Raw genomic sequence first — 91,235 nt, 5'->3', positions numbered from 1 at the left:
AAGAAGTCCGGCGGTGTCCTACTCTCCCACAGGGTCCCCCCTGCAGTACCATCGGCGCTGTGAGGCTTAGCTTCCGGGTTCGGAATGTGACCGGGCGTTTCCCTCACGCTATGGCCGCCGAAACACTATTGACGTGTAACGACAAGACAAAACGATTGTGTTGTCGTGGTTGTCGACCGTACGTCGAGAACCACAAAGTGGACGCAAGCACCAGGAATGGTGTGTTATCAAGTCATCGGCTTATTAGTACCAGTCAGCTGCACACGTTGCCGTGCTTCCACATCTGGCCTATCAACCCAGTAGTCTGGCTGGGAGCCTCTCACCCGAAGGTATGGAAGTCTCATCTTGAGGCCGGCTTCCCGCTTAGATGCTTTCAGCGGTTATCCATCCCGAACGTAGCTAACCAGCGGTGCCCTTGGCAGGACAACTGGCACACCAGAGGTTCGTCCAACCCGGTCCTCTCGTACTAGGGTCAGATCCTCTCAAACTTCCTACGCGCGCAGCGGATAGGGACCGAACTGTCTCACGACGTTCTAAACCCAGCTCGCGTACCGCTTTAATGGGCGAACAGCCCAACCCTTGGGACCTACTCCAGCCCCAGGATGCGACGAGCCGACATCGAGGTGCCAAACCATGCCGTCGATATGGACTCTTGGGCAAGATCAGCCTGTTATCCCCGAGGTACCTTTTATCCGTTGAGCGACAGCGCTTCCACAAGCCACTGCCGGATCACTAGTCCCGACTTTCGTCCCTGCTCGACCTGTCAGTCTCACAGTCAAGCTCCCTTGTGCACTTACACTCGACACCTGATTGCCAACCAGGTTGAGGGAACCTTTGGGCGCCTCCGTTACATTTTGGGAGGCAACCGCCCCAGTTAAACTACCCACCAGGCACTGTCCCTGAACCGGATCACGGTTCGAAGTTAGATATCCAGAGTGACCAGAGTGGTATTTCAACAATGACTCCACGGTAACTGGCGTCACCGCTTCACAGTCTCCCACCTATCCTACACAAGCCACACCGAACACCAATACCAAGCTGTAGTAAAGGTCACGGGGTCTTTCCGTCCTGCTGCGCGTAACGAGCATCTTTACTCGTAATGCAATTTCGCCGAGTTCGCGGTTGAGACAGTTGGGAAGTCGTTACGCCATTCGTGCAGGTCGGAACTTACCCGACAAGGAATTTCGCTACCTTAGGATGGTTATAGTTACCACCGCCGTTTACTGGGGCTTAAATTCTCAGCTTCGCCTTGCGGCTAACCGGTCCTCTTAACCTTCCAGCACCGGGCAGGCGTCAGTCCGTATACATCGTCTTGCGACTTGGCACGGACCTGTGTTTTTAGTAAACAGTCGCTACCCACTAGTCTCTGCGGCCACCACGCCCTTTTCGGAGCAAGTCCGTATAAGCGGGTGGCCCCCCTTCTCCCGAAGTTACGGGGGCATTTTGCCGAGTTCCTTAACCACGATTCTCTCGATCTCCTTGGTATTCTCTACCTGACCACCTGAGTCGGTTTGGGGTACGGGCGGCTTGAACCTCGCGTCGATGCTTTTCTCGGCAGCATAGGATCACCCACTTTTTATCCGCATCGTGTCTCAGCCTGTGTGAACCGCGGATTTGCCTACGGTTCGGCCTACGCACTTGCACCAGGACAACCATCGCCTGGCTTGGGCTACCTTCCTGCGTCACACCTGTTAATACGCTAGCCGCACCAGCATAGGGTCACGTGCTCCCCAGCCCGGTGAACCCCGAAGGGTCCGATGGACTGGTTCGGACGTTTAGCATCACTGGATTGACTGGGGCGGTTCTTCGCCGGTACGGGAATATCAACCCGTTGTCCATCGACTACGCCTGTCGGCCTCGCCTTAGGTCCCGACTTACCCAGGGAAGATTAGCTTGACCCTGGAACCCTTGGTCTTCCGGAGGACGTGTTTCTCACACGTCTTTCGCTACTCATGCCTGCATTCTCACTCGTGTAGCGTCCACGGCTGGATCACTCCGCCGCTTCACTCGCCACACGACGCTCTCCTACCCATCAACACGGCTGGACCACGAAGGCCTACCATAAATGTCAATGCCACAACTTCGGTGGCGTGCTTGAGCCCCGTTACATTGTCGGCGCGGAATCACTTGACCAGTGAGCTATTACGCACTCTTTCAAGGGTGGCTGCTTCTAAGCCAACCTCCTGGTTGTCACAGCAACTCCACATCCTTTCCCACTTAGCACGCGCTTAGGGACCTTAGTTGGTGGTCTGGGTTGTTTCCCTCTCGACTATGAAGCTTATCCCCCACAGTCTCACTGCTGCGCTCTCACTTACCGGCATTCGGAGTTTGGCTGACGTCAGTAACCTTGTAGGGCCCATCGGCCATCCAGTAGCTCTACCTCCGGCAAGAAACACGCAACGCTGCACCTAAATGCATTTCGGAGAGAACCAGCTATCACGAAGTTTGATTGGCCTTTCACCCCTATCCACAGCTCATCCCCTCAGTTTTCAACCTAAGTGGGTTCGGCCCTCCACGACGTCTTACCGTCGCTTCAGCCTGGCCATGGATAGATCACTTCGCTTCGGGTCTAGGACACGCGACTGAATCGCCCTATTCAGACTCGCTTTCGCTACGGCTACCCCACACGGGTTAACCTCGCCACGTATCGCTAACTCGCAGGCTCATTCTTCAAAAGGCACGCTGTCACCCCTGCTAGGGAGGCTCCAACGGTTTGTAAGCAAACGGTTTCAGGTACTATTTCACTCCCCTCCCGGGGTACTTTTCACCTTTCCCTCACGGTACTTGTCCGCTATCGGTCATCTGGGAGTATTTAGGCTTATCAGGTGGTCCTGACAGATTCACACGGGATTTCTCGGGCCCCGTGCTACTTGGGATACTCTTCACGCCAAGACATGGCATTTCGGCTACGGGGTTGGCACCCTCTATGACCCGCCTTTCAATGCGGTTCGCCTATACCACCTTGTCACGTCGACCACTCGGCAGAATGATCAGAAAAGTCCCACAACCCCGGGCATGCAACGCCTGCCGGCTATCACACACACCCGGTTTAGCCTCATCCGCTTTCGCTCGCCACTACTCACGGAATCACATGTTGTTTTCTCTTCCTGTGGGTACTGAGATGTTTCACTTCCCCACGTTCCCTCTACCCGCCCTATATATTCAGGCGGGAGTCACTGGGTCGGCACGCCGCCCAGCGGGGTTTCCCCATTCGGACACCCTCGGATCAAAACTCGCTTATCAGTTCCCCGAGGCTTATCGCAGATTGCTACGTCCTTCTTCGGCTCCAGATGCCAAGGCATCCACCGTTTGCTCTTAAAGACTTGAAATCACATGAGTTCATCAAGAATCGAAAGCCGGACCGAAGTCCGACTCGAAATTGACTAATGATCTTTAAGATCATCTAACCGAGACGACCGAAATCGTCTCGAAGATGCTCGCGTCCACTGTGTAGTTCTCAAAGTACGGGCGGTCCTCGATCCCCACCAACACCCGTTGGCAGCGACAAGGCCAGAAGCACCGCATGTGTTCCCACATCCGGTCCCTCAGGACCCAACAGCGTGCAGGCACCAGCCCCGCCGGCCCCCGCGTTCCCACACCGAAGTGCGTACTAGCAGAAACCATTGGCTCTGATGCCATGTCAAATGTTCCACCCATGAGCTCCCAGCGAAGAACATTCGTCTTCGATCTGGGTTCTGGACACCCGGAGGTGTCAGATGCTCCTTAGAAAGGAGGTGATCCAGCCGCACCTTCCGGTACGGCTACCTTGTTACGACTTAGTCCTAATTACCGATCCCACCTTCGACGGCTCCCTCCACAAGGGTTAGGCCACCGGCTTCAGGTGTTACCGACTTTCATGACTTGACGGGCGGTGTGTACAAGACCCGGGAACGTATTCACCGCAGCGTTGCTGATCTGCGATTACTAGCGACTCCGACTTCATGTAGTCGAGTTGCAGACTACAATCCGAACTGGGACCGGCTTTTTGGGATTCGCTCCACCTCACGGTATTGCAGCCCTTTGTACCGGCCATTGTAGCATGCGTGAAGCCCAAGACATAAGGGGCATGATGATTTGACGTCATCCCCACCTTCCTCCGAGTTGACCCCGGCAGTATCCCATGAGTTCCCACCATTACGTGCTGGCAACATAGAACGAGGGTTGCGCTCGTTGCGGGACTTAACCCAACATCTCACGACACGAGCTGACGACAACCATGCACCACCTGTTCACGAGTGTCCAAAGAGTTGACCATTTCTGGCCCGTTCTCGTGTATGTCAAGCCTTGGTAAGGTTCTTCGCGTTGCATCGAATTAATCCGCATGCTCCGCCGCTTGTGCGGGTCCCCGTCAATTCCTTTGAGTTTTAGCCTTGCGGCCGTACTCCCCAGGCGGGGAACTTAATGCGTTAGCTGCGTCACGGAATCCGTGGAAAGGACCCCACAACTAGTTCCCAACGTTTACGGGGTGGACTACCAGGGTATCTAAGCCTGTTTGCTCCCCACCCTTTCGCTCCTCAGCGTCAGTTACGGCCCAGAGATCTGCCTTCGCCATCGGTGTTCCTCCTGATATCTGCGCATTCCACCGCTACACCAGGAATTCCAATCTCCCCTACCGCACTCTAGTCTGCCCGTACCCACTGCAGGCCCGAGGTTGAGCCTCGGGATTTCACAGCAGACGCGACAGACCGCCTACGAGCTCTTTACGCCCAATAATTCCGGATAACGCTTGCGCCCTACGTATTACCGCGGCTGCTGGCACGTAGTTAGCCGGCGCTTTTTCTGCAGGTACCGTCACTCTCGCTTCTTCCCTGCTAAAAGAGGTTTACAACCCGAAGGCCGTCATCCCTCACGCGGCGTTGCTGCATCAGGCTTCCGCCCATTGTGCAATATTCCCCACTGCTGCCTCCCGTAGGAGTCTGGGCCGTGTCTCAGTCCCAGTGTGGCCGGTCACCCTCTCAGGCCGGCTACCCGTCGACGCCTTGGTGAGCCATTACCTCACCAACAAGCTGATAGGCCGCGAGCCCATCCCCCACCAAAAAATCTTTCCAGCAACTGGCCATGCGGCCGTTGCTCGTATCCAGTATTAGACGCCGTTTCCAGCGCTTATCCCAGAGTGAGGGGCAGGTTGCTCACGTGTTACTCACCCGTTCGCCACTAATCCAAGGTGCAAGCACCCCTTCATCGTTCGACTTGCATGTGTTAAGCACGCCGCCAGCGTTCATCCTGAGCCAGGATCAAACTCTCCGTAAAGAAAAAATGCATACGAACCGGGGAAAAACCGGAACGCAGCGAGTTTGATGCTGACCAAAGAGACAAAATCAACTGACTTCATCCAATGCCAGCCCCCGGAAGGGCTGGTCTTTGATCCAAAGGAATTTCTCTACCAGCCCGAAGACTGGACGAGGAATAAATTGGCATTTGACAAGTGCACGCTGTTGAGTTCTCAAGGATCGGATGCTCCCAACCCCCCACCTACCCGGTGAGGCCCTTTGGGGCAACTTCTCTATCTTATCCGTCCCGCCCGGCCTGTCAAATCGACACGCCGTGAAGACCGGAACCAGATCCGTTTCCTCGTTTCCGAGGCAACTTCTCTAGCTTAGCCCTCCCAGCCGAACTGTCAAATCAACGACCCCGACGGACGGCCACCCACTCGAACGCACGCGTCCGACCCCCACCACCGGAAGAACCGACAGCAAGGAAACCAACCAGAACCCGGAAACACAAGGAAACCAGACCGAAGAAGGAGGGTGGTTGTTCGCCACTTGGGGAGTCAGGCCTTCCGGCCCTTCGCTCTACCGCTTGGGGCGAACAAGTAATAAGTTACGCGACACCCCCACAACCAGCAAATCCAGACACCACCCCGGGCGTGTCGCCCGCTCCGCCGTGCCGGCTCCCCCGACGGAAACCCCTGGTGAACGCCGAAACCCCCTCGCGGACGGGGCCGGGAGGGGGTTTCGACAGGGATGCGGGCGGTCAGAGCCCGAGCGCGTGCGCCGCGGACTGGCTGCGGGCGACGAGCTCCGCGCGCTGCTCGGCGACCCGCGCGGGGGCTGTTCCGCCGACGCCGTCACGGCTCGCGACGGATCCCTCGATCGTGAGCACCCCGCGCACCGCGGGAGTCAGGTGCGCGGACACCTCGGCGAGAATCGCGTCGTCCGCGTCCTCGAGTCCGATGCCGCGCTGCTCGCACGCACGCACGAGGGCGCCGGAGATCTCGTGCGCCTCGCGGAACGGCACCCGGTTCTTCACCAGCCACTCGGCGACGTCGGTCGCGAGCGAGAAGCCCTGCGGGGCGAGCTCCGCCATCCGGTCCGTGTCGAAGCGCAGCGTCGCGACCATGCCGGTGAAGGCCGGGAGGACGACCTCGAGGGTGCGGACCGAGTCGAAGACCGGCTCCTTGTCCTCCTGCAGGTCGCGGTTGTACGCGAGGGGCAGCCCCTTGAGCGTGGCCATGAGCCCGGACAGGTTGCCGATGAGCCGCCCCGACTTGCCGCGCGCGAGCTCGGCGATGTCCGGGTTCTTCTTCTGCGGCATGATGCTCGAGCCTGTGGAGTAGCCGTCGTCGAGGGTGACGAAGCCGAACTCGCGGGTGTTCCAGAGGATGATCTCCTCGGAGATCCGGGAGAGGTCGACGCCGATCATCGCGGTGATGAACGCGAACTCGGCGACCACGTCGCGCGAGGCCGTGCCGTCGAGGGAGTTCTCCGCGGGACGGTCGAGCCCGAGCTCGCGGGCGACGAGCGCCGGGTCCAGGCCCAGGGTGGATCCGGCCAGCGCTCCCCCGCCGTACGGCGAGACGCCGGCGCGGGCGCGCCAGTCGACGAGACGCTCCAGGTCGCGCACGAGCGGCCAGGCGTGCGCCTGCAGGTGGTGCGCGAGCAGCACCGGCTGGGCGTGCTGCAGGTGGGTGCGCCCCGGCAGGATCGCTCCCCCGTGCGCCTGGGCCTGCGCGACGAGCGCGTCGATGAGGCCGAGCAGGTCGCGGGCGATGATCCGCGCGTGGTCGATCAGGTACATCCGCACGAGCGTGGCGATCTGATCGTTGCGGCTCCGGCCGGCGCGCAGACGCCCGCCGAGCTCCGGGCCGACCTCGGCGATCAGCGCGGCCTCGAGCGCGCCGTGCACGTCCTCGTCCGCCGGCTGCGGCAGCAGCGTGCCGTCCGCGATGCGGCGAGCCAGGACGTCGAGCCCCGCGTGCATGCGCGCCGCTTCGTCCGGCTCCAGGTAACCGGCCGACTCGAGGGCCGTGGCGTGCGCGTGGGATCCTGCGATGTCGTACGGCGCGAGGATCCAGTCGAAGTGCGTCGAGCGGCTGAGCTCGGCGAGCTCCGGGCTGGGTCCGCCGGCGAACCGGCCGCCCCAGAGCGCCCCGGCGTTCGTGCCGTGTGCGGCGGTCATGCGGCGTCCTGCTTGCCGAGCAGCCAGACGAGCAGCGCCTTCTGCGCGTGCAGGCGGTTCTCCGCCTCGTCCCAAACGACGCTCTGCGGGCCGTCGATGACCTCGGAGTCGACCTCGTAACCGCGGTCCGCGGGCAGGCAGTGGATGAAGATCGCCTCGGGATCGGCGAGCCGCATCATCTCCGTGGTGACCTTGAAGGCGCCGAGGTCGCGGATCCGCTCCATCTTCTCCTCCTCCTTGCCCATCGACACCCAGGTGTCCGTCACGATGACGTCGGCGCCGGCCGCCGCCTCGTCGGGATCGGTGAGCAGCGTCAGCGATCCGCCCGTCTCGGCCGCCCGGCGATGCGCATCGGCCACGACGTCCTCCCGCGGCGCGTAGGCCGCGGGCGCGGCGACCCGCACGTGCATGCCCGCGGTGACGCCGGCGAGCACGTACGAGTGCGCCATGTTGCTGCGGCCGTCGCCGAAGAACGACAGGGTGAGGCCGTGCAGGTCCCCCTTGTGCTCGCGGATCGTGAGCAGGTCGGCGAGCAGCTGGCAGGGGTGGAAGTCGTCGGAGAGCGCGTTGATCACGGGGACCCTCGTGCCCTTCGCCATCTCCTCCAGCCCCTGCTGGGCGTAGGTGCGCCACACGATCGCGGCGACCTGGCGCTCGAGCACCCGCGCGGTGTCGGAGGGGGTCTCCTTGCCGCCGAGCTGGCTGTTCGCAGTCGAGATGATCAGCGGGGATCCGCCCAGGTCGGCGATGCCCACCGCGAACGAGACGCGCGTACGGGTGGACGACTTGTCGAAGATCACCGCGACCGTCTGCGGGCCGGCGAGGGTCTTGTTCGCCCAGCGGTCCTTCTTCAGCTCGAGCGCGAGGTCGAGGATCTCGGTCTGCTCGGCCGTGGTCAGGTCGTCGTCGCGCAGCAGGTGGCGGGTCATGCGTTCGTCTCCGTGAGAGCGGTGGCGGCGACCTCGGCGAGGGCGGCCGCGAACAGGTCGGTGAACTCGGCGATCTCGGCGTCGCCGATCGTGAGCGCCGGGGCGATGCGCACCGAGGACGCATTGGCCGCGTTCACGATGAGCCCGAGGCGCTGCGCGGCGGACACCACGAGCGATGCGACGGGAGCTGCCAGTGCCACGCCGATGAGCAGGCCGCGTCCGCGCACGCCGGTGACGAGCGGGGATCCGATCCCCTCGATCGCCTCGCGCACCTGCACGCCGCGCTCGCGCGCGTTCCGCACGAGCCCGGCCTGCTCGATCTCCTCGAGCACGGCGTTGCTGACCGCGGTCGCGAGCGGGTTGCCGCCGAAGGTCGAGCCGTGCGAGCCGGGCTGCAGCAGCGCCGCTGCCGGGCCGAAGGCGACGAGCGCGCCGATCGGGAAGCCTCCGCCGATCCCCTTCGCGAGGGTGATCGCGTCGGGCAGGATGCCCTCGTGCTGGTAGCCGAACCAGTCGCCGGTGCGGCCGGCGCCGGTCTGGATCTCGTCGACGATGAGCAGCGCGCCGTGCTTCGTGGTGAGCTCGCGGGCGACCTTCAGATACCCCTCGGGCAGCTCGAGCACGCCGGCCTCGCCCTGGATCGGCTCGACGAACAGCGCGGCGACGCGGTCGTCCATCGCGGCCTCGAGCGCCTCGATCGTGGCGGGGATGTGCTCCACGCCGCCGGGCATCGGCTCGAACGGTTCGCGCATGGACGCCTTCGCGGTGAGCGCGAGGGCGCCGATCGTGCGGCCGTGGAACGCGTTCTCCAGGGACAGGATCCGCGGACGCTCGGCCCCGCCGTGCAGGCGGGCCAGCTTGAACGCGGCCTCGTTGGCCTCGGTGCCGGAGTTGCCGAAGAACACCCGGCCGTCCTCGCCCGCGCCGGCGAGGCGCTTCAGGCGCGCGGCCAGCTCGAGCTGCGGCGGCGTCGCGAAGTAGTTCGACACGTGCGCGAGGGTGCCCGCCTGGCGGGACACCGCCTCCACGAACACCGGGTGCGAGTGGCCGAGCGCGGTCACCGCGATCCCCGCGAGGAAGTCGAGGTAGCGTCGCCCCTCGCCGTCCCACAGGTGCGATCCCTCGCCGCGGACGAGCAGCTCGAACCGCGGTCCCGCATTCAAGATCAGGTCGCGGTCAGCGCTCTGCCGCCATGAATCAGTGGCCTGCGAGTTCATCCCGCCACCACCTCCGTTCCGATTCCCTTGCTGGTGAAAAGTTCGACGAGCACCGAGTGCGGCACCCGTCCGTCGATGATGGCCGCCGCGTGCACGCCGCCCTCGACGGCGTCGAGGCACGCGGTCATCTTCGGGATCATCCCCGACTCGAGCGACGGCAGCAGCCGCTTCAGCTCGGTCGTGGTGAGGTGCGAGACGAGCGAATCCCGGTTCGGCCAGTCCGCGTACAGGCCCGGTACGTCCGTGAGGACCACGAGCTTGACGGCGCCGAGCGCGGTCGCGAGCGCGGCGGCGGCGGCGTCCGCGTTCACATTGAGCGACTGGCCCGGGTGGTCGAGGTCGGGCGCGATGCTGGAGACGACGGGGATCCGCCCGGCCGCGAGGTGGTCGAGCACCGGAGTCGGATCGACCTCCACGACGTCGCCGACGCGGCCGAGATCCACCTCCTCGCCGTCCACGACGACGCCGCGGCGGCGTCCGCCGAACAGGCCGGCGTCCTCACCGCTGAGCCCGGTCGCGATCGGGCCGTGGCTGTTGATCCTGCCGACGAGCTGCGGGTTGATGTGGCCGGTGAGGACCATCCGTACGACGCTGATCGCCTCGGTCGAGGTGACCCGGTAGCCGCCCTTGAACTCGCTCGGGATCGCGAGGCGGTCGAGCATGTGCGAGATCTGCGGGCCGCCGCCGTGCACGACGACCGGCTGCACGCCGACGTAGCGGAGGTACGCGATGTCCTGCGCGAACGCCTCCTGCAGCTCGTCGCTGACCATCGCGTTGCCGCCGTACTTGACGACGACGATCTGGTCCCGGAACTTCTTCAGCCACGGCAGCGATTCGATGAGGGTCTGGGCCTTGAAGGCGGCCTCTTCGGGGCCGGTCTCCTGCAGGTCGCTCATGAGGAGTACGCGCTGTTCTCGTGCACGTAGTCGTGGGTGAGGTCGTTCGTGCGGATCGTCGCCGTCGCATCGCCGTGCTTGAGGTCGATGACGAGCTCGGTCGCGCGCGGGGTGAGATCCACCTCCTCGCGGGGGCGATCCGGGCCGCCGGCCGTGCACACCCGTACCCCGTTCATGAACACGTCGGTGTCGTACGGGTCGAACGCGGCGCGGGTGGTCCCGATCGCGGCGAGCACCCTGCCCCAGTTCGGATCGTTTCCGAAGATCGCGGCCTTGAACAGGTTGTTCCGGGCGACCGAGCGGCCCACCTCGACGGCGTCCTGCTCGCTCGCCGCACCCTGCACGACGATCGTGATGTCGTGGCTCGCCCCCTCGGCGTCGCCCTGCAGCTTCTTCGCGAGGTCGTCCGCGGCCTCGGTGAGCGCCGCGGCGAACTCGTCGAGGTCGGGACGGATCCCGCTGGCGCCGTTGGCGAGGAGCGTCACCTGGTCGTTCGTCGACATGCAGCCGTCCGAGTCGAGCCGGTCGAACGTGACCCCGGTCGCGCGGCGCAGGGCCGCGTCGGCGTCGACCGCGTCGAGGTCGGCGTCGGTGGTCAGCACGACGAGCATCGTGGCCAGGCCCGGCGCGAGCATGCCCGCGCCCTTGGCCATGCCGCCGATGGTCCAGCCGTCGCGGCGCACGACGACGGTCTTGGCGACCGTGTCGGTGGTCATGATGGCCTCGGCCGCGGCCTGGCCGCCCTCCGCGCTGAGCTCGGCGATCCCCGCCTCGACGCCCGCGAGGACCTTGCCGCGGAACACCTCGTCGCCGGATCCGATCAGGCCCGTCGAGCAGACGACGACGTCGCCCGCGCTCACGCCGAGCAGCTCGGCGGCCTTCTCGGCGGTGAGGTGGCTGGTCTGGAAGCCGAACGCCCCGGTGAAGCAGTTCGCCCCGCCCGAGTTCAGCACGACGGCCTCGACGGTGCGGTCGGCGACGACCTGCTGCGACCAGATGATCGGGTTCGCCTTGGCGCGGTTGCTCGTGAACACCGCGGTGCCGACCTTGCGCGGGCCGCGGTTCACGACCACAGCGACGTCGGCCTTGCCGGTGGACTTGAGGCCGGCGGCGACTCCGGCCGCCTCGAACCCCTGGGGTGCGGTCACGCTCACAGCGTCTCCTCCATCATGGTGCGACTCCGTTCGTCGAGAGCGCCGTGGTCTCCTCGAGACCGAGCGCGATGTTCATGGACTGGATGGCGGCGCCGGCGGTGCCCTTGACGAGGTTGTCGACCGCGGTGACGACCACGACGCGGTTCGCGGCGCGATCGACCGCGAGGCCGATCAGAGCGGTGTTGGCGCCGAGCACGTCGGCGGTGCGCGGGACGGATCCCTCCGGCAGCAGCTGCACGAAGGTCTCGTCGCCGTACGCGCTCTCCCACGCCTCGCGGATCTGCGCGTCGGTCGCGCCGGGCGCGATCGGGGCGGTCGAGGTGGCCAGGATCCCCCGCGCCATCGGCACGATGACCGGGGTGAAGGAGATCCGGATGTCCTCGGCCTTGGCCGCGCCCGTGGCGGCGAGGGCCTGGCGGATCTCCGGGATGTGCCGGTGCGTGCCGCCCACCGCGTACGGGTTCGCGGATCCGAGGATCTCGCTGCCGAGCAGGTGCGGCTTGAGGCTCTTGCCGGCGCCCGAGGGGCCCACCGCGAGCACGGTGACGATGTCGGACGGGTCGATCACGCCGGCCGCGACGCCCGGGGCGAGGCTCAGGCTCACCGTGGACGCGTTGCAGCCGGGGGCCGCGATCCGGGTGGCGCCGCGGAGGTGCTCGCGCTGCTTCACGCCTCCGACGAGCAGCTCGGGCACGCCGTAGCTCCACGGCTCGTGGAACGCGCCGCCGTAGAACGCGTCCCACGCGTCCTGCGAGGTGAGACGGTGGTCGGCGCCCGCGTCGATCACGAGGGGCACGTCTCCGAGCGCGTCGGTGTACTGGCCGGACTGCCCGTGCGGCAGCGCGAGGAACACGATGTCGTGCCCGGCGAGGATCTCGGGCGTCGTGTCCTGCAGGGTGAGGTGCGCGAGGGAGCGCAGGTGCGGCTGGTGCTCGGAGAGCATCTGCCCGGCGTTCGAGTGCGCCGTGACGGTGCGGATCTCGATGTCGGGATGGTTCGCGAGCAGGCGAAGGATCTCGCCGCCCGCATAACCGGATGCGCCGGAGACGGCGACGGTGTACGTCATGCTTCCACCTTAACGGTCGGGCCTGTCGACGACGCTCAGAAGACGCGAGGATGCGCGCGGTCGGCAGGGGTCAGGGGTCGGGCCGGGGCGGCGACACCGGCACTCGACCGCGGAGCGTCGCGGGAGCGCGGGGTCGCCTAGAGTCGGCGGTCGCCCGTGCGGCGTCGGCGCAGCGCAGCGGCACCCGTGAGGGCGGTCGTCTGCAGGGCCGGAAGCATGCCGCGACGATAGCGCGATGTGACGCCCTCGACCAAATCGAGGGCGTCACATCATGCGCGGCGACCTAGTCGCTCAGGTCGGCGGCGGCGAAGAACGCCCGCTCGTGCTCGGAGGAGCGCTCGAACGCGACGCGCATGCGGTGCCGGGTGACCGGATCCGCCGCGGCCGCGAACGCGGACACGAATCCGATCGCCTCCTGCGTGGCCGCCGCGAAGGCCGGATCCGCGTACTCGTCGATCCACGTCGCGAACGGGTGCGCGGGGTCGCCGCCCGCCTCCGCATGCAGCCGGGTGCCGACGTCGGTGTAGATCCAGAAGCACGGCAGCAGCGCGGCGATGAGCACGCCGTAGTCGCCGTCGAAGGCCGCCCCGCGCAGGTGGTCGAGGTAGGCCACCGTGGCGGGCGCCTGGTCCGGCAGCACCACCGCGCCGCCCGTGGACAGCCGGTGCTCGTGCAGCTGCAGCTCGACGACGACGCACTGCTCGGCCGAGTGCGCCCAGAACGCCTGCTCGGCCGCGGTCGGGGCGAGCCGGGACGCCTCGGCGAGGGTGCGCGAGTAGTCGTGCAGGTACAGGGCGTCCTGCGCGAGGTACCAGCGGAAGGACCGCTCGGGCAGGGATCCGTCGGCGAGGCGGCGCAGGAACGGCAGCTCGTCGATCGCGCGGCGGATCGGGGCGATCCCGTCCCACCAGTCCGCGGCCACGCCCTCGGCGGTGGGCGGGATGGCCAGCCCTCCGCGCTCCCAGAGCCCCGCGAAGTGGTTCACCGGGCCGTGCCCCGATCCGACCTGGAGTGCGTGGCCGGCGGCGATGGACTCGCGCAGCCAGCCGCGCACCTCGGCGACGGCCTCGAGCCAGTCCAGGCCCGCGGCGCGACGGGCCGCGAGCGCGGACGACAGCGAGCAGCCGGTGCCGTGCGTGCTGCGGGTCCGGATCCGCTCCCCCGGATACTCGCGGAGGGCGCCGGCGGGGCCGACGAGGGCGTCGGGCGCCTCGTCGCCGCCGAGGTGGCCGCCCTTGACGAGGACGAGCGCCCCGCTGTCGGCGGAGAGCCGCTGCGCCTGGGCGATGGCCGCGGTCCAGCTCGTCGCCTGCTCCTCGCGGACGAGCACGCCGAGCTCGGGCAGGTTCGGGGTGAGCAGATCGGCGAGCGGCAGCAGCGCACGCAGCGCCTGCTCGGCGTCCGCGTCGAGGAGACGATCGCCGGAGGTGGCGACCATGACCGGATCCAGCACGACGGTCGGGGGCCGGTGCACGCGCAGCCAGGAGCCGACCTCCGCGATCACGGCGGCGCCGGCGAGCATGCCGATCTTCACGGCGTCGATCCGCACGTCCTCGGCGAGGGCGTCGAGCTGGGCGCGCAGGAACTCGGTCGGCGGCACGTGCACGCCGCTCACGCCGCGGGTGTTCTGCGCGGTGAGGGCCGTGATCGCGGCCATGCCGTAGCCGCCGTTCGCGGCGATGGACTTGAGGTCCGCCTGGATCCCGGCCCCGCCGGACGGGTCGCTGCCGGCGATGCTGAGCACGCGGGGCGTGCCGGCGGACCCCCAGGCCCGCAGGAGTTTGCGCGCCGCGATCCGCGGATCCGGTGCCGCGCAGATCGCCGAGACCACGGCCACGCCCGCCGCGCCCGCACGACGGAGCGCGGCGACGTCGTCCCGGTCGATGCCGCCGATCGCGACGCAGGGCAGCGGGCTCGCGGCGGCGAAGGCCGCGAAGCCGGCGACGCCGAGCGGGGCCGGGTGGTCGGGCTTGGTCGTGGTCGGGTGGATGACCCCCACTCCGAGATAGTCGACGGTGCCCTCGGGCAAGGCGCGCACGGCGTCGAGGTGCTCGGGGGTGTTCGCAGTGAGGCCGATGATCGCGTCGGGCCCGAGCAGGGACCGGGCGGCGCTGACCGACGCGTCGGACTGGCCGAGGTGGATCCCGTCCACGCGGGCGCCCTGCCGGCGCGCTTCGATGAGTGCCTCGAGCCGGTCGTCGACGACGAGCAGGGCGCGGCCGTCGATCACCGCGGAGAGCTCGACGAGCTGCGCGACGATCTCGGCGTCGGTGGCCTGCTTGTCGCGCAGCTGCACGATCCGGGCCCCGCCGGTCACGGCGGCGTCGACGACCGCCGCGACGCCGCGCGGGCCGCTCAGCGCGCGGTCCGTGACGAGGTACAGGGCCAGGTCCTCCCGGCTCAGCCGGCCGGCTCCGGCGAGCCGGGTCATGCCGTCACCGCCGCGGCGACCTCGACGCGGGCCCGGGCGGCGACGCCGGCCGGTTCGATCGCGGAGAGCGCGTCCAGCAGCCGGACCGCGAAGGATCCGGGGCCCGCTGCTCCCTGCGCCGCGTCCTCCGCGGCGATCGTGTAGACGAGCGTGGCCGCGGCCGCCGCGACGACCGGGCTGTCGCCGGTCTGCCGGGCCGCGCCCAGGAACGCCGCCATGACCGCGCCGAGTGCGCAGCCGCCGCCCGTCACCCGGGTGAGCAGGGCGTCGCCGTTCGCGGTGCGGATCGCGGTACCGGCGTCGACGATGAGGTCGACCGGGCCGGAGACGGCCACGGCTCCCCCGGTGCGCTCGGCGAGCTCGCGCGCCGCGTCGGCGGCGGCCTCGGTGCCGTCCAGCGCGTCCACGCCGCGGCCGCCTGCGGTGCGCCCGGCGAGGGCGAGGATCTCCGAGGCGTTCCCGCGGATGACCGTGGGGCTCAGCGCCAGCAGGTCGCGGGCGAGGCCGGTGCGCACGGGGAGGGCGCCGACGGCCACCGGATCCAGCACCCACGGCGTGCCGGCGGCGTTCGCCCCGCCGACGGCCTCGAGGCTCGCGGCGCGCTGCTCGGGGGTGGGCGTGCCGAGGTTCACCAGCAGGCCCGAGGAGATCCCGGCGAACAGGCCCGCCTCGCCCGTGATGTCGACCATGGCCGGAGCGGCGCCGAGCGCGAGCAGGACGTTGGCGGTGAAGCCGGTCACCACCGAGTTCGTGATGCACTGCACGAGCGGCGGCGCGGCCCGCAGCACGGTGAGGAGCTCCGCGGCGGATCCCGCCACGGCCTCGGAGGACGGCAATTGCAGACGCGCGTTCATCACGACATCCCTTCGCTAGTACGACCTAGATCAGGTTCGACGGGTGTGATCTCAGCAGCTCTTCGCTGCACCCCGTGTCACTGCCGGTCAGTCTAGCGAGACGCCCCGATCCACGAGCTGTGGATCGGGGCGTCTCCGGTGCTGCTCGGAACGTCAGTCGCGGATCTGGGCTCCGAAGCGCTCTGTCGCGACGGCGACGCCGGCGAGCTTGGCCTCGGTGGCCTCGGCGGCGGTCAGCGTGCGGTCGTCGGCCCGGAAGCGCAGCGCGAAGCTGAGGCTCTTGGATCCGGCCGGCACGCCCTCGCCGCGGTAGTCGTCGACGAGACGGACCGCCTCGAGCAGGGATCCGGCGCCCTCAGCGAGCGCCTCGCCCACCTCGGCGGCGGGGATCGCGACGTCGAGCACGAGAGACACATCCTGCGTGGCGGCGGGGTACGTCGACAGCGAGGCGGCGGCGACGCGGGCGCCGGCCAGGGCCAGCACGCCGTCGAGGTCGAGCTCGAGCACGACCGCGCGGCCCGGCAGATCCGCGTCGGCGGCGACCGCCGGGTGCAGCTCGCCGACGTAGCCGACCTCGGTGCCGGCGACCTGCAGCACGCCGGCACGGCCCGGGTGCAGGGCGGCGCGGCTGCCCTGGACGACGTCGATCGCGACACCGGCGGCGTCGGCGATCACGCGCACGGCGTCGAGCGCCTCGCTGAGGCCGTACTCCTCGGCGGCGCGGCCGGGCTGGCGGGGCGTGACGTGGCCGGTGAACAGCGCGGCGACGTGGCGGGCCTGCGGCGGGATCGCGGCGTTCAGCGCGGCGAGGGTCTCGTCCGAGGGACGGACGCCGAGCGGCGGGACCTCGTCGGTGCCGTAGACGACGCCGGGCGCCGGCAGGAACACGACGCCGGTCTCGAAGATCGCCAGATCCACGAGGCCGCGCGCGATGTTGCGGTGCGCGGTCTGCAGCAGGCCGGGGATGAGCGAGCGGCGCAGGTACGGCGCCTGGCCGTCCAGCGGGTTCGCCAGCCGCACGCCGGGCAGCCGCTCGCCGGAGGCGGATCCGTGCCGGTCGTTCTGCTCCTGCGTCGTGAACGGGAACGCCGGGGTCTCCACGAGGCCGGCGGCGGCGAGCGCGTTCGCGACGCGGCGACGGCCCTGCTGCAGCTCGGTGAGACCGCGGCCGGACGGCGGGGTCGGCAGAGCAGCGGGGATCCGGTCGAGGCCGTGGATGCGCGCGACCTCCTCGGCCAGCGTCCACTTGTCGGTGAGGTCGGGGCGCCAGCTCGGCGGGATGACGACCCACCCGGTCCCCGAGTCTGTCGAAGGGTCGACGGCGGTGACCTCGGCGCCGATCATCTCGAGCGCCCCGACGATCTCGTCCTCGGTGTAGTCCACGCCGATGAGGCCCGGCACGAAGGCCGCGGGCAGGTCGATGCCGGCGATGAGGACCTCGCTGAAGAGGGCGCCGCCCTCCTCGGTCAGGGTTCCGCCGGCGAGCTCGACCATGAGGTCGGCGACGCGGCGTGCGGCGACGAACGGGATGAGCGGATCCACGCCGCGCTCGAAGCGCTTGGACGCCTCGCTCGGCAGCTTGTGCCGGCGGGCCGAGCGCGCGATCGTGGTCGGGTCGAACGTCGCGGCCTCGATGAGCACGTTGCGGGTGGTCCCGCTCATCTCGGTCGTGCCGCCGCCCATCACTCCGGCGAGGCCGATCGGGCCGGATCCGTCGGTGATCAGCAGGTCCTCGGCGTGCAGGGTGCGCTCCTGGCCGTCCAGGGTCACCATCTTCTCGCCCTGCGCGGCGCGGCGGATCACGATGCCGCCGTCGAGCTTGTCGAGATCGTAGCCGTGCACGGGGTTGCCGAGCTCGAGCATCACGTAGTTCGTGATGTCGATGAGCACGCCGAGCGAGCGCATGCCCGCGAGCGAGAGCCGCGCGATCATCCACGGCGGGGTCGGCCGGGACGGGTCCACGCCGCGCACGACGCGGGTGACGAACTCCGTCGCGCCCACGTTGCCGCGGATCGGGGCCCGGTCGTCGACGACGGCGGTGCGCCCCGTGCCGGGCTGCAGTTCGGCGAAGTCGCGCTCGGCCGGGTCGCGGAAGACCGCGCCGGTGGCGTGCGAGTACTCGCGGGCGACGCCGCGCATCGAGAAGGCGTAGCCGCGGTCGGGCGTGACGTTGATGTCGACGGCGACGTCGTCGAGGCCGAGCAGCGCGATCGCGTCGGCGCCGACGGGCGCGTCGACCCCGAGCTCGGCGAGGATCAGGATCCCGTTGTGCTCGTCGCCGAGGCCCAGCTCGCGCGCCGAGGCGATCATGCCGTCGGAGACGTGGCCGTAGGTCTTGCGCGCGGCGATCGGGAAGGGCCCCGGCAGCACGGCGCCGGGCAGGGTCACCACGACCTTGTCTCCCACGGCGAAGTTGTGCGCGCCGCAGACGATGCCGCGGACGCCGCCGTTCGCCTCGCCGACGTCGACCTGGCACCAGCGGATGGTCTTGCCGTTGGCCTGCGGCTCGTCCTCGAAGGAGAGCACCTGGCCGACGACGACGGGGCCCGTGATGTCGAAGCCGTGCAGCTCCTCCTCCTCGAAGCCCACCGACACGAGCGACGCGAAGACGTCGTCCGGCGTGGCGTCCTCGGCCACGTCCACGTACTCGCGCAGCCACGAAAGCGGAACGCGCATCACACCACCATCCCGAACTGCTCGCTGAAGCGGACATCGCCCTCGGCCATGTCGCGCATGTCCTGCACGTCGCTGCGGAACATCAGCCCGCGCTCGATGCCCATGCCGAACGCGAAGCCGCTGTAGACCTCCGGGTCGATCCCGGCCGCGCGCAGCACGTTCGGGTTGACCATGCCGCAGCCGCCCCACTCGATCCAGCGCGCGCCGCCCTTGAAGGTCGGGTGCCACAGGTCGAGCTCGGCGGACGGCTCCGTGAACGGGAAGTAGTTCGTGCGGAACCGGGTCCTCGCCTCGGGGCCGAACAGCTGCTTCGCGAAGTGGTCGAGGGTGCCCTTGAGGTGCGCCATCGTGATGCCCTTGTCGACGACGAGGCCCTCGAACTGGGTGAACACCGGCAGGTGCGTGGCGTCGAACTCGTCGGTCCGGTAGACCCGGCCCGGGCAGAGCACGTAGATCGGCACCTCGCGGTCGAGCATCGAGCGCACCTGCACCGGGCTGGTGTGCGTGCGCATGACGAGGTGGCGGGCGGCCGGATCCACGTAGAACGTGTCCTGCTCCTGGCGCGCCGGGTGGTCGACGTCGAAGTTCAGGGCGTCGAAGTTGAACCACTCGTGCTCGAGTTCCGGCCCCTCGGCGATCTCCCAGCCCATGCCGACGAACACGTCGCACACCTGCTCCTGCAGGAGCGAGAGCGGGTGGCGGGCGCCCACCCGGGTGCGGGAGGCGACCGCGGTGATGTCGACCCGCTCGGCCTCGAGCCGCGCGGCGGTCTCGGCCTCGGCGAGCTCGGCCTCCTTCGCGGCGAGCGCCTGCGTGACGCGGCCGCGGCCCTGCCCGATGAGCTTGCCGAACGCGGCCTTGTGCTCGGGGGCGACCTGGCGCATGGACGCGTTCAGGATCGCGAGCGGCGACCCTTCCGCGACGTGCGCGGCGCGGGCGGCCTTCAGCTCGGCGGTGTCGGCGGCGGATCCGATCGCGGCCAGCGCGGCGTCGACGGCGGATTCCACCGCCTCGGGCGTGATGTCAAGGGAAGTCTGTGCGTTGTCGGACACGAGAGTCGAGTCTACCGGCGCGCCCGGGGCCGTCCGAGCGCGCCCGGCGTCAGCGCGGGCCGCCGCCGGCGTCGAGGTTCCCCGCCCTGCCCTGCAACGCGATGACCTCGGTCAGGGTCGCCTCGTCGTCGGCCGCGACGTTGCCGCCAGGGCCGCCGTGCACCTTCGGCGAGCGCCGGGTGCGCGCCTCGAGCCACTTCGCCACGCCGGACAGGATCAGGCACATCGAGATGTAGATCACGGCGACGATGAGCCCGGCCTGCAGCAGCGGGCGCCCCGGCTGCGAGCTCAGGAACTTCGCGTAGTAGATGAGCTCGGGGTAGGTGATGATGAAGCCGAGCGCGGTGTCCTTCAGGGTCACCACGAGCTGGGAGACGATGACCGGCAGCATCGCCCGGATCGCCTGCGGCAGCAGGATGAACGCCATCACGCCGGACTTGCGCAGCCCGATCGCGTAGCCGGCCTCCCGCTGCCCCTTCGGGAGCGCCTCGATGCCGGCGCGCAGCGCCTCTGCGAGGACGGATCCGTTGTAGAGCACGAGGCCGATGACGACGGCGGCGTAGGGCGACATCCGGAACGTCGACCCCGGGATGGAGTTGATGCCGTAGTAGAAGATCATCATCATCACGAGCACCGGCACGGCGCGCAGCAGCTCGATCACGACGGTGACCGGCACGCGCACCCAGGCGTGCTCCGAGAGCCGGCCGATCGCGAGCACGAAGCCGAGCGCGAGACTGCCGACCGCGGCGGCGAGGAAGGCGCTCACCGTGGCCCAGAGCGCCTGCGCGATCCCCTGCCACACCAGGGTGTAGGTGAAGATGTTCCATCGCGCCGCGTCGAACTGCCCCGTGGCCGCGAAGCGGTAGACCACGAAGCCGAGGACCGCGAGCACGACCAGGACGGTCACGACGCCGAGGATCGCGTTGCGGCGCACCGCCTTCGGACCGGGCACGTCGTAGAGAACGGATGCGCCGCTCATCGGACGATCCTCCACTTCTTCTCGTAGTGGCGCTGCAGCAGGCTCAGCAGGAACACCAGGATGACGAACACGACGGCGACCCAGAGCAGGATCTCCATGACGGTGCCGGGCCGGTCCTTCGAGTCGGCGACCGTGGCGCGCAGCGTGGCGAGCTCGGCGATCGCGAATCCGGCGGCGACCGTGGTGTTCTTCAGCAGGGCGATGAACACGCTCATCATCGGAGGCACGACCGAGCGGAACGCCTGCGGCATGACCACCAGGGTCATCACCTGGCCGAACGACAGCCCGATCGCCCGCGCGGCCTCCGCCTGCCCCACCGGGACCGTGCTGATCCCGGCCCGGAGCACCTCGGCGACATACGTCGCCGTGTAGATCCCGAGGGCGACGATGCACAGCCAGATCGTGGGGATGTCCGGCAGATCGAGCTTCGGGTACCCGAACACGAAGAAGAAGAAGACCAGGGTGAGCGGGGTGTTCCGGATCAAGTTCACGTACACGGTGCCCACGCCACGGGCGATCGGCACCGACGAGACCCGCATGGCCCCGACGATCGTGCCCAGCACGAGCGCCAGCACACCGCCGCCCAGGAAGAGCACGACCGTGTTCAGGGTGGCCTCGCCCCACAGGTCGAGGTTGCCCAGCAATGCGTCCACGTTCTTCTCCTTCAGGACGGATGGACTCTACAGAGGCACGGCCGGCGGATCCCCCACCCGCCGGCCGTGCCGGATCATCGTGACGGGGTCACTTCTCCACGGCGGGCTGGGTGAGCTTCATGCCGCTCGCGCCGAGGTTCTTGTCGAAGATCGCCTTCCAGGTCGATCCGCCGTCGGTGAACATCTTGTCGATGAACGTCTGCAGCGCGGTGTCGCCCTTGGTCAGACCCACGCCGTACTTCTCCGTGGTGAACGGCTGGCCGACGACCTTGAGCTCCTCAGGGTCCTGCGCGGCATAGCCGATGAGGATCGCCTGATCGGTCGTGACCGCGTCGACCTGCTTGTTGATCAGCTGCTCGACGCACGCGGAGTACACGTCGAGACCGACGGTCTTCGTGTTCGGGAAGTTCTGCTGGATGTTCTGCAGCGGGGTGGATCCCGTCGCCGAGCACACCGTCTTGCCGGCGAGGTCCTTCTCGCTCTTGATGGCGGTCTCGCTCTTGCGGACGAGGAGGCCCTGGCCGGTGACGAAGTACGGGCCGGCGAAGTCGATGACCTGCTTGCGCTTGTCGGTGATCGAGTACGTGCCGACGTAGTAGTCCACGTCGCCGTTCACGATCGCCTGCTCGCGGTTCGCCGACGGGATCGCCTTGAACTCGATCTTGTCGTCGCCGTAGCCGAGCGAGGCGGCGACCCAGCGCGCGATGTCGATGTCGAAGCCGCTGCGCTTGCCGGTCGTGGCGTCCTTGTAGCCGAGACCGGGCTGGTCCTCCTTGACGCCGATCGTGATCTTGCCGTTCTTGGCGATCCGGTCGAACGTCGGGCTGCCGGTGAGCTTGACGTCCTTGGCGACCTCGAACAGGGGCTTGTCGCTCGTGGGCGTCGTGCCCTCCCCGCCGCCGGGGCTGGTCGGGCTGCCGCTGTTGCAGCCGGTGAGTGCCAGCAGGGCGGCGACCGCGAGGCCGACTCCGGCGAGTGCTCGTGTCTTTCGCATGTGCTTCTCCTTCATTGCAGGTGCTGTGGTGCGGGTGGGGATCGAGCGCGCGGCTCAGTGCGTGAGCAGCTTGGACAGGAAGTCCTTCGCGCGGGCGCTCTGCGGGTTCGTGAAGAACTCCTCGGGCGCGGCCTCCTCGAGGATCCGGCCGTCGGCCATGAACACGACGCGGTTCGCGGCCTTGCGCGCGAAGCCCATCTCGTGGGTGACCACGATCATGGTCATGCCGCTCGCGGCGAGCTCGATCATGACGTCGAGCACCTCGTTGATCATCTCCGGGTCGAGCGCGCTGGTCGGCTCGTCGAAGAGCATCACCTTGGGGTGCATGGCCAGGGCGCGTGCGATGGCGACGCGCTGCTGCTGCCCGCCGGACAGCTGCGCGGGCAGCTTGGCCGCCTGCGCGGCGACGCCCACGCGCTCGAGCAGCTGCATGGCCTCCTTGTCGGCGTCGGCCTTCTTCATGCCGCGCACCTTGATCGGACCGAGCGTGACGTTCTCCAGGATCGTCAGGTGCGCGAACAGGTTGAACGACTGGAACACCATGCCGACGTCGGCCCGGAGCTGCGCGAGCCCCTTGCCCTCGGCGGGAAGCTTCTCGCCGTCGATCGCGATGGAGCCCGACGTGATCGTCTCCAGCCGGTTGATCGTGCGGCACAGGGTCGACTTGCCGGATCCGGACGGGCCGATGATCACGACCACCTCGCCCTTGTGCACGGTGAGGTCGATGTCGGTGAGGGCCTGGAACTCGCCGTAGTGCTTCTGGACGTGGTCGACGACCACGAGGGGACCGCCGAGGGGCGCAGTGGCAGGGGTGGCATCGAGCATGCTGACTCTCCGTTGAATCGACTGGGCCGATGTCCGGCCGCGACTCGACGAGACTATTCAGCGATCGGGCCCGCCGTCCCGGTCCTTGAGGGATTCTTGAGGCGAGTCCGGGAACCCCCGATTCAGCCGTGCGCCTCCCGGTAGTACCGGATCGCGCCCGGGTGCAGCGCGATCGGATCCGTGAAGATCGCCTGCCGACGGTCCAGCAGCGCCGCCGCGGGCACGTCCTGCGCGATGGTCGCACGGGCGTCGAAGAGCGTCTGCGCGGCGTCGTGGATCAGGACCTCGGGGGCGTCCGCGCGGGTCACCAGGTAGTTCGGCACGGTCATCGTCGTCGTGGAGTTCGCGATCCCGTACGCGCCGACCGGGAACTCGGCCTGCCGGTACGCGCCCGCGTGCGACGCGTTGACGGCGTCGACCACGCCGGGGTCGATCGGCAGCAGCCGGACCGGTGTGCTGGTCGCCAGCTTCTCGATGCCGGGGGTGGGCAGGCCGCCCACCCAGAAGAAGCCGTCGATGTCGCCCTTCTGCAGCGCCGCGATCGAGCCCTCCAGCCCCAGCTTCGGGTTGCGGATCGTGGCGGCGTCCACCCCGGCGGCGCCGAGGATCCGCTGCGAGACGACCTCGACGCCGGAGCCCTCCGCACCCAGGGAGATCGCACGGCCGGCCAGATCCCTGATGCCGTGCAGCGGGGAGTCCGCACGCACGACGACGTGCACGTACTCGTCGTAGAGCCGGGCCACGGCGACGATCGGCAACGGCCGGGAGAACGCCCCGGTGCCGGCCACGGCGTCGGCCACGGCGTCGCCCTGCGCGAAGCCGAGCACCGCCGCACCCGCGCCGATCCGCTGCAGGTTGTCCACGGATCCGTTCGTCTGCAGAACCGTGAACCGGGCGCCGAGCCGTTCGGAGAGCACGGCGGCCAGACGCTGGCCGTACGCGTGGTACACGCCCGTCGCTCCCCCGCCGGCGATCGCCTGCGGGTGCTCCGCCCAGCCGCGGTCCGTCGGCGTGCAGGCGGCGAGAGCGACGAGGCACACCGCGCACAACAGCGCGGTGAGGAGCCTGCGCAGCCCGGTCATCGCGCTTCCGCCTCGCGCAGGAGCAGCAGCACCTGCAGACCGCCGCCCTCGGCCGCCTCGACCCGGACGCGGCCGCCGACCGTGGCGAGCAGGTCGGTCGCGATCGAGAGCCCGAGACCGGATCCGGGTGCGCTGTCCGTGCGGGCGCTGCGCCAGTGCCGGTCGGTCGCGTGCGCGAGCTCCTCGCCGGCGAGCCCCGGGCCGTGGTCCCGCACCGAGAGCGTGCAGCCCTCGTCCGTGCGCGCGGCCGTCACGTCGATCCGCGATCCGGCCGGCGAGTACTTCACGGCGTTGTCGATCACGGCGTCGAGGGCGCTCTCCGCGATCGTCTCGTCGGTGGCCGCCTCGACCGGGCCGTCGAGGTGCAGGGCGAGCGAGACGCCCTTCGCCGCCGCCGCGTCCCGCCAGGCGGCGACGCGGCGCTCGGCGAGCGCGCCGAGGTCGATCGGCTCGAGCAGCGGGCCGCCGCCCTCGCCGCGGGCGAAGGAGAGCAGCGTGTCCAGGATCCGGGTCATCCGGCGGCCCTCCTCGCGGGTGGCCTCGACGTCCTCGTCCCAGGTGCGGTCGAGCCCGGTCGCGAGCGACTCGAAGCGCAGCAGGAGCGCGTTCAGCGGGTTGCGCAGCTCGTGCGAGGCGTTCAGGGCGAACTCCTGCTGCCGCGACACGACCCGCTCGATCTCCTCGGCCATCCGGTTGAACAGCCCGATCATCCGGCGCAGCTCCGGCGGCCCGGTGTCGTCGGCGATCCTCGCCTCCATCTCACCGCGCTCGATCGCCTCCATCGCCTGGTCGACCCGGTCCACCGGCTTGAGCACCCAGGCGGCGAGCCGGAACACGACGAGCAGTCCGAGAGCGATCGCGAGCACGGTCACGATCCCCAGCGCGATCCACTGCCGGACGATCTCGGAGCGGGGGGCGTCGACGCTCGCCGACATGACCACCGCCCCGATCACGTCGCCGTCGTCGACGATCGGCTCGACGAGCGACTGCTCGGCGAACTGCCACGGCAGCACGACCGGCTCGGGCAGGTCGCCGCGGCGCCCGGAGAGCGCGAGCTGCACCTTGCCCGCCGTCGGCTCGTCGAGCACGAGGGCGGCGGGGGCGGAGGCGCCCGCGGCGGGCGCCCACGGCCGACCGGTGCGGTCCACGACCACGACCCGGGTGCCGTACAGCTCCTGGTAGCGGCGCAGCTCGCCGTCGAGCACCTCGGCGCTGCCCGAGTGCAGGGCCTGCCGGGCGCTCGTGACGAAGGATCCGAGATCCCCGATCTGCTGCGTGTAGAACGCCTGCTGCACGCTCCTCGAGGCCGCCCAGCCGTACGCGCCGCCGAGCAGCACCAGCACCGCGGCCAGCGGCACGAGGAAGACGACGAACAGCCGGCGGCGCACGGCTCAGAGCCCGGTCAGCCGGTAGCCGACGCCGCGCACGGTCTCGATGAGGGCCGGACGGCCGATCTTGCGGCGGATCGAGGCGACATGCACCTCGAGCGAGCGCGCGAAGCTCTGCCAGTCGGTGTTCCACACTTCCCGGATCAGCCGCTCCCGGGGCACGGCGACGCCCGGGTAGCGGGCGAGCACGGCGACGATGTCGAACTCCTTGCGGGTGAGCTCGACCGCCTCGCCGTCGACGAGGACGCGGCGGGCGACGAGGTCGATCCGCACCCCGTCGATGTCGATGCCGACCGGCCCGGCCTCCCCCGGGAACGCCAGTGTGCGCCGGGTGACGGCCTCGATCCGGGCGAGCAGCTCCTGCACGTCGTAGGGCTTGACGAGGAAGTCGTCGGCGCCGGCGCGCAGCCCGCGGATCCGCTCGTGCACCTGGCTGCGCGCGGTCGCGATGAGGACGGGGACGCCGCTGACCGCGCGGATCCGGCGGCACAGCTCGATGCCGTCGATGTCGGGCAGACCGAGGTCGAGGATCACGACCTCGGTGTCGGTGCCGAGCGCGGCCATGGCGCTGCCGCCGTCCGCGGCGCGTTCGGTGGCGTAGCCGGCACGGCCCAGGAACGCGGAGAGGGCGCCGGCGACGCGCTCGTCGTCCTCCACGATCAGGATCTTCATGCGGCTAGGCGCGCTGAGCGAACGCGCTCTCGTACAGGCAGACGCTCGCCGCGGTGGCGAGGTTCAACGACTCGGCGCGGCCGAAGATCGGCAGCCGCAGCGCGCGATCCGCGAGGGACAGCGCATCGTCCTCGAGGCCGCGCGCCTCGTTGCCGAACAGCCAGGCGGTCGGCCGCGCGAGCACGCCCTCGGCCCGTGCGGCGAGCAGGTCGTCGCCCTTGACGTCGGCCGCCACGACCTGGAGGCCGGCGGCGTGCGCCCGCTCGATGACGTCGGCGAGGTCGCCGCCGACCGAGACGGGGAGGTGGAACAGCGATCCCGTGGTGGAGCGGACCACCTTCGGGTTGTACAGGTCGACCGTCTGACCGGTGAGCACGACCGCGTCGGCGCCGGTCGCGTCGGCCGCGCGGATGATCGTGCCGAGGTTGCCCGGATCCCGGATCTCCTCGCAGATCGCGACGAGGCGCGGATTCGCGGCGAAGATCTCCCGCACCGACGTCGGCGTCTGCCGGGCCACGGCGATGACCCCCTGCGGGGTGACCGTGTCGGCCATCGCGGCGAGGACGAACTCGGTGACGTACTCGAAGCGCACGTCGGCGGCGAGGGCGGCAGCGCGCAGGTCGGCGTGCTTGTCCCAGGCGGTCGGCGTCGCGAACAGCTCGACGATCGCGCCCGGCCGGTACGCCAGCGCCTCACGGACCGCCTGCGGACCCTCGAGCAGGAACAGGCCGGTCTCGGTGCGCGCGCTCCGCTTGGTGAGCTTGGCGACGGCGCGCACGCGCGGGGATCGGGGGTTCTCCAGCACGAGCCCAGTCTAGGGACACTCGCGCGGAGACGACGACGGGGCGCCATCCCGAAGGATGACGCCCCGTCTGAAATGAGGTCGCTGTGCTTCGACGGGCTCAGCAACCGGAGAAGATGCTTACGCGACCGACTTCGGCGCGTTGACGTCCGCGGGCAGAGCCTTGCGGGCGACGTCGACGAGAGCGGCGAAGGTCGCCGGCTCGTTCACCGCGAGCTCGGCGAGCATGCGGCGGTCGACCTGGACGCCGGCGAGACCGAGGCCCTGGATGAAGCGGTTGTACGTGATGCCGTTCTGGCGGGCGGCGGCATTGATGCGCTGGATCCACAGACGACGGAAGTCGCCCTTGCGCTTGCGACGGTCGCGGTACGCGTAGACGAGCGAGTGGGTGACCTGCTCCTTCGCCTTGCGGTACAGACGCGAGCGCTGGCCACGGTAACCCGAGGCGCGCTCGAGGATGACGCGACGCTTCTTCTGAGCGTTGACGGCGCGCTTGACTCTAGCCATTTTCGTATTTCCTGTTCGTCAGATCGGCGCGTCAGCGGCCGAGGAGCTTCTTGGCGACCTTGTTGTCGGCGGCCGACAGAACCTGGTCCTGGTTGAGGCGACGGGTGCGACGGCTCGACTTGTGCTCGAGGTTGTGGCGCATGTTCGCCTGCTGCTTCTTCAGCTTGCCGCTGCCGGTGATCTTGAAGCGCTTCTTGGCACCCGAGTGGGTCTTCTGCTTCGGCATCTTCTCTTCCTTCGTATGGCGCCCAGCTGGGCGACAGGGGTTACCCGCGCGATGCGGGAGTCTGTGGGGCTCGGACGGCCGCGCGGATCACTCCGCGGCGGGCTCCGCCGGTTCGGCCGCGGTCGCGGGCTCCGCCGATCCGGCCGGGGTCCCGGGCGACTTGGCGTCGCGGGCGGCCTGCTTGTTCGCGGCGCGGACGGCGTTCTGCTCGGCCTTCGCCTCGGACTTGTTCTTCAGCGGGGCGATGACCATGACCATGTTCCGGCCGTCGATCGTGGGGTTCGACTCGACGGTGCCGAAGTCGGCGACGTCCTCGGCGAACTTGCGCAGGAGTCGCACGCCCTGCTCGGGGCGCGACTGCTCGCGACCGCGGAACAGGATCATCGCCTTCACCTTGTCGCCCGCCTTGAGGAAGCCCTCGGCGCGCTTGAGCTTGGTCGTGTAGTCGTGCGCCTCGATCTTCAGGCGGAAGCGCACCTCCTTGAGGACCGTGTTCGCCTGGTTGCGACGGGCTTCCTTCGCCTTCTGCGCAGCCTCGTACTTGAACTTGCCGTAGTCCATGATCTTGACCACGGGAGGCTTCGAGTTCGGGGCCACCTCGACGAGATCGAGGTCGGCTTCCTGCGCAAGACGCAGCGCCGCCTCGATGCGGACGACGCCGATCTGCTCACCCGCGGGGCCGACGAGGCGGACCTCGGGGACGCGGATGCGCTCATTGGTGCGGGGATCGCTGATGCGGACTCCTTAGACGATGGTTTCGGCCTCCGTGATCCGGACCGGATCACGGGCGAAATCGGAGATCGTCCCACCCGCCGACATTCAGACGTCGGCGAACACCCTGTGCGGATCCGTACCGGATCTGTCTACCGACGTGAATCGGCGGAGTGTTTGACCCGGTAGCCTTGAGCGGCAAGCGCGGGTGGGAAGTGAATCCTCTTTCGTGCCGGGACGTGAAGCCCCGGAGCCCGCAGAAGTCTACCAGAAGGCAAGGCACCGTGACCACTCACGCTCCCGACGGCCACGAGCACGTCGCCCCCACCCCCGCCGAGACCCCTGCGGACACCGCCGCGGGCGCCGCCCGGGACATCGCCGAGGTCGCCGCGGTCGAGGTCATCACCACCGCCGCCGTGCACCTGCTGAGCGCCGCGGCCGTCAAGGTCGGCCTCGCCGACGACCCCGAGACGCAGAAGGACCTCGACGAGGCGCGCAAGCTCATCAACGCCCTCGCCGGCCTCATCACGGCCGCCGCCCCGGAGATCAGCGACATGCACGCCCGCTCGCTGCGCGACGGCCTGCGCTCGGTGCAGCTCGCGTTCCGCGAGGCGTCCGTGATCCCGGATCCGATCGGCCAGGGCCCCGGCGAGAAGTGGACCGGCCCGGTCAACTGACCCCGGGCAGCGCCCGGGCCGCAGCGGCCAGGGTCCGGGCGACCTCGTGCTCGTCGGTCGCCCAGTTGCTGACCGAGAACCGCAGCACGGACCGGTCGTGCCAGCGGGACGAGGAGGCGTAGGCCTCCCCCTCCGCGCGCAGCGCCTCGGCCCAGGCGTCGGTCCGCTCGTCGGTGCCGAGCGCCGCGCACACCTGGGTGAAGACCACGTCGTTCAGGACGTCCACCCCGGGCAGCTGCCCGAGCCCGACCGCGATCCGCGCCGCGCTGTCCGCCAGCCGGTCCACCAGGGCGACGGTCCCCGACCGGCCCATCGTGCGCAGCGCCGCCCAGGTCGGCACGCCGCGGGCGCGCCGGGACAGCTCGGGCACGCGGTCGTGCGGATCCGAATGCTCCGCGCTGGCCACGCTGGCGAGGTAGGCGGCGGTCATGCCCATCGACGACCGCAGGGCCCGCGCGTCCGCGACGATCGCGACGCCGCAGTCGTAGGGGACGCTGAGGGTCTTGTGCGCGTCGGTCGCCCAGGAGTCCGCCTCCGAGAGGCCCTCCACGAGATGCCGTGTCCGGGGGGACGCCGCGGCCCACAGCCCGAACGCGCCGTCCACGTGCACCCAGGCGCCGACCGCATGAGCGAGCGCGATCGCCTCGGCGAGCGGGTCGAACGCCCCGGAGTGCAGGTTGCCCGCCTGGAGCACGACGATCGCCGGCGCCGTCCCCGCGGAGAGCGCCTCGCCGAGCGCGGCCGGCAGGATCCGTCCCTGGTCATCCGCGGGGACGACGATCGGCGCCCCGAGACCCGCCATCCGCGCGGCGTGGTCGACCGTGTCGTGCCGCTCCGCGCCGACGAACAGACGGATCCGCGGCGCGCCGGCAAGACCGTCGACGGCCGTGCTCCAGCCGGTGCGGGCGAGGACGGCGTCGCGGGCCGCGACGAGGCCGGTGAAGTTCGCCATGGTCGCGCCCGTGACGAAGCCGACGTCGGCGGTCGCCGGCAGGCCGAGCAGGTCGAGGATCCACTCTCCGGCGAGCTCCTCCGCGGCGACGACGCCGGGGGTGGCCGCGCGCATCGCGGTGTTCTGGTCCCAGGTGGACACGAGCCAGTCGGCGCCGAGCGCGGCCGGCTGCGCACCGCCGATCACCCACCCGTAGAACCGCGGGCTGCCCATCGCCATGATGCCGGGCTCCGCCGCGTCCGCGAGCCGGGCCACGACCGCGCCCGCGGGCTCGCCGTCGTCGGGGAGCGCGCGTCCGAGGGCGTCCTTCACGGCGTCCGCGCCGGCGCGGGGCGCGATCGGGCGTTCCTCGAGTCCCTGCCGCCAGGCGAGGGCGCGCTCATGGGCGACCGCGAGCGCCGCCTCGTCCCGGTCCTCCGCGGGATGCGCCATCGCCCCTGCCTCTCCGCCCTGCATCACGGATGCTGCGAGGTCACGCTACTCCGCGGGCGGCGGATCCGCGAGGGTCGTCAGGCGCTCGCGCGCAGGCGCACGGTGAGCGAGTCGACGAGCACGGCGATCCGGTCGTCCGCCGCCCAGCGCTGCGCGAGGCGGGCGAGCACCGCGTCGAGCGTCTCGCGGTCCAGGCCCTGCACGAGCTCGAGGGTGACGACGAGCTCCGGGCCGCGCAACCGCGCCTCCGGGTCTCCCGCGGACACGGCGACGTCGATCACGGCGAGCTCGCTGCCGACGCTCTCCTGCAGGCCTGCGAAGACCTCGGGCGAGAGGAAGCTCGGCTCCCACGGCTGGCCCTGCGCGACGGCCCAGACGGCGGGCCGACGGAGCACGAACTCGGACTCGGATCCGGGATCCAGCACGATCAGCTCGGCGTCGCCGGAGGACGCGGACAGCGCGACGCGTGCGGCCTCGACGGGGATCGGGCGCGCGATCGGATCCCAGGCGCGCAGCGTGTCGACGCTCGTGAACGCCGGCTGCACGGTGCGCCCGTCCGGCGCCGCGACCGTCACGAGCGAGAGCTCCTGCGTCTTGTCGACGGCGAGGCCGGACGGCGCGACGCCCTCCTCACCCTTCTCGGCGACGAGCGGCACGAGCACGCGCGCGGCACGGAAGGCGTCGACGACCTCGGCCTGGGTGCCCTCCCCCGCCCGGAAGCGCGTCAGCGCGAGCCAGAGCGCCGGGTCCGCGGACCCGTCGTCCGCGGCGTGCGGGTTGGACTGGAAGCTCCGGCCCTCCCACGGGACCCCGGCGGAGTCGCCGGTGTTGCCGTGGGCGTGCGCGCCGTTGCCGTGCGATCCGTGCCCGTGGTCGCAGGCCTCAGGATCCGGCGACATCCAGCGCCTCGGCCAGGGTGAACGCGCCCGCGTAGAGCGCCTTGCCGACGATCGCGCCCTCGACGCCGAGCGGCACGAGCTCGCGCAGCGCCGCGATATCGTCGAGGTTGGCGATGCCGCCGGAGGCGACGACCGGCTTCGGGGTGCGCGCCGTGATCTCGCGGAGCAGCTCGAGGTTCGGGCCGCGCAGCGTGCCGTCCTTCGTGACGTCGGTGACGACGTAGCGGCTGCAGCCGGCGTCCTCGAGGCGGTCGAGGACCGTCCACAGGTCGCCGCCCTCCTTGGTCCAGCCGCGGGCGGCGAGAGTCGTGCCGCGCACGTCCAGGCCGACGGCGACGGCCTCGCCGTAACGGGCGATCACGTCGGCGGCCCACTCCGGGTTCTCCAGCGCGGCGGTGCCCAGGTTGATCCGGGCGGCGCCCGACTCGAGCGCGGCCTCGAGGCTCGCGTCGTCGCGGATCCCGCCGGAGAGCTCGACGTTGACGCTGCGGAACTGCTTGATCACGCGGCGCAGGATCGGGGCGTTGCTGCCGCGTCCGAAGGCGGCGTCGAGGTCGACGAGGTGGATCCACTCGGCGCCCTGGTCGACCCACTCGGCGGCGGCGTCGATCGGGTCGCCGTAGCTGGTCTCGCTGCCCGCCTCGCCCTGGGTCAGGCGCACGGCCTGACCGCCGGCCACGTCGACAGCCGGGAGCAGGGTCAGGGAAGGGGCCTGTGCGAACTCGTTCATGTCGTCCTTGATGTGTTGGGGTGTCGAACGGAGAGCGGCGCTCAGAGCGTCGAGATCCAGTTGCGCAGCAGCTGGATCCCCGCCTCGCCGGACTTCTCCGGGTGGAACTGGGTCGCCGAGAGCGGGCCGTTCTCGACCGCGGCGAGGAACCGCGAGCCGTGCGTGGCCCAGGTCAGCTTGGGCTGCGGGAACGGCGGGATCACGTCGAGCTCCCAGGACTGCGCGGCGAAGGAGTGCACGAAATAGAACCGCTCGTGCTCGATGCCGCGGAAGAGCACGCTGCCCTCGTCCGGTTCGACCGTGTTCCAGCCCATGTGCGGGAGGACCGGGGCGTCCAGCTCGGTGACGACGCCCGGCCACTCGCCGAGCCCGTCGACCTCGGCGCCGCGCTCGACGCCGTGCGCGAAGAGCACCTGCATGCCCACGCAGATCCCGAGCACGGGGCGTCCTCCGGCGAGCCGGCGCTCGATGATCTCGTCGCCGCCGTGCGCGGCGAGGGCCTCACGGACGGCCGCGAAGGCGCCGACGCCGGGCACGACGAGGCCGTCCGCCTCGAGCGCCGCGGTGCGGTCGCCGGTGAGCTCCGCGTCGGCCCCGGCGCGGATGAGCGCCTTGACCGCCGAGTGCACGTTGCCGGAGCCGTAGTCGAAGACCGCGACCGTGGGCCGGCGCCCCTCGGCGCCGGTCACAGTGCGCCCTTCGTGGACGGGATGCCGGACACGTGCGGGTCGAGCGCCTTGGCCTGGCGGAACGCGCGCGCGAACGCCTTGAACTCCGCCTCGGCGATGTGGTGCGGGTCGCGGCCGCTGATCACGCGCACGTGCACGGTGAGGGCGGCGTTGTACGAGATCGCCTCGAACACGTGCCGGACGAGGGATCCGGTGAAGTGGCCTCCGATGAGGTGGTGCTCGTAGCCGGCGGGTTCGCCCTCGTGCACGAGGTAGGGGCGGCCGGAGATGTCGACGACGGCCTGCGCGAGGGCCTCGTCGAGCGGGACGAGCGCGTCGCCGTAGCGGGAGATGCCGGACTTGTCGCCGAGCGCCTCGCGGATCGCCTGGCCGAGCACGATCGAGACGTCCTCGACCGTGTGGTGCGCGTCGATGTGCGTGTCGCCCGAGGCGCGCACGGTGAGGTCGGTCAGCGAGTGCTTCGCGAAGGCGGTGAGCAGGTGGTCGAAGAACGGCACGGACGTGTCGATGTGGCTCTGTCCGGTGCCGTCCAGGTTCAGCTCCAGCTCGACCGTCGACTCGGAGGTCGAACGGGCGCGGCGGGCGACCCGCCCGGCAGGGGAACTCGCGGCGGTCATGAAGCCGATCCTACCGAGGCCAGGGCGTCCAGGAACGCGGTGGTCTCCGCCTCGGTGCCCGCCGTGACGCGCAGGTGGTGCGGGATGCCGACGTCGCGGATCAGCACGCCGCGGTCGAACAGCGCCTGCCAGGTCGCGGCGGGATCGGCGACACCGCCGAAGAGCACGAAGTTCGACCAGGACGGGTGCGGCGTGTAGCCGAGCGCCTCGAGGGTCGCCGAGATGCGGTCCCGCTGGGCGACGATCTCGTCGACCATCGCGAGCATGATCGGCGCGTTGCGGAGAGCTGCGACCGCGGCCGCCTGGGTCAGCGCGCTGAGGTGGTACGGCAGCCGCACGAGACGCAGGGCGTCGATGAACGCCGGATCCGCCGCGAGATAGCCGACGCGGGCGCCGGCGAAGGCGAACGCCTTGCTCATGGTGCGCGAGACGGCGAGGCGCGGACGACCCTCGAGCAGCGTGAGCGCGGAGACGGAGTCCTTCGGAGCGAACTCCTGATACGCCTCGTCCACGATCACGATGCCGCGGGACGCCTCGTACACCGCCTCGATCACGTCGATGCCGAGCGGCGTGCCGGTCGGGTTGTTCGGGGCGCAGAGCAGGATCACGTCGGGGTCGTGCCGGCGGATCTGCGCGACCGCCTCGTCGACGGTGAGGTCGTAGTCGGGATCCCGGGTGCCGGCGATCCAGGTCGCCCCGGTGCCCTGCGCGAGCAGCGGGTACATCGAGTAGGTCGGCGCGAAGCCGAAGACCGTGCGGCCCGGGCCGGCGAAGGCCTGCAGGATGTGCTGCAGCACCTCGTTCGACCCGTTGCCCGCCCAGATGTTCGACGCGTCGAGGTCGTGGCCAAGGTAGACGGCGAAGGCCTCGCGCAGCGCCGTGAACTCGCGGTCGGGGTAGCGATTGACCTCGCGCAGCGCGACGGCGATGTCGTCGAGGATGTCGCCGGCGACCTTCTCCGGGACCGGATGGGTGTTCTCGTTCACGTTCAGCGCCACGGGCAGCGGCGCCTGCGGTGCGCCGTACGGGCGCAGGCCGCGAAGATCGTCACGGAGCGGGAGGTCGTCGAGCGAGACAGTCACCCTGCCATGCTAGGCGGCCGCTGCTATGCCGTGGCCCCGCGTGACGGGCTCAGCGCCCGGCGGACGCGTACTGCGCGGGGACCGCGAGGTGCTGGCCGACGGAGATGACGCCGCCGTCGATCAGGTTGAGCTTCGAGATCTCCGCGACCACGTCGCGCGGGTCGGCCTGCGGGGCGACCTCGCCGGCGATCGACCAGAGCGTGTCGCCGGGCTGCACGGTCACGGTCGTGAAGGTGCTGCCCGTGGTGACCTGGCCCGAGGCGAGAGCCGACCCCCCGCTCATGGCGGCGAAGGCGATCGCCCCGGCGACGGGGAGCGCGACCAGGGCCGCCAGCACGCGCCGCCCTCGAGCCGTGATCCGCAGACGCGTGACGGGGGCCGTGGTGGCGAAGGTGATGCTGCTCATGGTGCTTCTCCTCTGACTGGGGTCGGTCCGCCTCTCCCCGGGAGGAGTCCCTCTGTCTGAGGGAACTCCATCCCGGGCCTCTGGAGAGGCGAACCTACGTACCGAAGATACTTTCGAGTTCGAACATCTGTCAACCGTTCTTCGAAAATCGCCTCATCGGCTTCTTCGACACGCTCGAACAGATCTTCCGATTCCGCCCCGTTCTCGGATACGGTTTCGATGTACAGACCTCACCACGGACCACCGACATTCGAACCGCGACTGCGGAAGGACGCATTCCGGGACCGGATCCACGTGGCCCGCGCACCACGAAGGAGACGGCATGAGCGCCGGAGCGAATCCCGAGTCCGAGGCTCCGCGCACGCGGCGTCGGAAGAGCCTGAGCGCCAAGCAGATGGCGATCCTCGAGGTCATCCAGACCTCGATCGCGCGCCACGGCTACCCGCCGAGCATGCGCGAGATCGGCGACGCCGTCGGGCTGAAGTCGCTGTCCAGCGTCACCCACCAGCTGGGCCAGCTCGAGCTGAGCGGCTACCTGCGTCGCGATCCGGGCAAGACCCGGGCGATGGAGGTCCTCATCGACCTGCCCGGCCTGTCCACGGAGAACCCCGCCGACACCGCCCCCGCGGTGGGCGACGCGGCGCTGGTGCCGCTCGTCGGCCGGATCGCCGCGGGTGTGCCGATCACGGCCGAGCAGCAGGTCGAGGAGATCTTCCCGCTCCCCCGGCAGCTCGTCGGCAAGGGCGACCTGTTCATGCTCAAGGTCTCCGGCGAGTCCATGATCGACGCCGCGATCTGCGACGGCGACTGGGTCGTGGTGCGCTCCCAGGGCACGGCGGAGAACGGCGAGATCGTCGCCGCGATGCTCGACGGCGAGGCGACCGTGAAGACGTTCCGCCGCCGCGACGGGCACCTCTGGCTGCTCCCCCGCAACAGCGCCTTCGAGCCGATCCTGGGCGACGACGCCACGATCCTCGGCAAGGTCGTGGCGGTGCTGCGCGCGGTCTGACCCTTCGGCAGGCTCAGGGACCAGAGGAACGCCGAAGCCCTCCCGGACGGATCCGGGAGGGCTTCGGCGTTTCAGAGCCTCTCGAGCGGCTCGGCGCCCGATCAGGCCGAGACGACGACGTCCTCGCGGACGCGGCGCGTGGCCTCGACGATGTTGGCCAGCGAGGCGTTGGTCTCCTCGTATCCACGGGTCTTCAGACCGCAGTCCGGGTTCACCCAGAGCTGACGGGTCGGGATCTCCTGCACGGCGCGGCGCAGCAGCGCCTCGACCTCGGCGGCCGTGGGCACGCGCGGCGAGTGGATGTCGTAGACGCCCGGGCCGATGCCGTGGTCGAAGCCGGCCGCGGCGATGTCGGTGACGACCTCCATGCGGCTGCGCGCGGCCTCGATCGAGGTGACGTCGGCGTCCAGCGCGCGGATCGCGTCGATGACCACGCCGAACTCCGAGTAGCAGAGGTGGGTGTGCACCTGCGTGGCCGTCGCGGCGCCCGCGGTGGAGAGGCGGAACGAGGCGACGGACCAGTCCAGGTACGCCGGCTGGTCGGCCTTCTTCAGCGGCAGCAGCTCGCGCAGCGCGGGCTCGTCGACCTGGATCACGCCGATGCCGGCGGCCTCGAGGTCGGCGATCTCGTCGCGCAGAGCGAGGGCGACCTGGTTCGCGGTCTCACCGAGCGGCTGGTCGTCGCGGACGAACGACCAGGCGAGGATCGTGACCGGGCCGGTCAGCATGCCCTTCATCGGCTTCTCGGTGAGCGACTGCGCGTACTGCGACCAGGCGACCGTGATCGGCGCCGGGCGGGACACGTCGCCCCAGAGGATCGACGGGCGGGTCGCGCGGGATCCGTAGGACTGCACCCAGCCGTTCTCGGTGACGTCGAAGCCGTCGAGGTTCTCGGCGAAGTACTGCACCATGTCGTTGCGCTCGGGCTCGCCGTGCACGAGGACGTCGAGGCCCAGCTCCTCCTGCAGCGTGACGACCCGGCCGATCTCCTCGCGGAGGAAGCCGTCGTACTCGTCCGCGGTGATCTCGCCACGGGTGAACTGCGCGCGGGCGCGGCGGATGTCGCCGGTCTGCGGGAAGGATCCGATCGTGGTGAGCGGCAGCGCGGGCAGGCTGAGGGCGGCGTCCTGCGCGGCGACGCGGGCCTCGTAGTCGCCGCGGTCGAAGTCGGCGTCCGTGAGGGCCGCGGTGCGGGTGCGGACGGCGTCCACGCGCACGCCGGGGGCGCCGAGGCGGTCGGCCAGGGCGGCGGAGGCGGCGTCGAGCTCGGCGGCGATGGCCGCGCGTCCCTCGGCGAGACCACGGGCGAGGGTCACGACCTGCGCGACCTTCTGGTCGGCGAAGGCGAGCCAGCTCACCAGGCGCGCGTCGAGCTTGGACTCGTCCTCGACGTCGTGCGGCACGTGCTGCAGCGAGGTCGAGGTGGACGCGGCGACGCCGGCGGCGCCGAGGCCGCGCAGGGCCTCGAGCGTGTCGAAGGCCGCGGCGAGGTCGCCCCGCCAGATGTTGTGGCCGTCGATGACGCCGCCGACGAGGACCTTGTCGGCGAGGCCGTCCACCGCCGCGGGCACGGTGCCGCGGACGAGGTCGAGGCCGATCGCCTCGATCGGGGCGGCCGCGAGCACGGCGAGGTTGGCGTCGAGGGCCGCGTAGGGCGCGGCGACGAAGATCGACGGACGCTCCGCGAGCCCGCCGAGGACGGCGTAGGCGCGCGCGGCGGCCTCGCCCAGTTCGGCCACGGAGGCGGGCAGCGACTCGCTGACGAGCGCGGGCTCGTCGAGCTGCACCCACTCGGCGCCGGCGGCCTTGAGCGCGGCGAGCAGCTCGGCGTAGACCGGCACGAGGTCGTCGAGGCGGGACAGCGGGTCGAAGCCCTCGGGGGCGTCGTCGGAGGCCTTCGCCAGGGCCAGGAAGGTAACCGGGCCGACGACGACCGGGCGGGTGCGGAAGCCGGCCTCGGCCGCCTCCTGCACCTGGCGCACGATCCGGTCGGAGGAGAGCGAGAACACGGTCTCCGGTCCGATCTCCGGCACGAGGTAGTGGTAGTTCGTGTCGAACCACTTGGTCATCTCGAGCGGGGCGCGCTCGCCCTCGCCGCGGGCGATGGTGAAGTACGCGGGCAGGCCGATCGTGCCGTCCGCGGCGCGCAGGTCCTCGAACCGGGCGGGGATCGCGCCGACCGTGACGGCCGCGTCGAGCACCTGGTCGTAGTAGGAGAACGACTCCGGGATCGCCGAGTCCGCGCGGCCCAGGCCCTGCTCGGCGAGGCGCTCGCGGGTCGCGGCGCGCAGGCCCTTGGCGGTGCCCTCCAGCTCGGCCTCGTCGATCCGGCCCGCCCAGAACGCCTCGACGGCCTTCTTGAGCTCACGGCGACGCCCGATGCGCGGGTAGCCCAGGATGGTGCCCTCGGGGAATGCGGTCATGTCGGTCCTCTCTGACGGATGGTGTGGGAAGCGGCTCAGTGCGCGCCGCTGGCTTGAAGGATCCCGGCGTCCTCGAGGACGCCGAGGACGGTCCGGTGCTGGTTGAAGGCGTACAGGTGCACGCCGGGGGCGCCGCCGTCGACGAGCTCGCGGACGAGTGCGGCGGCGTGCGCGATGCCGATCTCGGTGCGACCCTCGACGGTGGGCTCGACCTCGAGCGCGATCGACAGCTCGGCCGGCAGCTCCTCGCCGCTCAGCTCGAGCACACGACTGAGGCGCGCGGGCGAGGTGATCGGCATGATGCCGGGCAGGATCGGGATCGTCACGCCCGCGCGACGGGAGCGCTCCACGAAGGCGAAGTAGTCGTCCGGATGGAAGAACAGCTGCGTGATCGCGAGGGTCGCGCCCGCGGCCTGCTTGGCCAGCAGCGCGTCGATGTCCTGGTGCCGGTACGTCGACCGCGGATGCCCGTTCGGGTACGCGGCGACCGCGATGTTGACCTTCCGGCGCGGCGTCACCTGCACCGCTCCCGGCACGCCGGGGATGGGGCGCTCCTGGTAGGGCGCGCGCTCGGCCTGCGCCCGGTCGATGAGCTGAACCAGCTGGGCCGAGCTCTCCAGGTCACCGAGGAACGGCTCGCTCTCGTCGAGCGGCGGGTCGCCGCGCAGGGCGAGGAAGCTGAGGATCCCGGCGTCCAGGAACTCGCGGATCAGGCGCGAGGCGCCGGCGTAGGTGCTCCCCACGCAGGTGAGGTGCGCGAGCGGTTCGACCGAGGTCTGCTCGCGGATGTACCGCAGCACGTCGAGGGACCGGCCGCCGACGGATCCGCCCGCGCCGTACGTCACCGAGATGAACCGGGGCGATGCGGCGGCGAGCTGCTGGATCGTCTCGTGCAGCGCCTCGATCGGGGCAGGCGTGCGCGGCGGGTACAGCTCGAAGGAGATCGGGACGCGCGGCGCGGTCGCCCCGGCAGGGGCGAAGGGCGGCGCGTCGAACGACATGGTTCTCCAGGAGTCGGGGCAAGCGGTTCCCCCACGGTAGGCGGCCCGCCGCTCACCGCGCACACTGTGTTTCGCCATGTGTCACCTCCGGCGCGATGCGGCGGCGCGGCCGCTCTCCTAGGCTCGGGACATGCCCTCTCCGTACGGCTCCTGGCCCTCTCCGCTGTCCGCCGCCGACCTCGCCACCTCCGGCGTCCGCCTCGACGGCGCCCGGTTCGTCGCCGGCGAGCCGTGGTGGGGCGAGACCGTGCCCGCCGAGCGCGGGCGGATGAGCGTGCGCCGCTGGGCGGACGGCATCGCCGTCGACGTGCTGCCGGTCCCGTGGAGCGCCCGATCGCGCGTGCACGAGTACGGCGGCGGTTCCTGGACGGCCGCCGACGACGGCACCCTCTTCTTCGTGCAGGACGACGACCAGCGCGTGTACCGGCTGGACCCGGGATCCGCGGATCCCGTGCCGCTCACGACCCGGGGCGCGAACCACGGCGGCCTGACCCTGCAGCAGGGCCGGCTGTTCGCGGTGCAGGAGGACCTCGGACTGCCGCTGCACCTGCGCGGGATCGTGGAGATCCCGCAGGACGGATCCGCGGCCGACGACGACACGGCGCTGAGGTTCGTCGTGCGCGGCCCCGGGTTCTGCGCGCACCCCGCGCTCTCCCCCGACGGCACCCGGATGGCGTTCGTCTCGTGGAACCTACGGCGGATGCCGTGGGAGCAGGCGCACCTCGCCCTCGTCACGATCGGCGAGGACGACATCGAGTGGGCTCCCGCCCGCGCCGCCCTGCAGCCGCAGTGGCTCTCCGACCACGAGCTGCTCTACGCCGATGACCCCACCGGGCGATGGAACCTGCGCCGGATCCGCGTCGACGGCGTGGACGCGGTGGGCGGGTCCGAGCCCGTCGCCCCGGCGGACGCCGACACCGGCGGCGGGCTGTGGGTGCTCGGGCAGCGCTGGTTCCGCGCGCTCGACGACGGCCGGATCGTGGCGATCCGGACGAACGGGTCGGACGAGCTCGTCCTCATCGACAAGGACGGATCCGCCGCCGCATTGCCCGTGCCGATGGACGCCGAGCTCAGCATCGTCGACCAGGACGGCACGCGCGTGCTGATCACCGGGCAGGGCGGAGGGGTCACGCCCGGGCTCTGGCTCGTGGACGTGGGCTCGGGCGCCGGGGACCGGACCGTGCGGGCGGTCCGCGGCGGGGAGCCGGCGGATCCGGACTGGATGCCGCCCGCGCAGTCGATCACGGTCGACGGCCCGCACGGACCCGTGCACAGCTTCCTGCACCCGCCCGCGAACCCGCACGAGACCGCGCCGGACGGCGAGCTGCCACCCTACGTCGTGTCCGTGCACGGGGGCCCGACCGGGCACGTGAGCGGATCCGTCGCGCTCTGGATCGGCTACTTCACCAGCCGTGGGATCGGCGTGCTCGAGGTGAACTACGGCGGCTCGAGCGGTTACGGCCGCGCCTACCGCGAGCGTCTGGACGGCCAGTGGGGCGTCGTGGACGTCGACGACGTGCTTGCGGCCGCGCAGGGCCTCGCCGACGCCGGGATCGCGGACGCGCGCCGGATCGCCGTGCGCGGCGGCTCGGCGGGCGGCTGGACGGTGCTCGGCGCGCTCGTCCGCGGCGGGGCGTTCTCCGCCGGGATCGACCGCTACGGCGTCGCCGACGCGCGGATGCTCGCGACCGACACGCACGACTTCGAGCGGCACTACCTGGACGGGCTGATCGGGCCGCTTCCCGAGGCCGAGCAGGTGTACCTCGACCGCTCGCCGCTCACCCACGCGGACCGGATCGACGTGCCGGTGCTGATCCTTCAGGGCGCGGACGACAAGGTCGTGCCGCCGTCGCAGTCCGAGGCGATCCGCGACGCGCTGGCCGCCCGGAGCGTGCCGCACGAGTACGTGCTGTACCCCGGTGAGGGCCACGGCTTCCGCCTCACCGAGACGATCGTGCACTCCGCGGAGGCCGAGCTGCGCTTCCTCGGCGAGGTGTTCGGCTTCGAGCCGAGGCTGTAGCCGGTCCCGGAGCGGCCGGTCAGTCCCCCATGCGGTTGCGGGTGCGCATGGCGCGCTCCGCCTCGCGGGTGTCCTGGCGCTCGCGCAGGGTCTGCCGCTTGTCGTACTCGCGCTTGCCCTTGGCGAGAGCGATCTCGACCTTGGCGCGGCCGTCGGAGAAGTACAGCCGCAGCGGGATGAGCGTGTAGCCGCCCGCGGAGACCGCGTGCGAGAGCTTCGCGATCTCCTCCTTGTGCAGCAGGAGCTTGCGGACCCGCTTCGCGGAGTGGTTCGTCCAGTGCCCCTGCGAGTACTCCGGGATGTGCACCGCGTCGAGGAACGCCTCGTTGCCCTTGATGAAGGCGTAGCCGTCGGTGAGGTTCGCGCGCCCCTGGCGCAGCGACTTCACCTCGGTGCCGGTGAGCACGAGCCCCGCTTCGTACGACTTCTCCAGGTTGTAGTCGTGACGCGCGCGACGATTGGTCGCGATGACCTTCTCCCCGCGTTCCCTGGGCATGGTTGTCTCCTGCGGTGCTCGATGGCGGATCCGGCCGGATGGCCAGCCCGTCAGTATACAGATCCGCGCCGCCGGCCGTGCGCGTCCACCGGAGTCACAGGTAGCCGGACAGGGTCATCGTCGTCAGCGTCGTCGCGGAGACGAGGATCCAGAGGATCCCGCCCAGCAGGAGCGGCTTCCAGCCGGCGACGCGGATGGCGACGAAGTCGGTGGACAGCCCGATCCCGGCGAGCGCCGTCGCGACGAGGAACACGCTCACCTGCTTCAGGACGTCACCGGCACCGGACGGGATCAGCCCGGCCGAGTTGATCAGCGCGACCACGAGAAAGCCGATCAGGAACCACGGCACCAGGGTCAGCGCCCGCTTCGGCGACAGGGTGGTGCCGGCACCCGTCCGCCGCGCGTCGAGGACGGCGAGGCCGACGCTGATAGGGACGATCATGAGCGTGCGGACGAGCTTCACGACGACCGCGAAGCCGAGAGCCGCGGATCCGTACACGCTCGCCGCCGCGACGACCGAGCTGGTGTCGTTCACGGCCGTGCCTGCGAACAGCCCGAACGCCTGCGGCGACATGCCGAGCAGGTGCCCGATGAGCGGGAACGCGACGATCGCGAGGATGTTGAACAGGAAGATCGTCGACACGGCGTAGGCGATCTGCGCGCTCTTGGCGCGGATGACCGGCGACACCGCGGCGATGGCCGACGCTCCGCAGATCCCCGTCCCGACGCCGATGAGGGTGGCGATGGCCGGATCGATGCGCAGCGCCCGCCCGATGCCCCAGGCGGCGAGCAGGCAGACCGCGAGCGAGGCGAGCATCACGGGCAGAGACCGGGCCCCGACCTGCAGCACCGCGCCGATCGAGAGCTGCGCGCCCAGCAGCACCACCGCGCACTGCAGCACGAACCGGCTCGCGAACCCCACCCCCTCGACGGCGCGCCCGGTCGGAGGGCGCACGACCGCGATCATGAGGCCGATCAGCACGGCCGGGATGGCGGCCCCGAGAACGGGGACGACGCGGCCGATCGCGGTGGCGACGGCGGCGATCGCGACGCACAGCAGCACCCCGGGCAGCACGCCCCGGCCGCGGGTCGTCAGTCGGTGCGGCAGCGTGGCGACGGGCGTGAACTCCATGCTCCCAGCGTTCCGCGCGCCGAATGCTCCGGCCAGACCAGGACTCTTGTACGGTTACAAGAAGGAGTTGTGACCCTTGGACATCGTGGACATCCGCCCGCTGCGCGCCCTCGTGCAGATCGCCGCCGACGGCAGCATCTCGCGCGCCGCGCTCGCCCTGGGCGTCACCCAGCAGGCGCTCTCCGCCCGGATCCGCGCCTTCGAGCGCGAGATCGGCGTCGAGATCCTGCACCGCTCGCCGCGCGGCACCACGCTCACCGCGGAGGGGGACCTCGTCGTCGCCTGGGCGCGCGAGGCTCTGACCGCGATGGACCGGTTCACGTCAGCCGTCCGGTCGCTGCAGCACCACGCGGAGACGGATCTCGTCGTCGCGGCGAGCCAGACCGTCGCGGCGCACCTGCTGCCGGGCTGGGTGGTCGCCCTGCATCGGCGTCAGCTCGCCCGCGGCCAGCAGCCCACGCCGGTCGTGCTGGACACCGCGAACAGCGACGAGGTGCTGCGGAAGGTGCACGACGGCGAGTGCGCGGTCGGCTTCATCGAGGCGCCCCGCGCGCCGGGCGATCTGGGATCGCGGGCGGTGCACTGGGACCGGATGATCGTGGCCGTCGGCGTGGAGCATCCCTGGGCCGGGCGGGGGACGGTCGGCTTCGCCGAGGTCTCCGAGACGCCGCTCGTGGTCCGGGAGAACGGCAGCGGCACCCGGGCCGCCCTGGAGAGGGCGCTGACCGCGGCCGGGTTCCCGATCGCGACTCCCGCGGCCGTGCTCTCCACGGAGGCGGCGATCCGCTCCGCCGTGATCGCCGGCATCGGACCGGCCGTCCTCAGCGAGCTCGCCGTCGCCGACGACGCCGCGCTCGGACGGCTGCGCACCCTGGAGCTGGATCCGGTGCCGCTGCGCCGCCCGATCACCGCCCTGTGGCGCGGCGGCGATCGCGACCTGCACGGGCTCGCCCGCGAGCTGGTCGACGTCGCGTCCTCGCCCGCGGCGGATCAGCGGGCCTGACGACGCGCCGCCCGACCCGTGGCTCAGGTGCGCGGCGCTACGCGCGCAGCCAGCGCCGGATCGCGAACCCGGCCGACAGCGCCGCGAGGATCACGCCGATGCCGATGAGCACAGGGACGACGAGCGCCGCGTCCGACAGCCCCACCCAGGTGGTGATGAACGGCACCCGTTTGCTGAGGTAGTCGTGCACGCCGAACTGCACGCCGAGCATCACCGCGGCGCTCGCGAGCACGGATCCGATCACCGCCGCGAACACGCCCTCCAGCACGAACGGGGTCTGGATGAACCGGTTCGAGGCGCCGACGAGCCGCATGATGCCGATCTCCCGCCTGCGCGCGTACGCGGAGAGCCGGATCGTCGTGGCGATCAGCAGCACTGCGGCGATGAGCATGAGCACCGCGATGCCGACCGCGACGTAGGTCGCGACCGTGAGCGCGTTGAAGAGCGGATCCAGGTATTCGAGCTGGTCCTTCACCTCGTCGACGCCCTTGACCCCCGCGAACGCCTCGACGATCACCGGCGACTGGGTCTGGTCCTTGAGGTTGACCTTGAACACGGCGTTGACCTGGTCGGCGGTGAGCACGCCGGCGTAGTCCTTGCCGACGAGCTTGAGCGTGTCCTGGTAGGCCTGGTCGGCGGTCTCGAAGTTCACCTGGGAGATCAGCGGCTTGAGCGTGGAGCTGTCGAGCTCGGCCTGCACGGCCTTGATCTGGTCCCCCGTGGCGGGGGCGCTGCCCGCGCAGTTGGCGCTCGTGGACACGGAGGAGCACATGTAGATCGCGACCTGCGCGCGGTCCTGCCAGTAGGCGCGCATCGTGCCGATCTGCGCCTGCATCAGGATCGCGGCGCCGACGAACGTGAGTGAGACGAAGGTCACCAGCACGACCGAGATCACCATCGAGGCGTTGCGGCGCAGGCCCGTGAGCGCCTCGGAGAGGATGAGTCCGTACCTCATGACGTCGGACCCACTTCCTCGTCGTCGCCGGTATCGAGCCCGAGCCGGTCGGCGACGCCGAGCTCGGCGATCTCGACGTTCGGGATCATGATCGGGTGCGTCGCGGGGCGCGGCTCGTCCGCGGGCTTCACCGTGGCCTGCGCCGGCGCGGGCTGCTCCCGCTTCTCGGGGGCGGGCGGGGGAACGGGGATCGGATCCGCGATCGCGGCCTCGGTCTCGCGGTGCACCTCGAGCACCGCGGTCAGTGCCGCGGTGGCGGCCGCGCCTCGGATCGCCTCGGGCGCCAGTCGCGGCACGTTCGAGGTGTCGCCGTAGCCGCCGCCGGCCTCGTCGCGGACCATCTCGCCGTCGCGCAGCTCGATCACGCGGCGCTGCATCTGGTCGACGAAGGCGGCCTCGTGCGTGGCCATCAGCACCGTGGTGCCACCGGCGTTGATCCGCGCGAGCAGCTGCATGATGTCGACCGAGGTCGCCGGGTCCAGGTTTCCGGTCGGCTCGTCGGCGAGCACGATCTGCGGGCGGTTCACGATCGCGCGGGCGATGGCGACGCGCTGCTGCTCGCCGCCGGAGAGCTCGTGCGGCAGGCGCTTCTCCTTGCCGGACAGGCCGACCAGGGCGAGGGCCTCGGGCACGGCCTGCTGGATGAACCCGCGGGAGGCGCCGGTCACCTGCAGGGTGAAGGCGACGTTCTGGTAGACGGTCTTCGAGGGCAGCAGCCGGAAGTCCTGGAAGACGGAGCCGATGCTCCGGCGGAAATAGGGGACCTTGCGGTTCGCGATGGTCTTCAGGTCGCGCCCGAGCACCGCGATGCGGCCCGACGTGGGCGACTCCTCGCGGAGGATGAGCTGGAGGCAGGAACTCTTCCCGGATCCCGACGCGCCGACGAGGAAGACGAACTCGCCTCGCTGCACCTCGAAATCGACCCCGGAAAGCGCGGGACGCTTCGTCCCGCGATAGCGCTTGGTGACGTTCTCGAATCGGATCATGGCGTCTAGAGCCTAAGCGGGCCCCGCGTCGAGCCCGCGAGCGACACCCCCGGCGGTGCGGTTCGCCCGGCCGATGAAACGGCTGGGAGCGCACCCCGGGGCGCCATGGCGGACGGCCGCTAGGACGGCTCCATGCCGATGACCGCCACGATGAACATCACGACGGCACCGAACACGATCAGGACCAGCGCCGATTCACCGATCGTCTTCCACGTTCTGGTCGCGCTCATGACCTCACCGGCTCTCTTCGGATCGCGTTCATGTCGGAACTCGAGTCTACCGCCGCGCGGGGCCGCGGTCACAGGGCCCCGCGCGATCCTCCGATCAGAGCCGGACGTAGACCGGCGAGCCCCAGATCGGGCGGTGTTCGACGAAGCGCCCCCAGTCGGGCGAATCGATCATCCCGCCGGACCCGTCGTAGATCCCGATGTGCTGGCCGGGGTACCAGAGCAGATCGCCGGCCCGCGCCTCGGCGGGCGAGATGACGGTGCCCATCGCGGCCTGGTGGTCGGCGCCGCGGGGCAGGGAGATCCCGAAGTGCGCGAACACGTACTGCACGAGCCCGTCGCACGAGAACGAGTCGTTCGGGTTGTTCCCCGTCCCGTACGGGACCACGCCGACGAACCGCTGGGCGTACGCGATGACGGCCGAGCCGGAGTACGACTGCGCCGCCACGTCCGCCGACGACGACGCGGACGCGGTCGCCGCGCTCGTCGCCGCGGGAGCCGGCGGCGGGGGCGGCGGAACGTAGACCACGAACGCGCCGCGGACGGTGCCGGGCTGCTGTGCAGCTGCTGTCACGGTGTAGGACTGCGGGGGTGCGACGATCGAGACCGTCCTGGTCTGCTCCGGGTCATCGGCCGGGTGGGCCGCATACGCCGCGGTGGCGGCAACAGGGACGGTCAGGGCCGCGATCGCACAAGCGGCAGCCAGTCTTCGGGTGAAAGGCATCGGGGCCGACCATATGTCGGCCACCCGGGAGGAACCCGGGAATTCCCTCAGTCCTCGTCGTCCTTGCGCTTGCGCCAGCGGATCCCCGCGGAGATGAAGCCGTCGAGGTCGCCATCGAAAACGGTGGCAGGGTTGCCCGACTCGTGCCCGGTGCGCAGGTCCTTGACGAGCTGCTGGCCGTAGAGGAAGTAGGAGCGCATCTGGTCGCCCCAGCTCGCCGTGATGTTGCCGGCGAGCTCCTTCTTCTTCGCGGCCTCCTCCTCCTTCTGCAGCAGCAGCAGGCGGGTCTGCAGCACGCGCATGGCGGCGGCGCGGTTCTGGATCTGCGACTTCTCGTTCTGCATCGACACGACGATGCCGGTCGGGAGGTGCGTGAGGCGGACCGCGGAGTCGGTCGTGTTGACCGACTGGCCGCCGGGGCCGGAGGAGCGGAACACGTCGACGCGGATGTCACCCTCGGGGATGTCGACCTCGGTCGCCTCCTCCATGAGCGGGATCACCTCGACGGCCGCGAAGGACGTCTGGCGCTTGTCGGCGGACCCGAACGGGCTGATCCGGGCGAGGCGGTGCGTGCCGGCCTCGACCGACAGGGTGCCGAACGCGTACGGCGCGTCGACCTCGAACGTCGTGGACTTGATGCCCGCGCCCTCGGCGTAGGACGTGTCCATGACCTTCACCGGGTACTTGTGCCGCTCGGCCCAGCGCAGGTACATGCGCAGCAGCATCTCGGCGAAGTCGGTGGCGTCGTCTCCGCCCGCGCCGGAGCGGATCGTGACGATCGCGGCGCGCTCGTCGTACTCGCCGTCCAGCAGGGTCTGCACCTCGAGCTGGCTGATCGTGTCGGTGAGGGAGGCCAGCTCGGTGCGCGCCTCGGCGGCGGAGTCCTCGTCCTCCATCTCGTTGGCGAGGTCGATGAGCACCTCGAGGTCGTCGAGGCGCTGCTCGACCTCGGTGACGCGCTTGAGCTCGGCCTGCTTGTGGCTGAGCGCGCTGGTCACCTTCTGCGCCTTCTCCGGGTCGTCCCAGAGGTCGGGAGCGCCGGCCTCCTCGCTGAGGCGTGCGATGTCGGCGCGGACGGCGTCGACGTTCACGACCTCGCGGATGTCGCCGAAGGTCTGTCGGAGGGCCGCGATGTCGGCGGCGAGATCGAGTTCGAGCATGGCGGATCCAGACTATCGCGCACGCCCGTGCGGCGACGACCAGCGGGGCGTCGATCCGCACGCGACGAACCGCGTCCGTCGCGGAGCGCAACCGGCGAACACTTGTCACTTTCGAATCTTTGTTCTATACTGAGCGTATGGTGAGCAGCGAGGATCACGACACGCGGCTGGCGACCGCGAGCGAGGTCGTCGGTCATGTTCTGAGCGAGCTTTCTCGCAGCGATCATGAGGCGAATCGCCAGGGCGCCCTGCGATCCGAACGGATCCTGGAAGTGATCGGACTCGCGCGCCGACACCCCGACCTCTACACGGACGACGCGGACCCCGTCTTCGCCGAACGAGCGGCGGTCATGGATATCGCGGTGCGACTGCAGCTCTCCGAGGATCACGTGCGCGGCATGCAGGCGACAGCCGAGTTCGCGCGGTCGCTGCTCCCCGGTGTGTGGGATCGCGCGCGCAACGGATTCGCCTCCCCCGCGGTGGTGCACGACATCGTCTCGCGCGCGAGGGTGCTGGAGGCCCCTGTCGGTGCGCCGGACGACGTGGGAGACGCGGGCCGGGCCGCGATCGCCGCCGTGGATGACGCGGCCACCGCGTGGGTGCTCACCTGTCCGCCGGCGCTGCTGAGACGCAAGGTGCGCGGCCTGGTCGATCGTCTGCTCGGCGACGAGGCGGCGCGGCGGCACACCCGGGCGATGGAGCACAGAGGGGTGACCTTCTCGGAGGCGGGTGACGGCATGTCGTGGCTGACGATCCACGGCCCGACAGCCGACCTGCACGCGGCCTATCGTCGGCTGTCCGCGACGGCGAAGCACCTGCAGAAGACCGAACGCGACGGACGCACGCGCGATCAGATCCGCGCAGACCTGGCGGCGGCCTGGCTGACCGGCGTCGGCACGGCCACGGCGGTGAAGACGAAGGTGTTCGTCACGATCCCGGCGCAGTTGCTCGCCGGAGAGCCCGTCCCCGTGCAGCAGGCGGAGATCGTCGGCGTCGGGCCGATCGATCCGCTCTCCGCGAAGCAGATGCTCCTCGACGCCGGAAGCTTCCATCGCGTCATCACCGATCCGGTGAAGAACGTCATCCTGGACATGGACCGCCGCACCTACCGGCCCACCCGGGCGCAGCGCGACTGGCTCATCCTGCAGCACGGGACCTGCTCCAGGGACGGCTGCAGCCGCCTCGCCGTCGATGCCGACCTCGACCATGACCGGCCCTGGGCAGACGGCGGAACGACCGACGTCCGCCAGTTGCGCCCACTCTGCCCCCGGGATCACCGGCTACGACATCGCACCCGGTCGAGATACCGCACCAGGCCCGAGGAGCGCACCGTGCAGGTCGTCACACCCACAGGTTTCCGCAGCACGGCGCCGGCACCTTTCTGATCCGCCCTGCCCGCCGCTCGGGTCTACCGTGGAAGCGTGAGTGATCGAGCGTTGTCGGTGCTGTGGCGGTTCGGTCCGATGGTGTACCTGCCCACGCTGCTGTTCTCGCTCGGCGAGGGTGCGGTGGTCCCGCTCATCCCGGTCATCGCGTCGCACCGCGGTGCGACGCTCGCCTCGGCGGGTCTGATCGCCTCGGCGCTCGTCGTCGGACAGCTCTGCGGCAACATCCCCGCGGGGTGGCTGGTCGCGCGGCTCGGCGAGCGGATCACGATGGTGATCGCCGGATCCGTGTCGCTCGTGGGCGTCGTCGGCAGCGCGCTCGCGCCGAGCCTGGTGCTGTTCACGGTCGCCGTGTTCGTCGTCGGCATGTCCGCGGCGGCCTTCGGCCTCGCCCGGCACGCCTTCATGACCACCCGGGTCCCCCTCGCCTTCCGTGCGCGGGCGCTGTCGCTGCTGGGCGGATCCTTCCGCGCCGGGATGTTCGTCGGACCGTTCATCGCGGCCGCCCTGCTCGCGGTGTTCCACGACGCGACCGCGACCCTGTGGTTCTACGTCGTGTGCCTCGCCGTCCTCATCGTGCTCGTGCTGCTCGGACCGGATCCGGAGGCGCAGGCCGCCGCGGCGGACACCCCGCTCACGGTGTCGGAGGACACCGGCGAGGCGGTCAGCGGGTCGATCCCCGCGATCGAGCGATCGGGCGTCTTCCGCACGATGTGGCGGTATCGGGGCGTGCTGGGCCGGCTCGGGCTCGCGGCGGCCTGCCTGTCCGCGGTGCGCTCGGCGCGGCAGGTCGTGCTGCCGCTGTGGGGCGTCTCGATCGGGCTGGACGCGCCGTCCATCGCGCTCGTGGTCGGCGTCTCCGGGGCGATCGACTTCGCCCTGTTCTACGCGAGCGGGCAGGTGATGGACCGGTTCGGCCGGCTCTGGGCGGCCCTGCCCGCGATGGTGCTGATGGGATCCGGGTTCCTCGTGCTGTCGCTCACGCACGACGCGAGCACGAAGGTGCTCTGGTTCGGCATGATCGCCGCGGTGCTCGGCGTCGGCAACGGCCTGTCCAGCGGGATCCTGCTCACCCTCGGCGCCGACGTCGCGCCGCAGGGCGAGCCGGCCGCGTTCCTCGGATCATGGCGCACGCTCACCGACGCGGGCGGCGCGGCCGCACCGCTCATCTTCTCCGGCATCGCCGCGCTCAGCTCGCTCGCGGTCGGGGCCGCCGCCGTGGGGCTCATCGGTGTGATCGGCGCCGTCGGCTTCCTGCGCTGGATCCCCCGGTTCGCTCCGCGTCGCGCGGCGGACATGCCGCACGACGCGGCGGGGTGACCCGGCGGCTACCGGAACGCGTGGCGGAGGAACGCCGCGACGCCCTCGACCGCGAGCACGGCGACGAACACCATGAGCACGAGCAGCGTCACCTGGCCGTGCATCGACAGCATGGGCGAGGCGTTCGTGAGGTAGAAGCCGATGCCCGATCCGCCGACGATGCCGAGGATCGTCGCGGCGCGGATGTTCGTGTCGACGAGGTACAGGCTGTTGCCGATCAGCGACGGCAGCCCCTGCGGGAGGGTCGCCGCGAAGTAGCGCTGCGCGCGGGTGGCGCCGGCTGCGGTGAGCGCGCGCTCGGGCCCGGTCGGGACCTCCTCGAACGAGTCGGCGACGAGCTTGCCGAGCAGGCCGATGCCGCCGAAGGCGAGGGCGATCGCACCCGCCTGGTTGCCGAGGCCGGTGATCATGATGAGGAAGATCGCCAGGACGAGCTCAGGCACGCCGCGGACGATCACCAGGATCACGCGGAACGTGCTGCGCACCGCGTTGTTCGGCGCGACATTGCGCGCGGCGAACGATCCGAGCACGACCGAGAACACGAGCGCCAGCAGTGCCGCGGCGAACGCGACCTGGACCGTGACGAGCAGCGCGCCCGCGTACTCGCTGAACGCGTGCGTGCCGAGGCTCGGCGGCCAGAAGCTCGCGAGGGTCGGGCCGAGCTGGTTCCAGGACACGTCCGAGAGGCTGACATGGCTGATCGGGAAGCTCACGACGACGATCACGACCGTCACCCAGACGCCGATGTGGGTGCGCACCCGCGCCGCCGTCCACGGGCGGCGGCGCATGTCGGCGACCGTGATCCGGTCGGCGTCGTCCGCGCGGACCGCCGGCGGACGGCCGCCGGTCGCGCGCCGGACGATGACGTCGCCGATCCCCCGTCCGGTGGGCTGCACGCCGAGGAGGTTGCGCCGGACGACGGAGGAGACGATCTCCATCACGACGCAGAGCGCGAAGATGACGGCGGCGATACCGAGGCCGCGTCCGTACCCCTGCGGGAAGTTCTGGAAGGCGATCCGCATCGCGTAGCCGAGGCCGCCGACGCCGGCGTAGCCGAGGATCGCCGAAGAGCGCAGGTTGATGTCGAAGCGGTGCAGCGTCGTCGCGGTCCAGGACGGCAGAACCTGCGGGAAGACGCCGGACCAGAACTCCTGCGCGCGGGATCCGCCGGCGGCGCGGATCGCGAGGCGCGGGCCGTCGTCGATCTGCTCGATCGCGTCGGCGAAGAGCTTGGAGATCATGCCGACCGAGTGGATCCCGAAGGCGATGATGCCCGGGAGCGGGCTGCCGAGCACGAAGGCGAGCGACAGCGCGAGGGCGATGACGACATCGGGGATCGCGCGGGTGATCACGCCGATCGCACGGCCGAGGAAGCGCAGCCAGCCGGCCGGCGTGGTGTTCGCCGCGGAGATCCACGCGACCGGGACCGAGAGGATCGCGGCCATGACCGTGCCGAGGACGGTGATGCCGAGCGTGAGGCCGATCAGCGTGAGCAGGTCGGCGGGGCCCGGCAGGCTGATCGGATCCATCTTCGAGAACACCTTCACGGCGTTCTCCACGCTCGTGGCGAGGCTCGCCCCGCTGAACTCGAGCGTGCCGACGGAGAAGACGCCGAAGCCGAGCAGTGCCAGGATGACGATCCCGCCGACGATGCGCGCGTAGTCCGGGCGGCGGCGCGGCAGCGGCTCGCTGAAGGACGCGCGCACCCCCTGGACGGTCGTCACGAGGGGTTCCCCGCGGTGGCGAGCGCGGCCTCCCGGGCGGCGACCTGGGCCGCGGCGACAGCGAGCTCGGATTCGATGGCCTCGATCTGCGTCGTGGTGACGGCGACCCGGCCGTAGATCTCCATGACCTGCTCCTTGGAGAGGCCGGCGGCGGGCATGTCCAGGACGACCCTGCCGTGGCGGAGCCCGACGATCCGGTCGCCCCAGCCGAGGGCCAGGTCGACCTGGTGCAGGCTGCAGACGACGGTGAGCGACTCGTCGGCGGCGATCTCGCGGATCAGCCGCATGACCTGGTCGCTGGATTCCGGATCGAGCGAGGCGACGGGCTCGTCGGCCAGGAGGATCTCGGGGTTCTGCATGAGGGCGCGGGCGATCGCCACGCGCTGCTGCTGCCCGCCGGAGAGACGGTCCGAGCGCTCGTAGGCCTTCGAGAGCAGGCCGACCCGATCGAGGTGCTGCAGGGCGGCGGTCCTCATCGCCTGCGGGTAGGCCCACAGGCCCAGGCGCGGACCGGCGAGCCGGGACAGGCCGCCGGTGAGCACGTTCTCCAGCACCGTGAGGGACGGGACGAGCTCGAATCGCTGGAAGATCATCGCCACCCGCGAGCGCAGCGACCGCAGGTCGCCGGTGCGCAGCGACGGCACCTGCCAGTCGAGCACCTCGACCTCGCCGGTCGTCGGCCTCTCGAGGCCGTTGAGATGGCGGAGGAGAGTGGACTTGCCGGAGCCGGACAGGCCGAGCAGCACCACGACCTCCCCTCGGTCCACCGTCATGGTGACGTCCTGGAGGGCGACGGTCGAGCCGAAGTCCTTGGTGACGCCCTGGACGGAGATGATCGGGGAGGTCGTGGTGCTGCTCATGGCGTTGCTCCTGTCAGGCGGCCTGGATCAGGCCGCGCACTTCGCGGCGGCGATGTTCTTGCACAGGTCGAACAGCGGCTGGTAGTACGCCTTGTCGATCTTCTCCACGCCGAAGTAGTTCTTGGCGAATCCGTCGCTGAGCGTCACACCGGATCCCTTGACGGTGGCGAGCGACGCGTCCTGGAGCGCCTTGGTGAGTTTGTCCTTCACATCGGACGGCAGCTTGTTCGAGACGGTGAACGGACCGCCGACGACGAGCTCCTTGCCGACGACCTTGACCTCGCCCTTCTGGCTTCCGGCCTCGGCGATGGTGTCCTCGGCGAAGCCGGCGTCGCACTGACCGGCGGCGACGGCCTGCTCGGACTTGTCGTGCGCACCGGCGAACACCGCGGTGAAGTCCTTGAACTGCGGGTTGCCGTTCGCGTCGGTGCCGGTCGACTTCACGTCGAGGCCGGCCTTCTGCAGCTGGTACAGGCCGAAGAGGAAGCCCGAGGTCGAGTTCGGGTCGACGAAGCAGACCTTCTTGCCCTTGAAGCCGGCGACGGACGTGACGCCCGACTTCGGGTTGGCCATGGCCTCGGAGTAGTAGCCGGCCTTGGTGACGTTCGGCGAGTTCAGCTGGGCCGCGACCGGGCTGTAGTCGGCGCCCTTGTTGGTCGCCATGACGTACTGCAGACCGCCGGAGGTGGTGATGTCGGCCTTGCCGGCGACCATCGCGGCGATGAGCGCGGTGTAGTCGCTGGTCGGGAAGTACTCGACCTTGAGGCCGGTCTGCTTGGCGATGTAGTCCTCGATCGGCTTGTAGTTCTGGTCGGAACCGGCCTGGTCGGGGGTGGCGGCGAAGACGAGCGTGTCCGCGCTCTTGGCGAAGGTCCCCGCGGCGGAGGCGGAGGCGGTGGGCGTGCTGCCGTCGGCGGACGAGCACGCGGACAGGGCGATGGACGCCGCGGCCACGAGCGCAGCGACCCCCAGCAGGCGCCGGGTGTTGAGGATACGCATTCGAGAAGAGCCTTTCGGTTCGGGTGGGGCGGACGGGTGCCGTCGGCCCGCTCACCTCCAGAACGTAGGCACGCCCGGTGAACCCGACGCGAACAGAAGTTGTCTGCTCTTCTCAACATCTGGGATGTTTCGGTGACCGAGCGGTCGTTCACTCGAGAGCGGTGCGGCTCGTTCCGGTGGACTCGATCGTGAGCATCGACGGGATCAGCGGGCCGAGCAGCGGCGGCGTCCACGCGGTGCGGACAGTGACGCGGGCCGAGACGCCGTCCGGCGTGCCCGCCGAGGCCAGCTCGACGCGTCCGTCGAGGATCCCGATCACGGCCACCGCTTGATCCTGAATCGCGGCGTCGTCGAGCTCCGCCCGGATCGCCTCGCCCTCGACCTGCAATCGGAAACCGTCGGCTCCGGCGAGCGCGGCGGCGTCGGCCACGGAGTCGAGGCGCTTCTGCGCGATGTAGAGGTCGGTCGCGCACACGCAGACGTAGATGAGCGAGATCGCGAGCACGAGATAGCCGAGGATCAGCGGCATCGTGCTGCCCCGGTCGTCGTCGAGGAGCGCGTTGAAGCGTGCAGCCCGCACCCGGCGCACGCCGCTCATCCGGCGGTCCAGGTGCGCGACACCTTGTACGCGGAGGAGGCCTGGATCGGGACGCTCCCGGCCCGGTCGAGCCCGAACACGGGCGGGACGAAGGGCAGCGCCACCCGGGTGCTGACCGTGACGACGACGGTCGCCCCGGCCGAGGGGCATCCGGCGCCGGCGGGCGCGCATCGGACGTCGGTCTGCACCGCGGACGCATCCAGGCCGTATTCCCCGATCGCGGACCGTATCGCCGCGTCCGCCCGGACGTTCGCGTCGTCCGGGCCGGTGGCGGCGCTCATCATGCGAGCCGCGTGGCGGGCGGCGGACTCGACGCCGAGCACCTGGCCCTGGATGGTGCCGAGCGCGAGCACGAGGTAGACGAGAGGCACGAGCAGGATGACGCCGAGCGCGATGAACTCGAGCGCCGCCGACCCGCGCTCCCCCGAATCGCCCGGACCTGCCGCGAACAGCGGATCAGCCGTCCGCGGTGAGCGACTCCGCAGGAGCACGACCGGTCACCTCCAGCGCGGCGGGGATGCCGATCAGCCCGATGACCGGAAGGGACGTGCGGACGGTGATCTCCATCGTCGGCACGCCGAGTGCCGTCGTCTCGCGCACGCTCACGTCCCGGGCGTAGTCCCCGCCGATCGCCCGTCCGATCACGAGTTCGGTGCGCTGCACGCCCTCGCCGGGATCGGTGTCGGCGAGGGCCGCGACGTGCGCTCCCTCGACCGCGGCGTCGTGCACGACGTTGCGCACGTACACGGCGAGGGCGAACTGCAGCACGCCGAGCGTGAGCGCGGTGAGCAGCGCACCGACGAGCACGAACTCGACCGGGCTCGAACCCCGGTCGTCGGTCCACACCGCACGACTCCGCTCCACACCGCGCATGTGCGCCTCAGATACCGCCGACGCGGGAGATCGCCTGTTCGAACAGGTTGGTCAGCGCGGGACCGGCGACGGCCCAGATCAGAACGACCAGTCCTGCCGTCATCAAGGTGATCAAGACCCATCCCGGGACGTCTCCGCGCTCCGGATCGTCGGCGAGCACGCCGTCGTCGAGGTGGGGTGTTTGGTGATCTCTGAGCATGGCTTGCTCCTTTCGGACGAAGAGGCTCAGCCGAGGCCGAGCCGCAGGATGAAGACGCCGGGGAAGACGGCGAAGAGGACACTGAGGGGCAGAATCGCGAAGACCAGGGGCAAAAGCATGAGAATCTCCTTGCGCCCGGCCTGCTCGATGAGCCCGCGCTTGGTCTCCTCGCGCGCATCGGAGGCCTGCGCCTGCAGCACGGCGGCGAGCGGCGCCCCGCGCTCGAGCGCGGCGACGATCTGGTCGACCGCGCGGCTCAGCGACGGGATCTGCAGGCGGTGCGCGCAGTCGCCGAGCGCGTCGGCGAGGGAGGATCCGGTGTTCACGGCGAGGATCACGGCGCGCAGCTCCGCGCTCAGCTCGCCGGATCCCGCGACCGCCACCCGGCGGATCGCGTCGGGCAGGCCCTCCCCCGCGGACAGGCACAGGGCGAGGAACTCCAGCACCGTCGGCAGCTCCTCGGCCAGCCGCGCCACGCGAGCCTTCGCCCGGGCGCCGAGCAGGGCATCGCAGCCCACCCCGGCGATGACCGCGGCCAGCACGGGCAGCAGCACCACCGGCGGAGACAGACGGCCGGCGAGCACCAGCGCGATCGTCACCCCGGCGCCGATGCCGAGTCCGACGAGGACCCAGATCAACTGCCGGCTGCGGAACGCCGCAGGGCCGCCGCGCAGCCCGGCCTGGGCGAGCCGCAGCGCGACCCCCGCGTCTCCGCCGCCGAACAGGCCGAACGCGCCCTTGAGTCGTGCGGACCAGGATCCGCCGGCCGGCATCCGCCATGGCAGGCGCTCGGCGGAATCGCCGAGGTCGGTCACATCGCGCAGGTACGGCGCGATCCGCGACGTGAGGCTCGCCGCCCGCCAGCGCGGGAACGCGGCGAGCACGAGCAGCAGCCCGGCCGCGAGCACCCCGCCCAGCAGCACCGCGACCGCGACATCGGAGAGCACGCTCATCGGAACCACCGCCGCGGTTCGGGCAGACGGCCGATGCGCAGCATGATCCGGAAAGCCACGAACGACACCGCCGCCCCGCCGACGATGAGCGCCACGCCCGCCGGGCTCGTGTACGCCTCCGCGCCCTCGGGCCGGAGCAGCAGGAGGCAGAGGATCACCCACGGCGCGACGGCGCCGAGCACGGCAGCGCCGCGGATCCACGACTGCCGGGCTTCGACCTCGGCCCGCAGCGCGGCCTCGGCGCGGACCGAGCTCGACAGCGCCCGCAGCACCGCGCTGAGCTCGGTGCCGCCGACCTCGCGTGCCATCCGCAGGGTCTCCACGATGCGGTCTCCGACCGGATCCGCGAGCGCATCCTTCAAGTTCACCGCCGCGGCGTCGAACCGTCCGGTCGCGTGCAGATCGCGCGAGAACGCGGCGAAGGCCGGGCGCAGCGGCGTGGGCGCCGCCTCCTCGAGACCCGCGACCGCATCCGGCAGCGGCATGCCGACCCGGATCGACGCGATGAGCAGATCGCACACGTCGGGCCACAGTCCGCGCCGGAGACGCAGCAGCCGCTGTCGCCGCGATCGCAGGAAGACGATCGGCGCGGCGGCCGCGGCGACGGTGACGACCGCGGCGAACGCAGCGGTCCCGGTGCTCAACCACGCGGCCGCCCCGGCCACGAGTCCGGTACCGATGACGGTGACGACGAGCACCCGCGGATCGGCGCTGAATCCGGCCTCGCGCAGCAGCCGGGTGACCGCGCCGGGGCGCGGTGCCCGGGGCGCCTCCTCGCGTGCCGGCCACAGCCACGGCGCCGCGGCCAGCACGAGGCCCGCGGCGAGCAGGGCGCCCAGCAGGAGGGTCATGCGATCCGCTCCGCGAGCGCGACGGGAGCGGCATCGCCGTCGCGGTGCACGACCCGGTGCCGGATCCGGCCCGCGTCGTCGACACCGAGCGGCTCGATCACCTCGGCGATCCGCCGTGTGCCGTCGGCGTCACGCCGACAGTGCACGACGAGGTCGACGGACGCGGCGAGCGCGGGCGCGATGAACCCGCGGTCGATGTTGCGCCCCGCCAGCAGCGGCAGCATCGACAGCTTCTCGAGCGCCTCGGCGGCCGAGTTCGCGTGCACCGTGGCGGCGCCGGGGATCCCCGTGTTCAGCGCGAGCACGAGGTCGAGCGCCTCCGCGTCGCGCACCTCGCCGACCACGAGGCGGTCGGGGCGCATGCGCAGCGCCTCCTTGACCAGGCGGCGCAGGGTGATCTCACCCGTCCCCTCGAGGCTCGCCTGCCGCCCCTGCAGCGCGACCAGGTCGGGCGCCTCGACGCCCAGCTCGAACGTCTCCTCCACCGTGATCACGCGCTGATCCGCGCACTCCGCGACGAGGGCCGCCAGCAGCGTCGTCTTGCCCGCGTGCGTGGGTCCGGACACGATCACGCTGCGCCCGGCACGCATGGCGTCGACGAGCGTCTCCGCGACCGTCGCGGGCACCATCCCCTGCGCGACGAGGCTCGAAAGGCTCCGGTACCGCGGCAGGAACTTCCGGATGTTGACGGCCCAGGATCCGCGGACGACATCGGCGATCGCGACGTGCAGGCGCGATCCGTCGGGCAGGGACGCATCGACGAACGGCTGGCCGATGTCGACGCGGCGGCCGCTGCTGTGCAGCATCCGCTCGACGATGTCGCGCAGCTGCGCCTCGGCCAGCTCGATCGGGATCCGCTCACTGCGGCCCTCCCGCGCGACGAAGACGCGGTGCGGGCCGTTCAGCCAGATCTCCTCGATCGTGTCGTCCTCGAGCAGCGGCTGCAGCGGACCGTAGCCGGAGACGCCGGCGAGGATGTCGCGCACGCACGCGGCCTCGTCGTCGATCGTCGCCGCGCCGCGGGCGAGGGCCTGGTCGTTGTGCCGCCGCACCTCGAACTGCGCGATGCGCCGCGCCTCCTCCGGATGCTGGGAGGGATCGGTGCGCTCGGCCCGCAGCCGGGCGCGCACCCGTTCGGCGACGACGGCGGTGGACGGACTCACCCGGGCATCGTCGCAGGTTCGGGGAATCGGTCCCGAAAGTTATCCACAGGAGAAGTCGAAGCGCGCTCCGTCTCGCTGCACGGCCGTGGTCCTGCACGGACCGGCCCCGAGGGCGCGCTCAGTAGACTGGAGCCACTCGCGGGAGTGGTGAAATTGGCAGACACGCAGGATTTAGGTTCCTGTGCCTCCGGGCGTGTGGGTTCAAGTCCCACCTTCCGCACGAAAGCGCCGAGGCGCGGCCGCAGGGCCGCCCGCTGTCGGGTTCACACCCTTGCGCGGTGCGCTCCCAGCCGTACGACAAGCCCCCGCTCTAGACTCCTCTCATGCCGCAGTCTGCGGCGAGCGCCGTGCGACCCCGCGCGGCGGCTGGATCACCAGCGACGACCTCACGGACGGGAACACCTGTGCATCACGCCGCCCTCATCCCCTGGCTCGACCCGAACGCCATCATCCACGGCGCGGGACCCTGGGCGCTGCTCGTCGTGCTCCTCATCGTGTTCGCGGAGACCGGCCTGCTCGTCGGCTTCCTGTTCCCCGGCGACACGCTGCTGATCATCTCGGGACTGCTCACGCACACGAGCGACATCTTCGGGGTGAACATCTGGGTCGTCTGCGCGCTCATCGCGCTGGCAGCGTTCATCGGCGGTGAGGTCGGCTACTTCATCGGCCACAAGGCCGGGCCGGCGATCTTCGAACGCAAGGAGTCCGGCCTGTTCAGCCGGAAGAACGTCGAGCGCACGAACCACTTCTTCGACCGCTTCGGCGGGATGACCGTGGTCCTCGCCCGGTTCGTGCCCGTCGTGCGCACGTTCGCGCCGGTCGCCGCGGGCGTCGGTCACATGCCGTGGCGCCGCTACTCGCTGTACAACCTCATCGGCGCGGTCGTCTGGGGCTTCGTGATGACGATGCTCGGCTTCGTGATCGCGTACATCCCGTGGATCCGGGATCTGGTCACCCGCTACATCGACGTGATCCTGATCGGTGTGGTCGTCCTCTCCGCGGCGGTCACCGCCTGGCACTACTTCTCGGAGCGCCGCAAGGCGAAGAAGGAGGCCGCCGCGTCGACGACCGGCGCGCCGGTCGAAGCGACCGAAGCGACCGAGGCCTGACTCAGACCGCGTCGCGCTCGGCGTCCTCCCCGGATCCCGCCCGGGCGGCCCTGGACCGCTCGACGCTGGCCCGCAGCGCCTCCATGAGGTCGATGACCTCGCCGCCGCGCTCCTCCGTCGGAGCGAACGCGTCGGCGGCCTCGAATCCCTCGCCGGCCTCGATCTTCGCCTCGATGAGGGTGCGCAGCTCGACCTGGTACTCGTCGACGAACGCGGCCGGGTCGAAGTCCGCGGAGAACCCCTCGACGAGCGTCGCCGACAGCTCGAGCTCCTTGTCGGAGATCTTCACGTCCTCCTGCAGCGCCGGGAAGTCGGCCTCGCGCACCTCGTCGGCCCAGAGCAGGGTCTGCAGCACGAGCACGTCGCCGCGCACGCGCAGAGCGGCGAGCCGGGTCTTCTGCCGCAGCGTGAACCGCACGATGGCGGTGCGATCCGTGGCCTCGAGGGTCTTCCGCAGCAGCACGTACGCCTTGGGCGAGGATCCGTCCGGCTCGAGGTAGTAGGGCTTGTCGAGCGTGAGCAGGTCGATCTGATCGGTCGGCACGAACTCGACGACGTCGATCTCGCGGCTGCGCTCGGAGGGCAGCGCGTCGAGGTCGTCCTTGGTGAGCACGACGGTCTGCGCCTCGTCCTGATAGGCGCGGTCGATGTCCGTGAAGGCGACGGTCTCGCCGCACACCTCGCAGACCCGCTTGTAGCGGATCCGTCCGCCGTCCGCGCCGTGCACCTGGTGCAGCGACACGTCGTGATCCTCGGTCGCCGAGTACACCTTGACCGGCACGTTGACCAGGCCGAAGGTGAGCGCGCCCTTCCAGATCGTCCTCATGGCACCAGTACACACCACCGGCGCAGCCGCGGGATAGCCTGACGACATGGCAGACGGCCCGCAGATCGTGCGCATCGGCGACCGGCGTCTGCGCGTCACGAACCTCGACAAGGTCGTCTACCCCGAGACCGGCACCACCAAGGGCGAGGTCATCGACTACTACGCCAGGATCGCCCCGGTCCTGCTGCCCGCCGTCGCGGGCCGGCCGGTCACCCGCAAGCGCTGGGTCGAGGGGGTCGGCACGGCCGCGGATCCGCAGGGGTCGTTCTTCGCCAAGCAGCTCGAGCCGGGCGCGCCGTCGTGGATCCGCCGGCTGCCGATCCCGCACTCCGGCGGTGCGAAGGAGTATCCGCTCGTGGACGAGGTCGCGACCCTCGTCTGGATGGCGCAGGTCGCCGCGATCGAGCTGCACATCCCGCAGTGGCGGTTCGCCCCGGACGGCGGACGCGGCGACCCCGACCGGCTCGTGCTGGACCTGGATCCCGGGCCGGGCGTGACGCTCGCGCAGTGCGCCGAGGTGGCCCTCATCGCGCGCGGGATCCTCGCCGGGATGGGCCTGGATCCGGTCCCCGTGACGAGCGGCAGCAAGGGGATCCACTTGTACGCCGCGCTGCCCGGCGACCGCACGAGCGACGAGATCTCCACGATCGCGCACGCGCTGGCCCGGGCGATCGAGACCGATCATCCCGCGCTCGTCACGAGCGTGATGACGAAGACGCTGCGCGCCGGGAAGGTGTTCCTCGACTGGAGCCAGAACAACGGCAAGAAGACGACGATCGCACCGTACTCCCTGCGCGGCCGCCCGCAGCCGTGGGTCGCCGCTCCCCGCGCCTGGGAGGAGCTGGAGGATCCGGATCTGCGCCAGCTGCGCTTCGACGAGGTGCTGGAGCGCGCCGAGTCGGGGATGGATCCGTTCGCGGCGCTGTCGGCGCATGATCCACTCGCGGCGACGGCGCCTCCCCCGAGCCCGGCCCGGGCCCCGATTCCGACGCTCCGGCCGCAGATTCGGGGCGCAGACTCCGGTTTCGGGGCGCGCCATGCCGCAGGATCCGGTCCGGCCGCGCCCCAAAACGACGAAATGCGCCCCGAACCGGCCGTCGACGGCGCCCCGCTCCCGGTCTACGCGCCCATGCTGGCCGAGCACGGCACACCCGGCACCGCGCGCGGGCTGGGCTGGGCCGAGATCAAGTGGGACGGGATCCGCGCGATCGGCACGTGGAGCGGCGGCCGGTTCCGGCTGCGCGGCCGCAACGGCACCGACATCACCGACCGCTACCCCGAGCTGACCGCCGACGGTGCGCCGGGCTTCGCGGTCGGCGAGGCCGTCGTGGACGGCGAGATCATCGCCTTCGACGCCGCGGGCCGGCCGAGCTTCTCCCGGCTGCAGGATCGCATGCACCTCACCCGCGCGCGGGAGATCGAGCGGGAGGTGATCCGCACCCCGGTCCGCTACCACCTCTTCGACCTGCTGCGGCTCGAGGGGCACGACGTCACCGGGCTGCCGCTGCGCGACCGCCGCGAGCTGCTCGAGCGGATCGCCGCCGACCTGCCCGCCCCCGTCGTGGTCCCGCCCGTGTTCGACGACGTCGACGCCGCCCTCGCGACGAGCAGCGCGCTCGACCTCGAAGGGGTCGTCGTGAAGGATCCCGCGTCCGGCTACATCCCGGGCGGCCGCTCGCCGCGGTGGCTGAAGATCAAGCTCACCCGGGCGCAGGAGGTCGTGGTCGTCGGGATCCGTCCCGGCAGGGGCGATCGGGCGGGACGGATCGGATCCCTGCTGCTCGCGATCCCGGATCCGACCCTGCCCTCGGGCCTCAGCTACGTCGGCCGGGTGGGCACGGGGTTCACCGACCGGGCGCTGCGAGACCTCGGCGCCCTGCTGGACCCGCTGCGCACGGACGCCCCCGCGGTCGACGGCGTCCCCGAGGCCGACGCGTCGGACGCGCTCTGGGTGCGCCCCGAGCTCGTCGGGGAGGTCGAGTTCTCGAACTGGACCCCGGATCGGGTCCTGCGTCACTCGCGCTGGCGGGGGCTGCGGCCCGACAAGACACCGGACGAGGTCGTCGTCGAGGGCTGAGCCGCCCGGCGGCGGTCAGGCGTGTGTGGCCTCGCAGTCCGCGTTGCCGAGACCGGACCGGTCCGGCTCGATCTGGAACGTGGAGTGCTCGACGTCGAAGTGCTCTTCGAGGCAGGTCTGCAGCTGGGTGAGCAGCGTGGAGGCTCCCCCGTTCTCGAGCGCGTCCGGCTGGACCGACACGTGGGCGGTGAACACCGGGGCGCCGCGGGTCAGCTGCCACACGTGCACGTCGTGCACGCCCGTGACGCCCGGGTAGTCGAGCAGGTGCTCGCGGATCTCGCTCACCGCGGTGCCCTTCGGCGCGGATTCGGCGAGCACCGAGAACACCTCGCGCAGCAGCGAGATCGCACGCGGGATGATCATGGCGGCGATCAGGAGCGAGGCGATCGCGTCGGCGGGCGCCCACCCGGTGGTGACGATGACGATCGCGGCGACGATGACCATGGCCGAGCCGATGAGGTCGCCCATCACCTCGAGGTAGGCACCGCGGACGTTGATGCTGGTGCGCTGCGCGGCGCTGAGCAGCCACATCGCGATCGCGTTCGCGACGAGACCGACCGCGGCGACGATCAGCATGAGGGTTCCCGCGACCTGGACCCCGGTCGGGTGGAGCAGCCGGGTCACGCCCTCGTACGCCACCCAGGCCGACAGCAGGATCAGGATGATCGCATTGATCAGCGCCCCGAACACCTCTGCGCGCTGGTACCCGAACGTGCGCCGGTCATCCGCGGGGCGGGCGGCGACCGCGCTCGCGATCAGCGCGATGACGAGGGCGGACGCGTCGGTGAACATGTGCGCGGCGTCCGCGAGCAGGGCGAGGGACCCGGACAGGATCGCTCCGACGACCTGCACGAGCATGATCACGCAGGTCAGCGTCAGGGAGATCGCGAGCAGGCGGCGGTGCCCTGCGGAGCGGATCCCTGTGGCGGGGGCGTGATCGTGCATGCTTCCAGCGTAGGGCGGGTATCCCCCGGTCGGAGCCGTTTTCGGCTAGTCGGGAACGGGAACGATTCTCAGTTGCGCGGCGGGCGCGACGTGCGCTGAGGCGGACGGCGCCTCGGAGTCCGGCGAGCCCTCAGAGCTCGGCGAGCAGCGGGACCAGCGCGACGAACGCACGGGCGCGGTGGGACTGCGCCTGTTTCTCGTCCGCGGTGAACTCGCCGACGGTGCGCGCGGGGGCGGTCTGCCCGTCCGGCACGAACACCGGGTCGTAGCCGAAGCCGCCGTCGCCGGCCGCGGCGTGCGCGAGGCGTCCCGGCCAGTCGCCGCGGACGGTCCACTCCCGGCCGTCCGGGGTGACCAGCGCGATCACGCTGACGAAGTGCGCAGCCCGGTGCGGATCCGCGATGTCGCGCAGCTGGTCCAGCAGCAGGTCGCGGTTGGCGATCGCGTCCTTGTGCTGCCCGGCCCAGTACGCGGAGAACACGCCGGGCGAGCCGCCCAGCACGTCCACGGCGATCCCGGAGTCGTCGGCGAGCGCCGGCAGTCCGGTGTGCGCGGCGGCGGCGCGGGCCTTGATGAGCGCGTTCTCCTCGAATGTGACGCCGTCCTCGACCGGCTCGGGCCCGTCGTAGCCGACCACCTCGAGATCGGGCCGGGTCGCGGCGACGATCCCGCGGAACTCCTCGACCTTGTGCGGATTGTGCGTCGCGAGGACGATCCTCATCCGTGTCCCACTTTCTGCTGGGTCGTGTCCCGATTTCTGTTGCCGGATCCCCTCTCCGACAGCAGAAAGTGGGACACGGTCAGTGATGGTGCGCCGTCGGCCGGTCGGCGCCCGTCAGTCCGCGAGCGCGGCGAGCTGGTGGTCGCGCAGGTCGGCGCAGCCGTTCACGCCGAGCTCGAGCAGGGCGTCGAGCTCGCGCTTGTCGAACGGCGCGCCCTCGGCCGTGCCCTGCACCTCCACGAACAGACCGCGGCCGGTCACGACGACGTTCATGTCGGTCTCGGCGCGGACGTCCTCGACGTAGGCCAGATCCAGCATGGGCTCGCCGTCGATGATGCCGACCGAGACCGCCGCGACGGAGTCGAGGAGCACCTGCGACTTCTGCGCGATGAACTTCTTCCGCCGTCCCCACTCGATCGCGTCGGCGAGGGCGACGTAAGCGCCCGTGATCGCCGCGGTGCGGGTGCCGCCGTCGGCCTGCAGCACATCGCAGTCGATGACGATCGTGTTCTCGCCGAGCGCCTTGGTGTCGACCACGGCGCGCAGCGCGCGGCCGATCAGGCGGGAGATCTCGTGCGTGCGCCCGCCGATGCGGCCCTTCACGCTCTCCCGGTCGTTGCGCTCGTTGGTCGCGCGCGGGAGCATCGCGTACTCCGCGGTCACCCAGCCCTTGCCCTTGCCGGTCAGCCAGCGCGGCACGCCGTTCGTGAACGACGCCGTGCAGAGCACCTTCGTGCCGCCGAAGCTGATCAGGGCGGATCCCTCGGCCTGGGCGCTCCAGCCGCGCTCGATCGTGATCAGGCGGAGCTGGTCGACGGACCGGCCGTCCTTGCGGACGGTGCCGGTGGTCGTGGCGGAATCGGTCATGAGGTCTCCTCCAGGTAGGACAGGTCGATGACGCCGGTGTGCACGAGCTGCACGTCGCGCACCTCCTGGCCCATCAGGCGGTTGGCGAGCGCGGTGAACTCCTCGGTGGTGTCACCGGTCGCCTCGTACACGTAGCGGGGGCGCGCGTCGGGGGACGCCAGCAGGTCGCCGCGCACGAGCTGCCGGTACACGTCGCCGGCGGTCTCGTCGTCGCTCGACACGAGCGACACGCCCTCCCCCATCACGTAGCCGATCGCGCCGCGCAGGAACGGGTAGTGCGTGCAGCCGAGCACGAGCGTGTCGACGTCGGCGTCGCGCAGCGGCGCGAGGTAGTCCTCTGCGACGCGGAGCACCTCGGCGGTGTCGGTGATCCCGGCCTCGACGAACTCCACGAAGCGCGGGCAGGCCGCCGCGAACACGGAGAGGTTCTCGTTCACCTCGAGCATGTCCTGGTAGGCGCGGGATCCGATCGTCCCGATCGTGCCGATCACGCCGATCCGGCCGTTCCGGGTGGTCGACATCGCACGCCGCACGGCCGGGCCGATGACCTCGACCACGGGCACGTCGTAGCGCTCGCGGGCGTCCCGCAGCATCGCAGAGGAGGCGGTGTTGCACGCGATCACGAGCATCTTCACGCCCTGATCGACGAGCGTGTCCAGCACCTCGAGCCCGTAGCGGCGCACGTCCGCGATCGGCTTGGGGCCGTAGGGCGAGTGCGCGGTGTCGCCGATGTAGACGAAGGACTCGCGGGGCAGCTGGGCCCGGATCGCCCGGGCGACGGTGAGACCGCCGACACCGGAGTCGAAGATCCCGATCGGCGCGTCGTTCATGATGCACCAGCCTATCCTCCGGCGTCCCCGCCCCGGGCGCGCACCGCCCGTATGCTGATCGCTGTGACCCCGTCGAGCGCCCTCAAGACCGACCGCTACGAGCTCACGATGCTCGAGGCCGCACTGCGCGACGGCACCGCCGCGAGGCCCTGCGTGTTCGAGCTGTTCACCCGGCGCCTCTCCGGCGGGCGCCGCTTCGGCGTGGTCGCCGGAACCGGGCGCCTGCTCTCCCTGCTGCGCGAGTTCCGGTTCGGCGAGGAAGAGCTGCGCTACCTGCGCGACGCGGACGTGGTCGACGCGGCCACCCTCCGCCACCTCGAGGCGTACCGCTTCCGGGGCACGATCCGCGGCTACCGGGAGGGCGAGCTCTACTTCCCCGGATCCCCCGTGCTCACCGTCGAGGGCACGTTCGCCGACGCGGTGGTCCTGGAGACGCTCGCGCTCAGCGTCCTCAACCACGACTCGGCGATCGCGACCGCCGCCTCCCGGATGAGCATCGCGGCCGGTGAGCGTCCGCTGGCGGAGATGGGATCGCGTCGCGCCGCGGACGACTCGGCCGTGGCTGCCGCCCGCGCCGCGTTCATCGCCGGCTTCGGCGCGACGAGCAACCTGGAGGCCGGCCGCCGCTGGGGGATCCCGACGATGGGCACCGCGGCGCACGCCTGGACCCTGCTGCACGACAGCGAGGAGGACGCGTTCCGCGCGCAGATCGAGGCACTCGGCACCGGCACGACTCTGCTCGTGGACACCTACGACATCCGCGCCGGGGTGGAGACCGCGATCCGCGTCGCCGGCACCGGGCTCGGCGGGGTCAGGATCGACTCCGGCGACCTGCCGATCGTCGCCGCGGCGGTGCGCGAGCAGCTCGACGGCCTGGGCGCCACCGGTACCCGGATCACCGTGACGAGCGATCTGGACGAATACGCGATCGCCGCCCTCGCCGCGTCCCCCGTCGACGCGTACGGCGTGGGCACGTCGGTGGTCACCGGATCCGGCTATCCGACGGCGAGCATGATCTACAAGCTCGTCGCGCGGCAGGGCGCGGACGGCGGCTGGATCTCCGTCGCGAAGGCCTCGGCGGACAAGGCGTCCAAGGGTGGGCGGAAGGCCGCGTTCCGGATCCTGGCGGACGGCGTGGCGCAGTCCGAGACCGTGGTCGTGTCGGACGGCTTCGAGGAGCTCGGCGGGTCGCAGGAGCACCCGGGCGGACGGGCGCTGCAGGTCGTGTTCGTGGACCACGGCGAGATCGACGCGTCCTCCGAGGGTCACGCCGGCACGGTCGCCGCGCGGGCGCACCATCTCAGGGTGCGCGAGGAGCTGCCGGTGCGGGCCCTCGCGCTGAGCAGGTCGGATCCGGCGATCCCGACGGTGTACGTCGACGCGGAGTAGGGCGGTCCCTGAGGCTGCCGAGGGTCAGCCCATCAGGGACTCGTAGATCTCCTTGCACGTGGGGCACACCGGGAACTTCTCCGGGTCGCGGCCCGGCGTCCACTTCTTGCCGCACAGCGCGCGCACCGGTTTGCCGGTGAGCGCGGACTCGAGGATCTTCTCCTTCTTCACGTAATGGGAGAACCGCTCGTGGTCCCCCGGCTCCTGGAGCTCCTCGTTGAGGAGCTGCTCGAGTTCGCGATCGAGGGTGGCGATGCCTCCCTGATCCGGGGCGTCCAGCGGTGTGCTCATGCTCGCGATTCTAATCGCGCTCGGCCCGGGAGGGGCCGTGTCTGTCAGGCCGTCTCGACGAACTCCATCAGCTCGGCGCCGCGTCGCTCGAACGAGCGACCGCCGATCAGCACCCCGCCGACGAGCACGACGACGCCGGTGACGAGCCCCACCCACAGCGCCGGAGCGGTGGAGGCGCCCGGCGTGCCCAGCGCAGGCCAGGCGAGCAGAATCGCCGGCGCGGACAGCACGACCGCACCGATCAGGGTGCCGGCCTGACCGAGCGCGCCGCCCCGGGAGCGCTGCGGCTGCTGGAACGGGCTGTCGCCCGGCCGCGACACCGCATAGGGGGAGAGCACGGAGAAGATGCTCGCGAGCCCCAGTCCGGTCAGGAACAGGCTCGCGACCACGCCGACGAGCGCCGGCAGCAGCGACCACCGGCCGACCACGGCGAGCGTGATCGGGATCGCGACCGCGAGCGTCGGCAGGGCGATCAGCGCGACCGGGACGAGACGCCCGAGCCGGTCGGGCACGCCCCGCACGCCGCTCGCGACATGGATCCAGAACGCGGTCGAGTCGTAGGCGACGTCGTTGTGCGGCAGCCATCCGAAGAACAGCGCCATGACCACGACCGGCAGGATCGCGGCGAGCCCCAGCGGCACCCCGGCGACCAGCAGCGGCGCCACGGTGAGCACGCCGGCGATCGGCACGATCACGACGTTGACGACGTAGCGGCGGTCGCGCAGCCAGTACACGAGACTGCGCGCGGCGACCGCGCCGAACGCGGTCGAGGGCAGCAGCGCGAACCAGCCGAGGCCGGGTCGTTCGCGGACCGCGGACCGGCGGTCGATCGTGCGCAGCGCGCGCCGGACGAGCGCGACCCAGCCGGCGGCGACCACGGCGGCGGTGAGCACGGCGATGGCGATCCCGCCCGCCAGCCCGCCCTCCGTCTCGGCGAACGGGAGCGCGGCCGCGGCTCCGAACGGAGTGAACCCGAGCCCGCCCGCGATCCCGTGCAGCGGCGCAGGGACGGCACCGCCCCAGCCCAGGGACGCCACGAAGACGCACACCGGCACCGCGACGACGATGACCGCGAGCGCGAACAGCCCGGTCAGCTCGCGGGAGCGCCGCTCGGGCAGCAGCATGGCGCTGAGGGCCATGCCCGCGCGCGCGGCGAGCACCGCGGTGACCAGCACGAGCAGTCCGGAGAGCACGGCGAGCGCCCAGGGCGTGTCGAACCGGATCGCCAGCGCGACGACGGCGATCTCCACCACGAGCAGGGCGAGACTCGGCACGCTGACGAACGCCGCGAGCGTCAGGATCGCGGGCAGCGTGCGCGCGTCCGCCCCGAACACGACGAACCGGCGCGGATCCAGCTGATCGACGGTCCCGGACAGGATCGGCGCGACGAAGAAGCCCAGCACCACGGCCGAGCTGCCGAGCACCAGCACGACGTGTGCGACGGCCTCGGACGTGTGGGCGAGGCTCCGCACCGCGAGCACGGCGACGACGGTCGCGGCGATCGTGAGCGCGAGGGCGACGGCGGTGCGCATCACCCGACTGCGGTCCCCCCGGAGCGCGCCGAGCGCGAGCACGACCCTCAGTCGGAGAACGTGTGCAACCACTCGAGACCCTCCACCTCGCCTGCGCTGCCGGACAGCTCGACGAAGCGCTGCTCGAGGGTCTGCCCCGCGCGCACCTCGTCCACGGTGCCCTCCGCGAGGACCTCGCCGCCCACGATGATGGCGATCCGCGTGCACACCTGCTCGATCAGGTCCATGCCGTGGCTGGACAGCACCACGGTGCCGCCGTGCGCGACGTAGGCGCGGAGGATGTCGAGGATCACCCCGGAGGAAACCGGATCCACCGACTCGAACGGCTCGTCCAGCACGAGCACCCGCGGGGAGTGGATCATGGCGCCGGCGAGCATGATCTTCTTCGTCATGCCGGCGGAGTAGTCGGAGACGACGCGGCTGAGCGCGCCGGTGAGATCGAAGGCGCGCGCGAGATCCGCGACGCGCTTCTCCACGACGTCGGCGGACAGACCGCGCAGCAGCCCGTAGTTGTGCAGCAGCTGGCGCCCGGTGAGGCGGTCGAACGTGCGCAGGCGATCCGGGAGCACGCCGAGCACCTTCTTCGCCGCCCGGGGGTGCGCGGCCTGGTCGATGCCGCTGATCCACACGGTGCCGGCATCGGGGCGCAGCAGTCCGGCGATGATCGACAGCGTCGTCGTCTTGCCCGCGCCGTTCGGCCCGACGATCCCGTAGAAGGATCCGGCGGGCACGGTCAGGTCGATCCGGTCCAGTGCGACGGAGTCGCCGAAGCGCTTGACCAGTCCGCGCACGACGAGCGCGTGCCACTGCGCCGGCTCCTGTCCGGTCTCGGCGGCGTCTTCTGCGCTGTCCTCCGCCGTCGTCGATCCGATCCCCGGCTCAGTCGCCGAAGTCGCCCCCGGTTCGATGTCCACAGGAGCATCATCCCCTGCGACGGGCTCGGCCGGGGAGACGACGTTCTCAGCCGACTCGGTTTCCGGCTCCGGCTCGAATTCCTGTGCGGGCTCGACGTCCGGATCCGTCTTCGATTCCTCGATCCGCCCGCTCTCGACGGCGGTCGGCTCCTCGACGATCTCCTCGATCGCGACGCCTTCCTCGACGACCATGGTCGTGCTCGCCTGCGGGGCGCCCCCCTCCGCCGCGACGCGCTCCGCGGCGCGCGCAGGGACGGTCCGCTTCGCCTTCGCGAGGGGTGTCCTCTTGCCGGGAGCGCGCGGTGCGGTCGCCTTGACCGCCGCCACCTTCTCGGCCGTCTTCCTGGCCTCCGCCGCGACGACGTCGGCGTGCACGCTCGCGGCCTTCTGCGCGGCCGTCTTAGCGATGTCCGCCCGCGCGGCGGCCGTCCGCGCCTCCGCACGCCGTGCCGCCTCCGCCCGTTCCGCGCCGGCCTGGCTCTCGGCCTTCACCCGGGCCGTGTCGGCGGCGCTGTACGCGCCGTGCGAGGACGCCCGGCGAGGCTTCCGCGGCGGAGAGGGGTCGTGAGATGTGGAGGGATCTTTCGGCGCGGCGCTCATCGCCTCACGGTATCAACCGGGCCTGACAGCGGCGGGCAGGTACGGCGGCCGTGCGGCATACGGAAGGCGAATTTCACGGTCCGAAAACCTGTGAACCACCCGTAGACTTGGTAACGGAACGGCAACACGGGAGCCCTCTCACCGGTGATGCTCAGTGTGCACCGATAGCGTGAACACTGGCACGAGGAAGTGTCCTATCGGTGATGTAACCGTGAACACACGTAACAGGAGCAGTTCTGTGACTCTTCAAACCATCATTCTCGCTGCCGGGATGGGCTCGCGCCTCGGGCGCTCCCTCCCGAAACCGCTGACCGAGCTCGGCGACGGCCGCTCGATCATGCAGCAGCAGCACGACAACATCCACGCCGCCTTCGGCGACGATGTCCGCATCACCACGATCGTCGGCTACCGCGCCGAGACGATCATCGAGGCGTTCCCCGATGTGAACTACGTGCACAACGAGCGCTACGACCAGACGAACACATCGAAGAGCCTGCTGCGCGGGCTCAACGCGACCGGCCGCCACGGCGTCCTCTGGATGAACGGCGACGTCGTCTTCGACCCGCGCATCCTCGGCCGTGCGATCGAGTTCATCGAGCGCGACCAGTCCTTCGTGACGGTGAACACGGCCAAGGTCAGCGACGAAGAGGTCAAGTACACCGTCGACGCCGAGGGCTACATCAAGGAACTCTCCAAGACCGTCCGGGGCGGCATCGGCGAGGCCGTCGGCATCAACTACATCTCCTCACGCGACAAGCAGGCGTTCCTGCGCCAGCTGCAGCGCGTCGACGACCAGGACTACTTCGAGCGCGGCCTCGAGCTCGCGATCGTCGAGAACGGCCTGCTCCTCGAGCCGATGGACATCTCCGACCTGTACGCGGTCGAGGTCGACTTCGCCGAGGACCTGGAGCGGGCGAACCTCTTCGTCTGAGCCCTCCGCCTTCGAGAGCCCGTGCCCGCGTCACCCGCGCGCACGGGCTCTTCGCATGCCGGCCCGGTCGGGCCGCATCAGGGCGCTTCTCGGCGGTTTCGCGGCGCCACTCCGTAGGCTCGGGATCATGGCGCGCAGAGATGACGCGGGAACGGTCCACCGGATCCATTCGCTGCCCGACGACGCACCCTGGGCGGGCGGCGTGCCGCCGGCCGGATCCTCCGAGCACCCGATGGCGATCCGGGGACTGGACCGGGTGCTCGCCGTGCAGCGCCCGCTGGTGCTCGCGCACATCCGCAGCATCCGGCTGCGCCACCCGGAGGCGACGCCCGCCGAGATCATCTCGCTGCTCGAGCGGCGCTACCTCGCTGCGGTCACCACGGGCGGCGCCGCCGTCGGCGCGACGGCGGTGATCCCCGGCATCACCACCGGCATCACCCTGGCGCTTTCTGGCGTGGAGACGGCGGGTTTCGTCGAGTCGACCGCGCTGTTCGCGCAGTCCGTGGCGGAGGTGCACGGCATCTCGGTGACGAACCCGGATCGGGCGCGTGCGCTCGTGATGACGCTCATGCTCGGCAAGGAGGGCGTGGATCTCATCCGGCAGCTCGCCGGGCAGGCGAGCGGGAAGGGTGCGGGCCGCCCCGCGTACTGGGGCGAGCTCGTCACGAAGTCCCTCCCGCGTGCGGCGGTCGGGCCGCTCGCGGACCGGTTGAAGAGCATGCTCATCCGGCACTTCGCGGCGGCCGGCGGCGCCTCGTTCCTCGGCAAGGCCCTGCCGTTCGGCGTGGGCGCGGTGATCGGCGGCGCGGGCAACCACGTGCTCGGGCGTCGCGTGCTGACGAGCTCGCGCCGGGCGTTCGGCCTGCCGCCGCTGACGCTGCCGGCCGAGCTCGAGCCGGTGCCCGGCGCCGAGCGGATCGAGAGCAGGGTCGCCCGCGGGGCGCAGCTCGCCGGGTCGGCCGTGGCCGGAGCGGCCGGGACCGCCGCCCGGGGCATTGGCGCGGTCGGGCGTCGCGCCGCGCAGGTCGTCCGCCGTCGCCCGGCCCCTGTCTCCGAGCCGGAGCTGCCCGGGCCGGAGCTGCACCCCGGCGCGCGCGACGCCGAGGCCTGATCGTTCCGCACCGCGGGCGGATCCGCGGACTTCTGCACAGCTGTCGTGCTGTTCGGGGCACGCGGACTCCGAGCGTCGGCGCCCGCTCCTAGCGTGGCGCCATGACCCGCTCCCCAGATCCTCCCGACCCCGGCCTCGGCTTTCTCGATCCTCCCGACCCCGGTCTCGGCTTTCCCGATCCGTCCTACCCCGTGCCGTGGAGCATCGACCGGCGCGACCGCACGCACCCCGTCGTGACGAACCGCGGGGACGGGATCGACTTCGCGCGGGTGTTCGCGCGGACGTCGCAGGATCCCGGCCGGACCCAGCTCTGGGGCCGGGTCGGCACCGGCGAGCAGCTGGAGATCTGCCTGTGCGACATCGACGTCGACGACGTCGTGATCACGCTCGCCTGGTTCCGCCGGGACGACGGCCTGGAGTACGTGTGGCGGTTCGTCGTGTGAGCGCGGTCAGTGCGTGCCGCGAGCCCGCAGCAACCTCGCCCAGGACGATCGCGTCAGGCGATGAGTTCGGTGCGGGCTCTGCCGCCGGGCCGTGGGGTGCGTTTCGGGTCGATGTGTGGGGGTGGTAGGAACCAGACCTTCGCGCGGGTGCCGATGCCGTCGATGTGGATGTCCCAGGCGTTGTCGTGGATGAGGTGGTGGCAGGTTTCGCAGAGCAGGACCCCGTTGGCGAGGTCGGTGGGGCCGGTGTCTCTGGCCCACCAGCGGATGTGGTGCGCCTTGGTCATCTCCGGCGGGAGCCCGCAGAACGCGCATCCGCCGTCGCGTTCCCGCAGCGCGAGCCGCTGCGCCGGGGTGAACAGGCGTTTCTCCCGCCCCCAGTCCAGGACCTCACTGTCCGCCCCGCATACCCAGGGGATGACCCCGCCGTCGGCGGCCATCCGCCGGATCGTGCCGATGCTGACCGGCTGGTCGATCCCGTCGATGAGCCCGAACCCGGTGCCGTGTTGGAGGTCGGTCAGGTCGACGCGCACGACGACGGTCGCGCCGTTCAGCGTCGCGGTGCTCTCGCAGCCGAGCGCGTGCTCGGCGAGGTGCACCAGGGCGTCGGCCTGGATCTGCGCGACCGTGCGCCGGTCCGCTTCGGGGGCGTCCGGGTCGCGGCCGTCACGTTTCGCGGCGAACTCCGCGGGCACGTAGCCGTGGATCGCGGCCTGCACCGGCGCACCCCGGGCAGGATCCAGCACCGCGTTCAGGTGCAGCATCCCGTCCCGCTGGAACATCGTCAGCGACGTCCGCGCCCGCAGCTCGTCCTCCCTGGGTGCGACACCGTCGGGATCCAGGTGCGCCTCGGTACGGGCGATCAGCTTGCGCACCTCATCCAACGACAGCCCGGCCGCCTTCTCCACCAGGAGCGTCTCGGCCTGGGCGGCCACGGCAGGTCCGACCTTCAAGATCATCCGGTCCAGGAACGTCACGATCGCGTCGGCCGCTGCCGCCGCGATCCTCCCCCGGCACATCGCGTCCCGCACGACAGGGAACTTCGCCGGCAGCACCTCGCCGAGCAGGTTCGTCCGCGGCGCGGTCGCCTCACCGAGCTTCACCAGCCGCGCAGCCTCCCCGGTCGATGCCCCCGTGGTCGTCGCGATCAGCTGCGCCGACGAACGGAACCCCTGCTGCCTCGCGAGTGAATCCGGCCCCAGCTCCCGCCGCGACTCACGCGCGAGACCCGCCGCCACTTCCGCATGCACAGCATCCGTGGTCCGACGCAACACACCGATCGCATCGTTCACCGCGACCAGCTGCGCCCGGGAGAGATCGGCCCCACCGTCCGCGTCCGCCCACGAATCCTGCACAAGCGCGACCGCTTCGAGGAGAGGGGCGAGGCTGCTGGACATACTCCGATCCTATCAATAATCGAAGATTTGTTCTACTCTTCCCGCAAGAACTTTCCGACCGAATCGGCCTTCGTGAGCGGACGCCACGTTTCGTCTCGCTCCTCGCTGCGCTCGGTGCTCGCTCAACGACCGGGCGAAGGGCTCGCTGAACGACCGCGGACAGGGCTCGCTCAACGACCGAGGACAGGGGTCGCTCAACGACCGCGGGAAGGGCTCGCTCAACGACCGCGGGAAGGACTCGCTCAACGACCGGGAACAGTACCCGCGACCCGCCCACAGCAGCGCGCGCCACGCAGCCGCGGGTGTAGCCTCGGAACCCCTCGCTGGGAGAGACCTGAGAAGGAAGGCGACGCCATGAGCGCTCCCCTGACCGGTTCCGCACGGACGACGCGCCTCGCGCTTCTGGTGGGCGTCGCGGCCGCGACCGTCGGCATCATCTACGGCTACGACTCCTCCAACATCGGCGGGGCGATGCTCTACCTCGCCAAGGACTTCCATCTCGATCCGGCCGCGCAGTCCTGGGTCACCACCACCGTCGTCGTGGGCGAGATCATCGGCGCCCTGTTCGGCGGCGCCCTCGCGAACCGGATCGGCCGGAAGCCGACCATGGTCGCCGTCGCTGTGGCCTTCGCACTGTTCTCGCTGCTGTCCGGGCTCGCACCGGCGCTGTGGGTGCTCGTGGTCGCCCGCTTCCTGCTCGGCCTCACGATCGGCGTGTCCGTCGCGGTCGTGCCGGTCTTCGTCGCGGAGTCGGCGCCGGCCCGGTCCCGCGGCGCCTTCCTCGTGCTGTACCAGGTGGCCACCGTGTCCGGAATCATCGTCGGCTACCTCGTCGCGATGGCGCTCGCGCCGACCGAGAGCTGGAGGTGGATGCTCGGGCTCGCCGCGATCCCCGGACTGATCATCGCGCTCGTGCTGCTCCGCTTGCCCGACACCGCGCGCTGGTACGTCATGAAGGGCCGCACCGTCGAGGCGCGCAGCACGCTCGCCAGGATCGAGGGGCCCGAGGTCGACATCGACGCCGAGATCGAGACCATCACGGCAGGCTTCGCGGTCGCGCACACCGCCTCCTGGCTGGACATGCTGCGCAAGCCGTTCCTGCGCGCGACCGTCTTCGTGGTCGGGCTCGGCTTCTTCGTGCAGCTCACCGGCATCAACGCGATCGTCTACTACAGCCCGCGCATCTTCGAGGCGATGGGCTTCACCGACGACATCCTCAAGCTCGGCCTCTCCGCGCTCGTGCAGGTCGCGGGCCTCGTGGCCGTGTTCATCGCCCTGCTCGTGATCGACCGGATGGGCCGGCGCCCGGTGCTGCTGATCGGCATCGGCACGATGGTGCTCGCCAACCTGCTGCTCGTGGTGGTCTTCGCGATCGGCGGCGGGCACTTCGACGGCGCGCTGACGGTCGCCGGCTTCGTCGGCCTGGTGCTGTTCACCGCGGGCTTCACCTTCGGGTTCGGATCCCTCGTCTGGGTGTACGCGGGCGAGGCGATGCCGGCGCACCTGCGTTCGCTGGGCGCGAGCGTCATGCTCACGAGCGACCTGGTCGCGAACGTCATCGTCGGCGCGTTCTTCCTCACGATGCTGAACGCGCTCGGCGGGGCGGGCACGTTCGCGGTGTTCGGCGTGATCGCGATCCTCGCATTCTTCTTCATCGTCTGGCTCGCGCCGGAGACGAAGGGCCGCCCACTCGAGGACATCGGGACGTTCTGGGAGAACGGCGGGCGCTGGTAGCCGCACGTCCGGCGCGCCCGGATCCGGATCCTGAGGGCGCACCCGAGTCGTGAAAGGATCGACGGGTGAGCCTGAACGACCCGTCCTCCTCCGACGCAGCGCACCGCGGCGCCGCTGACGGGCGCGCCGACGGCGTGTCGTTCGTCATGCCGGTCCTCAACGAGCGCGCCTACCTCGAGCACGCCGTGCGGTCCGTGCTGCAGCAGGACGTCGACGGGCCCACCGAGCTCGTCCTGGCCCTCGGCCCGTCCACGGACGGCACCACCGAGCTCGCCGTGAGGCTCGCGGCGGCCGAGCCCCGGCTGCGGATCGTGCACAACCCGGCCGCGGACATCCCGGTCGGGCTGAACGCCGCGATCCGGGCCAGCATCCACCCCACCGTCATCCGCGTCGACGCGCACTCGGAGCTCTCCCCCGGCTACGCCCGGCGGGCCCTGGAGACGCTGGCCCGCACGGGCGCGGCGAACGTCGGCGGCGTCATGCGCGCCGACGGTCGCACGCCGTTCCAGGCCGCCGTCGCCCGCGCATACAACTCCCCGGCCGGGCTCGGCGGCGGCAGCTATCACGGCGGCACGCGCGAGGGCGCGGCCGAGTCGGCCTACCTCGGCGTGATGCGCCGGGCCGTGCTCGACGAGGTCGGCCTGTTCGACGAGTCGATCCGCCGCGGCGAGGACTGGGAGCTGAACCTGCGGATCCGCCAGGCCGGTCATCGGGTGTGGTTCGACCCGCAGCTCGCGGTCACCTACTGGCCGCGGGAGAGCTGGATCCGCCTGGCGCGGCAGTTCCGCGCGACCGGGGCGTGGCGCGGCGAGCTCGTGCGCCGCTACGGCCGCCGCAACGGCGTGCGCTTCTTCGCCCCGCCCTCGCTCGTGCTGCTGCTCGCGCTCGCGGTCGTGGTCGCGGTCCTGCAGCTCACCGGCGTGTTCGGCGGGGTCCTGTCGATCATCGCCTCGATCGTGTACCTGCCCCTCGTCGCCTACGCGATCCTCGTCATCGCCATGGCGCTGACACCCGGCAAGCCCGCTGATCCGCCGCGCAGCCCGCGGGAGCGCGTCTGGACGCTCGCGGTGCTGCCGACGATGCACCTGTCCTGGGGCCTCGGGTTCCTCGCCGGCGTGCTCCGCGGCGCGCACGACACGGTCGACGCCTCGCGGCTCGGCAGCAGGAACACGCCGCTACCCTGAGCCATCACCGGTTCGGGGCGCATTCTCTCGTTTTGGGGCGCGCCGCGGCGCCGTTCCGCGGTGAGACGCGCCCCAAACGGACGGAATGCGCCCCAAGCCGGGGGTTCGACGCCGCGAACAGCCCTCAGGCCTCGAGCCAGCCGAGGTCGAGGATCCGGTCCACGACGCGGCGGGCGGCGGAGCCGTCGTCCCGGCCGTTGAACTGCGCCTGCCACGCGACGTACTTCGGCGCGAGCGCGGCGACGGCGCTCAGGTCGCCGAGGGCGGCGACGAGCTCGTCCTGCGTGCGCAGCAGCGGCCCCGGCGCCCGCTCGGCCAGGTCGAAGTAGAAGCCGCGCAGCTTGCCGCGGTAGTGCTCGAGGTCGGGCACGAGGAAGTACATCGGCTTGCCGGTCGCGCTGAAGTCGAACATCACCGAGGAGTAGTCGGTGATCAAGGCGTCCGCGGCGAGCAGCAGTTCGGCCGTGTCCGGGTAGCCGGTCACGTCGATCACCCGGGATCCGGCGTGGTTCCGGCCGGGACGGATCGTGCGGGAGTGCCCGCGCACGAGCACGACGGCGTCCGCGGCCTCGGCGAGCGCGACCGGGTCGACGAAGTCCACCATCTCGGAGCGGTCGTCGCGCCACGTCGGCGCGTACAGGAGAACGCGCGCGCCGTCCTCGATGCCCAGCGCGGAGCGGATCCGCGCCGCGTCGCCCGTGGTGAGCGCGTCGTTGCGCGGGTAGCCGTCCACCCAGATCGGCTTGCGCAGGAACGCGTACGCCTTGCGCAGCACGCGGGCGGCGTAGGGGTTCTGCGCGAGCAGCACGTCCCAGCGGCGGGATTCGCGCACGACCGCGAGCCAGCGCCGCGGGTGGAACCCGGCGCGGTGCAGCGCGAGCCGCTTGAGCGGCGTGCCGTGCCAGGTCTGCAGCACGCGCTGCCCCGGCTTGCGCACGAACCGGCGACGCAGCCAGTCGTTCACGACGAGCAGGCGGGAGTCGGCGCGGGCGCGCCACCACTCGGGGGATCCCTCGACGACGGCGACCGCCCCGTCCGGGACGGGTACGGACAGGTCGACGACGCTCCAGTACCGCGTGACGCCCGGGGCGCGGGCGGCGAGCTCTCGGTCGATCGCGCCGGGGTTGCAGCCGCTGGACTGGCCGTAGAACGCCTCGAAGAACACCGCGTTCTCGTTCGCGCCGGCGAGCGCCGCGTAGCGCCCCTCGAGCGCGAGACGTCCCTCGGCGGTCTCGTACGCGGGATCGATGGGCGCCGCGACGCGGATCGTGCCGCGCTCGGCCGAGATCCGCACCGTCGGGAGCACGACCGCGTCGAGCTCCACGTCGTCGGCGCGGACGCCGTCCACGGTCAGGGCGTAGTCCCCGCTCGGCAGCGGCAGCTCCGCCCCGCCCCAACGCGCCGCGCGCAGCGGGATCGCGGCGGTCCAGCCGTCCGCGGCGGAGATCGCGGATCCGGACACCGAGGCCCGCGGCCCGGCGAGCAGGATCTCGGCCGGAGCCGATCCCTCCCCGGCGATCAGCAGCGTCCGCCGCTCTTCGTCGACGCGGACGGTCGTCATTCGGTTCCCTCCGTCGGGGTGCGGGTCGGGTCGGCCGAGGCGGAGGCCGCCCCGGTGATCCGGGCGAGGATCGCGTCATGCACGCGCTCGGCGTTGCGGCCGTCGCGGTGCGCATGCATCGCAGCGCTCAGCGCGCGGGAGCGCTCGCTGCGGCGGGCGTGCTCCGCGGCGTCCTGCAGCGTCGTCTCGAGCTGCGCGACCGCGGCGGTCCAGTCGGCGGCGGAGTCCTCGCCCGCGACATCGACGTACCGGCCGTAGAAGCCGCGGGAGCGGGCGTACTCCTCCGGATCGGGCGCGAGGTAGACGACAGGCATCGCCAGCAGGCCCACGTCGTAGGCGAGCGAGGAGTAGTCGGTGACGAGCACGTCCACGGCGGGCAGGATCGGGGTGATGTCGGCGACCAGCGAGGACCCGATCGTCCGGATCCGCGCGGTCTCGGCAGTCGGGCGGTAATCGCCCTCGCCGAGCGGGTGCGAGCGCACCAGCAGTACGGCGTCGGTGCGCTCCAGCATCGCGACGATCCGCTCCCACTCCGCCGCGCCGGGCACGGCCGGATCCGCCGCGCCGTCGCGCCACGTCGGTGCGTACAGCAGCACCCTGGCGCCCTCGGGTACGGGTCCGACCGCGGCCTCGAGCAGCCTGCGGGCGCGATCCCGGCGCTCGCCCGGCTCGCCCGCGGACAGCACGTCGACGCGGGGTTCGCCGGTCACGAGCACCTGCTCGACGCCGAGACCGAACGCCGACTCCAGGCGCCCGCGGGAGCGGTCGGAGGCGGCGGGCAGGATCCGGATCCGCCGGGTCTGCCCGCGATACAGCGCGCCGATCAGCCGCTGCAGCGGCACGAAGCGGGGAAGGATCGCGCTCTGCACGGTGGCCGGGGAGTCCAGGCCGATGCGTTTGAGCGGGATGCCGTGCCAGAGCTGCACGAGGAAGGCGCCGGACGTCGCGTAGCGGTTCACGTCGCCGAACCCGTGAGTGACGACGACCACGCCGGCGCGGGCGGTGGCCCACCAGCCGCGGAGTCCGCCCTTGGGGATCGAGCGGATCCCGAGAGCCGCGGCCTCGCGCTCCTCGCGGGCGGATCCGGTCAGCCAGAGCGGGTTCTCCCCCGCCTGGGTGGCGACCCGCCAGAGCGCGAGCGCGCCGTCCCCGATCCCGGCTCCGCAGCCGATCACCCAGCCGCGCCCGCGCGGGACGATCAGGGTCCCGAGGCGTCCGGCGAGATAGAGCGGGATCCGCATCAGCTTGCCGGCGTTGCCCGCGCGGAAGGAGAAGGACGCCACCCCGCGAGCCTATCGTCCCGCCGGCCGGCCTCATGGAGCGCGCTGTCAGGTCGACATGCAGAAGGACGCCGTTCCGGCGGCCTTTCGCCGGAACGGCGTCCTTCTCGGGGGCAGAGGTTCGGGTCCGGCGCTCAGCGCCGCGGGATCACTGGGCGAGCGTGCCCAGCGTCACCGTGATGGTCTGCTCGCTGCCGCCGCGGACGACGGTGAGCGTGGCCTTGCTGCCGGCCGCGACGGCCCGCACCTGCGCGGTGAGGTCGCTCGCGTCGGTGACCGGGTTGCCGTTGAAGCCGGTGACGATGTCGCCGGCCTGCAGGCCGCCGGTCGCCGCCGCTCCGCCATTGGTGACCGAGGCGATCGCCGCGCCGACGACCGTCGCGTTCTTCAGGCTGCTCGCGTCCTGCACCGAGGCGCCGAGCAGGCCGTGCGTGGCCTTGCCGTTGGCGATGATGTCGTTCGCGATGCGGTGCGCGATGCTCGACGGGATCGCGAAGCCGACGCCGATGTTGCCGGACTGGCCGGACGACGAGGACGACGATCCGGCACTCGCGATCGCGACGTTCACACCGATCAGCTTGCCGGTGCTGTCCACCAGCGCGCCGCCGGAGTTGCCGGGGTTGATCGCCGCGTCGGTCTGGATGACCGAGATCGAGATCGTGCTCTGCGCCGAGGAGCCGGAGCCGCGACCCGGGATGTCGAACTGGAACGGCTGCTGCGGATCCTGCGAGTTCGGGCTCTGCTGCTGCTTGTCGGGGTTCGACGGCGCCGCCGACGACTGGATCTGGATGCTGCGGTTCAGCGCGCTGACGATGCCGGTGGTCACCGAATTGGACAGGCCGAGCGGCGCGCCCACCGCGACGGTCATCGCGCCCACGTTGAGCTTGGAGGAGTCGGCGAACTCCATCGGGGTGAGGCTCGAGCCGTTCTTGACCTGGATCACGGCCATGTCGTAGACCGGGTCGATGCCGACGACGGTCGCGGTCAGGATCCGGCCGTCCGACGTGGTGACCGAGATCGTCGGGTTGGCGACCGCGCCGTCGAGCGTGACGACATGCGCGTTGGTGAGGATGTGGCCCTGCTTGTCGAGCACGATGCCGGATCCGGATCCCGCGGCGCTCGAGCTCGAGACGTCGATCGTGACGACCGACGGCACGGCCTTCGCGGCGATCGCGGTGGCCTGGGAGACCGACTCCGGGTTGTTCACCGTGACGGTGCTGGGCCCGGCGGCGGTCTTGGACGACGAGGACGACGGGTTCATCGACCCGTAGACGACGCTGCTGCCGACGCCGGCGATGCCGCCGACGAGAGCCGCCGCGATGACGATGGCCGCGACCTTGCCCCCGCCGATGCCGGGGCGGCGCTCCTTGGCGGGCGCGGCCGGGTAGGCGGAGTCGACGCCGAACGCGGCGCCGGGGTGCGCGCCCTGCGCGCCCTGCGCGGGCAGATCGGGACGCGGCGGGATGCCGTATCCGCCGGCCGGCGGGATCGGCTGCGTGGGGGCCGTCGCGGAGGCGTCGGCCGGGGTGCCGGGGACGGGCGGGATCACTCCGCCGGCGGAAGTCGACGAGAAGGCCGGGGGCACGGAGTGTCCGGCGTCGGGCTGAGGTGTCTGATCGCTCATGGGGTTTCTGCTCCTTCGAACCTTGCCTCTACAGACTGACGTCCGACTCTGTGTTTTTCCTATGCCGCTCGGCAGATTCGCCTAAGCCATTACCCTGGGCGGCATGGGAATCCTGCACGGCGCCTGGCGTCGCACGGCCGAGGGCGCCGGCCTGCTCTCCGCGACCGGTGAGGTCGCTCCGACCATCTTCGCCGAGATGTCCGCCCTCGCGGCGCGCACCGGCGCGATCAACCTCGGACAGGGCTTCCCCGACGAGGACGGGCCGGCCGAAGTGCTCGAGGCGGCGCGGGCCGCGATCCTCTCCGGGGCCAACCAGTACCCGCCGGGGCGCGGCGTGCGCGACCTGCTGCAGGCGATCGCCGAGCACCAGCGCCGCTGGTACGGGATCGAGGCGGATCCGGATCGCGAGATCCTGGTGACCGCGGGCGCCACCGAGGCGATCGCGGCGGCGCTCCTGGCGCTCGTGGACGGGCCCGAGGACGAGATCGTCGTGTTCGAGCCGTTCTACGACTCCTACGCCGCCATCGCAGCACTGAGCGGCGCCCGGCTGCGCACCGTGCCGTTGCGCCTGCCCGACTTCCAGCCCGACCTCGACGAGCTCGCGGCAGCGGTGACCGACCGGTGCCGGGTGATCCTCGTGAACGACCCGCACAATCCCACCGGCGCCGTCCTCTCCCCCGAGGTGCGCGCCGAGATCGTCCGGCTCGCCCAGCGGCACGACGCGCTGATCGTCACCGACGAGGTGTACGAGCACCTCGCGTTCACCGCGCCGCACGTGCCGATCGCGACCCTGCCGGGCGCTGCGGAGCGGACGCTCACGATCTCCTCAGCCGGCAAGACCTTCTCCGTGACCGGCTGGAAGATCGGCTGGATCCACGGCCCCGCCGAGCTCATCACCGCGGTGCTCAGCGTCAAGCAGTTCCTCACCTACGTCAACGGCGGCCCGTTCCAGCCGGCGGTCGCCGCGGGCCTGCGGCTGCCGGACGCGTTCTTCGCGGGCGCCGCCGAGCGGCTGCGCGCCAAGCACGAGCTGCTCGCCAGCGGGCTCGAGGCGGCCGGCTTCGCGGTGCACCGCCCGGACGGCGGGTACTTCACCGTGGCGGATGCGACCGCGATCGGCGGTGCGGATGCCGACGCGTTCTGCCGCGCCCTGCCGGAGCGGATCGGCGTGGCGGCGATCCCGCTCACCGCGTTCGTGCACCCCCGGCATCGCGAGGCCTACAGCGGCCTCGTGCGGTTCGCCGCGTGCAAGCGCCCCGAGGTCATCGCCGAGGCGGCGCATCGCCTGGCCGGGCTGAGCGTCAGCGCGGCACGACGCGGTAACGGCGCAGGCGCAGCACGGGGTTGACCTCGCGCACGCGGGCCACGGCGGCGGCCTCGAGCTCGGCGACGCCGATGCCCTCGCCCGTGCCGACGCCGGCGAGCGTGACGCCCTGCGGGTCGATCACGGCGGAGTGACCCACGCCGACCGGGGTGGGATGGTCGGCCGCGACGACGTACGCCGTGCTCTCGATCGCCCTGGCGGCGAGCAGCGTCGTCCAGTGGTGCTCCTTGAGCGCGCCGCGCACCCACTCGGCCGGTACGACGAGCACCTCGGCGCCGGCGTCGACGAGGGTGCGGGCGACCTCCGGGAAGCGCAGGTCGTAGCAGGTCATCAGCCCGAAGGTCAGGCCGTCCACGACGAACGTCGCCGCGTCCCCGAGCCCTCCCGGCTCGATCCAGCGCGACTCGGTCTGCCCGAACGCGTCGTACAGGTGCTGCTTGCGGTACACCGCGAGGATCCCCGATCGGTCCACCGCGACGAGGGTGTTGCGGATGCGGCCGGCGTCGGCGCGCTCGACCATGCCCGCGACGACCACGACGCCATGCACCGCGGCGAGCCGGCCGAGCTCCGCCGTGAAGGCGTCGTCGAGCTCCTCCGCGTTCGCGGCGAGGGTCTCGTCCATCGGTTCGACGAAGTAGCTGGAGTACTCGGGCAGCACCACGAGCCGGGCTCCGCGGCCCGCGGCCTGCGCGACGAGCTCGCCGATCCGGGCGCGATTCCCGGCGCGGGAGGCCGCGGGCGCGAACTGGCAGACGGCGGCGATCACACTTCCGGCGGGCATGCACCCATCATCCCGCACGGCGCGCGGATGCGGACGCCGGATCCGCCGGGGCCGCCGAGGCCGGCCCTTCGTCGGCCATCGGCAGCGTGCCGTAGCGCTGCATGCGCTGCCAGCGCAGGCGGCGCCCGGCGATCGCGGTGAACACCGACTGGATCACGACCAGGTACATCAGCTGGCGGTACACGATCTGCTGCAGCGGCAGAGTCCACAGCGGCCCGATCCGCTCACCGTCGAGCCGGAACGCGTAGGCCGCCACGGCCGTCTGCACGACGAGGAAGAACAGCCACAGCCCGAGCACGCGGACCGGGTCGAGGAACAGGATCCCGTACAGCGCGAACACGTCCACGACGGGCGCGAGCAGCGGCAGCAGCACCTGCAGCAGCAGCAGATAGGTCAGCCCGCGCCGGCCGAGACGCCCCGCAGAGCCGCCCTGCAGCACGGCGCCGCGGTGCTTCCACATCGCCTGCAGCGTGCCGTAGCACCACCGGTAGCGCTGCTTCCAGAGCGCGCCGAGGTCGGCCGGGACCTCGGTCCACGCCCGGGCGTCCTCGCGGTAGACGACCCGCCAGCCGTCCCGCAGGATCGCCATCGTGAGATCCGTGTCCTCGGCGAGCGTGTCGTCGCTCACCCCGCCCACACCGGCGAGCGCGGACCGGCGGAACGCGCCGATCGCGCCGGGCACGGTCGGCATGCACTCGGCGAGGTCGAACAGACGCCGATCGAGGTTGAACCCGACGACGTACTCGATGTGCTGCCAGCGGCCGAGCACGCCGCCGCGATTGACGACCTTCGTGTTGCCGGAGATCGCGCCCACCGCCGGGTCGGCGAACGACTGCACGAGCCGCGCCACCGTGTCCGGCTCGAACACCGTGTCGCCGTCCACCATCACGATGAGCTCGTGGGAGGCCGCAGCGATCCCGGTGTTCAGCGCGGCCGGCTTGCCGCCGTTCGACCGCCGGAGCACCCGCACCCCGTCCAGCCCGAGGCGCTCCACGATCCCGGCGGTGTCGTCGGTGGATCCGTCGTCCACGACGATCACCTCGACCGGGTGCGTGGACGCGGCGATCGAGCGCACGGCGGCCTCGATACCGGCGGCCTCGTTGTAGGCGGGCACGATCACGGTGACCGGATCCGTCACCGTGTGCGCGACCGCCGTCGTCCTGGCCCGGCCGACCGGCCGCCCCGGACGGCGCCGGCTGAGGCGCACGTGCCGCGCGGCGACGATCACGACGAGCACGGAGCGCAGCAGCACGAGGATCCCGCTGATCAGCAGCGCGATCTCCACGGCGACCACGACGCCGTCGCTGACCCGCACCGCGCCGGCGGTCACCGCCGCGGCCGCACGCTCGCCGAACGTGGCGGGCCGGCTGGTCTGCGCGAGCCCGAACGCGTCGCTCACGGTGGTGACGCGGATCCCGCGCGCGGCGAGCGCCGGCAGCAGTCGCTTCAGCGCTGCGACGGTCTCGCTGCGGTCGCCGCCGCCGTCGTGCATGAGCAGCACCTGCCCGGCGTCGCCCTGCGGTGTCGCGTTGTGCAGGATCGCGTCGACGCCGGGGCGGCGCCAGTCCTCGCTGTCCTGGGTCGTCAGCACCGTGACGAGGCCGTCCGCGCCGGCCGCGCGGATCGCCTGCCATCCGGCGTCGCCGAGGGCGGCGTTCGTGGAGCTGTAGGGCGGCCGGAACAGACCCGTGGTGCTGCCCGTGGCGTCGATGAGCGCCTGCTCCCCCGCGGTGAGCTCGAGCTGCTGCCGCCAGGTCGGGGCGGATCCGAGGTTCACGTGCGTGAGCGTGTGCACCCCGACCTCGGAGCCGGCGGCGACCACCGCGCGGGCGAGATCCGGGTGCGCGATGGCCTGCTGGCCGATCTGGAAGAAGGTGGCATGCGCGCCGTAGGCGGAGAGCACCTTCAGGATCTCCGGAGTCCAGCGCGGGTCGGGGCCGTCGTCGAAGGTGAGGGCGACGGTGCGCGACGGCGGAGCGAGCGTGCGCAGGCCTTTCCGGGTCGCGACGACAGGGCCGCCGTGCGCGACGGCGGACGGGACCGCGGCCGCCGAACCGGGCTGGGCGGCGCCGTCCGCCGCGGAGCCGCCGAGGTGCTGCACGTAGCCCTGGACGACGAGGACGGCCACGAGGAACAGGACCACGGCGGACAGCGCGATCCAGTGCGCCGTGGGGCGCACGGCGGGGCGCCGGCTCATGGGTGCGCGGGAGGAGTGCCGTTGCCGTGCGTCGTCGTGTGCCCCGGCGCGGTGCCGCTCTTGCCCGGGGCCGTCGACGCGGAGGAGGTCGAGGATGCCGCCGACGAGGGAGCGGTCCGGGGTGCGGCGGATCCCGAAGTCGTCGTGGACGCGTCGACCGTCGACACGGGCACGACGCCGACCGGGGTGCCGTCGGAGACCGGTGCCACGGGAGCGTCGCCCGCGGGGGCGGCCTTCGGGGCGGGAGCGGGCTGCGCCACGGCCCCGGCACGGGTCCCGTCGGGAAGCCGCGGGCCCTGCAGGCTCGGCGCCGCGGTGACAGCGATCGCCGCGATCGCGATCGAGGCCCCGACCCCGAGGACGAGGGCGGCGACCGCTCCCCTCGCGCGGCGGGCGCGGCGACCGGTCGGATCGACGAAGACCGCGCTCTCCGCTGCCGCCCTCGCGCGCAGGGCGCGGCGAGTCAGCGGCGGTTCGTCGGGGGTCACAGGGCGACGATATCCCGGCCGACTGTGAATCGACACCCAGGATCCCGGATCGGGCGGCGCGGAGCCGCCTCCGACGCTCTCCGGCAGCCGGATCCGGGCAACCTCCGTCTGCGATAATCCGCGTGTGCACGCCGACGACCAGGACACGACCACCCGGGCCGCGAAGGGCCTGCTGCGCCCGTGGCACTTCATCATCGCGTTCGGCGTCGTCAGCCTGCTCGCGGACATGGTCTACGAGGGTGCGCGCAGCATCATCGGCCCCTATCTCGCGACGCTCGGCGCGTCGGCCACCGTGGTCGGCATCGTCGCCGGGGCCGGTGAGTTCATCGGATACGGCCTCCGGGTCGTGACCGGCTATGCCGTCGTCCGCACCCGTCACTACTGGACCTGGACGATCGTGGGCTACGCGCTCACCGTGCTCAGCGTCCCGCTCATCGGCGTCACCGGCGTGATCGCGCCCGCCCTGCTGCTGTACGGGACCGAGCGTCTCGGCAAGGCGGTGCGGTCCCCGGCGAAGGACACGCTGCTCTCCCACGCCTCGGCGCGCACCGGCCGCGGCAGCGCGTTCGGCGTGCACCAGGCCCTCGACCAGACCGGCGCGGTGCTCGGCCCGCTGCTGCTCGCCGCGGTCCTCGGGTGGCGCGACGGCGACTACGCGCTCGCGTTCGGGGTGCTCATCGTCCCCGGCGTCCTCGTGCTCGCGCTGCTGTTCTGGCTGCGCCACCGCGTCCCGGATCCCCTCGTCTACGAGACGCCGGCGGCCCAGGAGCGGCAGGCGGCCGCCGTCCCGTCGGCCGCGCGTCCCGCCGCTCCACTGCGACGGGGCCTGCCCGGCCGGTTCTGGCTCTACGTCGCCGCGATCGCCGTGCTCTCCGCCGGTATCGCGTCCTTCCCGCTGCTCGCGTATCACGCGCAGTCGCGGCACCTGCTCACGGACGCGCAGGTGCCGATCCTCTTCGCGGTCGCCATGTTCGTGGACGGTGCGAGCGGGCTGGTCATGGGACGCGCATACGACCGCTTCGGTCCCCGCACCCTGTACCTGGTCCCGGTCGCCGCCGGTGTCGCGGCGATCGCGTTCACGCAGAGCGTCGCCCTGATCTGGATCGGCGTGGCCGTCTGGGGCGTCGTCAACGGCATCCTCGACTCGACGGTCAAGGCCGTGGTCACCGAGCTCGTCCCGTCGGCCTCCCGCGCGATCGCCTTCGGCTGGCTGGCGTTCGTCCGCGGCGCGGGCCTCCTCGTGGCCGGCGCCGTGCTCGGCTTCGCCTACGACCGGGGCGCGATCGTCGTGATCGCCACCGCGCTGGTGGCCAACGCGCTCGGCCTGATCGGTCTCGTCCTGGTGCTCCGCACGGTGGGCTCCGCGAAGGCGGTTTCCGGGCCCTGACCAGGGTTTCACATAACGGGGACGACATCCCTCGAGGCAAAGCGAAAGGGCCCGATCCTTGCGGATCGGGCCCTTTCTTCTGTTGCGGGGACAGGATTTGAACCTGCGACCTCCGGGAGCTAGATAGATCGCGTTCGTTGTTTGCGCCAGTTCGCGCTATCTACAGCCGACCTGGGATTTCCTCGTTGCCATCAAATCAGCACAAACCTTCGAAAACTGACGATAGTGTCGGATTTCTGTCGAGCCAATGTGTCGAGCGCAGAGGGACGCATGTCACCGCACAGCTCATCCGTTCCCGAGCCGCGCCCGCACGGACTCAGCCTTGATACGAGCAACACAGCCTGCATGGCTAAGCGCATCGGCCTCGACGGTCTCGGTCCAGCCGGATGTTGCAGCCATGTCCTCGCGCGCGAGCCATACGGGAAGCCCGAGCTCGACCCGCCACCAGTGCTTTATTGCTGCTTCCACTTGCCGTGCGTGGTGCCCGTCTTCGAATAGTTCGAGGTTCAAGATCTCCCATCCTTCGCGCTGGAAGTTCGCGAGCCTTGACGTGCCTACGTTCGTAATCCCGATCTTGAATGCGCCGAACGCTCGGTGTTCAAGGAAGTAGACCAGGCCTGGCTTGTTCGCCTGGAACCCAGTCTCTGCGCACTGAGGACATCCCTGCCCGTGGGAACGATTGTTGACCGTTGATCGCCACTCATGTCCTTTCAAGCACTGCCACCAGAAGCTGCGGTTCGAGAACTGCGTGACATCGATCGGCCGGACCTCACCATTCCGGGTGGGGTGCCAGGTAAGCGCGACAGCTGGGCGGCGACTCGCCAAATCATTGACACCGATCTGCACGTTTCGCCCGGCGCAAGTTGGACATCCGTTGCCCGCCGTTCGGCTGGCCGTTGTCGTCCGCCACTCGTGCCCAAGCTCGCATCGCCACCAGCGCTTCTTGCCGTTGCGAAGAGTCACCATCGTCGGCGTGATCTCCCCATTAAGAGTGGGGTGCCATTCGGCGGCGACCTCTGGAGCGACCGTCGGCAGGTCATTGAATCCCACCACGATTCGATGACCAGAACATGCCGGGCAGTTGGTCCCGAGCGACGAGCGACTGTTGCCAGTTGCTTCCCATTCGTGGCCCAGGTCACATCGCCACCACAGTTTGCGGGCCACACCAGGGAAGATGCTTGCGGGCGTCAAGGGGGCGTTCTTAGTCGGGTGGAACTCGGCGGCGAGGTCCGGTCGGACAGTCGCCATGTCGTTCAGACCGGGTACCACCATCTGCCCAGCACACACCGGGCAGCCGTTTCCTTGGAACCGATTCTGGATCTTCGCTTCCCACTCATGTCCGCTCTCGCACAGCCACCACGCACTCTTGTTCGACTGCGGCAGGACCGTCGAGATCTTGAAGCTGTTCCTTGTCGGATGCCATTGGGCAGCGAGGTCTGGACGAATAGTGCCGAGATCGGTCTCACCCGGGACCGCGACGATACCCGCACACATTGGACAGCGCGAGCCCCGAGCCCGCGAGTTGACCACTGCCTGCCATTCGTGGCCCTGAAAGCAACGCCACCAAACCTTCCGCCCGGATCCGAGCGTTACATCGAACGGCGTCATCTCACCGTTGCGCGTCGGGTGCCAGTCAGCAGCGACCTCAGGACGCGCCGTAGCAAGCACGTGTTCGGGAGCTGGAACTTTCATAGACACAGTCTCCCGCAACAGGCCACCCGTCCATCGCAGCCCCAAGAGCGAACGCAACATTCGAGTGCGGCAGATCGGACAGCAGCTTTCAAATAGAAACGCGCGCGAGGGCCCAACGTCTCAGGACTGCCGTTCACTACCTGCACGCCTCACTGCAGAATGTCGTTCGCTCGTAGTACAACTAGTCGAGTACGACGCGCGAGAGATGAGAAACCCCAGTGCCATACACCGAAGTCCGGTCCGTGTTCGACATCAAAGATCTTGTTGACGACCTAAACAGCATCCATCGAAGCCACGCTGTCGTCGTGGTCACTCCGAGACAAGACGGAAGCTTCCCATTCGACGCAGACGCCATTGGCGAGGGCATCAAGAATATGAGCGTGAAGGTCTACAAAATTGCGGACCCAGACCTCACCTACGAGCTAACCGATGCCCTCCCGCCGAAGCTCAATGTCTTTGGCGGTGCGGCCAGACTCTATCCGCGGGGTATCGCTTGGGCTGACGATATGATTGCTGCTCCTCTGTTCTTCGCCGTCGAAGACGAACTAGGAATGGCAAAACGCCAGTACACCTTGATTGAGAAAGCCAAGGGGTTCTCGCACCTACCCAACAGAGTTCTTAGAGTCGCGGCGCCAGAGACGCCGTCGATGTCGCCCCATTCGGATCTCGCCCCCTTGCGGCGCCCGGTCGCCGAGCAGCTTCCCAACGTTGCCACCCCGGCCCCCTCCGAGACTGAGCCGCTAGCCGCCGACTGGGAGCAGGTCGCCTCACAACAGCTCGCTGCACGAGACGAGACGATCGCTGATCGCGACGCCACGATTGCCGAACGGGACTACACGATCTCCACCCTTCAGGCTCGAGTCTTCGAAGAGAGCGATCGGGTCGCAAGGCTCACCGAGATGTACATCGCAACCCAGGAGAACGATCGTCAGGCACGAGCACG

79 protein-coding genes, 1 tRNA gene, 3 rRNA genes and 1 riboswitch (1 of these 84 running past the window's edge) are annotated in these 91,235 nt (G+C 70.7%); of the genes, 18 read left to right on the top strand and 65 right to left on the bottom strand.

Annotated elements, in window-relative coordinates:
* Window positions 1-5 precede the first annotated feature (5 nt).
* The 24 genes from rrf to infC all read right to left on the bottom strand — a co-directional run bounded on the left by rrf (window position 6) and on the right by infC (window position 28,509).
* Window positions 6-122, bottom strand: a 5S ribosomal RNA gene (gene rrf / locus RBR11_RS09530).
* Window positions 123-223: 101 nt separating this feature from the next.
* A 23S ribosomal RNA gene (locus RBR11_RS09525) occupies window positions 224-3,329 on the bottom strand.
* Window positions 3,330-3,727: 398 nt separating this feature from the next.
* A 16S ribosomal RNA gene (locus RBR11_RS09520) occupies window positions 3,728-5,250 on the bottom strand.
* Together the 16S, 23S and 5S rRNA genes form the textbook arrangement of a ribosomal RNA operon.
* 723 nt (window positions 5,251-5,973) lie before the next feature.
* Complete coding sequence (gene argH / locus RBR11_RS09515) at window positions 5,974-7,398, bottom strand: argininosuccinate lyase (RefSeq protein WP_308489086.1); 1,425 nt, start codon at window positions 7,396-7,398, stop codon at window positions 5,974-5,976.
* On the bottom strand, window positions 7,395-8,327 hold the full coding sequence (gene argF / locus RBR11_RS09510) for an ornithine carbamoyltransferase (RefSeq protein WP_308489085.1): 933 nt from the start codon (window positions 8,325-8,327) through the stop codon (window positions 7,395-7,397). The genes argH and argF overlap by 4 nt, the downstream gene beginning before the upstream one ends.
* Complete coding sequence (locus RBR11_RS09505; RefSeq protein WP_308489084.1) at window positions 8,324-9,544, bottom strand: acetylornithine transaminase; 1,221 nt, start codon at window positions 9,542-9,544, stop codon at window positions 8,324-8,326. The genes argF and RBR11_RS09505 overlap by 4 nt, the downstream gene beginning before the upstream one ends.
* The gene (argB, locus tag RBR11_RS09500) at window positions 9,541-10,440 is read right to left on the bottom strand and encodes an acetylglutamate kinase (RefSeq protein ID WP_308489083.1); all 900 of its coding nucleotides are present in this window, start codon (window positions 10,438-10,440) and stop codon (window positions 9,541-9,543) included. The genes RBR11_RS09505 and argB overlap by 4 nt, the downstream gene beginning before the upstream one ends.
* A complete protein-coding gene (gene argJ, locus RBR11_RS09495) occupies window positions 10,437-11,594 on the bottom strand; it encodes a bifunctional glutamate N-acetyltransferase/amino-acid acetyltransferase ArgJ (RefSeq protein ID WP_308489082.1) in 1,158 nt (385 codons plus the stop codon). Before argJ ends, argB begins: the two co-directional genes overlap by 4 nt.
* A 13-nt stretch (window positions 11,595-11,607) precedes the next feature.
* A complete protein-coding gene (gene argC, locus RBR11_RS09490; protein ID WP_308489081.1) occupies window positions 11,608-12,660 on the bottom strand; it encodes an N-acetyl-gamma-glutamyl-phosphate reductase in 1,053 nt (350 codons plus the stop codon).
* A gap of 283 nt (window positions 12,661-12,943) precedes the next feature.
* Complete coding sequence (locus tag RBR11_RS09485) at window positions 12,944-15,091, bottom strand: bifunctional hydroxymethylpyrimidine kinase/phosphomethylpyrimidine kinase (RefSeq protein ID WP_308489080.1); 2,148 nt, start codon at window positions 15,089-15,091, stop codon at window positions 12,944-12,946.
* Window positions 15,088-15,945 (bottom strand): hydroxyethylthiazole kinase, encoded by an 858-nt coding sequence (gene thiM, locus RBR11_RS09480; protein ID WP_308489079.1) that lies wholly within the window; start codon window positions 15,943-15,945, stop codon window positions 15,088-15,090. Before thiM ends, RBR11_RS09485 begins: the two co-directional genes overlap by 4 nt.
* Window positions 15,936-16,030, bottom strand: a riboswitch (TPP riboswitch). It overlaps the preceding gene by 10 nt.
* 68 nt (window positions 16,031-16,098) lie before the next feature.
* Window positions 16,099-18,621, bottom strand: a complete 2,523-nt coding sequence (gene pheT, locus RBR11_RS09475; protein ID WP_308489078.1) for a phenylalanine--tRNA ligase subunit beta — start codon at window positions 18,619-18,621, stop codon at window positions 16,099-16,101.
* Window positions 18,621-19,673, bottom strand: coding sequence for a phenylalanine--tRNA ligase subunit alpha (gene pheS / locus RBR11_RS09470; RefSeq protein WP_308489077.1), 1,053 nt, complete (start codon window positions 19,671-19,673; stop codon window positions 18,621-18,623). The genes pheT and pheS overlap by 1 nt, the downstream gene beginning before the upstream one ends.
* Before the next feature lie 49 nt (window positions 19,674-19,722).
* Window positions 19,723-20,652 (bottom strand): amino acid ABC transporter permease, encoded by a 930-nt coding sequence (locus RBR11_RS09465; protein ID WP_308489076.1) that lies wholly within the window; start codon window positions 20,650-20,652, stop codon window positions 19,723-19,725.
* The gene (locus tag RBR11_RS09460; protein ID WP_308489075.1) at window positions 20,649-21,305 is read right to left on the bottom strand and encodes an amino acid ABC transporter permease; all 657 of its coding nucleotides are present in this window, start codon (window positions 21,303-21,305) and stop codon (window positions 20,649-20,651) included. The genes RBR11_RS09465 and RBR11_RS09460 overlap by 4 nt, the downstream gene beginning before the upstream one ends.
* A gap of 88 nt (window positions 21,306-21,393) precedes the next feature.
* Entirely contained in the window at window positions 21,394-22,299 is a 906-nt protein-coding gene (locus RBR11_RS09455) for a glutamate ABC transporter substrate-binding protein (protein ID WP_308489074.1), read from the bottom strand.
* Window positions 22,300-22,353: 54 nt separating this feature from the next.
* Window positions 22,354-23,124, bottom strand: coding sequence for an amino acid ABC transporter ATP-binding protein (locus RBR11_RS09450; protein WP_308489073.1), 771 nt, complete (start codon window positions 23,122-23,124; stop codon window positions 22,354-22,356).
* A gap of 122 nt (window positions 23,125-23,246) precedes the next feature.
* A complete protein-coding gene (locus RBR11_RS09445; RefSeq protein WP_308489072.1) occupies window positions 23,247-24,206 on the bottom strand; it encodes a TAXI family TRAP transporter solute-binding subunit in 960 nt (319 codons plus the stop codon).
* Window positions 24,203-25,594: a sensor histidine kinase gene (locus RBR11_RS09440; RefSeq protein WP_308489071.1), complete on the bottom strand. Its 1,392-nt coding sequence runs from the start codon at window positions 25,592-25,594 to the stop codon at window positions 24,203-24,205. Before RBR11_RS09440 ends, RBR11_RS09445 begins: the two co-directional genes overlap by 4 nt.
* A gap of 3 nt (window positions 25,595-25,597) precedes the next feature.
* Window positions 25,598-26,266 carry a response regulator transcription factor gene (locus RBR11_RS09435; RefSeq protein ID WP_308489070.1) on the bottom strand — a complete coding sequence of 223 codons (669 nt, stop codon included), beginning with the start codon at window positions 26,264-26,266 and terminating at the stop codon, window positions 25,598-25,600.
* Between the two features lie 4 nt (window positions 26,267-26,270).
* Window positions 26,271-27,071 carry a TrmH family RNA methyltransferase gene (locus tag RBR11_RS09430; protein WP_308489069.1) on the bottom strand — a complete coding sequence of 267 codons (801 nt, stop codon included), beginning with the start codon at window positions 27,069-27,071 and terminating at the stop codon, window positions 26,271-26,273.
* Window positions 27,072-27,188: 117 nt separating this feature from the next.
* Window positions 27,189-27,575, bottom strand: a complete 387-nt coding sequence (rplT, locus tag RBR11_RS09425; RefSeq protein ID WP_308489068.1) for a 50S ribosomal protein L20 — start codon at window positions 27,573-27,575, stop codon at window positions 27,189-27,191.
* A gap of 31 nt (window positions 27,576-27,606) precedes the next feature.
* A complete protein-coding gene (gene rpmI / locus RBR11_RS09420; protein ID WP_308489067.1) occupies window positions 27,607-27,801 on the bottom strand; it encodes a 50S ribosomal protein L35 in 195 nt (64 codons plus the stop codon).
* An 87-nt stretch (window positions 27,802-27,888) separates the two neighbouring features.
* Window positions 27,889-28,509 (bottom strand): translation initiation factor IF-3, encoded by a 621-nt coding sequence (infC, locus tag RBR11_RS09415; protein ID WP_308489105.1) that lies wholly within the window; start codon window positions 28,507-28,509, stop codon window positions 27,889-27,891.
* Window positions 28,510-28,796: 287 nt separating this feature from the next.
* On the opposite strand from infC, the gene RBR11_RS09410 reads away from it, so the two are divergent.
* Entirely contained in the window at window positions 28,797-29,189 is a 393-nt protein-coding gene (locus RBR11_RS09410; RefSeq protein WP_373889785.1) for a DUF1844 domain-containing protein, read from the top strand.
* Here RBR11_RS09410 and RBR11_RS09405 read toward each other — a convergent pair.
* The 7 genes from RBR11_RS09405 to RBR11_RS09375 all read right to left on the bottom strand — a co-directional run bounded on the left by RBR11_RS09405 (window position 29,182) and on the right by RBR11_RS09375 (window position 34,996).
* Window positions 29,182-30,573: a pyridoxal phosphate-dependent decarboxylase family protein gene (locus RBR11_RS09405; RefSeq protein ID WP_308489066.1), complete on the bottom strand. Its 1,392-nt coding sequence runs from the start codon at window positions 30,571-30,573 to the stop codon at window positions 29,182-29,184. The two genes, RBR11_RS09410 and RBR11_RS09405, sit on opposite strands and share 8 nt — an antisense overlap.
* Before the next feature lie 77 nt (window positions 30,574-30,650).
* Window positions 30,651-31,472 (bottom strand): SseB family protein, encoded by an 822-nt coding sequence (locus tag RBR11_RS09400; RefSeq protein ID WP_308489065.1) that lies wholly within the window; start codon window positions 31,470-31,472, stop codon window positions 30,651-30,653.
* A complete protein-coding gene (gene priA, locus RBR11_RS09395) occupies window positions 31,456-32,202 on the bottom strand; it encodes a bifunctional 1-(5-phosphoribosyl)-5-((5-phosphoribosylamino)methylideneamino)imidazole-4-carboxamide isomerase/phosphoribosylanthranilate isomerase PriA (RefSeq protein ID WP_308489064.1) in 747 nt (248 codons plus the stop codon). Before priA ends, RBR11_RS09400 begins: the two co-directional genes overlap by 17 nt.
* 41 nt (window positions 32,203-32,243) lie before the next feature.
* Window positions 32,244-32,891 (bottom strand): imidazole glycerol phosphate synthase subunit HisH, encoded by a 648-nt coding sequence (gene hisH, locus RBR11_RS09390; RefSeq protein ID WP_308489063.1) that lies wholly within the window; start codon window positions 32,889-32,891, stop codon window positions 32,244-32,246.
* On the bottom strand, window positions 32,888-33,508 hold the full coding sequence (hisB, locus tag RBR11_RS09385; RefSeq protein WP_308489062.1) for an imidazoleglycerol-phosphate dehydratase HisB: 621 nt from the start codon (window positions 33,506-33,508) through the stop codon (window positions 32,888-32,890). Before hisB ends, hisH begins: the two co-directional genes overlap by 4 nt.
* On the bottom strand, window positions 33,505-34,590 hold the full coding sequence (locus RBR11_RS09380; RefSeq protein ID WP_308489061.1) for a histidinol-phosphate transaminase: 1,086 nt from the start codon (window positions 34,588-34,590) through the stop codon (window positions 33,505-33,507). The genes hisB and RBR11_RS09380 overlap by 4 nt, the downstream gene beginning before the upstream one ends.
* Before the next feature lie 49 nt (window positions 34,591-34,639).
* A complete protein-coding gene (locus RBR11_RS09375) occupies window positions 34,640-34,996 on the bottom strand; it encodes a LysM peptidoglycan-binding domain-containing protein (RefSeq protein ID WP_308489060.1) in 357 nt (118 codons plus the stop codon).
* Window positions 34,997-35,318: 322 nt separating this feature from the next.
* On the opposite strand from RBR11_RS09375, the gene lexA reads away from it, so the two are divergent.
* Complete coding sequence (lexA, locus tag RBR11_RS09370) at window positions 35,319-36,005, top strand: transcriptional repressor LexA (protein ID WP_308489059.1); 687 nt, start codon at window positions 35,319-35,321, stop codon at window positions 36,003-36,005.
* 101 nt (window positions 36,006-36,106) lie between these two features.
* Here lexA and metE read toward each other — a convergent pair whose 3' ends face one another.
* On the bottom strand, window positions 36,107-38,428 hold the full coding sequence (gene metE / locus RBR11_RS09365) for a 5-methyltetrahydropteroyltriglutamate--homocysteine S-methyltransferase (protein ID WP_308489058.1): 2,322 nt from the start codon (window positions 38,426-38,428) through the stop codon (window positions 36,107-36,109).
* A 35-nt stretch (window positions 38,429-38,463) separates the two neighbouring features.
* Window positions 38,464-39,429 carry a methylenetetrahydrofolate reductase gene (locus RBR11_RS09360; protein ID WP_308489057.1) on the bottom strand — a complete coding sequence of 322 codons (966 nt, stop codon included), beginning with the start codon at window positions 39,427-39,429 and terminating at the stop codon, window positions 38,464-38,466.
* Between the two features lie 130 nt (window positions 39,430-39,559).
* Between RBR11_RS09360 and RBR11_RS09355 the strand changes: the two genes are divergently transcribed.
* Window positions 39,560-41,449 (top strand): S9 family peptidase, encoded by a 1,890-nt coding sequence (locus RBR11_RS09355; RefSeq protein ID WP_308489056.1) that lies wholly within the window; start codon window positions 39,560-39,562, stop codon window positions 41,447-41,449.
* 19 nt (window positions 41,450-41,468) lie between these two features.
* On the opposite strand, the gene smpB is transcribed toward RBR11_RS09355, so the two are convergent.
* Window positions 41,469-41,945, bottom strand: coding sequence for an SsrA-binding protein SmpB (smpB, locus tag RBR11_RS09350; RefSeq protein WP_308489055.1), 477 nt, complete (start codon window positions 41,943-41,945; stop codon window positions 41,469-41,471).
* A gap of 94 nt (window positions 41,946-42,039) precedes the next feature.
* Window positions 42,040-43,077 carry a YeiH family protein gene (locus tag RBR11_RS09345; protein WP_308489054.1) on the bottom strand — a complete coding sequence of 346 codons (1,038 nt, stop codon included), beginning with the start codon at window positions 43,075-43,077 and terminating at the stop codon, window positions 42,040-42,042.
* Window positions 43,078-43,162: 85 nt separating this feature from the next.
* Here RBR11_RS09345 and RBR11_RS09340 point away from each other — a divergent pair, with 85 nt between their 5' ends.
* Window positions 43,163-44,080: a LysR family transcriptional regulator gene (locus RBR11_RS09340; RefSeq protein ID WP_308489103.1), complete on the top strand. Its 918-nt coding sequence runs from the start codon at window positions 43,163-43,165 to the stop codon at window positions 44,078-44,080.
* A 37-nt stretch (window positions 44,081-44,117) separates the two neighbouring features.
* Here RBR11_RS09340 and ftsX read toward each other — a convergent pair whose 3' ends face one another.
* The 4 genes from ftsX to prfB all read right to left on the bottom strand — a co-directional run bounded on the left by ftsX (window position 44,118) and on the right by prfB (window position 48,132).
* Window positions 44,118-45,035: a permease-like cell division protein FtsX gene (gene ftsX, locus RBR11_RS09335; RefSeq protein ID WP_308489053.1), complete on the bottom strand. Its 918-nt coding sequence runs from the start codon at window positions 45,033-45,035 to the stop codon at window positions 44,118-44,120.
* On the bottom strand, window positions 45,032-46,021 hold the full coding sequence (ftsE, locus tag RBR11_RS09330) for a cell division ATP-binding protein FtsE (protein ID WP_308489052.1): 990 nt from the start codon (window positions 46,019-46,021) through the stop codon (window positions 45,032-45,034). Before ftsE ends, ftsX begins: the two co-directional genes overlap by 4 nt.
* 324 nt (window positions 46,022-46,345) lie before the next feature.
* Entirely contained in the window at window positions 46,346-46,972 is a 627-nt protein-coding gene (locus RBR11_RS09325) for a C40 family peptidase (protein WP_308489051.1), read from the bottom strand.
* 47 nt (window positions 46,973-47,019) lie between these two features.
* Window positions 47,020-48,132: a peptide chain release factor 2 gene (gene prfB / locus RBR11_RS09320; RefSeq protein WP_308489050.1), complete on the bottom strand. Its 1,113-nt coding sequence runs from the start codon at window positions 48,130-48,132 to the stop codon at window positions 47,020-47,022.
* 272 nt (window positions 48,133-48,404) lie between these two features.
* Here prfB and RBR11_RS09315 point away from each other — a divergent pair, with 272 nt between their 5' ends.
* Both RBR11_RS09315 and RBR11_RS09310 read left to right on the top strand, forming a co-directional pair.
* A complete protein-coding gene (locus RBR11_RS09315; protein WP_308489049.1) occupies window positions 48,405-49,517 on the top strand; it encodes an HNH endonuclease signature motif containing protein in 1,113 nt (370 codons plus the stop codon).
* Between the two features lie 78 nt (window positions 49,518-49,595).
* On the top strand, window positions 49,596-50,837 hold the full coding sequence (locus RBR11_RS09310; protein ID WP_308489102.1) for an MFS transporter: 1,242 nt from the start codon (window positions 49,596-49,598) through the stop codon (window positions 50,835-50,837).
* Window positions 50,838-50,845: 8 nt separating this feature from the next.
* Here RBR11_RS09310 and RBR11_RS09305 read toward each other — a convergent pair whose 3' ends face one another.
* The 10 genes from RBR11_RS09305 to RBR11_RS09260 form a co-directional block, all read right to left on the bottom strand.
* On the bottom strand, window positions 50,846-52,561 hold the full coding sequence (locus tag RBR11_RS09305; protein WP_308489048.1) for a PhnE/PtxC family ABC transporter permease: 1,716 nt from the start codon (window positions 52,559-52,561) through the stop codon (window positions 50,846-50,848).
* Window positions 52,558-53,421: a phosphonate ABC transporter ATP-binding protein gene (gene phnC, locus RBR11_RS09300; protein WP_308489047.1), complete on the bottom strand. Its 864-nt coding sequence runs from the start codon at window positions 53,419-53,421 to the stop codon at window positions 52,558-52,560. The genes RBR11_RS09305 and phnC overlap by 4 nt, the downstream gene beginning before the upstream one ends.
* A gap of 27 nt (window positions 53,422-53,448) precedes the next feature.
* A complete protein-coding gene (gene phnD / locus RBR11_RS09295; RefSeq protein ID WP_308489046.1) occupies window positions 53,449-54,420 on the bottom strand; it encodes a phosphate/phosphite/phosphonate ABC transporter substrate-binding protein in 972 nt (323 codons plus the stop codon).
* Window positions 54,421-54,568: 148 nt separating this feature from the next.
* Window positions 54,569-55,018 carry a pilus assembly protein TadG-related protein gene (locus RBR11_RS09290; protein WP_308489045.1) on the bottom strand — a complete coding sequence of 150 codons (450 nt, stop codon included), beginning with the start codon at window positions 55,016-55,018 and terminating at the stop codon, window positions 54,569-54,571.
* Entirely contained in the window at window positions 55,015-55,509 is a 495-nt protein-coding gene (locus RBR11_RS09285) for a TadE family protein (protein ID WP_308489044.1), read from the bottom strand. Before RBR11_RS09285 ends, RBR11_RS09290 begins: the two co-directional genes overlap by 4 nt.
* Window positions 55,475-55,891 (bottom strand): TadE family protein, encoded by a 417-nt coding sequence (locus RBR11_RS09280; protein WP_308489043.1) that lies wholly within the window; start codon window positions 55,889-55,891, stop codon window positions 55,475-55,477. Before RBR11_RS09280 ends, RBR11_RS09285 begins: the two co-directional genes overlap by 35 nt.
* 7 nt (window positions 55,892-55,898) lie before the next feature.
* Window positions 55,899-56,090 (bottom strand): hypothetical protein, encoded by a 192-nt coding sequence (locus RBR11_RS09275; protein WP_308489042.1) that lies wholly within the window; start codon window positions 56,088-56,090, stop codon window positions 55,899-55,901.
* A gap of 26 nt (window positions 56,091-56,116) precedes the next feature.
* A complete protein-coding gene (locus RBR11_RS09270) occupies window positions 56,117-57,043 on the bottom strand; it encodes a type II secretion system F family protein (RefSeq protein ID WP_308489041.1) in 927 nt (308 codons plus the stop codon).
* Window positions 57,040-57,894 (bottom strand): type II secretion system F family protein, encoded by an 855-nt coding sequence (locus tag RBR11_RS09265; RefSeq protein ID WP_308489040.1) that lies wholly within the window; start codon window positions 57,892-57,894, stop codon window positions 57,040-57,042. The genes RBR11_RS09270 and RBR11_RS09265 overlap by 4 nt, the downstream gene beginning before the upstream one ends.
* Window positions 57,891-59,057 carry a TadA family conjugal transfer-associated ATPase gene (locus RBR11_RS09260; protein ID WP_308489038.1) on the bottom strand — a complete coding sequence of 389 codons (1,167 nt, stop codon included), beginning with the start codon at window positions 59,055-59,057 and terminating at the stop codon, window positions 57,891-57,893. Before RBR11_RS09260 ends, RBR11_RS09265 begins: the two co-directional genes overlap by 4 nt.
* 138 nt (window positions 59,058-59,195) lie before the next feature.
* On the opposite strand from RBR11_RS09260, the gene RBR11_RS09255 reads away from it, so the two are divergent.
* Together RBR11_RS09255 and RBR11_RS09250 are read left to right on the top strand one after the other, a co-directional pair.
* Window positions 59,196-59,277: transfer RNA gene (locus RBR11_RS09255), tRNA-Leu, on the top strand.
* 184 nt (window positions 59,278-59,461) lie between these two features.
* Complete coding sequence (locus tag RBR11_RS09250; protein WP_308489037.1) at window positions 59,462-60,166, top strand: DedA family protein; 705 nt, start codon at window positions 59,462-59,464, stop codon at window positions 60,164-60,166.
* A 1-nt stretch (window position 60,167) separates the two neighbouring features.
* On the opposite strand, the gene ku is transcribed toward RBR11_RS09250, so the two are convergent.
* Window positions 60,168-60,992, bottom strand: coding sequence for a non-homologous end joining protein Ku (gene ku / locus RBR11_RS09245; RefSeq protein WP_308489036.1), 825 nt, complete (start codon window positions 60,990-60,992; stop codon window positions 60,168-60,170).
* Between the two features lie 46 nt (window positions 60,993-61,038).
* Between ku and ligD the strand changes: the two genes are divergently transcribed.
* A complete protein-coding gene (ligD, locus tag RBR11_RS09240; RefSeq protein ID WP_308489035.1) occupies window positions 61,039-63,069 on the top strand; it encodes a non-homologous end-joining DNA ligase in 2,031 nt (676 codons plus the stop codon).
* 15 nt (window positions 63,070-63,084) lie between these two features.
* On the opposite strand, the gene RBR11_RS09235 is transcribed toward ligD, so the two are convergent.
* The 4 genes from RBR11_RS09235 to murI all read right to left on the bottom strand — a co-directional run bounded on the left by RBR11_RS09235 (window position 63,085) and on the right by murI (window position 66,432).
* Window positions 63,085-64,014: a cation diffusion facilitator family transporter gene (locus RBR11_RS09235; protein ID WP_308489034.1), complete on the bottom strand. Its 930-nt coding sequence runs from the start codon at window positions 64,012-64,014 to the stop codon at window positions 63,085-63,087.
* Between the two features lie 130 nt (window positions 64,015-64,144).
* Window positions 64,145-64,735, bottom strand: a complete 591-nt coding sequence (gene rdgB / locus RBR11_RS09230; protein WP_308489033.1) for an RdgB/HAM1 family non-canonical purine NTP pyrophosphatase — start codon at window positions 64,733-64,735, stop codon at window positions 64,145-64,147.
* A gap of 114 nt (window positions 64,736-64,849) precedes the next feature.
* Complete coding sequence (rph, locus tag RBR11_RS09225) at window positions 64,850-65,602, bottom strand: ribonuclease PH (RefSeq protein WP_308489031.1); 753 nt, start codon at window positions 65,600-65,602, stop codon at window positions 64,850-64,852.
* Window positions 65,599-66,432: a glutamate racemase gene (gene murI, locus RBR11_RS09220; protein ID WP_308489030.1), complete on the bottom strand. Its 834-nt coding sequence runs from the start codon at window positions 66,430-66,432 to the stop codon at window positions 65,599-65,601. The genes rph and murI overlap by 4 nt, the downstream gene beginning before the upstream one ends.
* Before the next feature lie 63 nt (window positions 66,433-66,495).
* On the opposite strand from murI, the gene RBR11_RS09215 reads away from it, so the two are divergent.
* The gene (locus tag RBR11_RS09215) at window positions 66,496-67,821 is read left to right on the top strand and encodes a nicotinate phosphoribosyltransferase (RefSeq protein WP_308489029.1); all 1,326 of its coding nucleotides are present in this window, start codon (window positions 66,496-66,498) and stop codon (window positions 67,819-67,821) included.
* A 24-nt stretch (window positions 67,822-67,845) separates the two neighbouring features.
* On the opposite strand, the gene RBR11_RS09210 is transcribed toward RBR11_RS09215, so the two are convergent.
* The 3 genes from RBR11_RS09210 to RBR11_RS09200 are packed head-to-tail and all read right to left on the bottom strand — an operon-like array spanning window position 67,846 to window position 71,158.
* A complete protein-coding gene (locus RBR11_RS09210; RefSeq protein WP_308489028.1) occupies window positions 67,846-68,112 on the bottom strand; it encodes a DUF3039 domain-containing protein in 267 nt (88 codons plus the stop codon).
* Between the two features lie 44 nt (window positions 68,113-68,156).
* Window positions 68,157-69,716 (bottom strand): hypothetical protein, encoded by a 1,560-nt coding sequence (locus RBR11_RS09205; protein WP_308489027.1) that lies wholly within the window; start codon window positions 69,714-69,716, stop codon window positions 68,157-68,159.
* A complete protein-coding gene (locus RBR11_RS09200; RefSeq protein WP_308489026.1) occupies window positions 69,692-71,158 on the bottom strand; it encodes an ATP-binding cassette domain-containing protein in 1,467 nt (488 codons plus the stop codon). Before RBR11_RS09200 ends, RBR11_RS09205 begins: the two co-directional genes overlap by 25 nt.
* 238 nt (window positions 71,159-71,396) lie before the next feature.
* Here RBR11_RS09200 and RBR11_RS09195 point away from each other — a divergent pair, with 238 nt between their 5' ends.
* The 3 genes from RBR11_RS09195 (at window position 71,397) to RBR11_RS09185 (ending at window position 73,643) form a co-directional block, all read left to right on the top strand.
* On the top strand, window positions 71,397-72,089 hold the full coding sequence (locus tag RBR11_RS09195) for a phosphocholine cytidylyltransferase family protein (RefSeq protein ID WP_308489025.1): 693 nt from the start codon (window positions 71,397-71,399) through the stop codon (window positions 72,087-72,089).
* Window positions 72,090-72,216: 127 nt separating this feature from the next.
* Window positions 72,217-73,200, top strand: coding sequence for a hypothetical protein (locus tag RBR11_RS09190; protein WP_308489024.1), 984 nt, complete (start codon window positions 72,217-72,219; stop codon window positions 73,198-73,200).
* Window positions 73,201-73,301: 101 nt separating this feature from the next.
* Window positions 73,302-73,643: a hypothetical protein gene (locus tag RBR11_RS09185; protein ID WP_308489023.1), complete on the top strand. Its 342-nt coding sequence runs from the start codon at window positions 73,302-73,304 to the stop codon at window positions 73,641-73,643.
* Between the two features lie 53 nt (window positions 73,644-73,696).
* On the opposite strand, the gene RBR11_RS09180 is transcribed toward RBR11_RS09185, so the two are convergent.
* Window positions 73,697-75,040 carry an HNH endonuclease gene (locus tag RBR11_RS09180; RefSeq protein ID WP_308489022.1) on the bottom strand — a complete coding sequence of 448 codons (1,344 nt, stop codon included), beginning with the start codon at window positions 75,038-75,040 and terminating at the stop codon, window positions 73,697-73,699.
* Window positions 75,041-75,394: 354 nt separating this feature from the next.
* On the opposite strand from RBR11_RS09180, the gene RBR11_RS09175 reads away from it, so the two are divergent.
* Window positions 75,395-76,774 carry a sugar porter family MFS transporter gene (locus RBR11_RS09175; protein WP_308489021.1) on the top strand — a complete coding sequence of 460 codons (1,380 nt, stop codon included), beginning with the start codon at window positions 75,395-75,397 and terminating at the stop codon, window positions 76,772-76,774.
* A gap of 146 nt (window positions 76,775-76,920) precedes the next feature.
* Window positions 76,921-77,958, top strand: a complete 1,038-nt coding sequence (locus tag RBR11_RS09170; protein ID WP_308489101.1) for a glycosyltransferase — start codon at window positions 76,921-76,923, stop codon at window positions 77,956-77,958.
* A gap of 124 nt (window positions 77,959-78,082) precedes the next feature.
* Here the strand turns inward: RBR11_RS09170 and RBR11_RS09165 are convergent, their stop codons facing one another.
* The 3 genes from RBR11_RS09165 to RBR11_RS09155 all read right to left on the bottom strand — a co-directional run bounded on the left by RBR11_RS09165 (window position 78,083) and on the right by RBR11_RS09155 (window position 82,423).
* Window positions 78,083-79,519 carry a CDP-glycerol glycerophosphotransferase family protein gene (locus RBR11_RS09165; protein WP_308489020.1) on the bottom strand — a complete coding sequence of 479 codons (1,437 nt, stop codon included), beginning with the start codon at window positions 79,517-79,519 and terminating at the stop codon, window positions 78,083-78,085.
* Window positions 79,516-80,802, bottom strand: a complete 1,287-nt coding sequence (locus RBR11_RS09160; RefSeq protein ID WP_308489019.1) for a CDP-glycerol glycerophosphotransferase family protein — start codon at window positions 80,800-80,802, stop codon at window positions 79,516-79,518. The genes RBR11_RS09165 and RBR11_RS09160 overlap by 4 nt, the downstream gene beginning before the upstream one ends.
* Before the next feature lie 145 nt (window positions 80,803-80,947).
* The gene (locus RBR11_RS09155; protein ID WP_308489018.1) at window positions 80,948-82,423 is read right to left on the bottom strand and encodes a S1C family serine protease; all 1,476 of its coding nucleotides are present in this window, start codon (window positions 82,421-82,423) and stop codon (window positions 80,948-80,950) included.
* Window positions 82,424-82,526: 103 nt separating this feature from the next.
* Here RBR11_RS09155 and RBR11_RS09150 point away from each other — a divergent pair, with 103 nt between their 5' ends.
* On the top strand, window positions 82,527-83,771 hold the full coding sequence (locus RBR11_RS09150) for an aminotransferase class I/II-fold pyridoxal phosphate-dependent enzyme (RefSeq protein WP_308489017.1): 1,245 nt from the start codon (window positions 82,527-82,529) through the stop codon (window positions 83,769-83,771).
* Here RBR11_RS09150 and RBR11_RS09145 read toward each other — a convergent pair.
* From RBR11_RS09145 to RBR11_RS09135, 3 genes are read right to left on the bottom strand one after another with little or no spacing between them, the layout of a single operon-like run.
* Entirely contained in the window at window positions 83,725-84,528 is an 804-nt protein-coding gene (locus tag RBR11_RS09145; RefSeq protein WP_308489016.1) for a carbon-nitrogen hydrolase family protein, read from the bottom strand. The genes RBR11_RS09150 and RBR11_RS09145 overlap by 47 nt on opposite strands.
* A 7-nt stretch (window positions 84,529-84,535) precedes the next feature.
* Window positions 84,536-86,725 carry a bifunctional polysaccharide deacetylase/glycosyltransferase family 2 protein gene (locus RBR11_RS09140; RefSeq protein WP_308489015.1) on the bottom strand — a complete coding sequence of 730 codons (2,190 nt, stop codon included), beginning with the start codon at window positions 86,723-86,725 and terminating at the stop codon, window positions 84,536-84,538.
* Window positions 86,722-87,213, bottom strand: coding sequence for a hypothetical protein (locus RBR11_RS09135; protein ID WP_308489014.1), 492 nt, complete (start codon window positions 87,211-87,213; stop codon window positions 86,722-86,724). The genes RBR11_RS09140 and RBR11_RS09135 overlap by 4 nt, the downstream gene beginning before the upstream one ends.
* Window positions 87,214-87,337: 124 nt before the next feature.
* On the opposite strand from RBR11_RS09135, the gene RBR11_RS09130 reads away from it, so the two are divergent.
* Window positions 87,338-88,600 carry an MFS transporter gene (locus RBR11_RS09130; RefSeq protein ID WP_308489013.1) on the top strand — a complete coding sequence of 421 codons (1,263 nt, stop codon included), beginning with the start codon at window positions 87,338-87,340 and terminating at the stop codon, window positions 88,598-88,600.
* A gap of 285 nt (window positions 88,601-88,885) precedes the next feature.
* On the opposite strand, the gene RBR11_RS09125 is transcribed toward RBR11_RS09130, so the two are convergent.
* The gene (locus RBR11_RS09125) at window positions 88,886-90,292 is read right to left on the bottom strand and encodes a zinc-ribbon domain-containing protein (protein ID WP_308489012.1); all 1,407 of its coding nucleotides are present in this window, start codon (window positions 90,290-90,292) and stop codon (window positions 88,886-88,888) included.
* 218 nt (window positions 90,293-90,510) lie between these two features.
* Here RBR11_RS09125 and RBR11_RS09120 point away from each other — a divergent pair, with 218 nt between their 5' ends.
* Window positions 90,511-91,235: the 5' portion of a hypothetical protein gene (locus RBR11_RS09120; protein ID WP_308489011.1), read on the top strand. Its footprint extends 556 nt past the window's final position; the window shows 725 of its 1,281 coding nt (coding positions 1-725); its start codon is at window positions 90,511-90,513; its stop codon lies off the right edge, out of view.

The organism is Microbacterium capsulatum, from assembly GCF_030865425.1.
GTDB lineage: Bacteria > Actinomycetota > Actinomycetes > Actinomycetales > Microbacteriaceae > Microbacterium > Microbacterium capsulatum.
The sequence above is the reverse complement of the archived record's forward strand: the minus strand, read 5'-3'. Positions and strand labels throughout refer to the sequence as shown.

What these genes read in the sequence shown, in the direction of transcription:
- argH (WP_308489086.1), bottom strand. Translation starts at nt 7,398, where the DNA reads ATGACCGCCGCACACGGCACGAACGCCGGGGCGCTCTGGGGCGGCCGG.
- argF (WP_308489085.1), bottom strand. Translation starts at nt 8,327, where the DNA reads ATGACCCGCCACCTGCTGCGCGACGACGACCTGACCACGGCCGAGCAG.
- RBR11_RS09505 (WP_308489084.1), bottom strand. Translation starts at nt 9,544, where the DNA reads ATGAACTCGCAGGCCACTGATTCATGGCGGCAGAGCGCTGACCGCGAC.
- argB (WP_308489083.1), bottom strand. Translation starts at nt 10,440, where the DNA reads ATGAGCGACCTGCAGGAGACCGGCCCCGAAGAGGCCGCCTTCAAGGCC.
- argC (WP_308489081.1), bottom strand. Translation starts at nt 12,660, where the DNA reads ATGACGTACACCGTCGCCGTCTCCGGCGCATCCGGTTATGCGGGCGGC.
- RBR11_RS09485 (WP_308489080.1), bottom strand. Translation starts at nt 15,091, where the DNA reads ATGACCCGGCTCGCCGGAGCCGGCCGGCTGAGCCGGGAGGACCTGGCC.
- thiM (WP_308489079.1), bottom strand. Translation starts at nt 15,945, where the DNA reads ATGAACGCGCGTCTGCAATTGCCGTCCTCCGAGGCCGTGGCGGGATCC.
- pheT (WP_308489078.1), bottom strand. Translation starts at nt 18,621, where the DNA reads ATGCGCGTTCCGCTTTCGTGGCTGCGCGAGTACGTGGACGTGGCCGAG.
- RBR11_RS09465 (WP_308489076.1), bottom strand. Translation starts at nt 20,652, where the DNA reads ATGAGCGGCGCATCCGTTCTCTACGACGTGCCCGGTCCGAAGGCGGTG.
- RBR11_RS09455 (WP_308489074.1), bottom strand. Translation starts at nt 22,299, where the DNA reads ATGCGAAAGACACGAGCACTCGCCGGAGTCGGCCTCGCGGTCGCCGCC.
- RBR11_RS09450 (WP_308489073.1), bottom strand. Translation starts at nt 23,124, where the DNA reads ATGCTCGATGCCACCCCTGCCACTGCGCCCCTCGGCGGTCCCCTCGTG.
- RBR11_RS09445 (WP_308489072.1), bottom strand. Translation starts at nt 24,206, where the DNA reads ATGACCGGGCTGCGCAGGCTCCTCACCGCGCTGTTGTGCGCGGTGTGC.
- RBR11_RS09435 (WP_308489070.1), bottom strand. Translation starts at nt 26,266, where the DNA reads ATGAAGATCCTGATCGTGGAGGACGACGAGCGCGTCGCCGGCGCCCTC.
- rplT (WP_308489068.1), bottom strand. Translation starts at nt 27,575, where the DNA reads ATGGCTAGAGTCAAGCGCGCCGTCAACGCTCAGAAGAAGCGTCGCGTC.
- rpmI (WP_308489067.1), bottom strand. Translation starts at nt 27,801, where the DNA reads ATGCCGAAGCAGAAGACCCACTCGGGTGCCAAGAAGCGCTTCAAGATC.
- RBR11_RS09405 (WP_308489066.1), bottom strand. Translation starts at nt 30,573, where the DNA reads ATGGCGCATCCCGCGGAGGACCGGGACGAGGCGGCGCTCGCGGTCGCC.
- RBR11_RS09400 (WP_308489065.1), bottom strand. Translation starts at nt 31,472, where the DNA reads ATGTCGCCGGATCCTGAGGCCTGCGACCACGGGCACGGATCGCACGGC.
- priA (WP_308489064.1), bottom strand. Translation starts at nt 32,202, where the DNA reads ATGAACGAGTTCGCACAGGCCCCTTCCCTGACCCTGCTCCCGGCTGTC.
- hisB (WP_308489062.1), bottom strand. Translation starts at nt 33,508, where the DNA reads ATGACCGCCGCGAGTTCCCCTGCCGGGCGGGTCGCCCGCCGCGCCCGT.
- RBR11_RS09375 (WP_308489060.1), bottom strand. Translation starts at nt 34,996, where the DNA reads ATGAGCAGCATCACCTTCGCCACCACGGCCCCCGTCACGCGTCTGCGG.
- lexA (WP_308489059.1), top strand. Translation starts at nt 35,319, where the DNA reads ATGAGCGCCGGAGCGAATCCCGAGTCCGAGGCTCCGCGCACGCGGCGT.
- metE (WP_308489058.1), bottom strand. Translation starts at nt 38,428, where the DNA reads ATGACCGCATTCCCCGAGGGCACCATCCTGGGCTACCCGCGCATCGGG.
- RBR11_RS09360 (WP_308489057.1), bottom strand. Translation starts at nt 39,429, where the DNA reads ATGTCGTTCGACGCGCCGCCCTTCGCCCCTGCCGGGGCGACCGCGCCG.
- RBR11_RS09355 (WP_308489056.1), top strand. Translation starts at nt 39,560, where the DNA reads ATGCCCTCTCCGTACGGCTCCTGGCCCTCTCCGCTGTCCGCCGCCGAC.
- smpB (WP_308489055.1), bottom strand. Translation starts at nt 41,945, where the DNA reads ATGCCCAGGGAACGCGGGGAGAAGGTCATCGCGACCAATCGTCGCGCG.
- RBR11_RS09345 (WP_308489054.1), bottom strand. Translation starts at nt 43,077, where the DNA reads ATGGAGTTCACGCCCGTCGCCACGCTGCCGCACCGACTGACGACCCGC.
- ftsX (WP_308489053.1), bottom strand. Translation starts at nt 45,035, where the DNA reads ATGAGGTACGGACTCATCCTCTCCGAGGCGCTCACGGGCCTGCGCCGC.
- ftsE (WP_308489052.1), bottom strand. Translation starts at nt 46,021, where the DNA reads ATGATCCGATTCGAGAACGTCACCAAGCGCTATCGCGGGACGAAGCGT.
- RBR11_RS09325 (WP_308489051.1), bottom strand. Translation starts at nt 46,972, where the DNA reads ATGCCTTTCACCCGAAGACTGGCTGCCGCTTGTGCGATCGCGGCCCTG.
- prfB (WP_308489050.1), bottom strand. Translation starts at nt 48,132, where the DNA reads ATGCTCGAACTCGATCTCGCCGCCGACATCGCGGCCCTCCGACAGACC.
- RBR11_RS09310 (WP_308489102.1), top strand. Translation starts at nt 49,596, where the DNA reads ATGGTGTACCTGCCCACGCTGCTGTTCTCGCTCGGCGAGGGTGCGGTG.
- phnC (WP_308489047.1), bottom strand. Translation starts at nt 53,421, where the DNA reads ATGAGCAGCACCACGACCTCCCCGATCATCTCCGTCCAGGGCGTCACC.
- phnD (WP_308489046.1), bottom strand. Translation starts at nt 54,420, where the DNA reads ATGCGTATCCTCAACACCCGGCGCCTGCTGGGGGTCGCTGCGCTCGTG.
- RBR11_RS09290 (WP_308489045.1), bottom strand. Translation starts at nt 55,018, where the DNA reads ATGAGCGGCGTGCGCCGGGTGCGGGCTGCACGCTTCAACGCGCTCCTC.
- RBR11_RS09280 (WP_308489043.1), bottom strand. Translation starts at nt 55,891, where the DNA reads ATGCGCGGTGTGGAGCGGAGTCGTGCGGTGTGGACCGACGACCGGGGT.
- RBR11_RS09275 (WP_308489042.1), bottom strand. Translation starts at nt 56,090, where the DNA reads ATGCTCAGAGATCACCAAACACCCCACCTCGACGACGGCGTGCTCGCC.
- RBR11_RS09270 (WP_308489041.1), bottom strand. Translation starts at nt 57,043, where the DNA reads ATGAGCGTGCTCTCCGATGTCGCGGTCGCGGTGCTGCTGGGCGGGGTG.
- RBR11_RS09265 (WP_308489040.1), bottom strand. Translation starts at nt 57,894, where the DNA reads ATGACCCTCCTGCTGGGCGCCCTGCTCGCCGCGGGCCTCGTGCTGGCC.
- ku (WP_308489036.1), bottom strand. Translation starts at nt 60,992, where the DNA reads ATGAGGACGATCTGGAAGGGCGCGCTCACCTTCGGCCTGGTCAACGTG.
- ligD (WP_308489035.1), top strand. Translation starts at nt 61,039, where the DNA reads ATGGCAGACGGCCCGCAGATCGTGCGCATCGGCGACCGGCGTCTGCGC.
- RBR11_RS09235 (WP_308489034.1), bottom strand. Translation starts at nt 64,014, where the DNA reads ATGCACGATCACGCCCCCGCCACAGGGATCCGCTCCGCAGGGCACCGC.
- rdgB (WP_308489033.1), bottom strand. Translation starts at nt 64,735, where the DNA reads ATGAGGATCGTCCTCGCGACGCACAATCCGCACAAGGTCGAGGAGTTC.
- rph (WP_308489031.1), bottom strand. Translation starts at nt 65,602, where the DNA reads ATGACCGATTCCGCCACGACCACCGGCACCGTCCGCAAGGACGGCCGG.
- murI (WP_308489030.1), bottom strand. Translation starts at nt 66,432, where the DNA reads ATGAACGACGCGCCGATCGGGATCTTCGACTCCGGTGTCGGCGGTCTC.
- RBR11_RS09210 (WP_308489028.1), bottom strand. Translation starts at nt 68,112, where the DNA reads ATGAGCACACCGCTGGACGCCCCGGATCAGGGAGGCATCGCCACCCTC.
- RBR11_RS09200 (WP_308489026.1), bottom strand. Translation starts at nt 71,158, where the DNA reads ATGAGCGCCGCGCCGAAAGATCCCTCCACATCTCACGACCCCTCTCCG.
- RBR11_RS09190 (WP_308489024.1), top strand. Translation starts at nt 72,217, where the DNA reads ATGGCGCGCAGAGATGACGCGGGAACGGTCCACCGGATCCATTCGCTG.
- RBR11_RS09185 (WP_308489023.1), top strand. Translation starts at nt 73,302, where the DNA reads ATGACCCGCTCCCCAGATCCTCCCGACCCCGGCCTCGGCTTTCTCGAT.
- RBR11_RS09180 (WP_308489022.1), bottom strand. Translation starts at nt 75,040, where the DNA reads ATGTCCAGCAGCCTCGCCCCTCTCCTCGAAGCGGTCGCGCTTGTGCAG.
- RBR11_RS09175 (WP_308489021.1), top strand. Translation starts at nt 75,395, where the DNA reads ATGAGCGCTCCCCTGACCGGTTCCGCACGGACGACGCGCCTCGCGCTT.
- RBR11_RS09170 (WP_308489101.1), top strand. Translation starts at nt 76,921, where the DNA reads ATGCCGGTCCTCAACGAGCGCGCCTACCTCGAGCACGCCGTGCGGTCC.
- RBR11_RS09165 (WP_308489020.1), bottom strand. Translation starts at nt 79,519, where the DNA reads ATGACGACCGTCCGCGTCGACGAAGAGCGGCGGACGCTGCTGATCGCC.
- RBR11_RS09155 (WP_308489018.1), bottom strand. Translation starts at nt 82,423, where the DNA reads ATGAGCGATCAGACACCTCAGCCCGACGCCGGACACTCCGTGCCCCCG.
- RBR11_RS09150 (WP_308489017.1), top strand. Translation starts at nt 82,527, where the DNA reads ATGGGAATCCTGCACGGCGCCTGGCGTCGCACGGCCGAGGGCGCCGGC.
- RBR11_RS09145 (WP_308489016.1), bottom strand. Translation starts at nt 84,528, where the DNA reads ATGCCCGCCGGAAGTGTGATCGCCGCCGTCTGCCAGTTCGCGCCCGCG.
- RBR11_RS09140 (WP_308489015.1), bottom strand. Translation starts at nt 86,725, where the DNA reads ATGAGCCGGCGCCCCGCCGTGCGCCCCACGGCGCACTGGATCGCGCTG.
- RBR11_RS09125 (WP_308489012.1), bottom strand. Translation starts at nt 90,292, where the DNA reads ATGAAAGTTCCAGCTCCCGAACACGTGCTTGCTACGGCGCGTCCTGAG.